The following is a 115,343-nucleotide window of genomic DNA, read 5'->3' as shown; positions in this document are numbered from 1 at the left end:
CAATACAGATTCCATCTACCTGCTGAGAAATCAGAGACTGGATTACAGAAATCTGCGCGTCTGCAGTTGCTGTCTCTGGATGTTTTATAATGGCTGTGCCACCTTCTGCTTCAATGACTTCTTTGAATCCCTGTGCCTCTTTTTCATTGTACGGATTACCTGCTGCCTTTGTAACGATTGCAAAAGTTTTTCCCTCTGCTGCACCTGCCGCAAATACAGGGGATACTGTTCCCAGAACCATTGCTCCGCAAAGAAGTGCACTGATCACTTTTTTATTCATTTCTTTTTCCTCCTTTAAAATGAAATTATAAATTTTATACTTAAACACGCTCGTGTAAGTATGTCTTTAATATATTGCATATGGAATATCCATAAGCTCAGCTATTTTCTTAAAAAGCTCAGCGTTATGTCCGACCGAGAGTGCCAGATGATGCGTCGGTGCTTCCTGGAACCACCGGTCCATGTACTCAGCCGGTTTCTGACTGAACCGAATATGAGTGGAAGTGTTTCCATTCAACAAGATTGGTGCATCAATTGCTTCACCTTCACTAATGTTGAACTTTAATCTTCCATCTCCTGTCTGCGTTACTCCCAGAGTTGTTACTGCTCCCGGCCTTACCTTCGCTTCTACAGAAACTCCGCTTCCTCGCTTTCCATGGTAAACTCCCATTCCACGCAAAATAGGTTTTCCTTTTGATATTGCAAAATGGAACGGACCATCATGTCCAAGAATCATTGTATCCCTGTTAAAATCAGCTGCAACGATCTCACAGAAACTTCCTCCAGTTCCACAGATATCTGCAATTTTCATTGCCAGAGCTGTTTTTATATCACCTTCACCGGCACACGCTATCCCCTGTGCATTTAAAAGCGAGAATCCTACAATAAAACCACTCTGCACTTCTTCCAGATAATCATCACGACCATGGTAATAATAGGAAACACTGTCCAGATTTCTCTCCCTGACCATCTTTTCCTGTGCAATTGCCACCTTTGCAGACCATGTAAGCTGCTCTTCGGTTGGTTTCTTTGCAATAGGATCCGATGGTGAATCTCCGGAAATTTCGAAGAAATCCTGAATTTCTTTCAGTTTTTCCTGTACTTCCTCTTCTGTGACTGTTTTGAGATATGCGTCAAGGTCACTCATTTCAAGGACTTCAATATCAATTCCTGTTTGTGCCTGAAGCATTGTAAAATCACTGTACATATCAAGCATGCCGCTGTAATAACCACCAAGGAAACCAAATCTTGCCCACTGGAGATTCCGTTTCACAGCCGCTGCCCTGCACCATTCCTCAATTTGTTTCCATGCTCTGACCGCTTCCGGTCTTTCACAGGTTACTTCATCTGCCTTTGCAAAATCAGGTGTTTCTGTAAGACCAAGAAGTCCATTTACTGCACGAAACGTAATTCCCGCACGATTAAAGGCATTGGAAATTTCCGGAATGGAACATCCGACACACTGTGCCAGCCATCGGTCTGTGCCGGTAGTATCATATGCCATTTCCGCAGTCGGCTGCAGATTTAATATAATAACAGGCGCATTGTTGATCTGATGAACAGGAAGTACTGTTGCACTTGCGTAATAGGTTGCCGCATGTGAGAATACAATATCAACATTATTCTTATTGAAAAATTCACCTGCTTCGCGTCCTTTTTCCTCTGTATCTACCATTCCGAAATTGAACACTTCGCCCCATTCGCTGAGTCTTTTCTCAATAAATCTGTTATACCCCATGAGGCAGTCATACAATCCTTCAAACTGTCCCCAATATGTATTTAATCCCGCACTGTAAAGTCCGATGCGTGCTTTTTTCGGTGGTTTGATTTTTGTCAATCCGCTCATTTCGCATACTCCTTATATAAATATCTTGTTCTCAATTTATCTTGTTTCTTTTCGTTTACATGCTTATTATAAGCTGATATAATCTAAACTACATTAGTTTATATTGGCGCAAAATATCAATATCTTGCTACATAATTGAAGGAGTTTTTATGCAAAATATATCGACTCATAAATATATGGAAAAGCTGGATCTGACTTGGAGTGATGATTCGATTCGTTTTATTAATACAGCTACGCCCAGAGCGCGTCAGACTTTTTTCTATGTGCAGGAAGCAGGGGATTTCTGTACTTCCTCCCCCTATTTCACTGAAAGAGAAAACCTGAACAGTTTCCTTATCATCTACACACTTCGTGGTAAGGGATTACTGAAATATCACGGGAGTCAGTATTCTCTGCATCCGGGAACCACCGCATACATAAACTGTATGGAACACCATCACTATGAATGTCTGCAAAAACAGAACTGGGAATTTCTGTGGCTTCATTTTAATGGTCCCTCAGCACTCGGCTATTATGAAGAATTTATGCGGAGTAATTTTCATATTCTGGATTCTCTTGATCCGTTTTTTATGGAAAGTACCATGCGCAGAATTCTTTCTATTACACAGCGAAAAGATATTCATTCAGAAATACTCTCGTCATGTCTAATCATTAATATACTGACGCGTATTCTGATTGAAAATGACACTGAAAATCTCAGTCTGGGATTTATGCCTACATACCTGAAAACAGTTTTAAAGGCAATCGATCAGCATTTTCAGGAGCCCTTATCCCTTGAGTCGCTCGCCATCGCAGCAGGTGTCAGCAAATATCACCTTGCCCGCGAATTCAAAAAATACATCGGTATGCCACCTAATGAATATCTGATTGTCACCCGGCTGAATCACTCCAAAACACTTTTAAAATATGAAGACCTAACGATCGAAGAAATTGCATATTCCTGTGGGTTTCATCAGGTAAGTCATTACATTAATCTCTTCAAAAAGCACGAAGGATGTACTCCTTTAAAATTCCGCAGGGAATGGCACAGTAACGAAGCTGTCAAACCATCCGATGCACAGTAAAAAGTCCCCAGACACCATCAATATGTATCCAGGGAACTTTTCTTTTTACCAGAACTAATTGCACTATTTAAAACAATTTTTGACAACCGTGAAATACCATAATAAAAAAACAACCTCCCGGATATACTAATCTTCAAGACTTTTTTAAGTCTGAATTTGTATACCATGGAGGTTATTTATGTCAAAAAATTCTTCTACAAAACCAAAGACTCCTACGAACCAGGAGGTCACTGATTCTTATGATTTTCTCTCAAATGCAGCATCTACCCAGGACTGTACTGGGCTGATTCCGTCAGGCCCGGTAAATGAGGATGAGCTGGAATCCTATGAAGCGCTATATCATTATCAGCCACCCAAAATCAAAGATACTTACCCAAATGATAAATGAAGCCCAGCAGCTCTTCCCGCATATATAACAAAGCGGACAAGTCCGCTTCAAACTCCCTGAATTCCTCAATCTTTGAGGGACTTGTTCCGCTTTGCGTGCCAGATGCAGTCTGCTTCAGCAGACATATTCCTCATGCATCTGGTCGCATCCTCGCGGAGCGTTTTTATGTAATAGGAACATTACAGAGTAATTGTAAAGTAGGTCAGAGGGTTTTTGCCCTCTTTCCCCTCATCAAACCGTACGTGAGGTTTTCCCTCATCCGGCTTTCCGACATTCTTCTTTCTACAGCATTACGTCATGCCTCCATTAGTTGTAAGCCTTTTTCCTGTAATCGTATCTTAGTTGCATACAGTCCTTTTAGTTTTCGCGTCTGCTGACGTTTCTTATTATTCCATCTGCAAAATGTACATAAAATATACCAGTCTATTGCCCGCATCCACTTTCTGTCATTCCTTGTTTTATAATAGTTTCTCCATCCTGTTATTTTAGGATTTAGAACTTTTATCAATTCTTCTTCTGTTTTTACCAACAGGTATCTCTGATTTATACTCTCTTTGACAGTCCGCTTCATTTTCTTCATGGCTTTCTTGCTTGGGTATTGATATGTCTCTCCATATCGGTTCCCTTTCTTATTTATTTTTAAAAATCTCCTGTGGTGCAGTCCAAGAAAGTCGAATCCTTCTGTTCCGTCCCACATGTTTACTATTTTCGTTTTTACTGGATGTAATCTTAAGTCCAGCTTTCCCATGATATATTGCAACAGGCTTTGTGCATGATTCACACTTTTCTTGTTTTTACAGATTATTACTGTATTGTCTGCGTATCTTACAAGAATCCCATGGGTACGTCCATACTTTTCCCATAGTCTATCCAGTGTGTTTAAATATATATTTGCCAGTAGTGGTGAAATGACTGACCCCTGACTTGTTCCGAGTTCTGAAATCGTCAGTATACTTCCGTACAAAATCCCAGACCTCATCCACTGTCTTATCAGCTTCAGTATTCTTCGGTCTGATATGCGTTGTTCTATCAGTATCATCAGCTTGTCTTGGTTTACATTATCAAAGAACTTTTCTATATCTGCATCCACAACATAGTAGCCTTTGTTATTACATGCTTTCCTTACTACTTCCAGTGCTTGTTTTGCACTTCTTTTTGGTCGGAATCCATATGAACATTCTCTGAAATCAGCTTCAAATACCGGTTCTATGGCTATCTTTGCTGCCATTTGTACAATCCGGTCTCTTACTGTCGGTATCCCAAGTGGTCTTTCACTTCCATCTGGTTTTGGTATCATCACTCTTTTCACTGGAGATGGGATATACTTTCCCTCTATCAGTTCTTTTTTGAGTTCTTTTAGATACTTCTCGATTCCCATCTTTTCTATATCTTCTATTCTGATACCATCAACTCCACTGGAACCTTTATTGGCTTTTACTCTTTTCCATGCTTCAATCAGCACATCGTCCCGATATACCTTATCATATAACGCATGGAATCTTCGTTTTTGGCATTTCTTGGCTGTTAGATATAGTTTGTTTTGAAGTTGTCGTACTTTTTCTTTGGAGTTATTAGTCTTCATGACATTCTCTCACACTTACCCTCTCTACAAACTTGAATGAAGTAAGGAACCTTCCCTTGGCTATGTTTTGTTTCATAACTGTCTTTGGTACTATGTTCCTCTCCGACTCCCTCTTATCAAGAATCCGATTTCGTCTTCTACTTATACGGTTCTTCTTTACCTGTCTGGTGATAAGTAGAGTCTCCCCAGTTCCGGGGCACACCTTTCATACATACCGTTCCCCATATACCGGAGGATTTTCGTTGGTGCTTTTCCAGTTTCTTCCCAATTTCCATGGTCGTCGCCCAATAGGACAAGGCTCGACTTCCTCTTTTCTCCTCTTTTGAGAGAAGTTTTATTTACGATACGGAAGGATTCACTTTATGTTGCGGTCTGCATGATTGTTAGCACTTCTTATGAAGCTACATTACCCATCCGCTTAGTACCCTGTATTACTACAACGCACCGGATTTGACTATATGGCTCACTGGTGATTACCATAGTCGGACTTTCACCGACTGGTGTGCCCCAGCTTTGCTGGGCACGCTCCTATTACATAAAAAAATAAAGTGCGTAAGTTTTGTTACCAGTAACTTACACACTTTATTTTACACTCTCGATTTGAAGCAAAATCCAACTTTTATTTCTTCTTCCAGTAAATCTTATAAATATCATATCTCGTCATCAAGCGTATATTCTTCCCTTTAATGACCTTGATCGTTCCTTTTTCCAGGCTGCCTTCTTCATAAGTTCTTACACTGTAAGTGATACTGTTGCTGCCAATTTTATAGCTTCCTTTTCCACCATTTCCGGCTCCGACATAATACAGAAAGCTTCCATTGTTTGCAAATTTCATTGCATTTCCATAGTAAAATGCCGAACCATAGATCCAGCGTATAGAAGTTTTATTTACTTTCACTGTCATCGGCACATCAACTTCCCAAGTTCCTTTAAGAGTACTCTTATTTATGACTGTTTTGGCTTTCTTTACTGTCACAGTACATTTAAGTTTTTTCTTTCCATATTTAGCTGTTATCACAGCTTTCCCAGGTTTTCTGGCGGTTACCACAGCTCTTTTCCCACGTGAGCTCACACTGGCAATCTTAGAATTACTGGAAGTCCATGTTACTTTTGAATTTCCTCCAACAGCTGTTATCGTTGTTTTCCCGCCTGCATATAACTGAACTTTAGACTTGTTGAGTCGAATTCCGCCGGCATACACTACACTGCACGATGCAATAACAAGTATACAGCATACGATGATTGCCAGAACTCTTTTACTCTTTTTCATCTTTCTCTCTCCTTTCTCATATTTCCTCTTCCAGTTTTTCCAGAAGCTTTTTTCTCTGCTTTTCAAAAATTCTCGGAAGTACCAGCAATGCAACCATACAACAGATCACTCCCGCCAGACCTCCTGCAAACATCATTTTTCCTACTATCATTTCTCTCCCTGCCTTTTGTCCTGATTTCTCAGATTACAGCCATCCGTTATCTACTGCCTGTTGGTAAAGTTCCTGGAGTCGCTCCATATCCGCATCATTTGCATTGGAAGCAGACTCTTTCTGATATAACTCATCTGCTTTCTTATAATATTCTCCAAATTTGCTGTAATTTCTGAGGTCAACCGCCAGTGAATTCTGTTTGGAAGCTTCCAGATAAGCAAGGCTCTTATATGTACGGTAATCCTCCCCATACGTCTTAAGGATGTTATCCAATGTTTCCGCTGCATTGGAATAATCACCTACATTCTGATATAAGACTGCGAGATTATATTCCGTATCGTAATCACTCATTCCCTGCTTTTCTATCTGCTTAAATATTTCAATTGCTTTTTGATAATAAGTATCATCGCCTTCTGCGCCTGCATCGCAATAAGCCTGTGCAAGTTCTTCCAGCACTCCGATATTTCCATCTCCGGAAAGTTCCTGTTCTGCCTCTTCCAACAGACGAATCTTTTCCTGTGTTCCTGTCGTGCCGCTCTCCATCTTGTCAATGCATCTTGCTGTCATTATATACGCACGCATTTTCACATAGGAATCTTCTGTTTTGTCAATGCATGCCTCAAAAATCTGTCGCGCTTCTAAATAATCTTCCATATTAAAAAGGATCTCTCCCTGCACATAATCTGCTTCAACAGAATCCAGTCCTTTTTCTTTTGCTGAACTGAGAATGTTTTTGGCTTCTTCTATATTTCCACTACAGGCAAGCGCAATTGCATAATCTCTGTAATAACTGCCATTATCCGGGGCAATCTGAAGCGCCTTCTCATAGCTTGCACAGGCATTTGCATAATCTTCCTGCTTCGCATAACAATCCCCCAGGAGATAATAGACATTATTTAAATCTTCCTCGCGATTCGCGATCTTCTCATTTCCAAGGATTTTGGAATTGATAAAATCAATGCATTCACCATACTGCTGTCTCTGGCTGCAGGAAAGTGCCTTCTGGTAATATGCATCCAGACTGTCCGGCATCAGATCTGATGCTTTCTGATAGCAGACTTCCATTTTTTCATAGTCGCCTTCCGCAAGATACTGCTTCTCCTGCGATACCAGATTGTCATATTCTTTCCGGGTATCTGTCCCTATCCTTAAATATCCCATGACTGCAATCGCTGCACAGAGCAGCATCAGGCATGCCACAGAAGCGGTAATAATCTTCTGATTCAGTACCAGACGTTTATATCTTTTTTCTTTAAGAGACATATGTTCCAGATCACTCAGCAGTTCTCTTGCTCTCTGATAACGGTTATCCGGATTCGGTTCCAGACACTTCATGATGATCGCTGCAAAAACTGTATTGACCTTTCGCCCCATATCCTGAATATCTTCTGCATAGCCGTCTTCATCCACCGCCGGTTTCTTTCCACAGAGCAGATGATAGAGCGTAGCCCCAAGGCTGTACAGATCCGAGCGTGGATCTGCTTTTTTCCAGTGGGACGAATCCAGTTCATTCTGGTTATACCGCATGGCTTCGATCTGCTCCGGTGCCGCATATCCATTCGTATATCCGGTCACCCAGGCATCACCGCCATCCAGACTGGCAGAAATATTAAAATCGATCAGGCAGATATTTCCATCCGGCCGCAGCATGATGTTCTCCGGTTTCAGATCCCCGTGTACGATCGGTGGCTTCTGTTCATGCATATAGCAAAGCGTGGCACAGATCTGTCTCGCCCAGATGATCACAGATTTTTCTTCAAATTCTCTGCCGCTGTCCAGATACTGTCCAAAACTGTTTCCCTCTACAAAAGTCATAACAGTATACACATCTCCGTCCACTTCCAGAAAGTCATAGACCTGAGGAAGCCCGGAATGACGCAGATTTTTCAGTACATCTACTTCTGCACGATTGTTTACAAGATTTCGAAGCTCTGTTTTTACCTTTTTCAGCACAACATAAGTACGCAGGTTTTTATGATACGCCTTATACACATCACCACTTTTTCCAGATCCTATTTTGCCAATAATTTCGTATGTCTCCGGTATATGTTTCAGCATGACCTTCCCCTTTACTGCTCAAATACTGTATGATCTTTTACATTAATGCCAAGATTTTCACTTCCGGCACTCAGATTTCCGACGATCGATACCAGATCCTGGAGACCATTCTCCGTTGTAGCCAGACCATCAGACAATGGATCAAATACCGTTGATAGATCTCCTGTCAGGTCTATTCCCACCAGTGAGGCCGCATCTTCTTCCGTCAACTGTATGGTCGTTCCATCCGCATGAAGCTTATAAGCCTCTATGCTGAACTTTGTAGTCGGAGTTCCGTCACCTGCATCTGTTCCGTATACATAAGATGCAAAACCTACTGTCCATCCAGCGTCATCTTCTTTGCCAAAACATTCCTGCGTAAATCCGTAATCAGCTTCCGGAAGTGCTGTTCCGATTCCATCAGTGGCATTCACTGTTGCATCTGCTTTGACCTCTCCATCTACAACTCTGTATACCGTAAATGTCATCTTCCCATTCTGCATTGCGATCACGAGCAATTCTGGTTTTCCATCTTTATCCAGGTCTGATCTCTGCATGCCAAACACCCCATTCAGTGCTGCATTTACCGCAGATACATCTCCATATGTGTATGGAATATCTTTGCCATTTAAATCAACTCTTGGAGTCTTTTCCAGAATTGTATCCGAATAGTCGTCAAGAATTTCTTTTTCGTCCACAGCCTCCGCTGTCGACTCCTCTCCGTCTTCCTCCACGGTAACTTCCGTTTCTACCATTTCTCCATCTGCATTTTTTTCATCTGCATTTTCTCCTTCTGCAGAATCTTCTTTTGCTTCCTCCTGAGCCGGAGTTTCTGCTGCCGGTACTTCCGCCACTGGTGTTTCTGTCGTCGGAATTTCTCCTATTGAAGTATTGGCCGATGTATCAGGCTTATTTACTGTCTGCCCACTGTCCCCGGTATCTTCCCCTACCGGAACATAAGTCCCTGTATCTGTTGCCGGATCATACACATATTCTTCCTCTGCAACAGGTATGCCGAATTCTTCTTTAGGAGTCGGTGTTGGGGTTAAAACCGTTGGAGTCGGTGTTATCTCTGTTGGTGTTGGCATTACTTCTGTTGGTGTCGGTGTTACTTCATCCTCCGGAACAGCTATCGCTTCTTCCGGTGTTGGGGTTGGGCTTTCCGGCGTAACTGTCGGTTCTTCTTCAGGTTCTGTCGTAACGACCGCCTTGCCAGCGTCATCTGCCTTTTTCTCCGTTGGTCCCAGCGGATCTTCGGAATCTTTTGTTTCTTCCGGAGTCACCTTCTCTTTGGTTTTCTGTTTCGCCATCTGTTTCGAAGTCTTTTTCGTCTCCTTTTTAGCCGGGACAGGCGTATCAGTTGAAGGATTCTTTTCCGGCACATAGATAACGATTGTCTTAAATTCTTTTATAACTTCTTTTGTTTCCTGCTGTTTCGATATATTGTTACTACTCTTATACTGGTCAGCAGTCTCGTTACACGATTTCTCATAATGACTGGAGAAATCTGCAGTATCTTTCGGCACATGGGTCGCATCTTTTTCCTCAGATGCAGTTTTTACATTCTGGGAAGCTTTTTTCAGATATTTCAGTGCCTGATCCGGTTTCTTCTGTCCATTATAGGCATCTGCCATACCAAGTGCTGCCTCCGGTGATTTCTCATCAATTTCCAGTGCTTCTGAAAAAGCAGCTTTTGCTTTTACATAATCCGCTTTTTCCAGATAATTATTTCCAAGATCCATTTTTTCCTGTAATTTACCTGCCGTTGTCTGCTTAGGTGTTACCACGAGGCCTACAACTACAATGATCAATACACACAGAATGCCAAGTCCCAATGGCAGGAAGAGACCTTTCTTTCCATTTTTTCCTGACTTTTCTTTTTTCCCGGAGCTTCTGTTTTGTTTCGCATTCTTCTTTCCGGTTTTCTTTTCGTCTTTTCCGCTCTTTTCATCGGGAACCGGATTTCCGCATCGACCGCAGTATTTCTCACCCAGTTTAATCTCTCCATTACAATTTGGACATTTCATCTTTATCCCTCCTCAATGATAAAATCGAACAGTTCATCTGACATCTGTATTTCACTGTCTGTTTCCAGTCTGACCGGAATCTCCGGCTCCAGCTCAGTCTTATTCAGATAAGTGTGATTCAGTGAATGACAGTCTTCCAGGAAAAATCCCCCTTCTTCAAATGTAATGATGCAGTGTTCCCTGCTGATCGTTTTGTTTCCCTGAATGCAGATGTCCACGACTGCTGCCTTTTTGCCTATCTTGGTTCTTTCTTTGTTGATCACAAATTCTTCGCCCGTATTACGGCGTATCAGTCTGACGTTGATCTTTGGAGGTACTTTAAGAAGAACTGTTCCCTCATCATCCGGATCATACAAAAGTACTGTGCCATCCTCTTCTTCATCATCTCTGTCGGCGGGTTTCTCAAAATGCTGTACGGGTTCCTCCCTCTGGAACTCGCTGTCTTCTTTTGCAAAAGATTCTTCTCTGAAAAATCTCTGGTCCACAGGTTCTATGTCTTGCAAAGGTTCTATATCCTGTAAATGCTCCATGTGCTGTGAATTTTCCGTATGATGTGAAAAATGCTTCTTCTGCGGAACATACAGTTCTTCCTGTGCATTCCAGTCTTCTGTATTCCAATTTTCTGTATTCCGACTGACCTCATTCCGGCTGTCCATTTCCGGTTTCTTCTGTACTGCCGGACCTGTATAATTCTGAAAGCCTGCTCCATTTTCCGGCGGAACCGGAATTTCTTTCGGAAGTGGTGGTAATCCGCTGTCTTCTGCTTTTCCGCGCTTTGTTTCCATATATGTATTTTCCCTTAACGGAATGCAGACAAGCCGAACCTCTTCGTCCTCATCATTCACAAACATATACTGCATTTCCTGTTCAATCATTTCTTTCGGAATTCCATTTCGGGTCAGAAGCTTCTGCATCTCTTCAATCTTCTTTTTCATTTTTCTTTTTTCCAGAAATCCATGTTCTCCCATCCAGGCTCTCATATTCGTGCATCCGGTAATGTCATAATAAAACCGACATTCCCTACTGGTATTTTCTGTTTCAAACGACAGGATGTATTCTTCCATCAGCTCGCTTCTCAACAATCTGTATATATTTTCATCCAATACCATACCAGCCTCCGCCTGATATACAATCACATTTCTTTCTCCCGTAAAATCAAATGAAAATCCCATTGCTGTCCCTCCTAATAAATATCCAGCTGAATCAGTTTCCAGCTTCCGTCTGTTTTTACCGGTGCGATTCCTCTGCTGTTAAATGCTTTGGCATCTTCAAACTGAGGCTGCACTGCAATATCTCCATTCTGTTTTATATATCCCCAGCCATCGTCGGTCTGGACCGGTGCATATCCAATTCCCGAGAAACTCTTTGCCCCCGCAAACATACATTCCAGTGTCTTACTGCCATCTATAAAAACAAATCCCCATTTGCCGCTCTGCATGACTGCTGCCGGCTGATCGGATACAAATGGATACGCTGCTTCATAACTTTCACTTCCAAGCTGCTTTCCTTCTGCATCCACAAGAATGTACTGCTCACCACTTTTTACAAAAGCCACTCCGTTTCTCGAACAGAAGCCCCATTCATCCTGCAACACATCTGAAAAAACAAAATCTGTAGCCATCTGAAGGTCATCCCCGATCAGCGCCCAACTTTCTCCCTGCTTCACTGCACCAAAACCATCCAGAATCGGCGTTGCAGCATCATAGATAAACTCTGTCAGCGGCTGAAACTGTCTGTTGAGATATCCCCATTTTCCATCTTTCTCTGCCGGTATAATGCCCTGCTTCTCTGTTCCCAGATACTGATAAGCTTCCTCCGGCTGCCGGCGTTTATAATTATTTGTATCAATGTAGTAACTTTCCCCATCTTTCTGAACCGGTGCAACTCCCCAGTCTCCAAATAATCCGACTGACTGATATTCCGGCCGCAGGATTTCCTGTCCGCTGCTGTTCAAGAATCCATACAGATCTCCGGATTTTACATACATATATCCACTGCACTCTGTCGAGATCTCATCATAATCTGCACTGACTGTCTGCACTTCTCCTGCCAGTGACTGTAATTTTTCTTTGATATCACCATTGTATTTTGTCTTTTCTGCCTGCCGTTTCAGAAGTGCAATCGCATCTTCTCTTCGTCCCTCTTCCAGATAATAATCCGTAAGCATAAATAACGCCTCATGTTTATCATCCTCGAGACTGATCGCCTGATTGCAGGCTTCCTCGAACTCATCATCTGAACCCAGATTTCTGTAATCCTGTGCAATTTTTATCCACAGATCACCCTGATCCGGGTTTTCTTCCAGTGCATTTTTGTATTCCAGAACTGCATCATAATATATCTGCTGTTTTTCATATTTTTCAGCTGCTGCAATGTGCTGTCTGTATTCCGCCTTTTTTACTCCGAAATTGTCAATCGTACTCCACCAAGCAGTCCCAAGCAAAAAGATCATTGCCACAACAACCAGTTTTTTCATAGCTTCCTCCTAAAATCCAAGCAGTAAAATCAAGATCGTTCCCGCTGCAAGAAACGGTACCAACGGAATGGAATCTTTCATACTCAGTTTTTTGCGTGCCAGCTGTACCACGGAATAGATTCCTGCCAGCAAAAGTCCGGCTACCAGATCCCACCAGATCAGAGATAACCCGAGGTACCATCCCAGTACCGCCGCCAGTTTTACATCGCCCAGTCCAATACTTTTTCTCGAAAGAACATAAGCCAGAAGGAACAGTATCAGACCAACCAGCATTCCACCCACTGCAGAAATCATTTTTTCTTTCCAGTAAACCGGATATACAGCGACCTCGATAACAAGAAGCACTGCACGAATGACCAGCATTGCTACCAGCAGCTTATTTGGCACGATTGATTTTTCATGATCGATCACTGCCAGGACCAGCATAAATCCTGTCAGGCACAAATATCGAAGAATCTTCGTCCAGTGGTAGTCGTACCTATAAAACAAAAAGCAGCTCACCACTTCTGTCAGAAGAAACGCCAGAAAAAATATCTTTTTCTTTTTTGCTGTAGTATTTATAACGGTTTCCATCATATTCTCCTTCATCACACTCCTGACCAGACCCGTGTAGAAGCACAGACTCTGTAATGTCTCGGCTTCATTCTGAAAAAGGGTACCTGATTATTCATATTAAAATCGACTATGATCTTGATATCTCTCGTCTTATTCTGGCACCAGACAGTCTTTGACATATTCATATCCGAAATCCCAAGTTTTTCCGCATAAGTTAACGGATCCTGTCCGCCTCCGGCAACAGATAACTGTTTCATGACACAGGATTTTGCCACCGTATTAACCATGTATGTAGAAATGCCATTGATTGCATCTTTTTTGAACACTGCCAGTACCCCGGAAATAAACGATTCTGGATCATCCACATAACCACTGACCGTACCATAAGCATCCTTCGCTGCTTTTCCGGCTTCTATCGTATTACCTACAGGATCTTCTCCGTTCAGGGCATTTTCTCCTGCCTGCTGAACTGTCTGCAGCTGTTCTTCAATAGACTTTATATTTTTTTCAAAATCCTCTGACCTGGAATTCAGTCCGTCCAAAGAATCCAGAATTCCGATCTTTTCCAGAATATAGCTGTACTGTGCCACTTCTTTTGCCGCCTGATCTGCCGCATACTGTACAATCAGCTGTGCTCTGGTAAACGATATCAGACTGTAAATACTGACAAATGCCAGAAAGAATAATGGCAGAAACAACGTTGCTTCTACTGTGATAGAACCTTTTTGTCTTTTCTTCATCTTTGCTCCTAATACCCCAGTATTCCCTGATATTTTATCGTCTTCTGACTCTCTTCATCGGAGTTGCTTCTTCCGAGAAGTGCCGAAACTTTTGGTAAAAATGTCGTCTCTGCCTTCACATCAGCCCGGAGCGTCAGCATCGTATATTTGCTGCTCAGACTCTTTCCGGTATTCAGCTGAATGCAGTCCGCTGTCCTGACCAGAAGTTTCTTTTCATTGTTCTCACTGATCATGGAGACAAGCAGAAACAGTTTCAGATATTCTTTATAATTGAGTTTCACTTTGTCGTTTGCTCTCCATACAGCGACTTCGTCCCCTTTCATCAGACTGGATAAGTCCTGACCGGAGTAGACGACTGCACAGCAGAACAGGTAGGAATATTTAATGATCGGATACAGCCATGCCTGTCCGGTCGCATCAGATATTCCGCTGGCAATGCTGTTCGCCTCGGCATTCAATGTCTTGTCAAAAAACACGTAGGCACTGTTGATTGCCAGACGCAGTGAATATAGCACTGCAGTCGCTTCTGTCTTATTGACAATCGTACTCTCATTTCCATAAAGAAGATATTCTATCTCTCCATTATAAATATAATGGCTGTTCAGTTTGTCGTTGCTGAGTGAAACATCGTTTTCTTTTGTTGTCATGCAATTAAACATTTCGCTCATGTATTCCATCAGATAGGCACGCTCCAAAAGTTCTCCAGACAGGTTGTCCAATCCTTTCAGTAATTCCGTTATGGCAGAAAGGCTTCCTGCCCCATCATTCACCGTCGTATCATCACTGTCCAGGTTCAGTTTCTTTACCGTCTGTGCCGACTGAATATCCGATCCAATTTTATTTTGTCCACTTGGGAACTCATCCGGATAAGAAAGGCCGGAAAAATCTTTCAGATTTTTTTCTTTTCCCAGTGCATTCAGTCCCTCCAGGATCTGATCATATTCTCCCTGTGCATCTTCTGCATCCTGTTTCTTTTGATCTTTTGCATTCTGCTCCGTCTCATCTTCTGATTTTGTTCCGACTTTGGAAAGATACTCTTTATAAAAATTGCATTCCTTTGGATCTGTATAATAGTAATTACCCTGTAACGGCATTCCAAAATTTGCATTATCATCCCAGAATGTATTCACCGCAGCCGCAGCACCCCGTTCAAAAATCGAGCATGCCTCTGTGCTGTTGATCTGTGCTGCTTTTATATGATCCGTTACCTGTATCATCTTTTCGGCTTCTTCCAAAAGGCCTTCCGCCTCCTCTGTATTCCTCTCCAGACAATTGAGCATATCTTCCAGATCGTCTGTATTGATTTTGATGTTTTCTTCCTCTTCAAGCTCATTCAGTTCGGATATATCTTCCCCTTTGCTCTGCAGATCATCTTTGCGTTCCTGACACGCTTTTTCCGCCGGTTGCACTTTATTGACCCACACATCTTCCAGCTTTTGCAGCTGGGTGATTCCTTCGTTTCCTGTATTTATCATCGTCTGAAGCTCAGACTTGTAATTTTCAATCTTATTTATATAATCTTTTTCTGCATCTTCATAAATACTCTTAAGATTTGCAATGCTCTGCTGTATTACAGTATCTATGTTTACATAAGCATTCCATTCATCCTGCGTAAAACTTTCATCGTTATTCATCGCCTGCTCTACAATTCCAGAATTCTGAAGCAGAGAAACAGCTGCAACAAGATCTGCATACCTTATTTCATCAAAAACAGTTTCTGACCGATCCCATACTATTGCACCGGCGAGATTCTGCCGAATCACCGCTGAACTGATCTGACCGGATCCTACAGGTGCTAATGCTTCATTATCCAGATATTTCTGTAAAGACTCTGCTGCCAGATAAAATACAGACTGCTGTACCAGAATATTCATTGCTTCTGAAATCTCTGAAGCCATTCCCTGCACACCCTGTATCGCAGCACTGTGTGCATCTACTGCCGTTTTGGCGTTCTCAGATGGTTCTCCAAGTTCTTTGGTTTTTTTTGCATAGTCTGTCTTTGCTTCGATATAGTCTTTCTTTTCATTCATATTTTTCAACGGCATCTTTTTGAATTTTTCCAGAATATCGCTGACCATATATACCGGTGCACGAAATTTCATGTATTCCAGAATCTGCTGCTGAAGAACCTGCGTATCAGCCAGAGAAGAATTCTTCACTCCCTGTACTTCCACGCCTTCTGTGCCCAGTTCCAGCTGGATCATGGAATGAAGATCCGTGGATTTGGTATCTTTCAGTGCAGATGCATTACATGATTCCAGAAAACTCTGTTCCAGGTACGTCTTCATCGACGGGGATGATGGATCATCTGCCATTGTGATCAGGCCATATGAATCCTTCAACTGTTTATCATAGCGTGCAAGCGCCGCATTCATTGTGAGGTCCCCCGCGCCTGAAATCACAGTCTTTGCTGCATAAAGGCGGGAGATATCTACTATTATTCCGCTGAATATCAGAACCGGTACCAGAATCAGTGTCAGAAAGACAGAAATTGCTCCCCGGTTTTTTCCACAGAAAAATCGCATATATCTCCCTCCAGTTTAAAAGATTATTTCTTTTACTTTATTAAAATTCTCTACAAATTTGTCTGTATCGATGCCCAGCTTATCCAGAAAAAACTTTCCAAGATCCCAGGCCAAATCTACATTCCGCACAAAATCTGTCGTGTTCAGGACCGGCTGATATGCTGCCGCATACAGGCTGATCGTATCTTTCATCCCCAAATATCTCAGAATTCCAGGCGTCGGAAGTTCATATCGCAATTCAGCGAATACTGATTGTGACATGAACTTATTCTCCACCCTGATACTTGCTTTCGCTGTTCCCACGGAAAGTAATGTGCTGTATTTGCATAAAGATTCCTGGTATTTTGCCAGTCGTTCTTTTGTATTACTGCCCGCACCGAGACGATAGATCTTTGTCAGTGAACCATTGTACGCTTCATAATAGGACTGTACCTGTTCGTCCGAAGGCTCTTCCCACGAAAAATCTACTTTCCCATCGGAAAGAGGTTCTTTATCAGTGAAACCTTCATAACCCGGATATGCAATTTCTTTTGCCAGCTGCGCTGCCGCCCTCTCTACCTGAAAAAAGAAATAGCTTTCCTGCATCTTAAAAAGTCCCAGATAGATGACCGCCATGACCACCGCTATGGTGATCGGGAAGTACAGTGCAGCTTCTACCATGATGGCGCCACGTTGTTTCTGTTGATTCACAGAAGTGTTTTGAGATTTCCGATTTCAAGGAATGATGTATCTTTCACTTTATCAGCATCATCAAACGTATTACTTACAAGATCCATGATTCTTTCTCTGAAAACAACTACGACCGCAATGACCACTACGATCACCAGAATGATCGCAACGATCTCTGCCGCACCTTTTTCTTCGTGCTTGAAATCTTCCACAAAATTATGTAATCTACAAGTTGCTCCAATCCACATTTTATTCAACATTTCTAACATTCTCTTTTCCTCCTTTATGAAATGTCTGTTATTTATAATAAACGGCATCTGCCTTTTATTATCCTAATCCGCTCATTACCGGAACCAGGATCAGTATCAGAATTCCGATAAAGATCAGAAATACCGGAAGCAGAAGTCTTGAATTGGCTTTTTCGCCTTTCTGCTTCACCTCATTTTTCTTCATTTCCCACATCTCTGTCGACATGTCTCCCAGAAACAGTGCCAACTCTTCATTACCTTTCTGCAGGTTCTGTAAGATCAGCGACGTAAATTTGCGCACTTCCTTTACACTGCAACGATCTGCGAAATTGCGATATGCATCTGCTTCCATGATTCCATTGTCAATCTCCAGACTGGTGTTCTGCATTTCTTTATATAATGCACGCTCTCCTGTAATCGCTGTTCTTTTCCATGCATCGCGGAGAACCATTCCCGAATTGACCAGAAGCGTAAGCTTGGACAACACCTGTGGAAGATCCATCAGGATCTCCTGCCTTCTGGCTGTCAGCTTGTCCTGCAAAGATAGGTCTATATACATGACTACCAGCACGCTGAAGATAACTCCCAGAAGTGCCGCCTCCACACTTCCCGCCAGGACCGAAAGAAGCATAAATACAAGGAACACAGTATATGCATATGTGATCTTGGCGCCCTGCAAAATATAATAGTAATATTCCGCATACTTCTTGCCCTTGATCTCTGCAATCTCTTTGATTTTCAGCTTTGCACGTCTGGTCTTTGTTCCCATATGCAGAATCGGCATCAGTGCAAATCCGACACAGAACAATTTGCTCATCTGAAATTCTCTGGCAAATGTACTCTTTGTGTACGTAGCATATTTCTTTCCCTTTGTTATTGCCAGACAAATCCATACCAATGCAAAAGGCGTACATATTATCATAAGAATCAACTGAAAATAATCATTCATCTTTGTCCCCTATATCTTGATATCTATAATTTTTCTGCCAATGTAATATGCTGTTCCAAACAGTGCCAGTGCAATAACTTTGGTCAGGACATTGAGCGGTGTATTCTGTACAATGGACATACTTCCCATCCCGCTGAGTGTAACCATGATGATCAACGGCATCAGCATCATGATGTTCAGCTCATTCTTGTTTGCAGTCAGAAGTGTCCTTATCTCCATTTCCATCTCGATCTTTTCATTGATGATCCGATAGGTATCTCCCACTGCTTTTTTGAGATTTCCACCATAACGGCTGGACACTTCAAAAATCGTTGCAAAGCTTTCTACATCATCCAGATGGCTTCTCTCTGCAAAATTTTTCAGCAACGCTTCTATATTCTGACCATTGTAGATACCATTCACAATCATTTCAATCTCGTGCACAATGTCTGCTTTTTTTCCATAAATATCTGCCAGGTCTCCATATGCATCTTCAAAAGCTCCCTGCGTATTTTTTCCGGTAGAATATGATGCAGTCAGAGACTCCAGCATGTCACGGAACTGGATCAGAAGTCCTTTCTGTCTTCTGGCTTTCAGAAATTCCCGATATTTGCCGATACCCGGTAATATCAGAAGTATTCCCACTATCCCGGACAAAAGGAAGTTTCGGAAAAATGTCATGCACACAAATGCTCCGACCAGAAAACCAAGCGCCCCGCCTGTCAGCTTTTCCACAAAACTCATCCGGTAAATATAGTAATCTTCACCATTTCCAAATAATGCTTTCTGTGGAATATATTTCTGTTTTCTTTTACTCTTTTTTTCTCGCTTGTTTCTGCGACTTTTCTCTTTCTTCATACTTTTCCTAAATCTGACTGCTCATTCCCTGCAGTCTCAGCTTATAATCATTTTTTAATGAATTTCCGGTCCGCATCAGTCTCCCTTGAACCTTATGAAGCGTACTGCCCTGTGTTTCCTGAAAAACAAATAGCGGATTCAACTGGTATTCGCCTCCGCTGCATCCCAGAATTTCGGTAATCTCCATCGTTCTTCGGGACTTGTCCCTGAGTCTCGACAAGTGGATTACAATGTCCAGTGCGGAGGAAATCTGTTGCCGTATCGCCGGAAGCGGAAGGCCTGCATTTCCCTGCAGTACCATCGTTTCCAGTCTGCTTAGCATATCTCTTGTAGAGTTTGCATGACCGGTAGACAGAGATCCGTCATGTCCTGTGTTCATTGCCTGAAGCATATCCAGTGCTTCTGCTCCTCGCACTTCTCCCACAATGATCCTCTCAGGACGCATTCGAAGAGCGGAGCGAATCAGATCACGAATTGTGATCTCTCCTCTGCCCGATGTGTTTGCATTTCTTGTTTCCAGACTGACCAGGTTGGATATATTACGAATCTGCAGTTCCGCAGAATCCTCAATCGTTATGATTCGTTCATCCTCTGGTATAAAATTGGAAAGTGCATTCAGAAATGTTGTCTTTCCGGATCCGGTTCCCCCACTGATAAAAATATTGTATTTTGCTCTTACCAGTTTCTGCAGGAAATCTGCTACCTCCGGTGTGATCGAACCATATTCCAGAAGTTTTTCCACCGTCATCGGTTTTTTGGAAAATTTACGGATTGTCACGACCGGACCAGCCAGCGAGATTGGTGGAAGAACCACATTTACACGCGATCCGTCCTTCTGAATTCTCGTATCCACAATAGGATTTGCCTGGTTGACTTCTTTGCCGGCTTCTCCTACGATTCGCTGGATAATGTCCAGCAGATGCTGTTCACTTTCAAATTGCCGACGATACCGATAAATCTGTCCATCCTTCTCAACAAAGATATTTTCGGGTCCATTGATCATGATCTCTGTAATGCTGTCATCATCCAGAAGCTCATCCAGAATCCCAAGTCCTCGCAGGGAACTGAACACTCTTCTGGCAATCTTTTCCCGTTCCTGCGGGGTGATCTCGTAATGAACGAGCTTATGGTCTATGATTTCCTTGATTCTGACCATGAGCTGCTCATCACTGGATCTGCTCAGGGCAAGTGCATCTTCCAGAAGAAAACGTTTTATTTCTTTTACAAGTCTGAGTGTTATCTCCTCTGTAAGCATCTCTTTCTCTTCCATTCCTTATCAAATACAGATTACAGACATATTGTCTTTTATCTTTTTATTTATCAAGCTGATAGCCATCCGGTGCAAGCTCATGCTCCACCTTACTGAGAAGCTCTGTATTTGCTCTCTCATAATCGTTAAGCATGGTAGAATCCTTAAAGTCATCTGCTGCAATCGAGCCGTGATACCAGGATTTGCTTCCAAAATAATTCTGCAATTCCGGCGATTGAAAAACTCTTCCTTTTCTCGCGTAGATCTCATTCTTGGCGTAATTCAGTTGCTGCAGGCTCATATTACTGAGTTCCTCGCGGCTGAGGTAACGGCTGTCGGAGTCCGGAATAATGAACTCTGATGTTGTATCTGTTGTATCTGCCGCAGAGGATTCCGCTGTCCCATTTTCATCAAAGATTACATCCGTCCGATAACCCTGGATAATATTTGGGATTTCATTGCTCAGATCATTAATCTTGTATGAGTAACATTTCATTGACCTTGCTTCATCTCCGTTATAACATCCAGAAATCCACTGGCTTCTTTCTTCATCCGAAACAAGACTTCCCTTTTTCATTCGCAAGACCTGATACATTCCCTGATTCTGATCTACCGTCATATGATCAAAACTGATATTAGGATCTGAAAAAATGAGGTTTTCGTATGCATCTATGATATTGGCATTCTCTAATGCCCAGTCTTCTCCTGATTCTGCAGCAGCCTTTGAATCCCATAACTCACTGATCGGGGAACCTTCGTAAAATATGTCTGTCGATGTCTCCATTTTTTTCAGTTCGTCACCGTCCAGATAAAATCCCTGGATATTCCAGGACTGGCCCGTTGCAACAGAACTTTCCTCGTAAACTTCATAGAAAAACTGATACTGTTCATCCAGTCTTCGCAGAAAAACAGAAACTTCACTGAACGCTGTGCCTCCGCTCATTCCACTCATTTCACGATAGTTTCCCTGATAGTCCAGATACAGCATTTCCTGTTCGGATACCGTTTTCCATCCCCCATCTGTTTCTTTCAAAATGGAAAATGTAATTGCCCGTCCGGTTGGAGAATTCGTACTGTCTTTGTATGAAACGCTGAAAATCTCGTCTGCCCCGTCGTAATCAAAATCACGTGAAACCGCAGCCAAAACTCCAGTTTCTCCGACCGCTTCTCCTGTCATGCTATTTTCCTTGGAGTACTGTAGATTAAGGGTATAAGTCTTGCCACCAATATAATTCAGTCCTTCAATCTTGCCTGCCTTCTGCCCGGCATTGGCACTGCTTTTCCCCTCCGATGAAGTCTCCCCACTTTCGGATGTCACTCTCTTCGCTGCCAGGACTGCCTGTCCGGGAAGTGCTGTCCCAATCATACCGGCTGCAAGTATCCATCCTGCAGACACCAATATTGTTTTTTTCATACCTGTTTCCTTCTTTCCCATACATCAAAATTACGTAATTGTTTTATCCTATTGTCTGTTTGCGCAGATCCACGTCCAGATTTCGGGCATTGTCATAATCAATTCCGTCCGGGAAGAAATCAGAGCCATCACTCTTTACATAGTGGTAACCTGAATCATCACTCATGACTGTAGCACCTTCACCTGCACTGTAAACGTCTGCATAATAACCACAGGTAAACGTTTCATTTCCATTCAGATCATACATGACTTTCTTATCATCCCAGTAAGTGATCAGTACTTCTTTTGCTAGCTGAAAATCATTGGTCTCTATCGGTTCTCCAATTTCTGTCATATTCTCTATATTGATCAGACCTACATAATCTTTGTCATTTTTTCCATAGATTTTTACAGCGATCACATTTCCCTGCAGTCCGCTGTAATCACAGTTCAGAGAACCGGCATACTGTCCTGTGTATCTCTGAAATGCACTGTTTTGTATGTCATATGCAACCAGTGTTCCTGTAGAATCGCTCAGAAGAATGTAATTTTCTGATTTTCCACGTATGTACCAGCTGGCACCGTCCTCTGTACTGCATTCCTTTGGAATCACGATGTCCTGATATTCGCCCTGATTACTCATCCGTTCTATATGACACATTCCGTCTTCGTCCTGGTAAAGATCCAACACATAACCGCTCTCAAACTGGTCATCTCTGTCTCGCATAAATGATGTATTGTACTGTTGCTTCTGTGCGTTTCCCGTAAAATAAAAGCAAAATGTATCGTTGACTTCATTTTCCATTGTCTGGTAAGAGAAGGCACCATCCCCATGATAGCGGAATGACTCCTGATAACTCTGATCATTGCTGACCGAAAAGCTTACATCCTGTACTTCTGCACCACTTGGATCATAAAAGGTATATTTACAGGTTCCGGCATCATTCCAGTCATTACTGCTGTCTTCTCTGACCCAGGTATATCCGCCGCCATAGCAGACTACCTGATTCTTATCATAATGACTTAAAATATTTCCCTCCGAGTCGATCACGAAGAGGGTGTCATTGATAAAATGCGTCACATATCCATTGTCCAGGCCTGTGTTTTCACTGTAATTTCCAGATTCCAGGGGAATATAAAATTTCATCTTTCCCTCTGTATCAATAAAACCTCGATAGGACATATCTCCGACCCAGAATTTGATCTCGGCCATTCCATTATGGAATGCGCTTGCCTCGTCGATTTTCTCTACATAAGTCCGGATATTATTTTCATAAAACTCTTTTACCTGCTCTTCAAAATCTTTATTCTCATCTTCAGTTTCATTCTTATCCCCATTCAAAGAATAATCTTTACGCTTTGCGGCTTCGATTTCACTTCCCGACCCCAACAGTACTGTGGCCGAGGAAAGAGAAATAAGAAAGATACCCAGGTTTTTTCGTAATTTTTTATTCATAGTTTTTTTCTCCCAGATTATACCAATTCAATTAATCAATACGTAAATTTCGTATTCATTGATTTTCTGCTCCACATACAGTCAACATCATAGGCAAGCAGTTCCGTATCTTCACCATCGTAAAGGTAAAGATCACCATCTGAAATATACAAAAGATTTTTTTCATCCAGACGTAAATAAGCACTGACGTCATCAGCCAGATAACTCATGTTTCCCTTCTTTCCAAGTGTACTGAGTTCATATCCATTATTATTGTATGGACTTGTACTTGCCAAAATCTGTCCATCTTCATAAACAGAAACTGACTGCAAAGTAATATCCTGCGCCAGCAGCGTACTCTTTCCATCTTTGTCAGAATATAAATCAACATAATAGTCATCTGGATTTTCTGTTGTCACATAATAACATTCTGTTTCTGTAGCACTAAGCGTTGTAGATTTCTCTGCTATCGTATCAAAAGCTCCTATTGTATCTCCCTTTATAGACGCAATACCTGTTTTTTCATTTTCGACATTTATATAAACACTGTTTCCTGCAAATGAAATGGATCCCCAGTCTGTATCCATCTGATCTTTGCAGTATTTCGCACCTTCTGTTGACATCTGAAGCTGTTTATCATCAGATAATCTGATAAAATAATTCTGTTTGCCATAATCAATCCAGAACAGTTCTCTTACATCACTGATATCATTAATATCTTCTAATTTAACTTTCTCCTGAACCATATCTTTCGTATTATATATAATAGAGTTGCTTAAACTATACGCCTGCAGGACATCCTTACTAATTACATTGGTTTCTCCGTTTTTGTAGCAATACAATATTTTCAATGGAAATGCATTATTTTCATCTTTAAGCTGTGCACATAAATCTTCCGCAGAATACAATTTGTAGTATCTATCCCATGCTTCGTTATATGCATCCTCGTCTGTCACTGTTTCTGTTTTCTTCCCGAAACATAACTCCTGCCATTCATTTTCATAGCCTTCTCCATAAAGAGCCGCCAGATTTTTCAGTTCATCTTTAATCTCGTCTGTAACCTGAATATATCCATCTTCATTTTCAAGATTTTTATATTTTTTTACAAATGCCTGAAATTCCGCTTCCGGCTGATCCTCCAGATTTTCTCCATCTGGTGTGAACATGGATTCCTTTGTACACGATGTATAAATAGCCTCGTAGTCTTCTAATGTACTGTACTCATCCAGCATCTCGTACTTATCCTGTGTAATCTGATAGTCTTCTTCCACAGGTTCTTTTAATGTATCTATCACATCTGTTCCTTCTACATAATCATACAAACTGAGAGAATCTCCACTATCATCGGTATAATAAATACAGTCATCTTTATATGACAGAACCTCTGAGTTTTTACTGAGCACCTGGAAATCTCGGTCAAATCCGGCAACGCCGACTCCCATATTATCCTCTCCGGAATTCGTACGCACAAAAATATTATCTAAATCATCCGCACAGACCACCCACGCAATATTTGAAGCCAGTTTAATTTTATTATCCGGCTCTTTCGTAGTAACACCAAATAAGGTACAAACCTCACCACTCTCATCATCTTTTCTTGTATAGACAATTCTGCCGTTTTCATCTACCCAGAAATCTGCAGCCTGTTTGGCAATCTTTGTCGTTTCTTCTCCGTTATAATAATAAAGGCTGTCAGATGTATCCTTATAAATTACTTCGTCATCCGAGATCAGTCTATATATATTATAAGTATCCGATATATTTGAACCTATTGTTTCAATATTTTCATAATCACGACTGCCTGAAGAGTTTTTCTTTATCTTATCCCATCTGATTCTGCATAAAGTTCCACCGTTACCATCATAATTATTATAAAAATACAGATACTTTCCACTTGGTGAAAACTGAGTCCGACCTTTAATCGTATATGGTGAGTTCTCAAACACGGCAGTTGATACACCATCCGCGAAATCCACTCCACTGTCTTTTTTCATTTTTGTCAGAAGATTATAAGAACCATCTGACAAATACACACACGGATTATCTGTCTGTGTCAGCCGCGGAACAATATTAACTCCCACCACTACAACTGCCGCACATACTCCGACTGCGACCACAATCTTACCGACCTTCTTGTTGTTACCTTTTTTCTTAGCTTTCGGTGCCTCCGGCTTCATCTTTACATGCTGTACTTCTATTTTCTCTGGTTCAGCCAATGCCTTTGGCTGTTCCAGTTTGGCTCCACAGGCAAAACAGAACTTGGCATCATCCTTGACTGTTGTTCCACATTTTGGGCATTTCATACGCATTTTCCTCCCTGTTTAAATATTTTTCTTATCACTTTATCACATTGAATTAATTATTTTTTATTATAGCATCAGCATCTATTTTATACAAGTTGTACTTGTATTCATATTCTCACCAGTACAGCTTATACAAAGTATAGTTTCGCCTTCTAATGTGTACAAGTTCAGCTTGTATAATATGATTAAATATGAGCCTAGTTGTAAGGGAGAAAAAAATGAATCGTATACGAGAATTACGGGAGGAAAAAAAAATCACACAGATCCGACTCAGTATTGAGTTGGAAGTGTCTCAGGAAACAATAAGCGCATATGAAATGGAAAAATATTATCCCAGTGTAAAATCTCTTATCAAACTGCAAAATATCTTTGGCGTATCTATTGATTATATTCTTGGTCTTTCTGATACCAGATATGAGCGTATTGAAACCAACAGTCTGGCCCAGGATGAAACACGTCTGATCAACCTGTACAGAAAACTGGATTCCCTTGGAAAAGAGCGTATCACTTCTTATTTGGAAGGTTACATTAATGCTCTGGAGGCACAATAGAAGAACCCGGAGGTCATCCCTCCGGGCTCTTCTATTACCATATGCCACATGCTACCAATACATTTCCATACATTTCTCTGCTTCTTCATTGGATAAAGAAAATTCTTCGATAATATTCTTAGTTGTCTCTTCTCTGCTTAATTTAATTTTTTTGCAAGTTTTGATCGTCCCCTTAATCATCCCTTTTTGTTCTGCCTTTTTTTCTAACTCTTCCAATGCACTACACATATTAACCTGACCTCCATTTTGTTCCAATTTCAAAGCATGGTCTATCAGCTTCTGTGACTGTGTAATCGCACCAATCACAACTCCCAGTTCTGATGTAATTTGCATTCTCCCATACACAGTATTTATTTTATCATAATCGCATTCGTATATAGCTCGACTAATATCAAATACTGTATTAACATCCTGATTATGAAACTGGAGTGTTCCACTTGTCCTTAGTTCAATTAAATTCATCTTGTAATCCGATACAAGAGGTCTGATTTTTTCTGGAAGCTCCAACATATCTACCAGACACAAAGGTCCATCCCATGGATGTTCTCCATAATAAACACATAGGCTTACTACTGGATGCAGACGATCTGTTTTTTTCATATTGGAAAGAAATTCATCTGGAGACGCAAAGTTTTTATCTTTACGATTTTTTGCCGCAATTTCCTGATACTCTTTCAAATAAGAGAATGCATCTCCTATCATGTGTCGAAGTGGCATTGCATAATGAATTTTTTCCTGATTTTCTAATCCTCAGATTACGAAATCAATACCATATGCTGTTTTCTTTACAACATCCAATACTTTCTGTACTGTCTCAGCATGACCATTAAATCTTAGAATTGAAGAAACATCTGTGTCCACTTCCAAAAGATCTGCAGGATTTAATACCTGTTCACCTTCAAACAACGCGGCATTAAATAAATCTGCAAAATGATGATTGTCTTTCCAAAAATTCTTTAGTATGGTATCCGGTTTAATTTTATTTTGTTCCACCGTTTGCCATCCTTTCTTTCTATTATCACTATAACATAGGTTCTATTTGATTTGTATCAAAAAATTTATTGGCGAATGAACTAAAATCTTGTGAAAATACTTTTTTCATAAAATATTGAACTCTCGCATCAATTGTTCCATATATTCATCATCTTCTATTATTCTCAACAGGTCATCCAAACGATTCTCATCTAAAAGCTTCGATAGAAGCAGACATATACGTTCAACCTCACGCTCCATATTCTCTACCCCTCACTTCTGCAAGTCCTTCTTTAAATCCTTTTGCATATCCATCATTGAATATCATCTGTCCAATTCTTGTCATCATGTCTTCCTCCTTTTTTCTATTTGTCATTCCCCTTTTTCTTTGGAACTAATTGTACTATATCGAGAGTTTTTTACAACCACAAAATGCCAGCATAAAAAAACGACCTCCAGGATATACTAATCTTCAAGACTTTTTTAAGTCTGAATTTGTATACCATGGAGGTTATTTATGTCAAAAAATTCTTCTACAAAACCAAAGACTCCTACGAACCAGGAGGTCACTGATTCTTATGATTTTCTCTCAAATGCAGCATCTACCCAGGACTGTACTGGGCTGATTCCGTCAGGCCCGGTAAATGAGGATGAGCTGGAATCCTATGAAGCGGTGTATCATTACCAACCACCGAAAATCAAAAATAAATCTAAATCTGATGATAAATGAAAAAGTAACGTAACATCTGAATATATTTTTACTCCACCATTCGACTCTCGTCTGCCTTATATTCAAAGAAATCAAAATCGGCACATTTCTTGTGGAGGACTCGGTCAGCACAGGTGAGGCCTACCATGGTTCCGGTAAATTCGCCGTATTTGCAGTATTCATCGGAGAATCTTGTAGTGTCGAAGATGCGCCCGATCTTCTCATAATTTTCTCCATCATAACTCCACTCGAACCAGGACTTTCTTCCTTCAATATAGAGGCGAAGGTAGATTGGCTTATCCTCTACCGGGATTCTGGTGTTCAGAAATTCTGTCTTAACGCCATTTTCCAGATGAATGATAGACAATGCACTCTGCCCCAGAGTTTCGCTGTAATATTTACGAAGGTTAATATAATTCATGTTATCGTAGTACAGGATCAAGCCCGCACTGTGCTGATGAACTTCCGGCACAAATTCCATCTTTGTGGTAATCCTTGCGTAAACGCTGGTCAGTTTTCTTGCAAGAATGCTAACTTTGTTCAAAGAAGTGCGGGATTCCTGCCCACGAATACGGACATATCCTTTTCTTGCTTTTACATCAGCAAATCTCTGCGGCATAATACGTGGTGAATAATAGAATTTTCCAAGTTCATCACCATCGAAATCATCAAAATCCGGTGTCTTTTCTACCGGATATTCCGGGAGAGAACTTTCTGGCACTTCCAGTTTTGCAAAATTGCTGCCGTCTGCCATGCGGAGCCAGTTATCCTCTGTCCACATCATCTTCTGGATTGCAGTCTCTCTACCAAGAGTACAGCGCAGTTCCGGAACGAACGGTCTGGAGCAGAGATGAACCAGATAAACTTCTCCTGTCGGAAGTTCCACATAACTTCCATGACCAGATTTTTGAAGAATGGAGTCCGGATTATAGTACTTTGGTTTGAGGTGATCCGGATCCTGTCTTTCATAAGATTCTCCCGGTACACTTGTCACGATCGGGTTCTTTGGATCTTTTTCGTATGGTCCCCAGACATTTTGGGAACGTCCCATGGTCACACAGTGGTTGTATCCTGTACCACCCTCAGCGCACATGATGTAATAGTATTCGCCACGTTTTGTCAGATGTGGGGCCTCGATGCAGCCTCTGTCAGTACCACCTCGCCAGATCCGTTTCGGATATCCTACGATCTCCTGTTTTTCAGGTGAGTATTCCACCATGCAGATTGCACCTGGTTTTTCGTATCCTTCTCTCGTCTCCCATTCCAGAGAAACCACATATTTTTTTCCATTTGTATCATGGAATAAAGAGGCATCAAATCCGGAAGAATGAAGATATACTGGCTTACTCCATGGTCCTTTGATATCTTTGGAGCAGATCAGGAAATTGTCCACATCAAAATATCTTGCATTCATGGAATTCATCACCCCATAAACTACATAAAACAGATCTTCTTCCTCGCAATAGGTCAGACACGGAGCCCAGATTCCTTTTGCACTTGGAAGCTTCTTGAGATCTACTTTCTCATCATCGGTTAATACGTGCGTATATAATTCCCAGTTTTTCAGATCTCTGGAATGATATACCGGGATTCCCGGAAACCATTCAAAAGTAGAAACTGCCATATAATAATCATCGCCTTTACGGCAGATACACGGATCCGGGTTGAATCCCGGAAGTATTGGATTCTGTATCATTGCATTCTCCTCCTCTTAGGATATATCGGATTTTATATTATTCCATTGTGATCCAGCCAAAATCAACACTGCGTCCCAGATCCCAGCTGTCCCAGCCGATCCAGCCCGGTGTATTGACAGTATCTGTCAGAAGTTTGTAACTCCAGTAATAATAACCGCTGCCTTTGTTCCATGCTTCAAGCTGAACTTTTGCAAGCGCATTGTAGATTTTCTTCTTTTCTTCGGCACTGACCTTTTCTTCAGTGCTTCCTTCCACACCGTTCAGCACACTCTGTCCGCCTTTTGTATCGCATCCGCAGGCAAGAGAATTAAACAGGCACCATTCTCCGCAGATCACCGGGAAATATTTTTCCATTTCTGTAATCTTTGGCTCTATTTCTTCCTTAACATATTTTACGTAGGCTTCTACTGTCTGTTCGCATCCATCTGCCTCAGCAACCATCAGATACTGATGTGTATCGAGAATAACGTTGGAATATTTTTCTTCCTGCATAAAGTCTTTCCATGCCATCAGTTCAAATCCATCGTGAATGACCACATACTTTTCCTTCGGCATATATTTGCTGATGCGGTCATAGGCATCAAGATAGTATTTTCTGAGAAAATCCATCGTGATCGGTGCAGACCCCCGTGCAAGAACCGGATCTGCCGGTGGATAACGATGTTCAACATCCATAGTTTTCCACATATTTTCTGTAATTGGCTCATTAAGCGGCTGGATTCCCAGAAGACCTTTTCTTGTTCCATAACGCTCTGCCAGTCGCTCCAGTACACTGAGTGCAAATTCGACTTCATCTGGATTCTGTGCCCATTTACAGACACCGCTGAGACCTCCATTATCAAAACCATTCTGGCTCATCGGAACCGTATGAAGATCAATCAGGATTGTCAATCCATATTTTTCCGCCCAGTTAAAAGCTTTATCCAATTCTTCAATGCATCCAATAAATGGCTTTCTGTCACCAAAAATAAAATACGGTACCGGAATTCTCACAGACTCAAGACTCATTTTTTTAATCGTTACAAAATCACGCTCTGTGATATATTCAGAACGGTGGATTTTAATTCTTGCCTCATATACTTCCGGTGAGAGCTGGCGCGGAAGATAGTATTCATCTTCCGCTGTTGTACCCTCAAACAATGCCGGATTCATCCATTTCTCCAGAACCAGCCAATTTCCAAGATTGACTCCCTTGATTTTCATGTTATACAAACCTCCATGATTTCCTATTGGTTATCGTTGAATTATTTACGAGCTTTCAGGTCAGCAAGAATACCGTCAAACTCTTTGTCCAGATGATAGAATTTCATAATGATCAGTCCGCATGCATAAACAGCTATCGGAATCCATACAAAACAGATTCTAATGGATGTCAGTGCAGATGCTGTCTGTGCTGCTGCATTTCCAACGTATCCACCAACTTCCAGAATCACACCGAGCAGTGCAGAACCGATACCGTTACCAATCTTATATCCAAAACTACATGCACTGTTTACAAGACCTTCTGTACGATATCCTGTTTTCCATTCTCCATAGTCAATGGTGTCCGATACCATTGCCCACATGGTTGCACCACCGCAGGCATTTCCGATTCCACGGATGACACTGGAAACTACAATGACTGGCATGAATCCACCTAAGAAATTCAGTACGAGCATTCCAATGATGTCCAGGATAAGTCCCAGTGAAAATACATTTCTTTTACCAAATTTTTTGACCAGCATGGCAATGAAGAACATACCAAGAATCTGTACGATATTGAAGATACCATTAATCGTGCTTACCAGATTTTTGTCTCCAAGGATATCTTTTGCATAATATACGGTTGCTCCGCCGTTTACGGAGTACATCAGGAAGAAAAGTGCCAGCATACCGGTCATCATAATCCAGTATTTGTTCTGGAAAAGAGCCTTGATTCCTGTTACAAACGGAACGTTTTCTTCTACTTTCTGCTCTCCCGCCTCATTTGCTCTTACTCGTTCTTTCGTTCCAAAGAAAGTACAAAGGAATGCCGCGATAGAAACGAAACCAAATACGACAAAGGTTTTTGTCCATGCACTTGCGTTATTTCCGAAGTATTCTACCAGTGGCAGTGTAAATGTATTGATTGTAAGTGTTCCTGCTGTTGCAAGAAGATTTCTGAAAATACTTAATACAGATCTTTCATATGGATCCTGTGTCATTAATGCGTTCAATGCGGAATACGGAACATTGATTGCCGTATAGATAACAGTGGATACCAGGTTATATGTAATAAATACGTAGACCAGCTTCGGTGTGGATGACCAGGAAGCCGGAACCGAAAACATCAGGATGCCTGATATTGCAAATGGGATACACATACGTAGGATCCACGGTCTTGCTTTTCCAAACCTTGAATGAGTACGGTCGACAATAACACCCATGATAATATCACTGATTCCATCAAAAACTCTTGAAATCATCATAATCGTTCCAACTGCCATTGCACTGACTCCAGCATAATCTGTGTAATAGAAAAGCAGGAATGCAGACATTGCAGTGTAAATGATATTACATCCAAAATCTCCGCAACCGTATGCAAAACGTTCAAAAATTTTTCCAAAGGTCAATTTGCTCTTTTGATTCATTGGTTTTCTCCCTCTTATTTATCTTTCTTTTCCTGTTTCTTTTGCTTTTTAACTTGCCATGGCTGTTTCTTATGGTATTATAATAGCATATCGTATATGAGTATATTAGGTATAAAAAGGACTAATACATAGGTCGATATTCTCTTTTTATTCTATTTTGATAGATTAGTAACAATGTGAACGCTATTTGAAATGTAGGGAGAACAGATATTTATGGAAAATAAAGAAATCTCATATGAGATCATAGACTTTTCAGGTGAAACCAATGTACAGTTCCGTACTTCCGTGGATCCCGGAAGTTATATTCCAACACACTGGCACCGCGCCATAGAAATCATTTATATGCAGGAAGGTTCTCTGGATGTCATTGTAGAATCCGAAAGTTTTACAATTTATAAAGGAGACTGTATCCTGGTCAATGGAAATGTCCTGCACTCTACCAAGTGTACTGCGCCAAATACAGCAATTCTTCTGCAGATTCCTCTGAATTTTATGGAAAAATATATTCCCAATCTCGGACAACTTATTTTTCTCTGGGACTATCGAACAGAAGATCCTGTCAAAAAGACCAAACTCATGATGTTAAAAACTACGCTGGAACAACTTCAGGTCATCAATGATATTCAACCGGATGGCTATCTCCTACGTTTTAACAGCCTGATTTTTGAACTTATGTTTCAGCTGTATCATAATTTCAGCGTTCAGGTATTTCCACAGGATATCAACCATAAGAAAAAAGAAATGGACCGGCTGGATCCCGTCCTGAACTATATTGCAGAACATTATAAGGAACCAATCTCCCTGGATGAGATTGCAGACATCGCCTGTCTCCAGACAGGATATTTTTGTCGTTTCTTTAAGAAAAAAATGGGCGTTACTTTTCTGGAATATCAGAATGAATATCGTCTTTCTTTTATCTACAAAGATCTGATCACAACCAGAGATCCTGTGCATGTAATTCTGGAACGACACGGCTTCACCAATTATAAGTTGTTCCGAAGAATGTTTCTGGAACAATTCGGTGATACCCCAACAAAGATACGAAAACAGAGAGAAACCGTATAGTACAGTATAATCAGGAAACCTCCCAGATTGATAAATGAGGACGAATTGGAATCCCATTTCACTCTATCAATGTTTCACAGAATGATACTCTCCCGGATTGCATCCAAATCGCTTACGAAATGCACTGGCAAAACGGCTTGGATTGCTGAATCCCACCATTTCTGTAATCTGTGTCATAGAATACTGTCCACTCTGCACCAGCGAAAAGCTTTTGTTAACACGGTATTCTTCCAGATATCCGGTGATAGTTTTGCCTGTCATTTTTTTGAAAAGGCGGCAGCAGACTTCTCTTGACAAATGCACCTGATCTGCCAGGTCCTGAAGAGAAATTACTTCTGTAAAATGCATATTAAGATAATTCAGCATTTTTTCCAGACGTTCCAGTTCCTGCAGATTTGCCGGGACGAATTTCGTCAATTCCTGTCTGTGCCCATAAAGGATCATAGCAAATGCTTCACACAGAAGTCCCTTGATCTTTAATTCATAGCAGAATCGTTTCCGGTCAAAAGCTTCTTCTACCTGGTTTAATTTCTGCAGAATTTCTTTTCCATTTTCATCAAATCCAGTCAAATAAATACAGGGTATCGCTGAATTTTGCAGAAATGGTTGAAAACATTTTCGCTCAACATCACTTCCAAAATCGCCATACAGAAAGTCTGGTCTTACAAGTATCGTACTGTAACGTACATGTTCATTTCCAGGTGAACTGCAGCTGTGCGGTACATTTCGATTCAGCAGAAATCCCTCTCCCGTTCTGACCCTGTAGCTTTTCTGGTATACCTGAAAGACGGCCTCTCCTTCCCTTATAAGGTTGATTTCGAGATCATTATGCCAGTGAATCGGCACATTTTTGCCCTCAAATGACCAGAGATCATCGTGGTTCACTGTCATCGGAAAATTTTCTGTTCCATGCTTTTCAAGTTCTCTTCTTGCACTGTCTACCAGGATTGTTCTTTTTGCCATTTTACCCTCTCCAGTTTTTATCTGCTTTCATGTCAAAAAATGTTCTTTATCATCATAAATAAATTTGCTGATCTGGTCAATATCTGTATCATAAACAGCAATACCAGAATCGCATTTTACTATCAGTTTCTCTATAATTGGGCGTGCAGTAAAAAACACGCAATAATTCTAAGGAGAATGTTCTTATGTCCAGACCGAAATCAAAAGAAATGGATCTCACTGTCGGAAATCCATTCTGGTCACTGTTAAAATTTGCAATTCCGGTTATTCTCGGAAATCTTTTTCAGCTTTTTTATACACTTGCTGACTCTGTGATCGTCGGCAAAACGCTTGGTGCTGATTCCCTTGCAGCAGTCGGTGCCACCAGTATCATTATCTATTTTGTCTTTTGCTTTATCAATGGTTTTACCGGTGGATTCGGTATCTGCCTTGGCCAACGGTGTGGTGCAAAGGACGAAAAAGGCATGCGCAAAAGTGTTGCTGTATCCACACTGCTCAGTATTATTTTTACCATAGTCCTGGCTCTGATCTGCTGCCTGCTGGCTCACCAGATTCTCAGGTGGATGCAGATTCCGGAGGATATTTCCGGCGAAGCTTACGATTACATGTTTGTCGTTCTTCTCGGAACGGGCGCAACTGTTTTTTATAATATGATCTCCAATATGCTTCGTGCGCTGGGCGACAGTAAAACACCGCTTTATTTTCTGGTGTTTTCTTCTGTTTTGAATATCTTTCTGGATATCCTGTTTATTGTACCATTCCATATGGGTGTTGCCGGTGCTGCCTGGGCTACGATTCTTTCTCAGTTTCTTTCTGCCCTGTTCAGTCTGCTCGTCGGCCTGAAAAACTTCCCGGTACTGCATTTACACCGCGAAGATTTTCATGATATCAGAGGAACCATCAGCCTACATCTGAAAACAGGTTTTCCTATGGGATTTCAGATGTCTGTCATGTGCATCGGGCAGCTTTCCATGCAGACAGTTGTGAATTCTCTTGGTACTGCTGCAGTTGCCGGATATACAGCAGCTTCCAAAGCCGATCAGCTTTCTGTCCTTGTGAATAATGCTATGATGACTGCAATTTCCAACTATGTTGCCCAGAATTTCGGTGCAGGCAAAAGAGAACGGATCCGTCAGGGTGTACGGGCATGTCTGATTCAAACCGAAACTTTTAATCTGATCATGTGTATTGGTATCCTGCTTCTTCGCCACCCGATCGTGCAGATGTTCCTGTCCGATCCGACAAAGGAAATTTACCATTATTCCGATATGTATCTGACCATCGTTGCACCGTTTTACTTTATCCTCGGTCTTCTTGCCGTTTATCGTACTTCCATCCAGAGTATGCAGAACGGACGTGCACCTTTTGCAGCCTGCATGATAGAACTTGTTATGCGTATTGCTGCTACCGTAGGACTTTCCGGTATGATTGGATACACTTCCGTCTGCATTGCCAGCCCTCTTGCCTGGATCGGAGCCTGCTCCCTGCTGATCCCGGTTTACTACAAAATGATGCGTAGAATTTAACCTGCTATTTTTCATCTGCCTCCCTGGCATATTTTGTTGTTACAAGATCCTCATAAGATACACGTTCACTCAGTTCATCAGAATCTTCCAGAATGTCTTCCAAAAGTTCGAAGCTTTCTTTTTCAAAGATAAGATTAGATTTCCAGGTGTCCTGGTCATAGTAACGCTTTACAATGGCCGTGACTGTATCCAGGTCAGTTTCTGCAAACTGCGGAGCGATAACTTCTGCAATTTCTTCTGGTGTATGACTCTGGACATATTCCATGCCTTTCTGAAGGGCATTTGTAAATTTCTGGATGATTTCTGGATTTTTTTCCATATAGCTGGTCTTTGCACTGTAGGAAGTATATGGAACATAACCGGAATCCACACCGAGAGAAGCCACCACATATCCGGCTCCTTCTTTTTCTAGAGCTGTCGCGGATGGCTCAAACTCTACTGTAAAATCTGCAGAAGTATCGCCTGTAAAAGCCGCCGCTGTAGAACCAAAATCAATGCTCTGGTCAATCGTCAGATCTTTCTGTGGATCCAGTCCGTTTTTGCGGAGAATATATTCGAACACCATTTCAGGCATGCCACCTGTCGTCACTAATACCATGTAAATAATCATCTGCTAGCTGTTTCGCAGTGGTTTCTGCTGATACATTCGGCAGATAGTCTTTGGTAAGCTGCGTGATTTCTTCTTTTGACTTTACAATATTGTATGGCTTCAATGGATTATCTGTGGCTTCAAGAATTCCAAGTTCCTTCATCAGCTCAATATATGGAAGGATACTCTGTTTTGTTTTCTTGAATCCCAGATCAGTAATATGCTCTGACAGATATTTTGCAGAAGAAAATCCACGTTCATCCTCAGCAATCAGTTTCATCACAATCGCAATCATGGTATTTTCTCTTCGGTTCATTTCATCAGCAGGACTGTAACTAATCAGATTAGACAAGCCGTATTTCAGTGTAATTTCCGGCATCCCGTCTTCGTCCACTACGATTTTTTCAATCAGAAGTTCAATATCTCTTCGGTCAAGGCTGCCTCCTGCAATGATTTTATCTACCACCTCAAGAGCATTTTTTAGTTTATCCTTTACATCAGGCGTTTCTATGGCAGTTTCATTCAGTTCTTTTATCTGCATTTCCAGACCATGAATCTGAGCAAATAAGTCTTTCTGCATAGAATCATACGTTTCATTGATTAAATCTTCATTTCCTGCAGCGACAGCCAGATCTTTTACTTTTTGGGTAAGCAGAACTTTCAGTTGACTTTTTCGCTCATTGATAGCTGTGTGCAGTTCCTGCCGTTTTTCCGCTATTGTTTTTTTCTCTGCTTCAAAATCCTTTAAATCATAGGTAGAAATAACTTCACAGAGAGCATTTCGACACATCTTGATATAAGTCAGAACATCTTCCATCAGATCATCTTCTTCAATTAAATGTGCCTTGGAGCAATAACGTCTGCCTTTGGTGTTATAAGTGGTACAGATGTAATATTTCCGTTCCTTGCTGGAAGTTTGGCGTTTAATTGGTGTAAGGCGGCTGCCACAGTCTTTACAGAACAGGCAACTGCCAAAAGGATTCGGAATCTCTGAGCCAAGCCACTGCCCCCGGCTTCCCCGATAGTTGGTACGGTTACGTTTTTCCTTTAATTCCTGTACCAACGCAAAGGTAGCCTTATCAATAATTGCCGGGTGATGATTCTCAAAAATACATTGTTCTTCTTTTGGCACACGTTTATCTTTTCCATGAACCGTGTTTCTTGCACGTTTTTTCAGACGAAAGGTACCAATGTAAAAATCATTATCCAAAATCTCTTTTACCATAGCATCTGACCATTTAGAAGCTATCTGTCTTTTGGACAATCTGCCTTCTTCTATTTCACGTTCACGCTGGATCATAGATGGAGTCGGTGCTCCCTGCTCGGTTAGATATGTGGCAATCTTGCGGTAGCCGGAACCGGAAAGATATAAGTCATAAATCTTTTTAATATATTCTGCTTCTTTTGGTACGATTTCCAGAACAGTCTTATCTTTTTCATTGCGGCGATAGCCAAACGGTGCTCTGGTAATCAGTGTTCCCTCTTTCTGTCTGGCTCCTATGGCACGTTTGATTTTCTTACTGGTATCTTTTACATATCGCTCATTAAACCATGTTTTGATACCAATGGTATCGTCACTGGAATCCATAGAATCATAATTATCGTCAATCACCACCAGATGTTTTCCGCGTTCCTGAAATTCGTCCAGAAGCAAAAGAACCTTTGCATTATGTCTACCAAGGCGTGAAAAGTCTTTGACATATACAGTATCAATATCTTTATCCATATCCATCATCATTTGTTGAAATCCCGGTCTGTCAAAAATATAGCCGGAGATACCATCATCTTCATACCAGCGGTCAATAACCACACCATGAGCTGCTGCATACTGGTTGATAATCAGCTTCTGATTTTCTATGGAAACATAATTCCTTTTATCATCGTCTCTGGAAAGACGGACATATCCTGCATTCATAGATGTTCCTTTCTTTAAATGTAAATATAATTATTATGCTCTATGTAATTATATTATATATTTAAAACTGGAAGATGTATATAGAAAAATCTTAAGATTATTAAAAACAGATAGTATTAGACATTTTTGTTGATTGCGGAAACAGGCAGAATTTGATACAATTTTAGAAATAACAATTTGAGGAGGAAATATGGCATCAAGCAAGGAATACTTAGAGTTTATTTTAGGGCAGCTATCTGAGTTAGAAGAAATTACTTATCGAGCTATGATGGGAGAATTTATTATTTATTATCGTGGCAAGATTGTAGGCGGTATCTATGATGATAGATTACTTGTTAAACCAGTAAAATCAGCAATTAATTATATGCCGACAGCTCCGTATGAATTACCCTATGAGGGAGCAAAAGAGATGTTGTTGGTAGATGAAGTTGATAATAAGGAATTTTTGACAGGCTTGTTTCATGCAATGTATGATGAACTGCCAGCCCTAAAACCGAAAAAGAAGAAATAGACAACTTCCTGTTTTGGTAACTGATAAATCGGAAGTTGTCAAGTTTTTCAAACAGCCTCATTGCATAGGAATGCCAAACAGATTATCCTTAAAGTAGGAGGTGGCAGAAATGGCAAACGAAGATAAAAAAGATTTTAATGCTATGTTGCACGATAATAAGGATATGCCCAAATTTCAAATTATTACAGACCAGAAAAGCATTGAAAAATATGGTGGCAGTAAAATGTATTTTGCACCGCCAATCGACTATGACAAAGTAATGAAAAAAATTCCGTATGGTAAAGTGATTACCGTCGGAAAAATACGAGAATACTTTGCAGAGTTAAGTGGTGCAGATTTTACAGAACCCATTACGGCAGGAATTTTTGTTTCTATTGTGGCATGGGCGAGTTATCAGCGTTCAGAAGATGAAACACCTTATTGGAGAACATTAAAAGCGAACGGAGAACTAAATGCTAAATACCCAAATGGTATTGAAGCACAAAAAGAAAAATTAGAAGCAGAAGGACACACCATTATTCAAAAAGGGCGTAAAAATGTACGATATTATGTAAAGGACTATGAAAATTCCCTCTTTGATTTGAAGTAGGCTTTGGAACAATAGATGGTTACGCTTATAAGGATTATTGGACAATTGATAGATAACTTCAGTTTGTATAATTAAAGCACTGGTTAAATCACACATTATCCCAGTGATTTTTGACCAGTGCTTTAATACCATCATGAATATTAGTGTTTGAATCTCCATCCAGAAATGTGACAACCCGAAAGCCGATGTCAGCATATTTCTTGCGTTCCGCTTCAAATTCTTCCTGTGACGGAAAATCGTTACGCCAGAGATAATACGTTGGCTTACGCAAGGCTATCACATCCTTTCTGTTAACTTTTCTATGATTATCATATAAAAAATGGACAGTTTTCGTGTCTGTCCACTTTAAAATCAATTTACCGTTCACGATCTGAATGGGTTAATTGTCCTCTTTTTGCCAGTTCCAGTATTTCTGGTGGAATACGTCCCATCAGCTTCTGGAGATTTTCATAATCGGCTCTGAGTCTGGCATCATCCATTTTCTTTCGTATACTGCTGGACGTTGCTTCTTTTACCTGTCTGCTTAAATCCTGTGTCTGCCTTTTTAATGATACATTATCTGACTTTAAGGAACTAATCGTCTTATCATATTTCCGAACCTGCGTCTGAAAGTTCTCTATTGCAGGAAAAAATTTCTGCAATAGTTCCACAGCTTTATCTGTATTTTTACCAGCATTAAAAATATTTGTACTTTCCAACAGATCAGTGATTTGCTTAGCCTGCCGGGTAAGATGCACTGCTTCTTTAAAAAGTCGTGGTGGAATATGTTCACGTCCGGTCATGCTGGCGACTTCTCCACGTTCCAGATCTGGATATTTTTCTACCATGTGTTTCCAGAACTCGTCCTGCCACCAGGTCAGCTTTTTCTTATTTCCAAGAATCTCTTTTGCACAAAGTCTTCCATCCTGAGTTATCGGGACAAAAGAAAGGTGCATATGTGGAGTTTTCTCGTCCATATGCACCACAGCCGAAAAGATTGTCTCTGAATCCTGATATTTCTTTATAAATTCCAAAGCTGTTTGGAAATACGCTCTGATTTCACTCTTTTTCTTACCTTTGAAAAATTCTGGTGTAGCGGTAATTAGAACTTCAACAACACGTACACTGTCTTTGCGTGTCCGGCATCCGTATTCTTCAATCAGTCGATTCGACTCTGCCCGGTACTTCCCGACTGGTTCAATCAAATGATAATTCAAATTTCCTCGACTGTTGTCTATATCCGGATTACTGGCATATTTTTCTTTTTTCCGTTCATTGTGAGCTTCAATATTGCTGATTTCAGGTCCTTTGTATTTTGCAAATCTTAAAATACCGTATTGTGCTTTTTGCATTTGTACTTCCTCCTTTCCCCAAAACAGGCTAACTGTCATATTATTTTGACAGCCAACCTGAAAAATATATAATGTGTAACTTACATTGAATTACTACGTACATACGTACCAGATTAATTTGTCCATTCTTTCGGTACGTACGTACACTGGGAATCGTCCATAAAACCATCTGTATAGGACGGCTTTGTAATAACCTTTACTCCCGTAAATCCCCATACTCGTCTCCCAGCAGAATTTTTTATTGTATTGCAATGTTCCAGATTATATTTTGCTTGAACAGCAATCATAGCATCTGAGAAACTACAATTTTTTAATGCAGTCATGGAATTTTCTTCACACCAGAGCCGATAGCTCTCATACAGTTCTTTGGAACTTGCACTTGCCTCTGCCTGAAAGCGAATATATCCTTCTGATTCTAAAAACTCCAGTACATTGTTATTGTCCCGTTTCACATTTTCACGATTCGCCTTAATACGGGGACTTTCTGTAAATTTAAAATTCTGACGGACTAACCGTTGTAGTCCTTTAAACGCCCAGAGAAAAATACTTTCGGCTTCCTTCTTCATTTTTTCTGCCAGATAAGGATCATCTACACGATCAGCAGGTTTCTCCTTTGCTGTCAGTACTAATTGCCTTCGGTAAAATCCATCACTACGGTCATACAATGCCTGTAAATCTCCATTGCTGAATGCAAGCAGTCTGGAAAAAAGCCACCCCTGATAACTTTGCTTTCCTTTACGCTCTAAGTCCATTTTCCCCTGAGCAGTAACAATGGATTTCACATAACTGGTCTGTTTTAGGGCTTCCATTCGCATATCATCATCTACACACAATAAAATATGCTCAAGGTCAGCTCTAGCAAAGCGGTTTTCAGAAATTTTACCGATACTTCCGTCTTTCATATTTGAGCCTAACAGGCTGTTCAGAACAGCACCAATCTGTGATTTACCCTCTCCGCCATTTCCTTTTATAATCATCATCCGTTGTCCCTTGTTGCTTGGAATCAGGCAATACCCTATGAATTCCTGTAAAGTTGGAATATCTTCCGGGTAGAGCAGTTGATCTAAAAATGACAGCCATGTAGAAGCTTCTGGTGTATCTGGATTATAATTGACTGGAAGACGCATTCGTACAATATCTGGTTTTTCAGGGATAAATGTGCCATCTATATATATCGTTCCATTTGCAAGATGGATTTTATTGGCTTCTGGTGGAAAATCCTCTATATAAGCTGCCAGTTTCATAACTTCTAAAATATTTGTCACTTTGCGTGGAACATTGTTAATGGCATAATGTTTCAGACTTTCAAATATTTCCCCACGAAGGGGCAGATCATCAGTGACCCGCCCCTCTGGAGTAAAAAATGCATTGTTGGCAAAGAGTATTTTATGCGTATGGAGAAATTCTTCACAAAAGGCTGCTTCATTGATATTGGTTCCGTCAAACCAAACTGGATAATTACTAAGCTGCTTTTGCTTCTTCTGCATATACATCCTCCTCATCACGAGACCCTGAAAGATATTTCAAATCTTCCAGATAGCCTGTTTCTTTCATGGATTTTACAACTTCAAAGCCTTCTTCTTCATCTGCAAAGGTCAGATAATCTGCCAGATATTCGATATAACTCAGATTTTCACATGCTTCTTCAAATCGTTCGTCCATAGGTAAATCCGGTCGTTCTGGTGCATACAGTGCTTTCCATTTTTCCAGACGATGAAGATATTCGCATACCATTTTCTGGCATTCATGTAATTCTTTCTGTCTGCTTTTTGTTTCCATGTACTCGGGCTTTTTCAGAGCTGCTATTACTGGCGGATTATCTGGTGTAATACCAAAATCTACAGCAATTTTCTTGGCGGCTTCATAGTTACTCAGTCCAAATAGATTTGCAACAAACTGGATCACATCTCCGGTAGCACCACAGCCAAAGCAGTAGTAATAAGTTGTGTTTAGTTTCATACTTGGGTAATGGTCATTATGAAATGGGCAACAGATCATGTTGTTTCTTCCAATTTTCATGCCATAATATTCGGCAGCCTGTCCGACTGTTACAGTTTCTTTTATTGTTTCAAATAATCTCATTCTATTTTCCTCCTGATTTAAGTTTGAATTTAAAGCTGTGCCGTTTTATCCAGTTCCTTTCCTGACAGGCAACCCTTCTCGGCGCTGTGTCGTCTCTTTGTGAGCGCTCTTTTCTGATCAGAAAATCGTGGCGGTTTATAAAGTTCCGGAACGGTCATTTAGTTTTCAAGGTTCTGTCTGATCGATCATGTTGACAGTTTAGCATGAAAAAATCGCACCCCTGATTTATTCACGTACAATGAAAATCACGAATACGATTTGATAAAAAATTGCAAATTTGCACAGGCACAGATATAATGGAAGTAGTTTAGGAGGTGACGAAACAATGGGAAAATCTGATTTAATAGAAGATGAAACAAGTCTTGCATACCGATTGAGTAATTTGCGGAAAGACCATGATTTAAGCCAAAAACAGTTGGCTGATCAGCTTCATGTGACTCATTCACAAATCAGTCGTATAGAGAGCGGTGAAACAAAAAATCCTAATATAAGCATTGTAATAGATGCCGCCAGGTTTTTTCATGTTTCTACTGATTATCTGCTTGGAATCACTCAGATTACTTCACCCAAAAGTTATGATATATCGGAACTTAGACTGTCGGAAGAAGCGGTAACGAGACTGATTACCAGAAGAATAGATGTAGATATTTTAAACCGATTATTGGAACATGAACATTTTCCAAAATTATGTATTATGATTCGGAATTATTTTGATGATACCATTGCTGAGGGTATAATGGCACGAAATAAGGTCATTGATTTGGCTGTTGATCAACTGACTGATTTGATGACTGTAGAACCCTCAAAAAGAAAAGAGATTATAAAAGATAAGCAGTTTTTAAGCTCACAGAAATTAGGAGCAAATGAAGCAGACATTGAAAAAATCAAGATTCAGTTTATGGCAATATTACGTGATATTAAATCTAGTATGCAGAAAAAAGAACCAACAAAAGCGGTTGCTACAGCCGAAGCCGTACAGATGATTCGGGACGCATTGCCTGATAAGCCGGTTTCTGATATCACAAGTACTGACTTAGCAAATGCAGTAGCTTTTTATATGGGACAGACAACCGATCTGAATGACGAAGGACTTGCAATGGTACAGAATTTGGCAAAATATATTTGTGATAATAGCGTGCAAGAAAAGAATTCAGAGAATAGCTGACGTAAGCATGGATATACCTTTCTTCAAATGTGGCATCGTCTGAATAACAGCATCGTCATGCTAATATTCAGACTCAGTTCTGTACTTTCAGGTAACTCCTTTACGGAGTACCTTTCAGCACAGAATGCCGGAAATTGGAGATAATCGCAAGGATATAGAATTTCTTTCCGGCAGCCACAATTTCATAAAGGTATAACACACTAGACTTTCCTGACGGAAAATCGTGTGCCAACAGGGATGCTACTCGCCCCTATTGGATGACCCAGAGTAACTAATATGAATATCAACAGTTTCTCATTATAATAAAAAATACAAGCTTGGAGAATATATGGAACTTGACAAAAATAAATTACTAATAAAACAATTACCGCCAACAATTTATATAAAAAATTTTATAGATGGGCATCCAGCTAATTATGAAGATTTTTTAACGACATTTATCAATTCTTCAAAACTTGTCACTTGTAAGGGCAATCAAGCATTTATTTTAAGAAAACATGAAGAGCAAAATCATGGAGAAGCAGACATTTTTAATTCTTTTTATGATTTAGATTTTAAAATTATGGTCGATACTAAATATATGGAAGCCAGACGCATGTTAAGCCCTACTATAACTGAATTTTGTCCTGGGGTAGTAGGAAAAGGTCCTTCACGATTAAAAGGAGAACGAAAAGTTTATGATATAATCAAGTGCTTTCGTTCTATGAATATAGACGATTTAATTAAAATAGAAAAAGGGCTCATTAAGCTTCCAGAAGGAAAAACAATAATACAGGTATTAAAAAAAGTCTCAGTAAATAAGAATATGTTATTGTTTTTACCATATGATTATTGTTTTGAAAATACTTCTACAAACGCAGAAGTTGCTAAGTTTATAATCGATTGTATTTCAGAAGATTTACAATGTTTGCTCGAATATAGACATTTAAAAGTATGTAAAGATACTTATCTTTCGTTTATATCAAAGGAATGCTTTGTTATTGCACAAGAAAAAGATAATGTGTTGCATTATTATGATATGATAAAGACAAGCCAAAGCAATTTATATACTTATCTATATGAAACCGGAAAAGCTTAATAATAGTACATAAAAATAATCAGATTGAATACAATCTAAATAAAGATAATTTCTGATTGACTTTCTTAGTTATATCAGTTATATTATCTTTAGTGATCAGATTGCAGAAACTTGAGAAGCCTGCGATCGGGGGAGGGTGCCGAGGCCCCTCTCCTTTTTCTTTATCTGGAACATTTTGCAGCGAGGTACATATGAGCAAACCGTTTATTACATATACCGCACAGGTTGAAAAACTGAAAAATGAAAAAAATCTAGTTATTACAGATGATGATTTTGCGGTAGAATCCCTGCAGAATATCAGTTACTATGCATTAATTGGCGGATACAAACATCCTTTTATTGATATTCATACTCGCAAATACATTAATGAAGCATGTTTTGAAAATATAGTTGCTCTTTATGAATTTGATGAAGAGTTACGTGGAATATTCTTTAAATATTTATGTCGCGTAGAAAGAAAAATGCGTTCGTCCATTTCTTATCACTTCTGTAGAAAACATGGTGAACGTCAAGAAGAATATCTTAAATCCAATAATTACGGCAATATTCCAAAAAATAAATATGGAATTACTAAATTAATCAAAATGCTAGATATGATGGCTAATAAAAACAAGGATCATGAATATCTTGTTTATCAGCGTAACAAATATCATAATATTCCGTTATGGGTGATTATGAATACCCTTACTTTTGGTCAGATATCCAAAATGTTTGAATTCTTACCTCAAAATATGCAAGGAGCAATTTGCCAGGATTTTGGAAATGTCAAGAAAAATGAAATGATAAAATATTTGAAGGTATTAACACTGTACCGAAATGTATGTGCTCATAACGAAAGGTTGTTTTCCTATCACACATATATTGACATTCCAGATACATTGTTACATAAAAAATTAGGCATTTCTAAAAATGGTTCAAAATATATATATGGAAAAAATGACTTGTTTAGCGTAGTCATTACTTTTCGTTATCTACTTCCAAAGACCGATTTTTTACTGTTTAAAAAGCAATTATTGCATATTTTTGACCGATATGAAAAGCAGAATTCAAATTTGAAATTAAATGATCTTTTTGAATATATGGGGTTTCCGATTAACTGGAAAGAGATAACAAAATTCCGCAAAATATAAGTGGAGATACATCAATGGTATCTCCACACTTGTTTAATTTGTTAAAGCGATAATTGTTTTTGCTAATGTTTCAAAGGTAACACTAAAATCATCTCTATTACGTTTCATATTTTCCCAGACACTCCCCGTCTTTTCAACTTGTTCTTGCGTCAACTCAAAAACAGGTGTATTGTTCATTTGTGATTGAGCAATTAGACTATTAAAATCTGCAATATTTATTAAATTGTAATTAGTTCTTTTTTGAATAAGCATTCCATTTTCATCCAATACAGGAACTAATTTTTCTGCAACAATTTTATTAATATCGTCAATCCATTCTGAAAATGCTTTTACCGGCGAGCCATTTCGCGGGCGGTATCGCTGTTGTATAGTACCTAGAAATTTAGGTACAGTATCATTCATCTTGTAAATTGCGTTTTTAAAAACTTCTGCTTTTCGCAAATTATCATAAGTAGAACACCATTTAGGAAACACTTTAATAAGTGATTCTATGGCCATATAGCAAAAATAATCTGGGGCACATGGAATAATAAAAAAATCACTTCCCATCAAAATGTTGGCATTTGTGGCAGATATGCTTGGACTCATGTCAAGTAAAACAAAATCCAAATGATATTTTTCACTAGTCATAGTGATTAATTGTCTTAATGCGCCAGGAACATTTTGTAACACAACTAAAGATCCTGTCATATTTTCAGCAATATTGTATGTTGCGTCATATTCAGAAAACTCTATATGTCCAGGAAGTAAAAATAGATTTTCGTTGTGCTCAAATTCATAACAAGTTGTCGCTTCAAGCGGCCTCATTTCATTATTGAGAACCGGTGATAGTGCTGATTTTATATTATAATTATTTGCTTCATAAAACTGTGTTAACTTATTTTCCTTATCGGCATTTAAGCATAATCCTGTAAGGTTACATTGGGGATCAGTATCTATCATCAATGTTTTGTATCCCAATTCGGCTAATTTCCAGCCCAAATGAAACGTAGTAGTGGTTTTACTGACCCCACCTTTGTTATTAAATAATGCAATTATTTTTGCCATAAAATGGTTTCCTCCTAAGTGTAAAGATATATTCATTATAAATCAATATCCTCATAATCAAAAGAGATATTTTATTTAAGAGATGTACTATTCAACCCATCCACCCAATTACACAAAATCACAATCGTCTCATAATTTACATTGATGTATGTACGCCACCTTTACGCCCGCCAAGAACTTTCTTATCTTTCAGATCTTCCCATTTAAAATCCGGCATTTCTTCTCTTGCTACAAGAAAATTCCCGGCTCGCTGAGTCAGCTGGGCAAAGTTTACAACAGCATCCGTAGCCCCCTCCTGATAGGCATAGACAGATGCTTCCGCTCCCATAAATCCGATATCTGCCTCACCGGATATTACGGCAGTCATTGTCTTATCCGCTCCAAAACCGGTCACAAGTGTCAGATCCAGCCCCTCATCTTTAAAATATCCCTCTTCGATTGCCACATACTGTGGTGCATAAAAGATTGAATGTGCCACTTCATTCAGTGTAACCTTTGTAAGCTTCTCTTCCGTGCTGTCTTTCTTCGCAGCAAATACTCCCATTGGCAGTGCAGTCACCGCCAGAACAACTGCTGCCGCCAGTGAGATCCATTTTTTATTTTTCATGCAGATTCTCCTTTACAGACTTCTTCTGTTAGAGTATGCAGAAAATAGAAGATTGTGAAGGCATTCATAATTTGTTATAATTTTCTGAAAGGAATTACAGCCCGCCATTTACCATAAAAATTTCAAAAATAATATTACTCAGACAAAGGGGTACTTATATGGAAAAAAATCTTACAGACAATTACGAAAAACAGATATATATCGGAAGAGATTTGTTTTTGAAATATGATCAGGATATGCTGATAAAGAAATATAAATTAAAAAATGACCACGCATACCTGTACCTGAATTATATCGGAACAGAATATCGGATCAGCCGCTCAGATGGTTCCATCGAATATATGGCCGAAGGCATCTGGAAAATCTGCAAAGAATATACAATTGTTATGACGATCTACGACCTGCTCTGCTACTCAGAAGATAAAACGCTGCCTCCACTTACAGGACAGTGGCAGCCTGTAACCAGATTTATTCCCACCGGCAGCAGTCCGTCCGGAGATGTGTTTACCCCTAAATATGAAGCAGCATTCTCCGGCAAAGTAAATGCCGTCAGCCAGGCCTGCCTCTGTCTGGGAGGGAAATTACAGAAACAACTGGCCGGGGCTGATCTGACTTTTGAAATGCCTGTTATGGGAGATTTCTCTGTCCTGTTCCAGTTCTGGGACGCTGATGAGGAATTCCCTGCAAAAATCTTATTGTTGTGGGATAAGGTATCCTTATCGTATCTTCATTTTGAGACAACCTTTTATCTCCAGGGAGATTTACTGGAAACGATATTGCAGAAAATCAATGCCTAATCTTCTCGTAATATCCCTGGTAAACCGTTGCCTCTATTGATCTATATCATCCAGTGCCATCTCGCAGGTGAATACCTCTATATGATGACGCACATTCGCATAAGTGCCCTGTACCATCGCGCCTCATTCAGGTTAAACATATCTGTCATTCTCCGTCAATCTTGCCATGTTTCGACAAAAGCTTTATAATAGAAACTACCTGTATCAAATCATAATTTTAGGAGGTAACAGCATGAAATTCAATCCATTCTGTATGTGCTGTGCTGTCGGCAAACAGGAACAGAATATCCGTCCCTTTCAGGACATGGACAAAAAGGTAGAATATATGAAGAAAGTCATGGACCGTATGGCAAATATTGCAGAAGAAGACTGTGCCCCCAGCGTTTCTGTCGAATTAAAAAAAATGTTCCGTGATTTCTGGGAACAGCCTGTGGAAGACTACACTTCTGTCAAAAAAGAATACAATCAGCTTATGCTGGATATGGAAGCTTCTCTTGAAGAGACCATCCGGAATTCTGAAGATCCGCTGGAAACTGCACTTCTTTATGCCCGTATTGGCAACTATATTGATTTTGCAGCTCTGTCAAATGTAAATTCCGATACAGTTCTGTCTCTTCTCAAAGAAGACAACAAAGAACCTCTTAATGCGCAGGAATACCTGCATTTTCGAAAGGACTTAAGCGCTGCCTCCCGCCTTGTCTATCTGACTGATAACTGCGGAGAAATCGTTCTTGACAAACTGGTTATCATACTTCTTAAAGAACTCTGTCCGGAACTAGATATCACCGTGATCGTCAGAGGTTTTCCTGTAATCAATGATGCGACAATGGAAGATGCACAGGATATAGGGCTTACCGAACTGACCACCGTAATCGGAAATGGAAACGAAGTCGGCGGCACCTGGCTTCCCCATATCAGCAGCGAAGCCCGTGAGGCACTTGAATCTGCTGATCTGATCATTGCCAAAGGACAGGGCAACTACGAAACGCTTCATGATTGTGGACTCAATATTTACTACCTGTTCCTGTGTAAATGTAAATGGTTCCAGTATCAGTTTAACGCAAAACCTCTGCAGGGTATGTTCATAAACGAGCGCCGTATTTGACAATTTGACAAAGCTTCCCCGGCTTTTCGTCAATCTGTCAAGAAACCTCCGAAATCTTTGTATGGTTCTTCTCTTTATTCCTGACTGCAAATTCAGTATACTGATAACAGTTCAAAACAAGAGCAAAAAACTTACATAATATTTTGGAGGGAAAAATAATGGCAAGTTTATCTTTACAGCACATTAATAAGACATATCCAAACGGTTTTGAAGCCGTTAAAGATTTTAACCTTGAGATTGAAGACAAAGAATTCATCATTTTCGTAGGACCTTCCGGATGTGGTAAATCTACTACACTTCGTATGGTAGCCGGACTGGAAGAAATCACCAGCGGTACCTTAAAGATTGGTGACAAAGTTATGAACGATGTAGAGCCAAAAGACCGTGATATCGCAATGGTATTCCAGAACTACGCTCTGTATCCTCATATGACCGTATATGATAACATGGCATTCGGACTGAAGCTTCGTAAAGTTCCGAAAGATCAGATTGATAAAGCAGTTCGTGAAGCTGCAAGAATCCTTGACCTTGAGAAACTTCTTGATCGTAAACCGAAAGCTCTTTCCGGTGGACAGAGACAGCGTGTTGCTATGGGACGTGCTATCGTTCGTAATCCTAAGGTATTCCTTATGGATGAGCCACTTTCCAACCTGGATGCAAAACTTCGTGTACAGATGCGTATCGAGATTTCCAAGATTCATCAGAGACTGGGTGCAACAATCATCTATGTAACACATGACCAGACAGAGGCTATGACACTTGGTACCAGAATCGTTGTTATGAAAGACGGCGTTGTTCAGCAGGTAGATACTCCTCAGAATCTGTACCAGAAACCAGGCAACCTGTTCGTAGCTGGATTCATGGGATCCCCGCAGATGAACTTCCTGGATGCAGAAATCAAAGAAAAAGGTTCCGATCTTGTTGCAGTAATCGGCAAAGACGAACTTGTTATCCCGGCTGCCAAAGCAAAAGCTCTTAAAGATGGCGGCTATGTTGGAAAAACAGTTGTTATGGGTATCCGTCCGGAAGATGTTGCAGACAGAGCTGACGGTTCCATGTCTTCTACTGTTAAAGTATACGAGCTTCTTGGTGCAGAAGTATTCCTGTACTTCGATGTAAACGGAACTCAGATTACAGCTCGTGTTGATCCTGGCACAAAAGCAAAAACAGGTGATCCGGTTAAATTTGATTTCAACATGGAGAAAACTCATTTCTTCGACAAAGATACCGAACTGGTTATCACAAACTAAGATTCAATCAAAATATCAGACCCGGGGCATTTACCCCGGGTCTTTTTTTCAGAAAACTATTTTCAGAAAGGATGGTTCAATGTCAGTACAGAGAACACTACAAAAATATATGGATGACTGGAAACGCATCAGTCATTTCGATTTCTGTCTTCTTCAGGAAGATAATTCCATTTTGGTCACCACCTGTGACCGCCGCCTTCCAGCAGAATCCAAACTGGAAGAATTCCGAAACAGCACTGCTCTTTGTCTGTCAAATGCCACCTGCTGTCTCTACAAAATAACAGAAAAAAATGAACAGCTTCTTCTCATTGTGTGGGGAAGCGAAGATTCTGTTTCCACGATTGGCGAACTGGCTGTCTGCCAGATTGAGAGTATCCTGGAAAGTTATGCCGAAAAAAATGACAAAAATGCCTTTATGCAGAAACTGCTCCTTGGAGATTATACAGATGTAGAAGCCTTTAACCGGGCACGCAAACTTCATATTTCTTCCAGTGCAAGGAGAGCTGTCTTTCTCGTTGAAACCCGTCAGTCCAAGGATGAACACGCATTGGCTACCATCAAAAATATATTTTCTGCACGCACGCATGATTTCATCACTTCTATCGATAATCGTGGCATTATCGTCGTCCGTGAACTGACATCTACAGAAACATATGACGATCTGGAAAATATTGCACATATGCTTGTAGATATGCTGGGCACAGAAGCCATGACACAGGCCTGGGTTGCTTACAGCAACACGGCAAATGACCTGAAAGATCTTTCCAATGCATACAAAGAAGCCCGCACCGCTCTTGAGATTGGTAAAATTTTCTATGCCGAACGCAATGTCTTCGGATATCGCACTCTCGGTATTGGACGACTGCTCTACCAGCTTCCGGTTTCCATCTGTGAAATGTTCATCCAGGAAATTTTCGGAGATGAATCACTGGATTCCATCGACGGAGAGACACTGGCGATCATCCGTACTTTCTTTGAGAATAATCTGAATCTGTCGGAGACATCCAGACAGTTGTATGTGCATAGGAATACGCTTGTGTATCGTTTTGAAAAGATACAGAAACGGTTTGGACTTGATCTCCGTACCTTCGAAGATGCTATGACCTTTAAGCTTGCCATGCTTGTGTCCCGGTATCTGCGATATCAGAACAGAACCTGAGGGGGAGTCGTTTTTATTTCAGGAGCATCAGGTGTTCAGGTGGAAGATAGAGATATTTCGGCAGGTTCTTATCATGCTCGTCCGTAAAACTTTTTTTCGGACGCATCCACCAGAGAACTGCCCCGTCTTCCATTCCCGGACTTTTCACCAGATACTGATGTTCAAAGGTTGTCTCCACATACTCTGCCGCTTCAAATACCAGGCAGTTTTCTCCCGCCTTCTCTGACGGACGAATCCAGTGACCGCGGATTGCGATATGTGTCATATCCAGTTCCACCTTCTGCTCTGTACGAAGAGATATTCCCCAGTCCAGAGCAAATACCTGATATTCTCCCATACGTTCAATTCTCGAACTGTTTTTGCAGCCGGTCAGTCTTGCTGCTTCCAGAAGCTGTGGCTGTTCAAATAATTTTCTTGTATCACCAAATATCAGTGTCTTGCCATCTTTTAGAAGCATCAGCTCATTGCAAAATCTGAAGGCCTCATCTCGACTATGTGTGACCATCAGCATATCTCCCTGATACTGTTTTAGAAATTCCTGTATATCTTTTTGCAGTACATCCTTCAAATATCCATCCAGTGCAGAAAAAGGTTCATCCAGAAGGATCGCTTCCGGCTCACCGATCATCATTCTTGCCAGAGCAACTCTCTGCTGCTGTCCACCGGAAAGTTGTGATGGATAACGGTTTTCCAGTCCCTCCAACTGATATCTTTTCATAAAATCTCTGGCTTTTTCTTCTCTCTGTCCCTCCTCACCACGATAACCGCACAGAATATTATCTTTTACTGTCATTGTCGGAAACAATGCATAATTCTGAAACAGGTACCCAATCCGACGCTCCTGCGGCTTCAGATTGATTTTCTTTTCTGAGTCAAAAACTGTTCTTCCATTGATTACGATTTTGCCTCTGTCCGGCGTCTCAATTCCTGCGATACAACGAAGTGTCATACTCTTTCCACTTCCAGATGCACCGAGGATTCCAGTTGCTGATGTATTGCTCTCAAACACTGACTTGAGAGAAAAGCCTTTAAAATTCTTTTCTATATTTACCTGTATTGCCATCAGATCCACCTTCTACTCTTCATGCCCCGCCCTGAGACAATATTGATCAGTGCCACGATCACAAACGAGATCACTACGATTACCACAACCCAGAACCCAGCTATATCATAATTTCCAGCCGAAGTTTCTGCTGCAATTGCAACGGACACTGTACGAGTCTTACCAAGAATGTTTCCTGCAAGCATGGAAGTCGCTCCATACTCACCAATTGCTCTTGCAAATGCCAGAACAGTTCCGGATGCAATTCCCGGCGCAGCCGCCGGAACGATCACTTTCCAGAAAATTCTGCGATCACTCATTCCCAGTGTCTGTCCTGCATAGATCAGATTCACATCCACCTGTTCAAAAGCAGCCCGTGCATTTCGGTACATCAGTGGAAATGCAATCACTGCAGCAGCGATCACGCAGCCTTTCCATGTCTGTACCACTTTAAAATCAAAATTCTCCATGAGAAATTTTCCGAAAGGTCTCCTGAGACTGAAAATCACCAGCAAAAAGAAACCAGCAACTGTCGGCGGAAGCACCAGTGGCATAGTCAGGATCCCATCCCATATTGCTCTCGATACCGGCTTCATCTTCATAATCTTACGTGCACAGAAAATTCCCAGAAAAAAGGCAATTATCGTAGCCACTGCTCCGGTCTTTAAAGAAATCCACAATGGACTCCAGTTTATTTCCTGTAAAAATTCCATTCTTTTCTTTCCTTTTGTATGTACAAAAAGGGGCTGACATATATGCCGCCCCTTTTATATGTAATCGATAATTATTTAGCTTCTTCTGCAGTATCTGTTTCTTCGGTTTTGTCTTCCTTTGCATCTTCTGCAGTTTCTTCTTTCTTATCATCTGCTTTATATGCGGCAAACCCATACTCTTCAAATACTTTCATGGCATCATTCGTCTGCAGGTACTCAAGAAATGCATCTGCAGCAACTGCTTCTGCGTCAGATGCCTCTGCGTCTACAGTAAGTCCCACCGGATAAAGAACCGGTGTTTCCAGAGAACCTTCCGGAGCTTCTGCGATAACATCTACTTTGTCTGCAACGGATGTAGCATCTGTTGCATAAACGATACCGATTTCGTTACTTCCCTCGCTGACAGATGCAAGCACATCTGTTACATTCTTGCCTTCATTGATCTCCATCTTGTTAACATCGTCTTCAATGCCAAGGTTTTTGAAGATTTCACGGGAATACTGTCCAACCGGTACATCCTCGCCCGCAAGCGCAATGTTCTTCGCATCTGTGATATTTTCGAAACCTGTAACTTTTGTTTCGCCATCCTTTGGTTTGATCAGAGCAACTTTGTTCTCCAAGAGATCTACCACGGAGTCTTTCTTGGCCAGTTCCTCATCTACCAGCGCATCCATCTGTTTGGTTGCTGCTGAAAAGAAGATATCACATCTGGAACCTTCTTCGATCTGTGTCTGTAATGTACCTGAACTGTCTGCATTGAAAAGAATATTAACATCCGGATACTCTTCATTAAAATCTTTCTGGATCTCATCCATTGCATTTGCAAGGCTTGCTGCAATAAATACATACAGATCACCACTTGCATCCTCTGTTGTTGCAGCCTGTACACTTCCTGCACTCATTCCTGCTGCCATAACGCCAGCCAGCATTACAGTTAATATTTTTTTCTTCATGAATATATCTCCCTTCTTTTCTCTCAAATGTTGTTCAATATTCATGCTAATATTTTAACTGTAATAAAAATTCAAATCAATTTAACAGCTGCAATTTGCAATAGAAATTTTTTATAGAACCTCAAAATATTTTAGTAGTTCCAGTCATCACTGCCACTGTCATAGGAATCTGAATCATTTCCCTCATCAACATAATCATCGCTTCCGTCATCATAGTCGTCACTGTCATCATAGCTGCTGCCATCATCATAACTACCGTTATCCGAAGAACTACTGTCATCACTGCTGTCGTCACTGCTGTCATCACTGCTGTTGTCATAGCTACTACTGTCCGAAGAGCCACTGTCATAACTACTGTCATCGCTACTGTCATCACTGCTGTCATCACTACTGTAAGTTTCTGTATCACTGTCATCGGATTCATCAGAGGATGCTGTCTGCTGTGAGTTGCCCTTTGTATCTTTTTCAGACTTGTCTGCAAGACTTGTGTATGTAAGATATGCTGTGGAGCTTTCTTCATCATAAGCAAGAGATGCTTTTTCCATATCACTGAGATCAATGCTGTAAATCTGGTAAACATCTCCTTTTGCAGTAACGATCTTCATATCATATACAGTTGTAGTTGTTGTATCTGTTGATTCATCTGTACTGTCTGAAGAAACAGCTGTGTCATCCGGAGTATAGAACATCTGTACCTGTTCAGATGCTTTTACAGAAGCTTCTGCCGGAATCAGGTTCTTGCCCCAGTCATCTCCGCCGGATGTCATCAGATAGATTTCTCTCAGATCATCCTGCAGACCGTTGGTCATATAAATATATTTCGCCTGAGAAGTCTTAACTCCAATCACTTTCGGAGCCGGTGTGGATGTCGGTACCGGTGTTACTGTTACCGGAACTTCTGTCGGTGTCGGTGTTGCTGCCGGAGTCGGTGTCACTTCAACAACCGGTTTTGAAGAACCACATCCTGTAAAGGTAAGTATCATTGTCATGCCAAGTACGAGCATTATATGTTTTGCTTTCATTATTTACCATCCTCTCCGGTCTGAAGACCGTTCTATTTCGTTTTTTATTTTCCATAGTCTTCTTATTATCCCATGTATGCTCTTAAAAGTCAAATCAGTGTTCATAAGTCAATATTCCGCGAGGTGTTTTGTCATATATATGACAAAATCCCGAGACATACAGGTCAAAATGCCATCACCGTAGGTGATTTAAAATGCATTTTGGCCAAGTGCTGTGAAGGGAGTGAACAGCAACTAAATCAGGCTGCCATAACAATATTTTACAGCAGCCTGGTCAGAATTTGATTCATTTCTATATTCAATTATCCAAGGAAATTTTTTCCTACAAAATAGCCCATCACAAGAACACCAAGTACGATACGATACCAGCCAAAAGCCTTGAAATCATGTTTCTTAATATATCCCATCAGGAATTTGATGGCGATAATAGAAACAAAAAATGCAACCACAACACCGGTGACCAGTGTAAGAACCTCTGCTGGAGTGAATGTGAAGCCGAATTTTACCAGTTTCAGCAGACTCGCTCCGAACATAACCGGAATTGCCAGAAAAAAGGTAAATTCTGCTGCAACCGTTCTTGAAGTACCAACAAGGATACCTCCAATAATCGTGGAACCGGAACGGGATGTTCCCGGAATAACAGATAATACCTGAAAAATACCAATCTTGAATGCCGTGGCAAAACTCAGATCTTCAAGAGATGTACAGATTGGTTTTCTTCGTTTATTGTAATTTTCTACAATGATAAAAATCACACCATAAACGATAAGTGCAATTGCAACAACCACATAGTTGTTAAATTTCTCTTCGATAAAATCATTGAATGGAAGCGCGATCACGATAGTCGGGATGCATGCCACTATAATCTTAAACCACAAAATCCATTTATCTTTATCACAGAACTTCTCCACAAAAGTCAGCACAATGCGAGAAAACGGATTCTTACGTGCAATCTGTGCTTTTTTCTTCTTGGGTATCTGTCGTATGTAAAATGGCCACAGCTTACTCCAATACAGGACAACAACCGCAAGGATTGCCCCCAGCTGAATGACTACCAGAAAAAAATCCTTAAATTCTGTGGTCATATCCATCTTGATAAACTCATCTACAAGGATCATATGACCAGTACTGCTGATTGGAAGCCACTCAGTAATACCCTCTACGATGCCGAGGATCACAACTTTTATAAACTCCAAAACACTCATGTTTCTTTTCCTCTCTGTTTTATTTTTCATGTATCAGTATATTACAGTTTCGGTGGTTCGTAAACCTTTCCATACATTTTAATTCAAAGTTTAAGTTTTGGTTAACTTTTCTTTTCTGCAACATACAAGACCGGAGAAACTTCTGCGGCTTCTCCGGTCAGTAAATCATTTTTATTCGATTATCTGCTTGCGATCGTTGCAATATCGATCAGTGTCAGATTGTGAAGGTCTGTATTCTCAAGACTGGTTACAAGTGCCTCTGCGGTGTCCAGACTGGTAAGGACATTAACGCCTGTCTCAATCGCATTTCGACGAATCACGAAACCGTCTTTCTGATGTTCCACACCCTGTGGAGGTGTATCAATAACAACATCGATCTTATGTCCCAGAATAAGGTCCATAAGGTTCGGCGCCGGCTGTTCCAGTTTGTTAGTACGGATTGCCTTGATTCCATTTTCTTTGAGGACTCTTGCTGTGCCTCTTGTTGCATAGATACGGTATCCAAGTGCCTCAAAACGCCTTGCGATCGGAACAACTTCCTGCTGATCTTCATCTTTGACAGTGATGATCATGTTCTTATACTTCGGAAGTTTGATTCCGGCTCCGATAAATGCTTTGTACAGAGCTTCGTTGAAGTTCTCTGCAATACCAAGACATTCACCTGTGGACTTCATCTCTGGTCCAAGGCTGATATCAGCGCCACGGATCTTCTCGAAGGAGAATACCGGCATCTTGATCGCGATATGTTTTGCTTCCGGCTGAAGCCCTGGCGTATATCCCATATCTTTGAGCTTGTATCCAAGGATCACTTTCGTTGCTAACGGTACGATCGGGATTCCGGTTACCTTACTGATGTATGGTACTGTACGGCTGGAACGCGGATTTACTTCGATAACATATACTTCTTCGCCACATACAATAAACTGAATATTGATCATACCAACTACATGAAGTGCTTTTGCAAGACGACGTGTATACTCAGCAATTGTATCTTTTGCTCTCTGGCTGATCGTCTGTGCCGGATATACGGAAATACTGTCTCCGGAATGGATACCAGCACGTTCAATATGCTCCATGATACCAGGAATCAGGATATCCTCTCCATCACAAACTGCATCGACTTCGATTTCTTTACCCATCAGGTATTTGTCAACCAGAATCGGATGTTCCTGTGCAATCTGATTGATGATTCCGATATATTCCTCTACATCCTCGTCACTGACTGCAATACGCATGCCCTGTCCACCAAGAACATAGGAAGGACGAACAAGTACCGGATATCCTAACTCGTTGGCAGCCTTTTTAGCTTCCTCTGCTGTGAATACAGTCTGTCCCTTCGGTCTCGGGATCTCACATTTTTCAAGGATCTCATCAAAGAGCTCACGGTCCTCTGCAGCATCCACATCTTCTGCAGATGTTCCAAGGATCTTGACTCCCATCTTCATCAGTGCTTCTGTAAGCTTGATGGCAGTCTGTCCACCGAACTGCACAACTGCTCCGTCCGGTTTTTCAATATTTACGATGTTCTCCACATCTTCCGGTGTCAATGGCTCGAAATACAGCTTATCTGCAATATCAAAGTCTGTGCTGACAGTTTCCGGGTTATTGTTTACAATAATTGTCTCATAGCCTTCTTTTTTGAATGCCCATGTACAATGTACAGAACAGAAGTCAAATTCGATACCCTGTCCGATACGGATCGGTCCAGAACCAAGAACAAGAACTTTTTTCTTATCATGGGCAGCAACTGCTTCATTTTCTGTATCCGGGCCGCCATACACAGAATAGTAATATGGTGTTGCGGCAGCAAACTCAGCTGCACAGGTGTCTACCATCTTGTAAGCTGCTGTGATCTTATACCCCTGACGGAGAGCTTTGATATCTGCTTCTGTTCTTCCGCAAAGATTTGCGATCACATAATCCGGGAATTCCATGCGTTTTGCTTCAAGAAGAAGTTCTTCTGTAAGCGGCTGTGTCTTCAGAGCCTGTTCCATCTCTACCAGAATTGCAATTTTGTCAATAAACCATCTGTCGATCTTAGTGATTCTGTGGATATATTCTTTGGAAATATCTCTTCGGATTGCCTCCGCAATCTTCCAGATACGACGGTCATCTACAACTGCCAGTTCTTCAATCAGTTCATCCTCATCCAGGCCTGTGAAGTCATAGGACATCAGGCTGTCTACATGCTGCTCCAGAGAACGGATAGCTTTCATAAGTGCACCTTCGAAATTATGGCAGATACTCATAACCTCACCGGTAGCTTTCATCTGAGTAGTCAGTGTTCTCTTGGCAGTGATGAATTTATCAAATGGAAGTCTCGGAATTTTAACTACACAATAGTCAAGCATTGGCTCGAAACTTGCATATGTTTTTCCTGTAATGGCATTCGGGATTTCATCCAGTGTATATCCAAGCGCAATCTTCGCTGCAACTTTGGCAATCGGATAACCGGTAGCTTTACTTGCCAGTGCAGAAGAACGGCTTACACGAGGATTTACTTCGATAACACAGTATTCGAAGCTTTCCGGATGCAGTGCATACTGTACGTTACATCCACCTGTGATACCAAGTTCTGTGATGATATTCAGTGCTGATGTACGAAGCATCTGATATTCTTTGTCACCCAGTGTCTGAGATGGAGCAACTACGATAGAGTCACCTGTATGTACACCAACCGGGTCAATGTTTTCCATGTTGCAGACAGTAATACAGTTTCCTACACTGTCACGCATTACTTCGTATTCGATTTCTTTCCATCCCGCGATACAACGTTCTACAAGAACTTCTCCTACACGGGAAAGTCTGAGACCATTCTCGAGGATTTCTCTCAGTTCGTATTCGTTATTAGCGATACCACCGCCACTTCCACCAAGTGTGTAAGCCGGACGGAGAACGACCGGATATCCTATCTTTTTGGTAAAAGCCACACCATCTTCTACTGTTGTTACGACTTTAGAAGCAGCAACCGGCTCACCGATTTTTTCCATGGTGTCTTTGAATTCCTGACGGTCTTCAGCCTTCTTGATCGTCTCTGCTGTGGTACCGATCAGGCGCACATTATGTTCTTTGAGAAAACCTTTTTCTTCCAGTTCCATTGCAAGGTTCAGACCTGCCTGGCCACCCAGTGTCGGCAGTACGCTGTCCGGTTTTTCTTTAAGGATCAGCTGCTCTACAACCTCTACAGTAAGAGGCTCAATATAAACTTTATCTGCAATATCTTTGTCTGTCATGATCGTAGCAGGGTTGGAGTTCAGAAGAACAACTTCCATGCCTTCTTCTTTCAGAGAACGGCATGCCTGTGTACCAGCGTAGTCAAACTCTGCTGCCTGGCCGATGATAATCGGACCGGATCCAATTACAAGAACTTTATGTATATCTTTATTTCTCGGCATGATCTGTTCCTCCCATCATTTCCATAAATCTGTCAAACAGGTAGCTGGAGTCCTGCGGTCCAGGGCAGGCTTCCGGATGGAACTGTACCGTGAAGATGTTTTTGCCTTCATAAGCCATTCCTTCGTTTGTACCATCGTTTACATTGACAAATGCAGGTTTTGCAATACCTTTTTTCTCAAGGGCTTCCGCATCAACCACGTATCCATGGTTCTGAGATGAAATATAAACACGTCCTGTTGCAAGATCCTTAACCGGATGATTGCCTCCTCTGTGTCCGTATTTCATTTTATGTGTATCACCGCCTGTAGCAAGTGCCATCAGCTGATGTCCGAGGCAGATTGCAAAAATTGGTACATCTGACGCATAAAGTTTGCGGATTTCTTCTATAATAGTAGTGCATTCCTTCGGGTCTCCAGGTCCGTTGCTGAGCATGATTCCATCCGGATGGTCTGCAAGGATTTCTTCAGCAGATGTAAGTGCCGGATAAATCGTTACCTGACAGCCTCTTTCATTCAGAGAACGTGCAATATTGCGTTTTGCACCAAAATCCATAAGAGCAACCTTCGGTCCGTTTCCTTTCAGTACTTCCTTCTCACTGCATGTAACTTTTTCAACTACTTTTCCAGTTGTATATGCTTTTAAACGGGGGATTATTTCATCTAAATCATAATTTTCGTTGACTGTGATCATACCATTCATGGTACCTTTTTCACGAAGAATTTTTGTGAGAGCACGAGTATCAATACCGGCAATACCAGGTATATCATGCTTTTCAAGAAAATGCTGAATCGTATCCACGCTTCTGAAGTTACTTGGGATACGGGATAATTCACGAACAATAAAACCATCGATCCAAGGTTTCCTGGATTCCTGGTCCTCATAACAGATTCCGTAATTTCCAATCAAAGGATAAGTCATGCAGACAGCCTGTCCTGCATACGATGGGTCAGTCATTACTTCGAGATATCCGGTCATGGATGTGTTAAAAACGATCTCACTAATGACTTCTCTTGTTGAACCAATACTGGTTCCTTTGAACACATGGCCATCTTCTAATATCAGAAATGCTTTCATATAATCTCCCTTTCTGTTTTTATCTAAATCTTCAAGATTGTATCATAAGCGTTTCCTTTTTTCAACAGGTTAAAGTGCTAAAAATAATTAAGTTGTTCTAAAAAACTTTGTTTTGGCAAATTGTCTAAGTTGAAAATATAATTTAAAAAATTTCAAATTCTATGTTGACATTTCTTTTTCTATGAGGTATGATAATTAGGCAGTCAGCGAGACTGACTGATTTATAGTGAAATGCAGGAGTGGCGGAATTGGCAGACGCGCAGGCTTCAGGTGCCTGTGGTCGCAAGATCGTGTGGGTTCAAGTCCCATCTCCTGCATTATTTTTTTTGCCTTAAAATGGGTTGCATTAAAAAGAGTAACTGATTCTGATATCAAAGGCATCGGATACTGAAACGGCTTCTGAGTCTGGAAATACTAAAGATATACCCCGTCTGTTAAAATCATGGATTAAAAGTGCATAACTCGCTATCGCTCAGACAATGCACTTTTGAATCCATAACACAGCCAGGATACATCTAAGTATTTCTACAGACTCCTGCAGATGTTTCTGTATCCGATGTCTTTATATTCAGAATCTTTCTTCTTTTTAATCTGTGGGCACGGATCGCGCTTCGCGCTGATGGGTGTGGCTCGTTGGCCCCGCTATCTAAAATAAAGTCCGGTGAGAAGGGAAAGAAAAAATTTCAGCAAAGAAGTTTTATAATCAAGCTCTGGAGTTTAAGGATTTCCCATCACCGGGAAATCCTTCATCTATATTATTGCCGCTCAATGTATCTGGCGGCAACGAAGCCAAAATATCTTCCAGCAATACGAATATAATACCAGGTTGTGCCGTCTGCAGCTTTTCGTGTATCACATACATCAATAAGATTTCCCTGTTCCAAAATCGGATATTCTCTTAAATTAGGATACTCTGTACCGGCACCAGTCCGGACATTTAAAACTGTAGCGGTAACTTTCCCCACAAACTTCGGAATTTTGTTCAGTTTTTCTTTATCCGATGGTTCTTCTGCTGAATAGTCTTTATAAAATACATCTCTGTCCACATTACCAGTTATGCCCGGAACTCTTCCTTTACTGGTATACTGCCAGCCAATTCCTGCATCGGGACGGTAACGCTCCATCAATGTTCCATTATCATCCGACGGATAACGGGCAATCCAGAAATCATATTTTTTTAGTTCTTCACTGATCACATTGTTATACCAGTCCAGGTTGCAATAAATCCCAAAGCGATATCCGGCATCTACAACAATCCTTCGAAACTCCTCAGCCAGACGCTCAATCATTTTTTGCCCTAAGCGGCGTTGATTGCTGTATTCCAGGTCAAGAAAAACTGGATAACGTAATTGTCGTTCCCGTAAAATATCCACAACTCTTTCAGCTTCCTGTCTTACTGCAGCAACAGACAGTGCATACGAAAACTTATACACACCTGCGGGAATGCCATAATCCACACAGCCATTGTAATTACGTTCAAAGTAAGCATCTACATTATTTCCTGCCTCTGTTATACGAATGATTGCAAACTCTGTTCCCACATCTGCCACTTTTTTCCAATCAATTTCTCCCTGCCAGGCAGAAACATCAATTCCTCTATATTCCATTCTGCATCCCTCCCTGTTTTATAATAAGCAGTTTGAAATAAATAATTCCTTTTCTCAGCAGAGTTAATCTGAGATAAATTAATTGGATGAACCAGAATTTTTCAAATATTTGGGATTTATCTGTTGACATTCCGTCCTACATGAGGTATAGTAATTAGGCAGTTGTCGGTAGAGACATCTGATATATGAAATGCAGGAGTGGCGGAATTGGCAGACGCGCAGGCTTCAGGTGCCTGTGGTCGCAAGATCGTGTGGGTTCAAGTCCCATCTCCTGCATTATTTTTTTTGCCCAAAACAGGTGTTCTATTAAAACGAAGTTCGTATTCTATATATAAAACTCCTGATCTGAAAACAGCTTCGGAATTCAGAAGCACTATGGCTATTATCAGTCTGCTAAAATCATGGATTAAAAGTGCAAAACTCGCTAACGCTCAAACAATGCACTTTTGAATCCATAACACAGCCTGAAAATAACCTGAGTGCTTCTATAAATTCCTGCAGAGATTTTCTGATCAGGAGTTTTTATATCCAGAATTACATTTTCGTTTTAATTTTGTGGACACGGATCGCGCTTCGCGCTGACGGATGTGTCTCGTTAGCCACACTATCTAAGATAAAGTCCGGTGAGAAGGCACAAGAAAAAAACTCCAGCGGGATTCTGTGATGTTACTCTATACAAGGCTCGCCTTTAGAACTTCGTGCAGATATCGGATCATACAGGTTTTTGCGTTGATGCAGAAAATGCTGCTGTCTGAGCGACAGCGAGTTCAGCATTTTCTGCATCATATTTAGCAAAGTTCTGTATATCCTGATATCTCAGAAGTTATAAACTGAGCCAGGTATAGAGGAACATTCACAAAAATCCTACCTGGAGTTTCTCTCATTCCCTTCTCACCGGGAATCCTTTATTTTCCATATATAAATGCCCTTATACTAAATGGCACATCTTTATACTCTGGCCAGATCACTGCAAAGAACACAAAGATTGCCAGCACGATCAGCGCCACACAAATCGCCGCATAAACTTTCCTTCGAATTCCCTCTTTTTTGATCTGTACATCAAAAAGATTTCCATATCCCATTACCATGAAATACGTAAGCGGCACGATCATTGGCAGACTGTAACGTCCCTGTGGCTGATAATCCGATGCATAAGAATAATATGCATTCAATATATTCGGAATGATCATCGCAACCAGCATGCACCAGTTGAAAATCCCCTTTACACTCCACTGTTTTTTCACACGGATTGCAAAAGTCTTCACCGGATGCAGGAATATCAGAAGAAATCCCGCTTTAATAAAGTCCAGATAATTGTTGATCAGCCATTTCGGCATAAACACATCCATATTTCCAAAACGACCGACAAAGCTTCCACTGACAAGCTCTACCCAGGAAAATCCGTCTTCCTGCGGGAAACCGTAATTCAACATATCCAGTAAAGAATATCCAGCCATCTGCGGTGTACGTCTATTGGATGGCTTGTAATTCTTTTTCGCATATTTTTCCGCACAGATCGTTGATGCATTCATACCAATAAAATCTCCGTCATAGAGAATTGCATTTCGAATGAACCACCATGCAGCCAACAGCAGAACGATCACACAGACAAGAAGTCCCTTTTTCACAAAATCCGTATACTTTCCTTTCTTTTTCGCCTCCATAAACAGAGTTATCCCAAAGAAAAAGATGCTGCAGAGAATAAATCCATACGCATTGTAATAGGACAATGCACATGCTGCCACACCCAACGCCAGGATCACACAGTTTTTGTATATCCATCCCTCATCCAGATACCGCACCCATGCATACACGATCACTGCCGTTGAGAATACCGCCAGTGCATCACAGTTAACATAAGTGAATACAAACAAAGAACCTGGCAGCAGTCCTACAAAAGCCGCAGCTATCCATGCTTTTCTACGGTCAAACAACCGTTTTCCCATATCAAGTACCAGCCAAACTGTTCCAAGTCCAAACAGAATGTTTACAAATCTGGCTGCGAGAAGCAACGCAAACGGTGCTGTCGTCACAAAGCTTACTGCTTTCATAAAAACAGCTGCGATCATATAAGACAGAATCGGAGAAAATGCATAAGAAATTCCCCATACAACATTTCGTACCGACGGGTCATCCCCTACCGGAAGTGAACCATGCTTATAAATATAATCCGCAATCTGATAGCGCATCTGCTCATCCGGCCCGGCACCCATAGGCTGTACACGTGCCCACATCAGATAAAACACCAGCAGAAACAGGAAAAAAAGGATTTCCACAGTTGTCTCTGCACTTATTTTCTTACGTTTCAACTTACCTTCCTCCATTAAAACTCAAACTCTCTGATCTTTTCCGCAATATAATCCACATCATCCATTGAAAGATCATAGAACATCGGAAGCCTCAAAAGGCGTTCGCTTTCTTTCGTTGTATAAACATCTTTTCCATGAAACCTTCCAAACTTCTCACCTGCCGGAGAACTATGCAATGGAACATAATGAAAAGCCGGTGCAATTCCATTTTCACGGAGATAAGCAATCAGTCTTGTACGTACAGCAATATCTTTCACCTTAATGTAATACATATGTGCATTGTGTACACATCCCTCCGGAACGACCGGTCTCTGAATCTTTCCCTGTTTTTCCAGATCTTCCAGTCTCTCATGATATCCATCATAAACCTGATGACGTTTCCTGTTGATCTTATCACACTCTTCCAGCTGTGCATACAGATATGCCGCATTCATCTCGCTCGGAAGATAGGATGATCCATAATCAATCCATCGATATTTATCAATCTGTCCTCGGAAAAATTTACTTCTGTCCGTTCCCTTTTCACGCAGGATCTCAGCTTTTTCCTGATATTCATTCTTCTGGAATACCAGAGCACCACCTTCACCCATAGTGAAATTTTTTGTCTCATGGAAACTGTAACAGCCAAAGTCACCAATCGTACCAAGTGCCTTTCCATGATAATAAGCATCCACTCCCTGTGCTGCATCCTCAACAACTTTCAGGTTATGTCTGCGTGCAATCTCCATAATTTTATTCATCTCACAGCCAACACCGGCATAATGGACCGGAACGATTGCTCTGGTCTTCTCTGTGATCGCATCTTCGATAAGATTTTCATCTATATTCATCGTATCCGGACGGATATCAACGAATACGATCTTTGCACCTCGAAGTACAAAAGCATCCGCAGTGGAAACAAATGTATACGATGGCATGATGACCTCATCCCCTGGCTGGATATCACTCAGGAATGCCGCCATCTCCAATGCATGCGTACAGGATGTTGTCAGGAAAACCTGATTTACCTGGAAACGTTCTTTCATCCATGCTGAACAAAGCTTCGTATATTTTCCATCACCACAGAGCATGCCCTGAGCTACTGCATCCTGAATATACTTTAATTCATTACCGACAAGTGCCGGTCTGTTAAAATAAATCATCTGACTCCTCTACTTTTCTTTATAAAGAATACTTGGGTATCTTATTCTGAAAAACAATTTCTTCTCCATCCGGATCCGTCATACTCATTTTCTCAAAAAAATCTCTTGATATCTCATCAAGTTCTTCTCGGCTGCCTGCCTCTATATAATACAGTGCAAGATACGGGTTCGGACCGTACGCCACAACTTCTTCTCCTGCCTCATAGAAAATCCACGGTTTCACAACCGCTTTATCTTCCGCGAGTTCATATGCAGCCTGTTGTTCCTGAATCTGTTTCAGTCTCCCATGAAAATACAAAACAGCTCCATGCATCAATGGTTTACGGATATCCTGCGCTTCCAACATCTTTGTAACATACTCGTTATCGTAAACATAATTCAACAAAAGTTCTTCCATGTTAAAGCAATATACCATATCAGTCAGCTCATGCTCATAGCCAAAGAAACGTGCAGCAATCTCACAGACCTGGATTCCCTCTCCTGCTTTCCAGAAAAACTGCATGGAAAGCGGTCCTTCCTTCTGTCCGGTATACTCAATATACGACTGCAGCAGGGAAACCGCCGGTTCTTCCACCTTATCGATCAGGCAGCTCGGATACACATTTCGTGTGCTCTCCGGAAGCTCTCCTTCCGCAAACTGTGTTTTCTCTCTGTCTGCAATACTGATGACTCTCACCGCTCCATCAGAAACCCAGGTCATCATATTAAATTCAAATCCATCATTATATTCTTCAATCAGAATTTCATCCAGATCTGTAAACTCTGCGGTTTTACGAACACTTCCTGCAAGCTGCTCCTGATCTTTAATGATGAAAATTCCTCTTGAACCATATTTATCCAGCGGTTTACTGATCAATGGATATTTAAGCCCTGCTGTTATTTCGGCAAGTTTATATTCATTCTGTTCTGCTGCCGGTACTTTCACAAATCCAGGCGTCGGAAGCCCCAGCTTCGAAAGCAGTTCCCGACAGGCTGATTTGTCTCTGTACCAGCAAAGCTGTTCCGGTTTCAGATAGCAGGGCAATCCCGCTTTCTCTGCAATTTTGACCATGCATTCCATGAGCAGATCCGAAAAAGAGGTTATGATTCCATCAACCTTTTCTTTCTGGCAAAGCTCTGCCACTGCATCAATATCCGTAACAGGAATCACGTAAGATGCATCTGCATACTGTCTTGCCGGTCCATCTGGGTAACCATCACAGACGATCGTATAATGTCCCCGTTCTTTTGATTTTTTTACAAGCTGTACAAATTCGCCCAGTGTACCAAGTATCAGTAATCTGTGCTTCATTCTCCGGCTGCCTCCCATTCTTTGATCCGTTCTGCCATATATTGCATTTCTTCTTTTCCATAACGCTGGTCACATGGCAGAGGCAGTACATCTGCCGCCCACTGATATTCCAGACTGCTCTCTGTACATTCTTCGAGAATGTTTTTCCAGTAGGTCGGTACAAAAATCTTATGTTCTGCAAGCCAGCGTCTTAACTTAAGGCCTTCTTTATGATAATACGGATAAACAAATGGCCCCTCCGGTGTCACCCGGGTAAAAATAAATTCTGACGGAAGTGCCTCGGAAAGTATACGATAATTTTCCTCTCTCTTACGTCTTCCCGTCTCATAATCGATTGCTCCCAGCAGATTCTCTGTCAGCCTGGACATACGTCGAATCTCCATGCCTTCATACCGAGCTGCATTCTGAAGCATCTCCTGATAGTAGACGCCTGCATTTTCTTCGTACCGCCCAAGGATATGTCCCATTCTTTTATTGGAATGATCCACTGGCTTATCCATCGGAAGCACTGCATCTGTGGAAAGATATGCTCCATCACTGACTCCCCAGAATTTTCTGCAGGAATACAGGGTATCCACACCTTTCAGCGGTTTCTGAAAGAAAGCATGCGTATGATCCACAATGATATTTCCAAAAATCTTCTGATATGCCAGGATCTTCTCATCTGTCAGTTGACCGTAATAATTGACCAGATACAGACATTCACTTTCTCCCAGTTTTTTCCGGGGAAGCAAAACATTTAACTCCGCATCCAACTGATAACGGCTGATCCGGATTCCACGTTGCTCGCAGGCTTCCGTTACCGACTCGCATAAGAATACCGGCAGATATATTTTTGTATAACCGCGGCCTTCCAGAAGCCACCGAAGTGCTGTTCTTCCCAGATTTACTTTATAAAGATTCGGATAATACTCTTTACCTCCAAAATCTTCCAGCTCAAAATAGCCTCCGATTTCTTTTTTCATCAGTCCGTGTCCTCCCGGCGCACAACATAATGTGGCATTTTCTTTGCTTCGTTCAGAATATTCATCAGATAGATTCCCATGATCCCAATCGACAAAAGAATCAGTCCAAAAAATGCCAGCATCACCATCATCAGGGATGTCCAGCCTTCAACCGACACACCAAACGCAAAGTAACGCACAAGAAAATACACTGCCATGACCATGCTCACCAGAAAACTGGCAATTCCGATATTTCTCACCATAAGAAGCGGAAATGCTGTATGTGCGGTGATATCATAGATCAGATCCTTCACAAGACGTTTGAAAGAATAGCCGCTCTTTCCATAAACCCTTGCCGCATGCTGTACTGGTACGTTGATGATTCTGTTGGATGTCAGCACCAGAAGGTTTCCGATCTGAGGCAGGTATGTATTTGTCTTCACCATTGCATCTACAAGGAAGCGACGGATCAGACGGTAACTGGTGATCTGAAGATCCGGGTCTTTGCCGAGCATCTTAGAAGTTGCCCACACAGAAAATTTCGTTCCGAGTTTGCGGATAAATCCATGCTGTCTGCCTTCATAGCTCGCAATGATCGCATCAACATCATCGCGTTCTCTCATAACATTTATCATCTTCGGAAGTTCTTCCGGCTGATGCTGCAGGTCATCATCCATGGTTACAACAAAATCACCTTTCACATGTGCAAATCCACACAGAAGCGCCGGATGCTGTCCAAAATTTCTTGCCATCTGTATGATGCGAACTCTATTGTCCTTTGCACGAAGTTCCTGCATGACTTCAAAGGAACGGTCTTTGGAACCGTCATCCACAAGAATCAGTTCAAACTCTTCTTTTATTACTTCCCGGAATACTTTTTCCAGGCGTGTATAAAGTTCCTGTAAGGTGTGTTCGGAATTGTATACAGGAACAACAACGGAATACAAACTCATAGGTTTCCCTTTCTTTCTAAATACGCAATAAATTTATGCATTCTTTTTTATCATATCATTTTCATAATCCATTGTAAACAATTAGTATATGGTGTAAAATTAATAAATATTGGTCAAAAAATAATATTGTGGAGGAATTATGAAAAATTTCAGAAACTATCTGCAGCTCCATCTGAATATTCTGCTGTTTTCTCTGACAAGTGTTTTTTCAAAACTTGCCTCGATCCAGTACAATAAAAACGGACTGCATGCCCCGCTTCTATATGTATTCCTGTTCCTGATGATCGCCAATTGCGGAATCTACGCGATCGCCTGGCAACAGGTCATCAAAAAATTCTCACTGTCCACCGCCTATGCCAACAAAAGTGTCTATCTTCTGTGGTCACAGATCTGGGCAGTCGCAATTTTTCATGAACAGCTTTCCGTACAGAACATCATCGGAATCCTGATCGTATTATTCGGAGTATGGACGGTGCAGAGATATGAATAGAACTTTTATCCTGATCATGCTGGGAGGAACTTTCTTTTCCGCAATCTCCCAGATTCTTCTGAAGCAAAGTGCAAATATAAAATATGACAATCCTTTAAGAGAATATCTCAACTGGCGTGTCATCCTCGCCTATGTGATGTTCTTCGGTATTCTTCTTCTGAACACCTGGTGTTATACCAAAGTAGACATGCGCTATGGGCCTGTGATCGATACTGCCGCTTATGTATTCGTATTATTGCTTTCTCGTTTCATCCTGAACGAAAAGATCACAAAGGGGAAACTGATCGGTAATCTGATCATCATTGCCGGCATCCTTGTATACACATTGTAAAAGCCAGACGCCATCAGTTATCCACAATCCAGACAGAGTTTTTCACAAATAAAAGGAACAGACTGAAACGCTGCATCTGTATGATGTTGCATTTCAGCCTGTTCTTTTTTATTTGTTCAGATCATTTATTTCACTGACATTATTCTTCTTTTCCGCCCTCTGCTTCCGTTTGCTCTTCTGCATCTGTCTGTGCTGCTTCCTCTGCCTCAGCAGCTTCCTCTACTGTTTCTTCTGTTGTTACCGCATCTTCAGCAGTATCTGCATTTGCTTCCTCAACAGTTTCGTCTGTTTCCTCTGTTGCAGTCTCTTCAGCAACTTCTTCTGCTGTTCCCTCGATCACATCATCTCCGGCATCTTCTTCCGGTTCAACAGTCGGGCATGCTGCGCCACACTGTGAACAGAACGCATCATCTTTTGCAAGCGGACTTCCGCAGGATGGACAAAAACGTTTATTTTTTACCTTCAGTTCAGATATATCTGTTTTATATTTCTCGATCTGTTCCATGCGCTGGTCAATCTGTTCGCAAAGTGCTTTCTGTGCATCATCTACCGGAATTTCCTTTTTATAACGTTTGTAAATGATTCTTCCGAGGTCGGCCATTGCTTTTTCTATCTGTCGTTCTTCACCGGAGATTTTGTTTTTAAGTCTCTGGGTCTCATAAACCTCCTCTGCACGTCCGCTCAGTTCCTTCGCAGTTTTTGTAAGTGTTTCTCCAAGACTTCCAAAAAAATCTTTTGCCATGATAAGTTACCTCTCTTTCTTTATAAAAAGCCATGTTATATATACTCTGTATTTAGTGATTTCCTTCCAGCAGCGGAACTTCCTGTCCTCTGAGAAGAATCTTCGGGCCACCATTGCCTTCTATATATTCTCTTGTGATCGTAACCTGACCGATATTATCATCTTTCGGAATCTCATACATAATATCCAGCATATATTCTTCCAGAATTGCCCGAAGAGCTCTGGCTCCTGTGTGTTTTTCCATTGCTTTGGCTGCAATAGCATGCAGTGCTCCCTCTTCAAATTCCAGTTTTACCTCGTCCAGTGCCAGAAGCTTCTGATATTGTTTCAGGATCGCATTGCGTGGCTCGCTTAAGATCTGTACCATCATATCCTCTGTAAGCCCATTCATGGTAAATATGATCGGCAGACGTCCGATAAACTCCGGAATCATACCAAAACTTCGAAGATCTTCCACCGTCACCTTCTCCAGAATATGTGGATCGTCATCATACTTGTCTTTCAGATCTGCATAAAATCCAATAGACGCCTGCTTATTCAGACGTTCTTTAATGATATTTTCCAGATCCGGGAAAGCGCCTCCACAGATAAACAGAATATTTCTTGTATTTACCGTTGTCAATGGAACCATTGCATTCTTGCTGTTGGCTCCGATCGGCACTTCCACATCTGCTCCTTCCAGAAGTTTCAGCATACCCTGCTGTACAGCTTCTCCGCTGACATCTCGCTGATTGGTATTTTTCTTCTTTGCGATCTTGTCAATCTCATCAATAAAGATGATTCCATGCTCAGCCTTCTCCACATCATTATCAGCCGCTGCAAGCAATTTGGAAACAACACTTTCAATATCATCACCAATATATCCTGCTTCTGTAAGAGAAGTCGCATCGGCAATCGCCAGCGGAACATCAAGCAGTTTGGCCAGTGTTTTGACCAGATAGGTCTTTCCGCATCCAGTAGGTCCGATCATCAGCATATTGGATTTTTCAATTGCGATCTCATCCATGGTATCTGTTGCTACACGTTTATAATGATTGTAAACGGCAACGGACATTACCTTCTTGGCATATTCCTGACCGATCACATATTCATCCAGGGTAGCCTTAATCTTATGCGGTGCCGGAATCTTCTTGAGATCCAGGACTGGTTCTTTCTTTTCTGCTTTTTTCTTTTTGGGTTTCTTCTGCTGTCCCATCTGATTCTGGAAACTGCTTAGATCGATCATGCTGACATTTGGCATATTGAGCAGATCACCATAATTAAAATTTCCTGTCTGCATCTGCTGATTCATACTGTCAAAGCTTCTCTGCATACAGTCCGGACATATATGTATATTATTAGGAAGATCGATCATCTTACCAACCTGACTCTCTGCCCGATGACAGAGCGTACAGTACTTCTCAGGTTCTTTCTTGTTTTCTTCCTGATCATCGTCATCGCTGACCTCTCCCTCTAAAATCTCATCCTCGTATTTATCTGCCATATATCTGTAAACTCCTTCTGCATAGTTGTTATCTGTCTCATATAAAGAACGCACAGATCAAAAGTGCATTCTGCATCTTCGAATCTATGCGTTCATTATAACATAACCAGTAAAACTGTAAACTAAAGTTTTTATAAATTAATTTTTGCTTCCGAGCGTGACTGAAATTGTCTTCTGAACATACTCTCCGTTATCTGCTCTTGATACAACAACATCCACCGTCTCACCGGATGCATAATACGCAAGCTTACTCTCCAGATCATCTTTGCCGCTGACTGTCTGTCCATCAAAACTTACGATAATATCACCTTTCTGGATACCTGCTTTCCCTGCAGCGGAATTTTTCTCCACACGGATAACAAAAGCTCCCTCCGGCATATCATACATCTGTATTGCCTCTGTGGAAAGATCAGCCGTAACGACCCCAAGATAAGCTGCATTCTCTGATTCAACTTTATCTCTTGTCTGACGGTTCATCAGTTCCTCAAGAATCGGCTGTGCCTTGGATATTGGAATTGCGTATCCCATTCCCTCTACCGCACTGTCCGCATACTTTGCAGAGTTGATGCCGATCACTTCTCCCTGCATATTCAGCAGTGCTCCACCACTGTTACCTGGATTAATCGCCGCATCTGTCTGAATCAGGCTTGAACTGGTACCATCATCTGTCGAAATGTTTCTGTTCAATGCACTGATCCATCCGGAGGTAACTGATTGTCCATATCCAAGTGCATTTCCAATTGCCACAACCTGTTCCCCCACCTGAAGGTCATCGGAATTGCCAAGCTGCGCTATTTTGATCTGCGAGAGTGTGTCTTCCGGTATATCTGATTTCTGAACTGCAACCACAGCCAGGTCATTTGATTCATCCGTACCTTTTATCTTGGCACTGACTGCATCTTCCACATTGACATCACCATCGCTGCCGGACATATCCACCGTTTCCTCTTCTGCGTTGACTACATCATTTCCGACAAAGCATACACTGAGTGTTGTCGCACCGGATACCACATGATTATTTGTTGCGATCAAAAGCTCATCGTCATTTTCTCCGACAATGATTCCAGAACCGCTTCCCTCACTGGAATATTGCTGTGTGCCATAACCAAATCCAAATGCCCGGAAATAATTTGGGATTTCCTGTACACTTACAGATGTAATTGCGACTACCGTTGGCATTGCTGTATCTGCAACTTCTGCAACAGAACCCGTCTGTGACACAGCAGCTGCTGTTTCCGAAGCGGCAGTTTCACTTGAAGCAGCTCCTTCACTTTCATTCGAATCACTTCCATCTGCCGAAGAATCTCCTGCAAGCTGTGCTGTCTCTATCTGACTGTCCTTCCCGTCTGATCCCAGATATTTCTCGGACGCAAAATTCACTCCCTGAAATACAACACCTGCTACCAGCCCGAATACAACTGCCAGCGAAATCGTTTCTGCAAGTTTTTTTCCGCCACGTTTTTTGTTTTTTTTCTTTTCAGGTAATTCCTTCACTGTATCTGATTCTGTATTCTGATGCATACAATAATGTTCATATCTTGGTGGCTCATTCTGTCGATTGTTTTCTGTATCATTCTGCGGAGCATTCAGATTCCATTTTTTTTCATCATCCATGCCTGTGCTCCTTTCTTTTTATCTTTTTTATCCTATGAAAACAGTGTAACAATCAATTGTGTTCAAAATGTGACAACTCCTTTAAAAAACCGTGTGCTTATAGCTGTTTCATTGACAGCCGTCTGTATTTTTTACACCTTCCAGTATTCGCGGTTCATTGTACACCATAAAATCATTTTTCGAGGAAGTTTACGATAGTTTTTACCACTCAGATAGCCGGCATATTTACAGCCCGACTGAAGTATTACTCCCGGAATCAGCCATATTTTTCTTTTTTGGATCAGGTAGTTTATTGTTTTCTTTACAAGTTTTATTCCTTCTCCCTCTGACGGCACTCCTGCAAAAATTTCCGGATGTTCTGCCTGTGATACACCCAAATCAAAATTTCTGTGGAACTGCTGCATGCAGGAATAGTTATGTGAATGAATCACTTTTGCATCTGCGGCATATGCAACTGCATAGCCCTCCTGGATCAGCCTGCCGGCATAGATCATATCCTCATTAAAAATTGCCTTTCTTACAAAGCCACCAAGTTTCTGATAGATATCCCTTTTGTAAGCAGCACATACGTTAGAGCAGAAAAATGTTTTGATTCCGTAAACCGGCAGATCGTCTTTTGTTTTTACAGCTGATCTGTCCGGATAATTAAAAGATCTTGTGTATTTCTCGACAAAACTGCAGTTTTCATTCGGAAGCTGTCTGGCATACGCTGCACCAGTCTTTTCATCTTCTGTCAGTGCTTTTACCAGATTTTCAATCAGACTTTTATCTGCGGGTAATGCATCCTGCGTCATAAATACCATAACATCCGCATCTGAAAGTTCAGCTGCCCATGCACGTGTTGCACCATGATCAAATTCCTGTTTTTTCAGATGATGCACTTCCAGGATTGAAAGCTTTTCTTCCAGTTCTTTATTCCAGTATGTTTCTTCTGTATTCATTACAATGATCCGGTGTATCGGAAATGTCTGTTTTGTAAGACGTTCGATCAACGTGGAAAATTCTTTTCCCGGATGATACGCCGGAATGATCACATCCACTTTTATATTTTCCATAATTTCTCCCTATATTTCTTTATAAATGTATGGTAACAGAAGAAGGGAATTTCTTCAATGAGAAATTCCCTTCTTAACTATCGTCTTATCTTTATGAATTTAAGCAGCATCAGGAGTGCCTGTCGCCTCTGCAGCCGCTCCACTGTCATCTCCACTGCCTTCGTCAACGATGTCTCCGCCACCGCTTTCGTCTCCGCCGTAATCCGGTTCCGGAGTCGTTGGTCCTTCATAGTCTTCGCCACCGGAACTGTCACCACCACTGTTGTCGGAACCATCATTACTGTAATCTCCGCCACCAGAAGAAGAACCACCGCTGTTATCAGTCTCATCACCACTATAGTCTCCACCACCGGAGCTATCGCTGTCAGAACCGTAATCAGAGCTTGTATCAGACCAGCCACTTCCATTCTTTTCAAAAATAACAGTGTCATTTGTTGTATTTTCTTCAACAGTTGCCTGTTTATCGTCCAGACTGCTCTCACCACCGACGATTTCAAGAATCTTTTCACTGTTTGCTTTTACAGTCGCAGATGGTGTGTATGCTTCATCTCCATAAAGAAACTTGTGCAGTTCGATAACATTTGTCTCCAGAGTTGTCGGTACAATAATACTTCCCTTAACATTAGAGAACTTATAAGATGTCGGGAATCCTGTCGTATCGTCTACACTGTAACCGATCAGAGTAGGCAGAAGCTGCAGGATTTCGTCTTTTGTCATAGAAGTTGTAACCATCGGGAATACATCGTCCATGATCTTGAAGATCTTGCCAAGACCAGCAGATTTTGCCTTGCTGACGATCATCTGGATCACACGTCTCTGTCTCTCTGTACGTCCCATATCAAGGCTTGCTGTATAACGGATACGACAGTAAGAAGTTGCCTGTACACCATTCAGATGATAATGATACTGAACTGCCTCGATATCATCCGGTCTGTCCGGAAGTTCGATCGGTGTATAATCCTTACCTGTTTCTTCGGATGTCTCTACACAGTAGTTATTCATATGAACAATCTCGGCATAAGACATATCCATATCCAGTCCACCAAGGTCATCGATGATCGTTGTCAGCGCATTGAAGTTTACGGTTGCATATTCGCTGATGTTCAGGTCGAGGTTTGTATTCAGCATTGTGATCGCCTGTTCGGCTTCACCGTAAGCATACGCTGCGTTCGCCTTGGAATAAGTATCGTTACCAAGATTGAGAAGGGTATCTCGATATACAGAAACCAGCTTCACATCTTTTGTGTCATTATTTACGCTTGCAATAATAATTGTATCACTGTTCTCACCGCCGAGTGCAGTATTTTTATCACGGTGGTCAATACCAAACAGAGCATATGTTGTATAACCTGTCAGAGTTGATTCCTGTGAATCAATAGAATCCTGTACTTCCTGGTTTACTTTGATCTTACTGTCATCCAGAACTGGCTGATTGATCTTGTCCAGTTTTGAATTCAGCTGTCCATATACATACAGACCACCGATAAACAGCAGAAGAACAATAATTTCAACAGCAAATAGTATCTTTTTTGTTTTTGACTTAGGTCTTGCCATCTTCTCTCCCCTTATCTTTAATATGCATTTTTATTAATGAACCCTTTGAAAATCGTCAGGAACAATATCTTTATATCAAATCCGATCGACCAGTTCTCTATATAGTAGAGATCACAGTCAATACGTTTACGAATAGAGGTATCTCCCCGGTAACCATTTACCTGTGCCCAGCCAGTAAGTCCCGGACGCACCTGATGTTTCACCATATATCTTGGAATTTCCTCACGGAATTTCTCAACAAAAAACGGTCTCTCCGGTCTCGGTCCCACCAGACTCATATCACCCTTCAGAATATTAAACAGCTGAGGCAGTTCATCAATGCTGGTCCTTCTCATAAATTTACCGATTCCGGTTACCCTCGGATCATTCTTAACTGTCCAGGCCTTCTTTTCTTCGGCCTCCGGCTGAATTTCCATAGAACGGAATTTGTACATCCAGAAATTCTTATTATGAAGTCCGACACGCTCCTGTCGGTATATAAGTGGTCCCGGTGATGTCAATTTGATGAGTATGCACATCAGCAGCATGACCGGTGAAGAAACAATGATCGCCATGATCGCCCCAACAACATCCATCAAGCGTTTGACCATTGCATTAAATGTATTACTCAATGGAACATAACGGATGTTGATCACCGGAAGTCCCAGTATATCTTCCGTATATGGTTTCGTAGGAATGATCTTATTATAATCCGGTATAAATTTGGTATGAACACCGGATTTCTCACACATTCCGACAATTTCCTCCAGTCGGTAATATTCACTCAGTCCCAGTGTAATTGCAATCTCATCCAGCCTGTTTGCAGGAAGTATCACAGAAAGATTTGCAATTCGTCCGATAACCTTGATTCCATTATAAACAGTTCCTGCCGGAACATTATCATCAAGGATTCCTCTGACAACATAACCCCACTGTGGATTCTGCTGAATTCTGTCAATATATTCTTCCGCTGCCCGGCTGTAACCTACCAGTATCATCTGCTTCTGATTCAGTCCGCGCTTTCTCATTTTTCTCAGCATGGAGAAAATAAAGAGCCTTACTCCCCATTCTGCAAAGATGTTGATCACACAGAAAATGTAAACCGTCAGTCGGGAGAAATCAGACTCTCCCATCATATACAGACTGAATACGATCAGCAGAAGTCCGAGTACATTTGCCTTGATGATATTTGCCAGAACCAGTCTGCGCCCCTGCATATGCAAAGGCTCATATAAAGTAAATGCCTGATACAGAAGCAGATACCCCGGTATGATAAATATCAATGCAAACATGTACTCTTCAAACGCAAGTGCCCGGACTGCTGAATATGCAAACGGACCGATAAAACGGATCATCCAGGCAAGTACATAGGTCACAGCAATGACAATGGCATCAATTAACATCTGGAGACGACTGAAATTCTTCTGATTGTCCTGAATCAATCTCTGCCACCTCTATCCATTTCATTGTGTTTTAAGCATCTCTGTCCGTACATTCTGAATCCCATGTCTGGACAGACACGTTTATATTATAATAGTTGTCCTTCAAAATCAATAAAATCTTATCTTTTATTATATTAAATTTCCATAAACCACTGTAAAAATGACTTTATGCCCGAATTCTGCGGAACATATTTTCCCACAATTCAAGCTGTATCTTACAGTAATTGGGAAGATGTTTAACCGAAAACGGAACTTTCCTGTGATTCATGCTGATAGAAAATCCGTTTTTGATACCGGCCAGGTATTCTTTTCCCATTCCTTTTAGTGCAAAGAACAGAAACTTGATCAGAAAACCCGCTACCAGAAACGGCAGATTCAGGATGATCTGAATGAGTGGCATATTTTTATAGATCAGATAAATATTATTTCTGGAAGAATATCTGGTCTTGAAATGATTATATCTGGATCCACTCGTACCACTTCCCACATGATATACGACTGCATCCGGTGCATACCAGTTTTCATATCCATAAATTCTGGCACGGTATCCGATATCCGTATCCTCCAGATATGCGAAATGCTCCTCATCAAAATATCCGATCTTTTCCATGATCTTTTTACGATAAATAGCTGCACCTCCGCAGGCTGAAAAAATTTTTTCTTCTTTCTGATACAGATCAATATTTTTTCCTTTTCCCCGCGCAAAAGACCAGCCCAGCGCACAGTAATAATTTCCTGCATCATCCAGCTTATCTCTGTCATGATACTGTACCATTCGTGCCGCACACGAAAAAGCATTTTTATGTCTTCTTATCGCCAGCAGCATCTGCTCCACAAAATCTTCCTTTACTTCCGTATCATTATTCAGAAGCAGTACATATGGTGCTTTTGCTGCTTTTATTCCCTCATTGACAGCCCGGCAGAATCCAAAGTTATCCGGCAGCTCAATAATATGCACCCATGGATAATTTGCACTTACAAACGAACAGCTTCCGTCTGCGGATCCGTTATCCACCAGGATCACTTCAAAATTTTTCAGTGTCTGCCCTTCCAGACTTCCCAAAACGCTGTCCAGAAATGCGATTCCATTAAAATTCGGTATGATCACCGATACTTCCATATTATCTCCTATCTGTTTTCTTTCTCTTTTAACTCCATTCCTTTCAATGGACGAAGAGAATAATTCCATTTTGAAAGAGAAAGGTTCTTATTATAGTACGGATCTCCTTTTTTCAGAATATCGATCCAGTGACACCGGATATACTCGATTTCTTCCTGAAAACGCCGTACCTTCTCCTGGCTGTCTTCTGCACCTCGTGTTTTTGATTCCATATGATACAGCTGTACATATGGATCATAAACGATCAGTCTGCCAGTCTCTCTGACCTTCAGACAAAGATCTACATCATTGAATGCAACGGACAGTTCCTCGGTAAATCCACCAACTTCCTCAAAAGCTGCTTTTTTCATCATCATGCATGCTGCAGTCACTGCACTCATGTCCTGAAGGATTGAAGCCTTATGCAGATATCCGGTACGATTTGCCGGCATATTCACGAACATATGTCCGGCAATTCCGCCAATTCCAATTACACAGCCTGCATGCTGGATCGTATCATCCGGATAAAGCAGCTTTACACCTACTGCTCCGACCTCCCTGCGCTGACACATTCCAAGCATTTCTGTCAACCAACCTTCTGTAATAACTGTCACATCATTATTCAGGAACAGAAGATACTCCCCATTTGCATAACGTGCTCCATAATTGTTGATTGCAGAATAATTAAATTCTTTTTCCCAGCGAATGACTCGAATCTTCGGATCTTTCTTCAGTTCTTCGTAATATGCAAAAATCTCCTCAGAAGTACTGTTATTCTCTACAATGATGATCTCATAATTCTGATATTTTGTTTTTTCTTTTATAGATGCAATACACGCATGAAGCGCTTCTTTCTCATCTTTATTTGGAATGATGATCGAAACAAGCGGTTCTCCATGGACCGGATACTGTACCCGGAAAAATCCGAGATCCGGTGTATGTGTTACTGTTCCCTCTGTACCGGTGCGTTTCAGATGTGCTTCAATTGCACGCCTGCCTGCTTCAAATGCATACATCTTGCTTGCAGGATTATCTGCCGTAGATGCTTTATGCGTCCGCCAGTGATAAAGGATTTCCGGAACATGTCCGATCTTGCCGGCCTCCTCTACACAGCGAAAGATAAAATCATGATCCTGCGCTCCGTCAAATTCCTGCCTGAAGCCGCCAGCTTTACGTATAACAGACTGTCTGGCAACAAAAAAATGACAGATATAGTTATTGGAGCGCAGAAGATCCAGATTAAAATCGGGCTTCAGATGCGGCTGAAAATGCTCGCTCAGGTCTGTAGTCACCTTATCTTCATCCGTATAAACAGCGTCCAGTTCCGGATCTTTTTCCAGAGCAAGCGCAATCTCATAAAGCGCATTTGGTGCAAGCAGATCATCATGATCCAGTATTCCGGCAAACTCACCTTCCGTCATTGCAAGTGCTGCATTTGTGTTCCCTGCAATTCCAAGATTCTCTTTTAATTCCTGTACACGTATGCGGCTGTCCCTCTGTGTATACTCAGCAAGTACCTGTTTCATCTGTTCATCATCCGGACTGCCGTTTGCAATACACAGCTCCCAGTTGCCGTAAGTCTGTGCCAGAAGTGAATCGATCATCTGACGCAGGAATGTTTCCGGCGTCCGGTATGCCGGAACCGCCACACTGATCAGGGGAGCACTTGAAAATCTGTGATGACGCTGTTTCTCAAGCTCTGCCTCATCCGGTATATAGGCCTCATACCAGGGGCCATATGGTACTTCTTCCGGTTCAAAACGTTCATGAAGGCGTATCCAGAATTCTTTTGGTCCGTAATGCTTAAAATAACGCAGTCCTTTTTTGATCGTATAAGGGTTTAATTTTTTCAGCATCCTTCCCCATTCGATATGCCCTGCCACATCTTTATTTTTACTCATATTTTATTGATACCCTCAGGTTATTTTTCTTTGTTTTTATATATAATCGGATATCATTTTATCATCCTGCCCCTGTTTTTGCAAGGGCGTATGTCATTCTGCTTGAATTAAGCGCTAAAATAGGATATGATAGATTCTATTGAAACCTTAAGATAAGAAATATAATGGGAGTACAGATTTATGAAATCAAAAAGATTATATAGTGGTCTGATGGCTCTTGGGCTTGCATGTACACTGATATTCCAGACACCTGTCCTGGCAGCCGAAGAAACGGCCGAAACGCAGACCTCTTCCATTTCGACCAACAGCATCTCCGGCTGGCCACAGGGTCCGGATATCACCTCCACAGCTGCAATGATCATGGAAGACAGTACACAGACTACCGTTTATGCCAAAAACATGGACCAGGTTCTTTACCCCGGTGCTACAGTAAAAGTTATGACCACGCTTCTGACTCTGGAAAATGCACAGCTGAGCGATCAGGTTACTATGACCGCGACCGGTGTTTCCGGTGTCACGGACGGTGGTGCAAGTATTTCCGCTCAGCTGGATGAAGTCTTTACTGTAGAACAATGTCTGTATGCGATCATGCTTGCATCTGCCAATGATGTTGCTCTTCAGATTGCAGAACAGATCGGTGGTTCCGTTGACGGATTTGTTCAGATGATGAACAACCGTGCTGTCGAACTTGGATGTACCAATACCGTATTCACTAATCCTACCGGACTTCCTGACGAAAATCAGCATACAACCGCTCATGATATGGCATTGATCACAAAAGCGGCTATCGACAACGAATCTTTTCGAGCCATTGCAGAAACCACTTCCTATACGATTCCGGCCACCAATGTATCTGGCGGTGAACGTGTACTGACCAACAACTTCTCTATGCTGAACAATACAAATGCTTCTTATTATCAGTATTGTCTCGGTGGACGCGAGGGATACACAGAAGCTTCCGGAAGTACTTTGGTCTGCGGAGCAGAAAAAAACGGAGTTTCTCTGATCGCCGTTGTTCTCCAGGGTGCATCCGGTACAACTGCTGCCGAAGCAGTCAGTCTTCTCAACTATGGATTTGACAACTTCCAGCTCCTTTCTCTTGGAGATAATGATTTTGATATGGCATCCGGTGGAAACGTATTTGTACCAAACGGTACTACTGCTGATGCACTTACAACACAGGATGGCGAAGTTCAGGATGGACAGTACAACCGTCAGTTTCTTTTTAATGGAACTCCGGTCGGCACTGCGGTTATGTCTGTAACTTCACCGGAAGAAGATACTGCTGTTATTGAAGCCAGCACACAGAATCTGACAAATGCCCAGGATTATACAGTCAGTCATACTTCTGTTCCATACTTTGTGATCGGCGGTATCGGACTTTTTCTGCTTCTCCTGATCCTTTTCCGCATCGTGAAGGTTGCAAAATCCTGATTCCTGTCAAACTTACGAACATGCAAGAACCGGCCACTGTCTTTTCAGACAGCAGCCGGTTCTTTTTATCTTTTATTCTCTGCTTCTCAATTATTTTGCTGAATTTCTTTCAGATAACGACCAAGTGCATCTTTCCAGTCTGGCAGTCTTGTGAAACCATGTTCTTCCAGTTTTTTCTTTTCAAGACGGCTGTTTGTCGGACGTTTTGCCTTTGCCGGATATTCTGCTGAACTTACCGGAAGTACTTTTACATCCATACCTGCCTGACGGAAAATTTCTTTTGCAAAATCACACCAGGAAATGTATCCACCTTCATTTGTTGCATGATATTTACCATACTCTTCTTTTTCGAGCATATCCACCAGAAGTCTCGCAAGATCATAAGTATAAGTAGGTGTTCCGATCTGGTCATCAACAACTGTCAGAGTATCATGCGTCTTGCCAAGATTCAGCATAGTTTTGATAAAGTTCTTGCCATTAAGTCCAAATACCCATGCAATACGTACAATATAATGTTTTGGAGCATATTTTTCTACAGCAACCTCTCCATCATATTTTGCCTGTCCATAAACATTCAATGGTTTTACAACCGGATCATCCGGCTCCCACGGACGAGTTCCCTGTCCGTCAAATACGTAATCTGTACTGATATACACCATTGGAATATCAAGTTTTCCACAAATTCTGGCAATATTTTCCGTACCTTCTGCATTGACTTTGTGGCAGACTTCCTGGTTATCCTCAGCCGCATCTACTGCTGTCCATGCAGCACAATGAACAACTTTGTCCGGATGTACTTCTCCGATCACACGCTCAACAGCAGCTCTGTCTGTGATATCCATTTCATCCACATCCACACCAACGCCTTCATAGCCTCTTTTGGCCAGCTCATTCATAACATCATAACCCAGCTGTCCTTTTACACCTGTTACTAATACTTTCATGCAAAATCCTCCTATATCCGTTTCAGTGAAAAATCCTGGCTCTTTAATGTCAGATTCGGGTTGTAATATGGGTCCCCGTCACGCATGATATCCGGCCAACGTCTTTCAAAAATCTGAATTTCTTTATTAAATCGTGCTACTTTTTCCGGTGTATCCTCCAATCCTCTGGACTTGGATTCATAATGATACAGTTCTGCGTATGGATTATATACGATCAGATAACCGGCTTCTCGCAGTTTCATACAGAAATCAATGTCATTAAATGCAACTGCAAGTTCTTCTGTAAGCCCTCCGACTTTGTCAAAAGCTTCGCGCTTCACCATCATACATGCAGCAGTAACTGCACTGTAATCCTGTGCACAGATGATTCTGTGGCAGTAGCCTGTCGTTCCTCTCGGCTGCAGAACAAAACAATGCCCTGCAATTCCGCCGAAACCAATGACTACACCTGCGTGCTGAATCGTATCGTCCTCATAATACATTCTGGCACCGACAGCTCCAACATCACTGCGCATACAGTAGCCAAGCAGTTCTTCCAGACAATCCTCATTAATGATTTCCGTATCGTTATTCAGCAGAAGGAGATATTCACCCTTTGCAAAAGCAGCTCCATAATTATTGATTGCAGAATAATTGAACTCCTTATCCCAGTAAACCACATGGGCTTTTGGATTCTCTGCTTCCAGTTTTTTGTAATACTGGAAAGTAGCATCATCTGTACTGTTATTTTCAACAATGATATATTCATAATTTTTGTAAGTAGATTTCTGATCAATGGAATCCATACACCGTTTCAGATCATCAATATGATCTTTATTCGGAATAATGATGGAAATCAGTGGATCATGGTCTCTGTGAAATCTTGTCCTGTAGAGTCCCAGAAACTCTCCCTGATATACTTCTGCGTCGATACCCGTTCTTCTGTAGTGCTCTTCAATCGCACGCTTCCCGGATTCAAATGCATAAGTTTTGCTCTCCGGATTTTCCGCGGTGGATTCCTCATGACATCTCCAGTGATACAGGATCTTCGGTACATGACAGATCTCTTCCGGGCTGACAGTCTCTATACAGCGGAAAATAAAGTCATAATCCTGCGCTCCGTCAAATTCCTTACGGAGAGTTCCGACCTGTTCAATAACTTTTCTGTCAACAACAAATAAATGACAGATGTAATTTACTGTGCACAGAAGATCCGGATTGTAGTCTGGTTTGAAATGCGGCTGGAAGAATTTATGTCCATCCATCGACATCTTATCCTCATCAGAATAAAGGACCTTCACATCTCTGTTTTTATTCAGTGCCTTCACACATTCAAACAGCGCATTTGGTGTCAGTTCATCATCATGATCTGCAAACGCAATATAATCACCCGTTGCAATCTCAATCGCAGCATTTGTATTTTCAGAAATCTGCAGTGATTCCTCATGAGACACTACTTTAATCCGCTCATCCGATGCTGCAAGTGATTCAAGCAAACCGGCGATTGGTGAATTTGCCCCACTTCCATCTGACAGACAAAGCTCCCAGTTCGGATATGTCTGCTCTTTGATCGTCTCAACCAACTGTCGAAGATATTTTTCCTGTGTTTTATACAGTGGGATCACAATGGAAATCTTTGGCTGAAAATCAAATTTTTCTCTTCTCTGACGTTCCAGTTCCTTCGGTCCCGGAAGATGTCTGACGATCCACTTCTGATATGGGATTTCCCTGGTAGATGCCGTTCTGACCTTAGCTGCAACTTTTCCGACAAGAGCGGCACTTCCCTGTGTTTTCCAGTAACGGATTCCTTTTTTTGCATATTTTTCGATTTTTTTCCGGATCACCACCGTCTGCTGCAACGGAACCACATGTACAGATTTTGTATTTCCGGCATAGAAAACAATGTAAACAACTTTGCCTTTTAGATTTGTCAGCTCCACAAAGAATCCTGATTTGTCTTTGTTTTCCATCTGTTCCATCTCTTCATAAAGCTGTTCTACATCCACACGCTCCGTCCGAAGTACTTCCGCCTGGATTTTTTCTTTATTTTCATCAAAGATCTGGATACGTACTGGTTCTGCTGCCACTGCCCATCCCCGGACACGCAGAAATCCCTGCTGCACTTTTTCCTCTTCAATGTAAAACTGTGGTTTTCCCCTTCTTTTTTCAAGATTCTTTACTGAAATCGAAAACCAGCAAAATGTTTTTTCCGGCATCTCCGCATAAATACTAAGTTTCTGGTATCCCTCCAGAGATCCCGGAAGCTGTACAGCCGCTGTGATCCGCTCGCCCCGCATCAGGTCTGGATCTTTAAATCGTTCCAGTGCACTGACGACTTCCAGTCGCTGAATTTCTGCCTTTACCTCAGATCCGTCCAGTTTCGCACGCATTTTGGCCTCTTTGGGCCATGTGCCCTGCAGAATATAACAACATGGATCCTGCAGATGGAATCGGTCCTTTGTTACCTCAAAAATTTCTCTTGCCATATAGAATTATCCTACCTCATTTCTCAGTCTTCTCTCAGGGAACAGTCTGCTTCTTTCAGTGACAGATTCGGATTATAATACGGATCTCCCTTGCTCATCTGTTCGCCCCATTTCTCTTCGAAATGTTTTGTTTCCTTTTCGAAACGGAACTGTTTTTCCGGTGTGTCTTCCATTCCCCTTGACTTGGATTCATAGTGATAAAGTTCCGCATATGGTGTAAATACAACTTTCTTTCCAGCTGCCCGCTCTTTCATGCAAAGATCAATATCATTAAATGCAACCACAAACTCTTCGTCAAAACCACCCACAGCTTCAAAATCTTCGACTTTCATAAGCATGCATGCCGCCGTTACCGCACTGATTTCCTGAACATTTACGGCTCTTCCGAAATATCCTTTGTCTTCGCATGATGCCTGGCACATGATATGTCCTGCAATTCCGCCCATTCCCAGGACAACACCTGCATGCTGGATCAGATTATCCGGATAATAAAGTTTAGCACCAACGATTGCGACATCTGGCTGCTGGCAGATCATCAACATTTCTTCGATCCATCCCGGAGTAATGACTTCTACATCATTATTCAGGAACAGCAGATAACTGCCCTTTGCATCCTTTGCTGCAAAATTATTGATTGCGGCATAATTAAATCCCTCTTTCCAGGTGAGCACCCTTGCTTTTGGATAACGCCAGGAAAGATTTTTATAATACTCAAATGTTTCTGGCTTTTCGCTGTTATTTTCAACTACCAGTATCTCGTAATTTTTCCATGTTGATTTCTCATAAATGGAAGAAAGACATTTTTCAAGATCATCAATGTGGTCTTTATTTGGAATAAGGATGGAAACAAGCGGCTCACCCTGAATCTTCACATGACTGCGATACCAGCCCGGATGTTTCGTCATCTCCACTTCAGCCTCAATACCAACTCTTCTGTAATGTTCCTGAATTGCACGGCATCCGGCTTCATACGCATACGTCTTACTCTCTGGATTTGCCGCAACGGAATTCATATGACATCTCCAGTGATACAGTACTCTCGGAATATGGATTACCTGTTTTGCCTGTTCGCAGCAACGCAGGATAAAATCATAATCCTGAGAACCGTCATACTCCTGTCTCAGACCGCCTACCTGATCTACCAGGGCTTTTTTGACTGCAAAAATGTGGCAGATATAATTATTATCTCTTAAACGAAACAGGTTATAATCTGATTTAAAATGGGGTTCAAAATAAAATTCCCCATCCATACTCAGCTTGTCTTCATCTGTATAAACAATCTCCGGCCCCTGATGGTCATTGATGGCTTTGACGATTTCATATAACGCATCCGGTTCCAGCGTATCGTCGTGATCACTGAGCATCAGATATTCCCCCGTCGCCATCTCAATCGCTTTATTTGTATTAATGGAAATACCGCCATTTTCCTCCAGATGTTTGTACAGGATACGGCTGTCTTTTCCATAACGCTTCTGAATATATTCTTCTACTTTCTGATCCGGACTTCCATCTGCCAGACAAAGCTGCCAGTTTGTGTAACTCTGTGCCCGAACAGAATCGATCAATTCCTTTAGATATGGGGTTGGAGTACAGTACAGCGGAATCACAATACTGATCAGCGGATTCTGCTCAAAATGTGTATGTCTCTGTTTTCTGAGTGTACGCCGGTCAGCTTTATGGCGTTTGAACCACTCTTCATAGTCTTCCTTGTGTTCTCCATCTTTGTCTTTATGAAAAAGGCGTCCCCAGAATCCTTTGGATTTCTGCTCTTTACGAAGTGCTTTAATATCGATTTCATAAGTCTTTGTTGTGGAATCTCCACAAAAATGAAGTACGATACGATTCCCCGGAATTTCCAGAAAAGCTGCTGAAATACTGAATCCGATCTCCTGATTTTTGTAATCATCATCGAGATGACGACGTTCCACAACATCCGGTCTGCGTCCTCTTGTGATCTTGCAGTCCAGAAGTTCCGTGTTTTCTTTGTGAACCGTCACTTCCACATTTCCTCTCTGGTCCGTTGTCCATCCCTGGATTTCCAGCATCAGTCCATAAAGTACCTCTACACGGTCAATATGAAATTCTACCAGTTTATCATTGACCAGTTCATCCAGGTCATCACCCGCACACTCCCAAAGCAGTGTTTTTTCTTCTCCGTCCAGCAAAAGAAGTTCTAACAGATCGTATTTTCTGCGAAGTTCCAGTACCTCTGGAATCGTCACAGTAAAACCCGGAAGAAATCCTTCTGTCTCCACATCCAGAGACTGCGCCACATCCGGGCGTTCATATCTCTCGATTTCCGGTATATCGATTACTTCATAACCATCCCCAAGCAACTGAAAGATGCATTTCTTTTTTTCAGGATGCATATACCAACCTACAAGGCTCAGCACATGTCCATGTCTGTCATCGTATCTCTCTTCATCAATGCTGAAACAAAGTTTGTCCATAAATATTCCCCTATTTCTTTTTAATACTCCGGTACAGCTTCCATGCCTTTGTATTTTTCATTTCAGAAATCTGATGTTTTAGTTTCTGAATCTCTTTGTCTTTTTCTGCTGAGATCCGTGAAAAACTCATCCAGAACGCCTCCTGTGCTTCAGATTCCTTCATCACTTCAATCTCTATATAAAGTTTGCCTGTATTCTTTGGCAGACTCTCTATTACAAACTGCGGATCTCCGCCTCCAAAATAGTATCTTCCGCTTCCTATCGGAAAACCATTAGAAGAAAAATCCGCCTCTTTTCCGTTTTCAAATACAAGTTTTTTAAGGACCAGTCCCCCGGCAGCTTCCCCGGGATCCAGACGCAGTCGGCGCACATTCTGCGGAACAGTGATTCCGAAATCAATTCCATGTTTTGTCATTGGATAGATATCTGAATCCGCTTCCGAAAAGTCATTTCCTCGGTCATAAAATACCTGCAGTCTTCTCGTTGCACATGCGGCACGGATCCGGTCATAATATGCCATGATATCTACCTTGCCAGGTGAAACCTCATCATACATTTCCCGAAGAGGCACATGACCGCCTTCCATATATTTCTGGAAATTACGCTCCATCTCTGCATAAATTTCCAGTTCTTTCTCACTGATTCCTGCCTTTTTATAGAAATCAAGATCACGCAGTACAGCACGCTTGCCATCACTTTCCAGATAGTAATGGATCATTCTGTAAAGGATGAAATTGCACGGAATCGGAAAGCGGAAGGTCCATTCATAATCGATTACGGACACTTCGGAATCCTGAAGCAGAATATTAGCTGGCACAAGATCAATATTGGACATGCCGCTGCAACGACAGCTTTCACTGATTTCTGCATCACCAAAGACCTGCACGAATTCCGGTGTTTTAAAGAACATCTCTCCTTCATGGATACGACGGATCTTTTTGATATAGCTGAAAAACAGCTTCTCAAGCTCTTCTGTCTTTCCTGCCTCCAGAAGTTCGTCCAGTCTTCCTTCCAGTGTCTCTCCCTGCAGATATTCCAGACGTACTCCATCATTCTCAACTGTACAGGTATTCAGTTCCAGACCTTCTCTTCCGTAAAAGGTTCCCAGTTCCCTGGAGATTTTTTCCAGATTCTTCACATGTTCTTCAGAAGTTTTTTCTGTCGGTAACTTACGGACATATCTTCTCCCTGAAGAGTTTTCACAGATTTCCGTACGCACAGAAAATGCCGGATCTCTTTCATTGGAAAACTTTACATAAATGGTTTCTGCTTCTTTCTTTTCTTTTCCGATCAGAAGAAGAAAAGAATTGGCAAAATCCGGATACATATCATTCGCAAGAAGTGAATCATATACCGCAGATTCCTGGAAAAGCTGCAAACGCAGTCTGTCATAATTTGTTTCCAGACGATTCAGTTCTCCCTTCAAAGGAAGGCGACGGTCTGAATAAATCGTCATTGGTAATTTGTAATCCGGAAATGGATAATACCAGGATGCTTTAAGATCTCCTGCCTCTTTCAGGATTGCTGACATTTCTTTTCTGGAAAATGTCTTAACGCCACTTGTTGTCGGATAACCTTCCAGACCTTCAAAGAGAGTTCCAAAATGATCTTCCGTACATCCTGCCCAGTACTTCAGCCCCAGACGATTTTCGATTGCAAGAACGATCTTACCATCCGGTTTTAGATGTCTGGATATGATCTTAAGGAAATCCACATAAGGAGTCTCACTCTGTATATAAGCTTCTCCATATTCAAACACACCGATCAGTGTAATATAATCATATTTTTCGGTAAGCGTCTTCTCGACTTCCTGAAAATTCCCCATAAGGATCTTCAGATTGTCACAGTCTCTGTGTCTCCATGCATTGATCTGGCTTCGCTTTCTTGAAAGTTCAATACAGGTAACCTTTTTGGCTTTTTTGCAGAGAGCGCCGGTCACAGCACCACATCCGGAACCGATTTCAAGAACATTCTCTTCACCTGTAAACGGAATCCAGCTCAGTATATTTTCCCTGATATGAGAAAAATGATAGAGAATCGGCCAGCTCGCCCGCTCTGCAATAACTCCGTTCCATTGTTTTTCCCGGTAATTGCGTGCTATTTCCAGCATCTCATCCTCAATTGCACCATCTGTATACAAATCTTTGCCCGGATATAGTGTATCATCCAGAATTACCTGTCCGATTTTTTCCATTATTCCTCTCCGTACTGAATTTCTACTTTTGAATTCATATCATAAAATCCTACGGTATTCTGCGTTGAGATCACCGTAATATTACATGCATCATATAATCTGTGGAATACCGTAAAGTCTCCATCCTTATAGCCGGTACATCCAAAGGAAAGCAGATACTCCCCACCCTGCAGGAACATATCCTGTGTAAAGGTTACGGTACATACATCTCCGGCTTCAGAATGCTCAATATGCATTTTTTCAAACATCGTGTTGGTTCCTGTAATTTCTGTTCCACGAATATCCTTAAATGTATATGCCATGATCGGTTCCTGAATATTCTCATGAAATGCAACCCTCATCTTGATCGTAAAGGTTGTTCCCTTGTCGATGGTATTGGTATAACGGCCCTTTTCATCCATCACAACAAAATCTGTGATCTCAGCAAGTTTGCTGCCATATTCCAGCATATTCGGATTTACCTGGAATTTTTCACTCCAGTTTTCCTTTTTCTTTACTTCTTTTTCCACTTTCCTGGTCGGATCCTGGCCTACCAGAAGCTGCTTGTACATATCTACCATCTGCTTTGGAGAACCTTCTTCCAGCTTCACACCCTTATTCAGAAGAATAACTCTGTCACAGTATCTGGAAATACTACTCAGATCGTGGCTTACAAAAAGGATCGTCCGGCCCATTTTCTTAAATTCTTCGAATTTACGATAACATTTTGCCTGAAAGAACACATCCCCTACAGAAAGTGCCTCATCAACGATCAGAATTTCAGGATCGATATTGATTGCAACGGCAAAAGCCAGACGAACGAACATACCACTGGAATATGCTTTGACCGGCTGATGTACAAAATCGCCGATGTCTGCAAAATCCAGAATATCCTGCAGTCTGACATCAATCTCCTCTTTGGAAAAACCCATCATAGTTCCATTGAGATATACGTTCTCAATCCCGGTATACTCCATATTAAACCCGGCTCCCAGTTCCAGCAGAGCGGAAATTCTCCCATCTACTGTGACTTCTCCGCCGGTAGGATTCAATACACCGGTAATGATCTTGAGGATCGTGGATTTACCGGAACCATTTGTCCCAATAATTCCCACTGTTTCTCCTCTTTTTACATCAAAGCTGACATCCCGTAGTGCATAATGCTCTCTTACAGGAACTTTCATTCCCAGAGCCTCTTTCAACCGGTCAGACGGCTTATTATATAATTTATACATCTTATCCAGATGTTTTACCTGAATTGCAAATTCACTCATTCTACTCTCCGCTTACAGTACATCTGCAAAATGTACCTGAAGTTTTTTAAACAGTCTGGTTCCAAGCACAAATACGATCAGGGTAAATCCCCAGAAGTAAAGTGTCAGCACCGGATGCTCCCAGATTGCTACTTTGTTGATCAGAGAATCCCTGTATCCCTGCACAATATAGAATACCGGATTCAGTTTCAGTATATTTGCCAGAAGTCCTCCAAGACCAAGATCATTAAAATCCCACATGATCGGGGTAACCCATACACCAACCTGGAGCATAATGTTGATGATCTGACTCAGATCTCTGAAGAATACAACCGCCGCACTTGTCATATATGTGACTGCCAGAATCAGCATAAAAATGCAGAAGCTGTAGTATACCAGTTGCAGTGCATACAGACTCGGCGGATATCCCATGCAGGTATAGATCACCAGTACGATCACAACAAAAAAACAATGTACAAATACCGCTGAAAATACTTTCACTACCGGAAGGATCCGAATGTTAAATACTACTTTTTTTACCAGATAATTATATTCCAGAAGTGCATTCGTTCCTCCGGTCAGGCCCTCCTGAATAAAGAACCAGGGGACAAGACCTGCGATCAGCCAAAGTACAAATGGAACACCTTTATCCGAACCATTGCGAAGCGCCAGTCCGAATACAAACCAGTAAACGCAGATCGTTACGATCGGCTGAACAAATGCCCAGACTGTTCCAAAATAGGAACCCGCATATTTTGTTTTGAAATCATTTTTTGCCAGAGAAAACACTAATTTGCGGTTTTTGTAGATTTCCCCAGGCAGCCATGTTTCTTTTTTCAATCCTTTTTACTCCTGTTGGCAGTATATTCCTTAAAACTTCCCCATTTCTGATCTTTGTCAGAGAGGATCAGTTCCATACCTTCCGGAATCGGCCATTCTACTCCGATATCCGGGTCATTGTATGCAAGACCGCCCTCATCATTCGGATGATAAAAATCGGTACATTTATAAGCAAATTCTGCAGAATCAGAAAGAACAACAAATCCGTGAGCAAAATTCTTCGGAATAAAGAACTGTTTCTTATTCTCTGCAGAAAGAAGGACTCCATACCACTGTCCATATGTCGGGGAACCTTCTCGCAGATCGACCGCAACATCAAAAACTTCTCCGCTCACTACACGAACAAGTTTATCCTGTGGATAGTTGATCTGGAAATGAAGTCCACGAAGTACGCCTTTACGGGAACTGGACTGGTTATCCTGTACGAATTCCATATCGATTCCGGCTGCTTTGTAATCGTTGTAGTTATATGTTTCCATAAAATATCCGCGTTCATCACCGAATACTGCCGGTGTGATCACTTTCAGGCCTTCAATATGACATGTCTCTACTGTAATTTTTCCCATTTTATAATCCCTCCGCTATTTCAATCAGATATTTTCCATAAGCAGTCTTAAGAAGAGGCTGTGCCAGTTCAACAAGCTGCTCCTTTGTAATAAATCCGCGTTTGTATGCAATCTCTTCGATGCAGGAAATGTACAGTCCCTGACGTTTCTGGAATGCTGCAACAAAATCTGCTGCATCAAGCAGAGAATCATGATTTCCTGTATCCAGCCATGCAAATCCACGTCCCAGAGTCTCTACCTTCAAAGTTCCTCTTCTCAGATATTCGTTGTTGATGCTGGTGATCTCAATCTCACCACGGGCAGACGGTTTTACATTTTTGGCGATTTCTACAACATCATTATCATAGAAATACAGACCCGGTACTGCATAGTTTGACTTCGGATGTTCCGGTTTTTCTTCAATAGAAAGGGCTTTGCCGTTCTCATCAAATTCTACAACACCATATTCTCTAGGATCTCTTACATAATAACCGAAAATAGTCGCACCTTTTTCTTCTTCTGTGCGTCTGTAAGCATTCTGAAGGACTCTGGAAAAGCTCTGTCCGTAGAAAATATTATCTCCAAGTACCAGGGCAACTGCATCATTGCCAATGAAATCTGCACCGATGATAAATGCATCTGCCAGTCCTCTCGGCTGTTCCTGTACTGCATATTCAAATCTCATTCCAAGCTGGCTTCCATCTCCCAGAAGATCACGGAAAACCGGAAGATCTCTTGGTGTAGAAATGATCAGAACCTCACGGATTCCGGCAAGCATCAGTGTAGACAATGGATAATAGATCATCGGTTTGTCATAAACCGGCATGATCTGTTTGGAAATTGCCTTTGTTAATGGATATAATCTGGTTCCTGAACCACCTGCTAAAATAATACCTTTCATTATGTTTCCTCCTTTATTTCAAGTTCTTTATTTATTTTCATCCATTCTTTATATGAAGTGCGATCAATAATGCGATCAGAATCACTGCCATGACTCCCATTGCGATCAGAAGAGCTTTCATCATACCGGATAATCCCTCGGTACGGATCTCCTGAATCTGCTCGGACATGGATTTCTGTCCAGTCTGAACCTCTGCCTGAGAATCATTTTCCGTCGTCTCCAGCGAATCTGTCACAGTTTCAGCCGCCTCTGTTTCTGAAGGTTCTGCTGCTGTTTCAGCTGTCTCTTCCACGGCCGGAGTTTCTGTCGGCTGTGCTTCTGCCACATAGCCGACAAACTGTCCACTATAGTAATATCTGGTCAACGTCTTACCATTTCGCTCTGCTGTATCGGTTGTCAGATCATTAACCGTAACACCTTTTGGCACTGTCATTGCTGTTCCGTCCACATCGATCGTATCAAAATTATCAAATGCATAATTAAATAATGATGTACTGTCCGTACAGTTGATTCCAAGATCTGCCGCACGCATGGTAACTGCTATATACGTACGTCCGTTTCGTTCGGCAGCTGTCACAAGTGTATGCTGTGCATCCGTTGAAAATCCGGTCTTACCGCCTATGCAGTCTGCATAATAAAGATTGGACTCTTTTGCCATGAGCGGCATATGCGTATGCATAACCCTTGCTTCGCTTAAATTCGTTGCCGGGATCTTATAATTCGAACATTTCATCACCTGACGGAAACGTTTATTTCGAAGGCATGCACGCATGATCTTTGCCAGGTCATGAGCACTGGAATAATGATTTTCATCCGGCAGCCCACTGGCATTGGCAAAATGTGTATGTGTACATCCAAGTTCTTTTGCCTTCTGGTTCATCATTTCAACAAAATTTGCTTCTGTCCCACCTACCGTCTCAGCAATCTGTGCACAGACTTCATTGGCTGATTTAATATATGCAGCCATCCAGCAGTCCTTCATCGTCATCGTTTCACCAAGCTGTGCGTTGATGTTACTGCTGTCCCAGGTGACATCCCTGATTCCTGTTTCTGTAAAAGTAACAATATCCTTTGGGGAACTGTTCTCGATCGCAACCAACATCGTCATGATCTTTGTCGTGCTGGCAGGATAACGATATTCGTCCATTCCTTTGTCATACAAAACCGCTCCCGTATCTGCATCGATCAGAACTGCGGTTTCTGACGTGACAGCAGGAGCTGCCGGCCAGCCTGCAATGCTGTCACTCGCTACCGGTGCAGGAGTTCCATTGGCAGTTACGGTTGCTGCCTGTGCTGTCGCAGAAGACACCAGGATCACTGCCGCACCAACACCAGCCGCAATCCGGTATATTCCTTTGTTCATCTATTTACCTCCATTGTCATAAACTGTTATCTTATGTAGCCTGTCAGATTCTGCTTTTTAGAGCTAGACATATCTCATATTATTTTCTCACAATCGCTCTGTAAATTCAATGCCTATTTTCGCTAAAATCTTTTTCCATATCTCTGTGCATAAAAAACGCTGTACAGATCAGGAGAATTCCTGAAATATACAGCGTTTCTGATCTCATCTTTTATGAGATATTATTTTGTTTTATACATTGCTTCGTAATATTTCTGATAGTCACCACTGGTAACATTTTTCATCCAGTCTTCATGCTCAAAGAACCACTGGATTGTCAGACGGATACCATCTTCGAAACAGGTTTCCGGATACCAGCCAACTTCCTCTTTGATCTTGTCCGGTGCGATCGCATAACGACGGTCATGTCCCTTACGATCTTCTACATATGTGATCAGGTTCTCACTGACAAGTTCTTTACGAGGATCCCCTTCCGGGAGCATCTCCTGCAGAGTATCCAGAATGATATGGATGATCTGAATATTCTGTTTTTCGTTGTGACCGCCGATATTATATGTCTCGAAAAGTCTTCCCTTTTCCTGTACCATATCGATTCCTTTTGCATGATCCATAACATAAAGCCAGTCACGAACATTTTTTCCATCTCCGTATACCGGAAGTTTCTTTCCCTGAAGTGCATTGTTGATGATCAGCGGAATCAGTTTTTCCGGGAACTGGTATGGACCATAGTTATTACTGCAGTTTGTGATATTTGCCGGGAATTTGTAAGTATCCATGTAGGATTTTACCAGCATATCAGAGGATGCTTTACTTGCAGAATATGGACTGTGCGGATCATATGGAGTTGTCTCATAGAAAAATCCGCCGTCCTCTTCCAGAGAGCCATATACCTCATCCGTTGATACATGCAGGAATTTTTTGTCCGGTTTGAATGTTCCGTCCGGAAGTTCCCATGCAGATTTTGCTGCATTCAGCATAACCAGAGTTCCAAGTACGTTTGTCTTAACAAAAACTTCCGGATTACGTATACTTCTGTCTACATGACTCTCTGCTGCAAAATGAACGACTCTGTCAATGTCATTTTCATCAAAGATCTTCATGATTGCTTCGCTGTCACAAATATCAGCTTTCACAAATGTGTAATTTTCACGGTCTTCAATATCTTTCAGATTTTCAAGATTTCCTGCATAAGTCAGTTTATCTACATTGATAATACGGATCTCGTTGTCATATTTTTTAAACATATAATGAATATAGTTGGATCCGATAAATCCTGCACCACCAGTTACAAGGTATGTTCTCATTATTTTACTTTCCTCCTGAAAAGCGCCCTCCATTTGGGAGAGCGCTGTATTTTATTATTTACTTACAAGCCGGGTCCGTCGGGTCAAAGTTCTTGCTGCCTCTTAAAGGTGTGAGTGCTTTTCTGCCCAGAGGTCCTTTGAGTGCTTCATTGGATGTATATGTGCCATCAAAGATATGGATCTTGGAACCATTGCAGTTGTCCCAAACCCATTTTGCATCAGCTACACAGGCACGGATGCATCCGTGAGATGCCGGATTTCCAAGTCTCAGGTATTCTCCAACCGGAAGATTATAACTGTTTGCCTGACCACATGCTACGGAATGAACAAAAATACCATTCACAACATGTGTTCCATACTGTCCCCAGGATGGTCCCATCAGTTCCTGCCAGCGTCCTGCTCTGTGCATTGTCCATGTACCGGTAGGTGTCTCTGTACCGGCTTTACCAACAGAAACGCGGATTGTTTTGATCGGAATTCTCATGGTGCTGTCTGTGTAAACAGTCAGCACTCCGTTCACACGATCACAGGTCAGATAATAGCTGCTGCGTCTGAACTCATTTGTTCTGTCGTTGACTCTGTATCCTCTGCTGTTAAATCTGTACTGCATACCATTGATCCATCTGGTTGTATTCTTGACATATTTACCAGTCTTCGGATCGATATAACGTACATAGTTTCTGTTGTTATTTACAACAACCCAGCCAGCCTCAATGAAACGACCTCTGCCATCCAGGCTTCCGTAAGTTCCATTGTGTTCTACACCGGTTTTATTTGTTACAGCTGTCAGATTCTTGAAATAGAAGTAATAGAATCTTCCGTCTGTCTTGATACGTTTCCAGCCATTTTCTGCAAGTACACCGCTTTTGGAAGCATAATAGTATCTGCCATTATACTTAACCCATTTGCTTTTGTATACTTTACCTCTATATGATTTGGAACTGGATCTCTGGAAGAAGTAATATTTACCATTAATTTTGGTAACACCACTTGCCATACGTCCGTCTGCGAGATAATATCTTCCGCTCTTCCAGCAGTTTATAAAAGAGTTACCTTTGGAAGAGAAATAGAACCATCCGACAAATTTACCATTGACAGTAACTTTCTTGATTCCCTTCTGTTCCTGAACACGTCCTGCTACTTTTCCGAAATAATAATAGCGGTTTCCTGCTCCGGAAAGTTTCACCCAACGATTTTTCCAGGTAGCGCGACGTCCGTTGCCGGTGAAATAGTATCTGTATTTACCGTATTTGATCAGTTTGTTTCTGTATGCAACACCATTACCGTCAGCCATATAATAATATCTGTCAGCACCCTTGACTGGTTTTCTGTTTCTGATCAGGTAACCATTTGCATCCAGCAGATAAAGATTGTCGCTGTTACTCAGAAGCTTGTATGCTCCGATTCCTTTTTTCTGGTAATCTCCGTTTGCATTAAAATAACGCCACTGTGTACCCTTATTGGTACTCTTTCCAAACCATCCGTTGACTGCCATCTTACCAGGAATATCTCCTGCAGATGCTGCGGGCTGGAAATAGCAGATGCCTCCGCTGATCTTCTGATCTCCTACGTATGGCTTACCACCATTCAGAAGATAGTAAGAAGCTCCATTGATACTGTAAATCTTGTTTGCTTCAAGATTTACCTGTTTACCATTATCATGACCATAATAGTTAAATGCTCCCTGACCTGCATCCCAGATCCATGTATCGGAAATTGCCTGACCGAGCTGAGAATTATAAGGTGTCTTCTTATCTGCAGAAAGTGCATTCACAATCTGAACATCGCCTTCTGTACGGAAATAATAGAAATCATTTCCAACAGCATTTCTTCCTGTCAGAAGATATCCATCTTTATCAAATGCATAATATCCTGAAGCCAGAACACTGTTATTAACATTCAATGTTGTAATCTTTACCAGGCCATCTGCTGATGTATAATAAGCACTTGCACCTGCTTCCTCTGCCTGCTGTTCATCTGCAGCCGGCTGTGTCTCATCTGTCTGCTGTGTTTCTACTGCTGTCTCAACAGCTGCCTGTGATTCATCTACTACAGCTTCTGTAGTTTCTGCAGTTGTATCAACAGCCGCCTGTGATTCATCTGCTACAGCTTCTGTAGTTTCTGCTGCTGTATCAACAGCTGCATTCTCATCAGTTCCTGCTGCTTCTGCAGTTTCTTCTGTTCCGACAGCTGCTGCAGTTTCCTGTATTCTGGAAGGTGAGTACTTTTCCAGTTTCCATTTGCCATTTACAAATTTCCATCTTGTATACTCAAGGGAAGCTACTTTACCATTAGCATCAGATGATTCATTTGCTTTACCAGCTTCTTCTGCAGTTTCTTCTGTCACTGCCGGAGCCTCATCCTCTGCCTCTTCAGTCACAACCTCTTCCTCACCGGAACTGAAATCAACATCTGCCTGATTTTCCGTATCTGCCGGAACGCTATCTTCTGCCTGATCTGCATCATCTGCTGCCGCATCTGAATCGATATCGACTGCAGAATCATCTACTACTGCGGAATCATCTACTACTGCAGAACCATCGTTCTCGTCCGCAACGGACGCTTCATCAGATTCCGTTTCCTCTGCTGCTGACACCTCAGAAGAAAATTCGGCTGCACTGACAATACTTGCTTCTGCACCGGTAGATGCGCACATTGCAAGGCTCAACATTACTGCCACAACTTGTTTTTTCACGACTACTCCTCCTTAAACTTCTTTACATATGTTTCTATTCACCAAGACCACTGCTGATCGCATCGGTCAAAGCTTTCAATGCTTCCTGTTCGTCTGCCCCTTCGCAGACCAGTTCAATTTCATCTCCGCATTTTACACATGCTCCCAGTACACTCAATACACTCTTCGCGTTTGCTGTACCGCCTTCAAAAGTGAATGTGATCGCGGAACTGTATTTTATAGCTTCATTACACAATATACCAGCCGGGCGCAAATGAAGTCCCGATGGATTATTGACTGTTATCTTCTGACTTACCATTCTGAAATCTCCTGTTAATTGCTTTCATCTGCTGTAGAAATTTTGGAAATCTCCACCCCTGTCGTTACTTCGTCTACCAGCTCATATCCCTTCGGTATTTCTATGCTGACAGGCACTTCATAACTTCCTTCGCTCATTCCCTTAAGATCTATTGACGCTTTAATATCGCCTTCTGTGAGATCTGCAAGATCATCGGAAGTTTTCTTAACACGAATTTCTATCTTTGCAGTATCAAATGAAACCTGCATTCCCTCAGGTGAATCATTCACAATTATATTCTTTGTCGGAACCTCACATACATTGCTTCCCTCCGGAAGAATATTTACTCTGACAAATACATCTTCACTGGAATCGCTGGTAAGCTTCAGGCCATCCGGAAGATAATCTGAAATATTGATTTTCTCTTCAAAATCACTGTTTCGATCCGAAATATCCGCCACAGAACCCGGCAGCCAGATCGTATTATTCTGCTCTTTCAGTGATGCCAGTGCATCTTCACTTCCGGCAATACTGATCACATTCGGTGTTGTCATAATACTCTCCACCTGATATCCTGCTGCCGGAGTACCGGAATACTCTGCACTGATTCTGACATTCGACTGAACTTTCCATAATTTTGCAGTTACATATACTTTCGAAACATTCAGATAACCCATGTCTGTATCGGTAAATTCCTCACCGTTCTTATCAATGATCTTGACATCGGTCTCCTGAGTCACATCTTCCATTGCTCCATCTACATCGATGGAAGCATTTACCTTATCTATTTTATTGATCAGAGACACCGGACCTGTAATTTTGATTTTCTCCGGATTGGAAATCAGCGCTCCAATTTCATAGCCCCTGTCAGGTTTTGTGTTGTTTGTATTCACATTTACTACAAACTCCTGTGTATCTTTATCCTCCAGATGAAGGCTCATATTCTGCGGACTCACTTCAATATTGTCTGCTGAAATCCGCCCACAGGATACAGTGATCGGAACCATGACCGGATCTGTTTTCAGGCTCACCGCCTGCTGAAGATCCGCAACCGCACGAATATCATTGAGTGAGATCCTGTCCAGGATCTTTCTCTGAGCTTTGATCGTCACACGGATGGGAACCTGTTCTTCATCCTGCATACACATTTTTCCGTCTGCATCGATATATGCCTCATTCAGCAATTCCACATCTGACACAATGAATGACTTTGTACTGATCGGATTGTTTATATTGACAACCAGAAGCCATACCAGAATAGCAATTGCAAGAGACAGAATTTTCAAAGAAAGATTATTTCCTATTTTTTTCTTCATGTTTCACTCTTCCCTTCAACAACTGTCTCAGTTTGTTGTTATCCACAATTTTCTTATTCTGTGCTTTTTCCAGTACTTCACGAAGCTGACTGCTGCTGATATTTCTCAACAGCCGACCGTTCTGTGCCACAGAAACCTGTCCTGTTTCCTCTGAAACAATGATCGTAACAGAATCTGTCACTTCACTGATTCCAACACCTGCACGATGTCTGGTTCCAAGCTGTTTACTCAGTTCCATATTGTCAGACAGTGGAAGATAACAGGTTGCAGCAACAATACGATTTCCTCTTACGATCACTGCACCGTCATGGAGTGGTGTATTGTGTTCAAAAATATTGATCAGCAGCTGACTGGTCAAAAGAGCATCCACATTGATTCCCGTTCTGACATATTCATCAAGTCTGATCTCCTGTTCGATCACGATCAGTGCGCCTGTCTTAACCTCAGCCATATCAAAACATGCTTTGATCAGTTCATTGACCGTCTTATCTGTAAATCTTTCTTTTACTTCTTTGCCGGAATCAAAAGGAAAAATGGATGCCATGATTTTTTTCTGTCCCAGCTGTTCCACGACCTTTCGCAATTCAGGTTGAAATATTACAACGATCGCCGTGATCAGTGCACTGGCCAGTTTTGATACGATCCACAGGATCGTATTTATCTTAAATATATAAGCAATAATAAGAAATGCGCCAATGACCAGAAGTCCCTTAAGCAGAGTATATGCGCGTGTAAATTTGATCCACACCATGAACTGATATACAAAAAATGTAATCAGGATTATTTCAATGATATCGATAATACTGACAGACGGCAGATTGATATCTGATAAATATCTTGCCAGTATGTCTGTAATATTCCGCATAAACTCTCCTCTCCTTCTGTTGCTGTTGTCAGGTTACTTTTGCCGGATCACAGATCCTTCAGGGATTCCTCCAGCTTTTTCTCAAAATCAATATCATCTATATCAGCCTTCTGTACTACAGACGCCGCTTCTGTTTCCTGAACTCTTTTTTTCTTTTTCGGTGGCTCTTCCCCCTGAAAAAGAGGGGTGGAATAATTTACCACGCGCTCTGCCGATTTTCGTTCTTCTCTTGCAGATTCTCCGTTGATCTTTTTGATACTTCTTTCAGAAGTAGCAACCAGTGCCTTCGGAACAGCCTTCACATAATAATAGTAATCGTCATCTTCATATTCCAGACGTTCCGTTCTTGTATAGTCTCCACCAAACACAAAGAACTCCAGTATGATTCCAACCAGTACCGCAACCACAGTATAAATGATCAGTGAAAATACGGAAATTGAAATTCCAAGACTCATACTTCCTGCCAGCATGATCACAATATAGATCACTCCACCGGCAACAATTGCAATTCTCCATGCATAATCAAACATGCGGGTACGAATCAGATTCACAGCAAGAACCACTACAATAAAAGCAATCAGTGTAAGCCACATTTCACCATTCTTCATAAGGCTGTCTGACAGAAGTGTCAGTTTACCGACAATGTCTGAGTCCATGCCAAGAAGAGCCTGCGACTGTATACGTACTGTACGGACAAAATAATAGATGATCACGCCGCCAGCTGCCGGAAGTGCTGATACCGCACTGCTGAGAAGTCCGCATCCGATCGGAAGCAGCACCGGAATATCAAATGCAAATGCGAGTGGTGTAAACACAAGCACGATATTTTTACCGCTGCTGAAACGCAGGAAAAGGATCATCATGAACAGAATCAGTACCAGAAGAAAAGCTGCCACTTCGATTCCAAGTGCATAACAATGTCCCACCATCAGTGCAAATCCTGCGAAGATCATCATTCCGGATGGAAGAATACAGCAGATCAGCGATAAGATCAATACAACAAAAATATTATCCAGTGCAGTCATATATCCCATGTTGGTATTGATCCAGATGAAATAAACCAGTGCAAGGACAAATTTCAATAAAGGAAGCAGGTACATTTCGTACTGTGCATAAATTCCTTTTATTTTCTGTTTGAATTCCAGTAATGCTGTCATTTACGATACCCTCCTGCGTTTCCTCTGCCAGAAGATTTTTTTTCTTCTCTGGCATAAATCTTATTCAGTTCAGTAAGCTGACTGTAGTATTCTCTGACACTCTTTTTTGCCCGATAATACTGAACCGAGTACTGTATATACGTCAGGACTGAATATGCCACAAGTACGATCAGATAGCCGATCACAATATATACACCGAGCATTATCAGATTCATTTTGTGTATATTCTCCAGAAGATATTCTCCAAAATAAACCGCTACAGCTGCAACGCTCAGACAATATCCAATTGTGACCAGAAAAAAATTCTTGATCAGTGCCAGCCCTATATAATCGCTTCGGTAATACTTGCTGACCGGCAGATATTTTCTGCCCTTGCCCTGCTCATACATGGCAAGTTTTGTCATAATCTTAACCTTCTCTTCGTTGATCATATCCTGCTCCTCACAATCATTGTTACTGTACACAGTAACTTGTTCAAACCATATTTCCTGAAAATACCAGAAATAATCATACATAGATTGATTGTATCATATATCCCGAATCATGAAAAGTATTTTTTCCGCTTCCGTCCAACCTTCGTTCAAAGATGTACCCATTCAGATGTTTCCCGTACACAAAGTTACAAAAAATACGGCTTTCGCTCCATTTTCCAGCAGACATTCTGCCATGGCTTCCACTGTACTCCCTGTCGTATACACATCATCGACCACAAGAATTCTCAGGCCTGTTACCGGCCCTGCTGCCTGAAACGCATTTCTGAGATTTTTCTTTCGCTCTTCAGCGTCCAGTTTTTTCTGTGACCGTGTTTCCCTGGACTTATAAATAACATCTTCCGCAACCGGAATTCCAAGGATTTTCCCAATGCGCTCTGCCAAATCGGCCGCCTGGTTAAACCCTCTCATTCTCTTTTTGCGCCTGTGAAGCGGCACCGGAATGATTACGTCCGGTCTCCAGCTTTTTATATCTCTTCCCACATATCTGCACATCGATTCCGCATAATATTTTCCATATTCACGGCTCCCGTAATATTTATACCGAAGAAGAGAATTCTTCATCTGCGCATTATACAGAAACACACTTCTTCCACGAATAAATTTCCGTTCTCTGTGCCGACATTCACTACAATATTCTTCCGTCTCATTTACCGGTTTTCCACATTTCATGCAATAATATTCTGAAACAGGGTGAAAAATCGATTCGCACTGCGGACAGATACTTCTTTGTTTATCCTCCAGAATACCGCCGCATGCAGGACATCTGGGAGGGTACAGTACATCCAGACATTTTTCTTTCATTTTTTTCAAAGAAAGCCTTTCTCCCCGATGATATGCTCTCTTTTCCTGTTATCGAGTTCTTTTGCAGAGATTTATTCGGTTTCCTGAATGCGCTGATCCAGCGAGCTGTATCTTCTCTGCTGCTTCTCATTTCGGATCATATCACGGAAAGTCTCCTCACTTCCCACAACAGTAACGCATTTTCTCGCACGTGTTACTGCTGTATAAAGAAGATTTCTGTTCATCAGCATTCTCGGACCGGAAAGCAGTGGAATGATCACTGCCGGATATTCTGATCCCTGTGATTTATGTATGGTTACTGCATAAGCAAGTTCCAGTTCATCCAGCTGTTTAAATGAATATTCCGCCCATCGGCCATCTTCAAACTCAACTTCTGCTGTTTCTGCAAATTCATTGATTGTTTTGATGATGCCGGTGTCCCCATTAAAAACTCCAACACCTTTTTCGATCGGTATTCCATATCTTCCGCGGATTTCCCATTCCAGCTGATAATTATTGCGAACCTGCATGACCTTATCACCCTCACGGAAAAGTCCCTGTCCTATTTCTTTCTCTTTCTTGGAAGCGTCCGGCGGATTCAGGTATCTCTGCAGGATCTGATTCAGACGTTCCACACCGAGAAGTCCTTTTCGCATTGGTGTCAGAACCTGGATTTCAAACGGTTTTGCTTCCACATATTTGGGAAGTTTTTCCTGAATCAGTGCAATCACTACGCGAATGATGATATCCGCATCGTATCTTTTGAGAAAAAAGAAATCCCGGCTCTTGTTATTGATTTCCACCTGCTCACCTTTATTGATCTTATGTGCATTCACAACAATGTCACTCTCTGATGCCTGTCGGAAGATTTTCTTCAGTTCAACTACCGGAAACTGTCCACTTCGGATAATATCGCGAAGTACATTTCCCGGTCCAACACTTGGAAGCTGATTTTCATCTCCTACCAGGATCAGTCTCGTTCCTGCCGTAACTGCCATAAGAAGCGAATGGATGAGATGTATATCCACCATCGACATCTCATCAATGATAATGACATCCGTTTCCAGAGGATTTTCTGCATTTCGTTCAAAATGAATGGGCTGGCCTTCTCTGTCATCTTCCGGCATTCCCGAAAGTTCGAGAAGACGATGGATCGTCTGTGCCTCATAGCCGGTAGCCTCTGTCATACGCTTCGCTGCCCTTCCGGTTGGAGCCGCCAGCCTGATCTCTGCACCTTCGCCCTCAAAATATCGGATGATCGCATTGATTGTCGTTGTTTTTCCGGTACCGGGACCGCCGGTGAGAATAAGCAGGCCATGCCCGGCAGCTTCCTGCACTGCTTTTTTCTGCATTTCATCCAAAACCGTTCCCGTTTCTTTCTCTATCTGGACAATTCTTCGTTCCACTATTTTCTCATCTTCCGGGCAGAAAATATCAAGTTCCCGAAGCATTCTTGCCGTATTTAACTCCAGATAATAATATTGAGCCGGATAGATCAGTATCTGATCTCCTTGTTCCTTCTGAACGATCTTACGGTCCATCGCCAGATCGACCAGATGCTTCTCCATATAAGAAGAATCTACACCGAGCAGTTCTGCTGCACGCTGAAAGAGCTCGTCTTTCGGAAGATATACATGTCCCTCCCCGGTTGCCTGCAGAAGAGTATATACCATTCCACTTTTTATTCTGTAATCTGAATCTGTATGAATTCCAATGCGATAGGCGATCTCATCTGCAATTTTGAATCCCACACCACTGATATCATCTGCAAGTCTATACGGGTTTTCCTGCAAAACACTGTAAACAGAGTCTCCATACTTCTGGTAGATTTTGGCACCAAGGTTCAGTGAAATCCCATATTTCTGCAAAAACATCATTGCCTTCCGCATATCGGACTTTTCCGCGATCTGCATGGCAATCTCTCTTGCCTTTTTTTCACTGATTCCCTTAACTTCAGACAGTCTTTCAGGCTCATTTTCTACTATCTGAAACGTATCATCTCCAAAATGACGTACGATCCTTCCCGCCAACGCCGCGCCAATTCCTTTAATCGCACCCGAACCGAGGTATCTTTCCATAGCCAGTGCATCTTCCGGCATTTTTTCAGTCAGCCGCACTGCCTGAAACTGCTTTCCATAAACCGGATGCTGTGTAAAATTCCCCTCCAGTTCTACAGATGCTCCCTGTGTGACCACCGGAAAACTTCCAACGCAGGTCAGCTCATCTTCCTCGCTGACCCCTTTTAATACCATAACCGTATATCCATTATCTTCATTTCGAAAAATAATATGATCAATATATCCTGTAATGCTCTCGCTCATTTCTTCCTCTTTCTTCCGGCCCCAAAATTGCTACTGTTTTTCAGCCTTATAACAGCAAAACCAGGATATCTATGATCTATCATAAATATTCCTGGCTCCTGTCTGCAGTTATTAAGATTCCATACGGCTCATTATCTCTGCATATTTGCCGGTTCCAACAGCTACCACATGCATCGCATTCTGAACAGTCAGAGTATTTACCCCTGTCCTCTGCTCGATCAGTGCATCCATTCCCCGAAGCAGTGCTCCTCCGCCCGCCAGGACAATTCCTCTGTCCACAATATCAGCGGCCAGTTCCGGCGGTGTCTTTTCCAGCACTCCATGGACTGCTTCTACGATCTGTCCTGTCGCATCTTTCAGTGCCTCACGGATTTCTTCGGAAGTCAGTTTTACTTTTTTCGGAAGTCCTGTAAGTACATTTCGTCCTTTTACTTCCATCACCTGTGGATTCGCCTCTTCGATAGCTGTGCCGATTTTTATTTTGATTGCTTCTGCAGTATCCGATCCGATAAACAAGCTGTGCGTCTTTCGTATATAACTCATGATTGCCTGGTCAAACGCATCTCCCGCAACCTTGATCGTTGATGACACAACAACACCGCCAATCGAAATAACAGCAATATCCGTTGTGCCGCCACCAATATCCACGATCAGATTGCCAAAAGGCTTGGTAATATCCACACCGGCACCGATTGCAGCAGCGATTGGTTCTTCAACCAGAAACACTTCTCTCGCTCCTGCCTGATAAGTTGCTTCTTCCACTGCCTTACGTTCGATCTCCGTGATACCACTCGGCACACACACGCTGATCCGTGGTTTGCGGAACGCCCGCCGCCCCATCGCCTTGGCGATAAAATATTTTAACATTTTTTCCATAACGACAAAATCTATGATCATTCCCTGACGAATCGGACAGATTACTTCCATATTGGAAGTAACATGCCCAGCCATCTGCCGGGCTTCTTCACCAATTGCTTTGATCTTCTCTGTATCTTTATCATATACTACTACAGATGGTTCGCTCAAAACAAGGCCTCTGCCCGTAGAATATACCAGACTGTTTGTCGTTCCCAGATCTATTCCTATATCATTTGCAGGCATAAGATCTCCCTTCCATATGCTTCCTGTAAAAATCTGATATTCTTTCGATATACATATAATCACGCTTATTATAAACAACTTTTCAGCAATTGAAAAGTCCCTTATTCATAACAAAACACCTGCGGATATTAACACGCACAATAACCGGCCGTTTACTTTAAATATTTTGCCACATACTGGCCTGTGTAGGAATCCGGGCAGACAGCAATTTCTTCCGGTGTACCTGTTGCAATAACAGTACCTCCACGTTCACCGCCTTCCGGTCCCATATCTATGATATAATCTGCAGTTTTGATCACGTCCAGATTATGCTCGATGACTACAACTGTATTGCCGCCCTCTGTCAGACGCTGCAGGATCTCAACAAGCTTATGAACATCCGCAAAGTGAAGTCCTGTCGTCGGCTCATCCAGAATATAAATGGTACGCCCGGTACTGCGTTTGCTGAGTTCAGTGGCAAGCTTGATTCTCTGCGCTTCTCCACCCGAAAGTTCGGTAGATGGCTGTCCAAGACGGATATAAGAAAGTCCTACATCATAGAGTGTCTGAATCTTTCTCTTAATGGAAGGAATGTTCTCGAAGAAAGCAAGAGCCTCTTCCACCGTCATATTCAAAACATCGTAAATACTCTTGTCTTTGTATTTTACTTCCAGTGTCTCACGGTTATATCGTTTGCCTTTGCAGACTTCACATGGTACATAAACATCTGCAAGGAAATGCATCTCAATCTTGATGATACCATCACCACTGCAGGCTTCGCAGCGTCCGCCTTTGACATTAAAACTGAAACGTCCTTTCTTATAGCCACGTGCTTTGGCATCAGCTGTAGATGCAAACAGATCACGGATCTGATCAAACACACCTGTATAGGTTGCAGGATTGGAACGCGGTGTACGTCCGATCGGTGACTGATCGATACTGATTACCTTATCCAGCTGATCCAGTCCCTGAATTTCTTTATGTTTCCCCGGAATCACTCTAGCTCTGTTGAGGTCTCGCGCAAGCGTCTTATACAGAACTTCATTGATCAGGGAACTTTTGCCAGAGCCGCTGACTCCCGTCACCGCAGTCATAATGCCAAGCGGCACATCTACATTTACCTGTTTCAGATTGTTTTCTGCTGCTCCACGGATTTTCAGCCAGCCGGTCGGTTGTTTACGTTCTGTCGGTACCGGAATTTTGCAACGTCCGCTCAGGTAAGCACCTGTAATTGAACGTTCATTCTTCATCAGCGTCTCTGCCGTACCAATTTCCACCAGTTCTCCACCATGTTCTCCGGCTCCCGGACCGATATCCACAACACAGTCCGCTGCGCGCATGGTATCTTCATCATGTTCAACCACAATCAGACTGTTACCCAGATCACGAAGACGCATCAGTGCACGAAGAAGCTTATCATTATCTCTCTGATGAAGTCCGATACTCGGTTCATCCAGAATATAAGCGACTCCCACCAGTCCGGAACCAATCTGTGTTGCCAGACGGATTCTCTGTGCTTCCCCACCGGACAGCGTCGCTGTTGCACGGCTCAGAGACAGATAATCCAAACCTACCTCAGACAGAAAACCAACTCTTGCACGGATTTCTTTCAGAATCTGCTTACCGATCAGTTCCTGCTGTTCAGTAAGTTTCAGCTCACTCATGAATTTCTTCAGATTTTCTATAGAAAGAGAAGTCACTTCATAAATATTGCGATCTCCTACCGTCACCGCCAGAGATTCTTTTTTTAATCGCTGGCCTTTGCAGGTCTTACACGGTGTGATCCGCATAAACGACTCATACTCCTGTTTCATCGCATCGGATCCTGTTTCGCGGTATCGCTGTTCCACATTTTTGATCAGACCCGGGAAAGCAACGTCATAAACGCCTTCTCCACGCTGACCTTTATAATATACTTTGACAGCATGTCCATTTGTACCATGGATCAGAACATTCTTAACATCATCCGGATAATCCTGGAACGGAGTATCCAGGCTGAAATGGTATTCTTTCGCCAGTGCATCAAGGATTGCTCTTGTAAAACTGCCCTTATCTGTGCAGGACTGCCAGCCCATGACCACAATAGCTCCCTGGGAAATACTCAGAGATTTATCCGGAATCATCAGATCAATATCAAATTCCATCTTATATCCCAGACCAAAACAATCCGGGCAGGCTCCAAACGGATTATTAAACGAAAAGCTTCTCGGCTCGATCTCATCAATACTGATCTGACAATCCGGGCAGGCAAAGCTCTGACTGAATGTCTTCACAGTACCATCCATCGTATCTACCATAAGCAACCCATCCGAAAGATTCAGAACTGTCTCAATGGAATCAGACAATCGTTTCTCGATTCCCGGTTTTACTACCAGACGGTCTACGATAATTTCTATATTATGTTTGATGTTTTTATCCAGTTTAATTTCTTCAGACAGCTCATACAGATTTCCATCAATCTGTACACGTACATAACCGCTGCGTTTCGCCTGATCCAAAAGCTTTGCATGTGTTCCCTTTCGACCACGAACTACCGGTGCCAGAAGCTGCAGCTTTGTTCTTTCAGGAAGTGCCATAATATGATCAACCATCTGATCGACTGTCTGCTTTTTGATTTCCTTTCCGCACTTCGGACAATGCGGAATACCAATACGTGCATAAAGAAGTCGGAAATAGTCATAAATTTCTGTAACTGTTCCAACCGTTGAACGCGGATTGCGGTTGGTAGATTTCTGATCGATGGAAATTGCCGGTGGCAGTCCTTCGATCGACTCTACATCTGGTTTCTCCATCTGACCCAGAAACTGCCTTGCATAAGATGACAGAGATTCCATATAACGTCTCTGCCCCTCTGCATAGATCGTATCAAATGCCAGAGAAGACTTTCCTGATCCGCTGACTCCCGTCAGAACCACAAATTCATCTCTCGGAATATCCACACTCAGATTCTTGAGATTGTTGACATTTGCTCCTCGAATCTTAATAAACTTTTTTCCAGTTGTTCGTTCAGACATCTTTTCTCCTCTTATCCGCTGCATGTTCGCACTTATTCTTCATCCAACAGAAGCTCTGCCAGGATATGATTGCTCACATGAATTCCTTTTCTTGTAAATCTCCAGTTTGTACCAGTCTTCTCCAGGAATCCGGTCTCTTTATATTTTTGCAGGACAGAACCATAAATATTCTCAAGCTTCTGTCCGAAATTCTGTTCAAAATCGATTTCTGAAATCCCTTCCGTCATACGAAGCCCCAGATACATAAATTCTTCTATCTGGTCTTTAAGTGAAAGTTTCAGAACATCTTTACGAATTCGTTCTGTGTTTCCGGAAAATCCCAGATATTCCTGCATATCTCTCGTATTGGAAAAACGGTTTTCCCCATAAAGAGAAGATGCTCCCAGCCCCAGGCCAAGATATTCTGTACGTTTCCAGTAACCGATATTATGCCGACATGCATATCCGTCTTTTGCATAATTGGATATTTCGTATTGTTGATATCCATACTCTGCAAGAATCCCCGCTGTGTCCTCATACATCTGATACTCCGTATCTTCATCCGGAAGGTCCAGTTCACACTCCGCGAACGGAGTTCCCTCCTCGATGATCAGACTATAGGCAGAAATATGTTCCGGTTTCAGCTCCGCGACCTGACGAAGGTGAGCACGCCATGCCTCTCCTGTCTGTCCGGGGATTGCAAACATCAGATCTATATTAATATTTTGAAACCCTGCTTCTCTTGCCCACTGATAACTCTGAAGAAATTCTTCATATGTATGAATTCTTCCAAGCATCCTCAGCTCTTTCGAATCCGTGGACTGCAGTCCCAGACTCAGACGGTTGATTCCTGTTTCTCGGTAAGCATTAAGTTTCGCAAGATCAACTGTGCCGGGATTTGATTCTATTGTTATTTCTGCATCCGGCGAGAAACAGAATTTCTTTTGAATTGTCTCCATAATAGAAGCAATCGCTTCTGCTTTCAGTACGGAAGGAGTCCCCCCTCCGATAAAAACAGAAACGATCTCATACGCTTCAACACCCTGCACCGCCTGAATCTCAGCACGCAGAGCCTTTATATATCTGTCTCTTGTCTCCTGATCCGATGGACCGGAGAGGAAATCGCAGTACTGACATTTCTGCACACAGAACGGTATATGAATATATAATTCCAGTGGGATACGATTCTTATTCTTCATTGTCTCCACCCTCATCAGAAGAACCCGATGTATCTTCCGACTGATCCTGGCTCTGCATATTCGAAGCATCTGTAGTATTCGCATCACCCGCACCCGTATCTGTACTGTTTGTCACCGCTGATGGATTTTCTGCCAGATACAGATTCACCATACTGATATCTCCATTCGAAGTAACTGCTGCCGCATCTACCGTATCCGGTGCCGGTGTTGGTGATGGTTCCGGTGTGATACTGATCTTCAGTACCTGTTCCGAAGCAGGATCTGTCTTTTTCTGTCCGCAGCCACATCCCGTCATAATCACACAGAGTGTCAATGCACTCCCCGCAACAATATATCTCATAGCTTTTGCAGTTCCTTTTTTCATGGCCATGCCTCCCTTCTGTAAGTCCGCCGTTCACAACAATATGCATTCCATATTCACGGTCTCTCCCGTCAATTATTTATCGTCCAGTTTCAGTACACTCATAAATGCCTTCTGTGGAATCTCTACGTTTCCGACCTGGCGCATACGTTTCTTACCTTCCTTCTGTTTCTCAAGAAGTTTCTTCTTTCGGGAAATATCACCACCATAGCATTTGGCAAGAACATCCTTTCGCATAGCGCGGACAGTCTCACGGGCAATGATCTTGCTTCCGATTGCAGCCTGGATCGGAATTTCAAAGAGCTGTCTCGGAATTTCTTCTTTCAGCTTCTCACACATCTTACGTCCACGCTCATAAGCAGTATCTGCATGTACGATGAAAGAAAGAGCATCAACTTCTTCCTTATTAACAAGGATATCAAGTTTAACCAGTTCACTGCGTTCATAACCGCAGAGCTCATAATCCAGAGATGCATATCCTCTGGAACGGGATTTCAATGCATCAAAGAAATCGTAAATGATCTCATTCAGTGGAAGTTTATATTTCAGAAGTGCTCTGGTTTCCTCCATGTATTCCATTCCGTTATACTGACCACGGCGTTCCTGGCAGAGATCCATGATTGCACCGATAAATTCAGTCGTTACCATGATCTCAGCATTTACCATCGGCTCTTCCATATATTCAATCTCAGATGGATCCGGGAGATTGGATGGATTTGTCAGTTCGATCACTTCACCATTCGTCTTATATACTTTGTAAACAACACCTGGTGCTGTCGTTACCAGATCAAGATTGTATTCTCTTTCCAGGCGTTCCTGGATGATTTCCAAATGCAGAAGTCCAAGAAATCCACAACGGAAGCCAAAGCCAAGTGCAATAGATGTCTCCGGTTCAAAGAACAGAGAAGCATCGTTCAGCTGCAGTTTCTCAAGAGCATCTCGAAGATCACCATATCTGGCGCCATCAGCCGGATACAGTCCACAGTAAACCATTGGCTGTACTTTCTTGTAACCTGGAAGCGCTTCTGCACACGGTCTTTCATTATCGGTAACTGTATCACCAACTCTGGTATCACCAAGATTCTTAATGCTTGCGGTAATATATCCAACCATACCGGCTGTCAGCTCATCACATGGAATAAACTGTCCGGCTCCAAAATACCCGACCTCCACAACTTCTGTCGTAAATCCTGTTGCCATCATACGGATCTGTGTACCCTTTTTAACACGGCCGTCCATAACACGACAGAAAACAATGACGCCTTTATAAGCATCATAAACAGAGTCAAAGATCAATGCCTTCAGCGGAGCATTTACATCGCCATGCGGTGCCGGAATCTTCGTAACGATCTGTTCCAGAACTTCTTCAACATTCAGTCCTGTCTTGGCAGAAATTCTCGGTGCATCGTGTGCCTCAAGTCCGATCACATCCTCAATCTCGTTGACAACGCGCTCCGGATCTGCACTTGGGAGATCGATCTTGTTAATGACCGGAAGCACATCCAGGTCATGATCCAATGCCAGATAAACATTCGCCAGCGTCTGCGCCTCGATACCCTGTGCTGCATCTACGACCAAAATCGCCCCATCACAGGCAGCAAGACTTCTGGAAACCTCATAGTTAAAATCGACATGCCCCGGTGTATCGATCAGGTTAAAAATATATTCTTCTCCATCATTAGCCTTATAAACGATTCGTACAGCCTGAGACTTGATCGTGATACCTCTCTCTCTCTCAAGTTCCATATTATCCAGCACCTGAGACTGCATCTCACGTTCTGTCAGTGTACCCGTCTTCTCAATAATACGGTCAGCCAAAGTGGACTTGCCATGGTCTATATGTGCAATAATGCAGAAATTACGAATTTTGCTCTGGTCTATCATTCTGCGAAATTCCTCCTTATGTACTTCTCTTTATTTTCCAAAAAACTATTCCTTATATAATAAAGTATAGAAAATCATACTACGAGGCATTATAGCATAGCTTTTTACCTTTAGTCCAGTTCTTGTAAAGGGATATTTCTGCTGACACACCGTTATGACGCTGTTCACGTCTGTATTACTGATCTGTGTTCTTATTATACGAACATTTGTTCTGAATTACAAGCGTTATTTTTTTAATTTTCCCCCTGCAGCACCCGGTTCAGGATATCCGCAAAAGGATCCATTGCATTTTTTACCTCCTGGACAGTATTTGTCTGAGCCCCTGCCTCCAAAAGCAGGGCTCGTGGACGCAGATGCAGATTATAACGTAATCCTGCCAGATAAATGCCACGGTACAATTCAGGATAGTACAGAGCCGCCTGATACTCAAGCTGGAAAGAAAATGCCAGATTATCCTGTATGTACGGATTTGGAAGGTATGAAAGATCACCGCTGTTTATTGTATGACTCAAGCCATTATAAAACATGATCTGCGCTGTCGGTTTTCCGTTAATTTCGGTGACCAGATGGCGATCTTCCGGTACGCCATCCCGGTGCAGGTCTATCAGAATCTGTATAGATGGATTCTCTTCCAGAACAGGTTCCAGCCACGCTCTTGCATAGTCATATGCTTTACTCCGGTCAAGTTCCCCTCCAGCCAGATCAAATGATTCCGTT

General features: G+C 41.7%; 96 protein-coding genes, 2 tRNA genes and 1 pseudogene (2 of these 99 running past the window's edge). 20 read left to right on the top strand and 79 right to left on the bottom strand.

Going from position 1 to position 115,343, the window contains the following annotated elements:
• A protein-coding gene (locus tag NQ503_RS03850) for a rhamnose ABC transporter substrate-binding protein (RefSeq protein ID WP_259893394.1) crosses the window boundary here: on the bottom strand, window positions 1–280 show its beginning. Its footprint begins 743 nt before the window's first position; 280 of the gene's 1,023 nt are visible here — the first part of the coding sequence; the start codon lies at window positions 278–280; the stop codon falls past the left edge of the window.
• Between the two features lie 66 nt (window positions 281–346).
• A complete protein-coding gene (locus NQ503_RS03845; protein WP_005421982.1) occupies window positions 347–1,846 on the bottom strand; it encodes an L-fucose/L-arabinose isomerase family protein in 1,500 nt (499 codons plus the stop codon).
• A gap of 149 nt (window positions 1,847–1,995) precedes the next feature.
• Between NQ503_RS03845 and NQ503_RS03840 the strand changes: the two genes are divergently transcribed.
• Both NQ503_RS03840 and NQ503_RS03835 read left to right on the top strand, forming a co-directional pair.
• The gene (locus NQ503_RS03840; protein ID WP_005421981.1) at window positions 1,996–2,910 is read left to right on the top strand and encodes a helix-turn-helix transcriptional regulator; all 915 of its coding nucleotides are present in this window, start codon (window positions 1,996–1,998) and stop codon (window positions 2,908–2,910) included.
• A gap of 178 nt (window positions 2,911–3,088) precedes the next feature.
• A complete protein-coding gene (locus NQ503_RS03835) occupies window positions 3,089–3,298 on the top strand; it encodes a hypothetical protein (protein WP_259893392.1) in 210 nt (69 codons plus the stop codon).
• A gap of 295 nt (window positions 3,299–3,593) precedes the next feature.
• On the opposite strand, the gene ltrA is transcribed toward NQ503_RS03835, so the two are convergent.
• From ltrA to NQ503_RS03745, 18 genes are all read right to left on the bottom strand, one after another.
• Entirely contained in the window at window positions 3,594–4,880 is a 1,287-nt protein-coding gene (gene ltrA / locus NQ503_RS03830) for a group II intron reverse transcriptase/maturase (protein ID WP_005422030.1), read from the bottom strand.
• A gap of 619 nt (window positions 4,881–5,499) precedes the next feature.
• Entirely contained in the window at window positions 5,500–6,150 is a 651-nt protein-coding gene (locus NQ503_RS03825; RefSeq protein WP_005422032.1) for an Ig-like domain-containing protein, read from the bottom strand.
• Between the two features lie 16 nt (window positions 6,151–6,166).
• A complete protein-coding gene (locus NQ503_RS03820) occupies window positions 6,167–6,301 on the bottom strand; it encodes a hypothetical protein (RefSeq protein WP_005422033.1) in 135 nt (44 codons plus the stop codon).
• 33 nt (window positions 6,302–6,334) lie between these two features.
• Window positions 6,335–8,359, bottom strand: a complete 2,025-nt coding sequence (locus NQ503_RS03815; protein WP_005422034.1) for a serine/threonine-protein kinase — start codon at window positions 8,357–8,359, stop codon at window positions 6,335–6,337.
• Between the two features lie 11 nt (window positions 8,360–8,370).
• Window positions 8,371–10,365: a tetratricopeptide repeat protein gene (locus NQ503_RS03810; RefSeq protein ID WP_005422036.1), complete on the bottom strand. Its 1,995-nt coding sequence runs from the start codon at window positions 10,363–10,365 to the stop codon at window positions 8,371–8,373.
• Between the two features lie 2 nt (window positions 10,366–10,367).
• Window positions 10,368–11,537: an FHA domain-containing protein gene (locus NQ503_RS03805; protein ID WP_005422038.1), complete on the bottom strand. Its 1,170-nt coding sequence runs from the start codon at window positions 11,535–11,537 to the stop codon at window positions 10,368–10,370.
• 11 nt (window positions 11,538–11,548) lie between these two features.
• Window positions 11,549–12,841: a WG repeat-containing protein gene (locus NQ503_RS03800; protein WP_005422040.1), complete on the bottom strand. Its 1,293-nt coding sequence runs from the start codon at window positions 12,839–12,841 to the stop codon at window positions 11,549–11,551.
• 9 nt (window positions 12,842–12,850) lie between these two features.
• Window positions 12,851–13,429: a prepilin peptidase gene (locus tag NQ503_RS03795; RefSeq protein ID WP_005422042.1), complete on the bottom strand. Its 579-nt coding sequence runs from the start codon at window positions 13,427–13,429 to the stop codon at window positions 12,851–12,853.
• A complete protein-coding gene (locus NQ503_RS03790; protein ID WP_005422043.1) occupies window positions 13,429–14,136 on the bottom strand; it encodes a TadE/TadG family type IV pilus assembly protein in 708 nt (235 codons plus the stop codon). Before NQ503_RS03790 ends, NQ503_RS03795 begins: the two co-directional genes overlap by 1 nt.
• An 8-nt stretch (window positions 14,137–14,144) precedes the next feature.
• The gene (locus NQ503_RS03785; protein WP_005422045.1) at window positions 14,145–16,661 is read right to left on the bottom strand and encodes a DUF5702 domain-containing protein; all 2,517 of its coding nucleotides are present in this window, start codon (window positions 16,659–16,661) and stop codon (window positions 14,145–14,147) included.
• Between the two features lie 15 nt (window positions 16,662–16,676).
• The gene (locus NQ503_RS03780) at window positions 16,677–17,321 is read right to left on the bottom strand and encodes a hypothetical protein (RefSeq protein ID WP_005422047.1); all 645 of its coding nucleotides are present in this window, start codon (window positions 17,319–17,321) and stop codon (window positions 16,677–16,679) included.
• A gap of 26 nt (window positions 17,322–17,347) precedes the next feature.
• A complete protein-coding gene (locus tag NQ503_RS03775) occupies window positions 17,348–17,599 on the bottom strand; it encodes a Flp1 family type IVb pilin (RefSeq protein WP_044924748.1) in 252 nt (83 codons plus the stop codon).
• Window positions 17,600–17,657: 58 nt separating this feature from the next.
• Window positions 17,658–18,527 carry a type II secretion system F family protein gene (locus NQ503_RS03770; RefSeq protein WP_005422053.1) on the bottom strand — a complete coding sequence of 290 codons (870 nt, stop codon included), beginning with the start codon at window positions 18,525–18,527 and terminating at the stop codon, window positions 17,658–17,660.
• 9 nt (window positions 18,528–18,536) lie between these two features.
• Window positions 18,537–19,364: a type II secretion system F family protein gene (locus tag NQ503_RS03765; RefSeq protein ID WP_005422055.1), complete on the bottom strand. Its 828-nt coding sequence runs from the start codon at window positions 19,362–19,364 to the stop codon at window positions 18,537–18,539.
• A gap of 7 nt (window positions 19,365–19,371) precedes the next feature.
• Window positions 19,372–20,619 carry a TadA family conjugal transfer-associated ATPase gene (locus tag NQ503_RS03760; protein WP_243037875.1) on the bottom strand — a complete coding sequence of 416 codons (1,248 nt, stop codon included), beginning with the start codon at window positions 20,617–20,619 and terminating at the stop codon, window positions 19,372–19,374.
• A 58-nt stretch (window positions 20,620–20,677) separates the two neighbouring features.
• Window positions 20,678–22,027 (bottom strand): YARHG domain-containing protein, encoded by a 1,350-nt coding sequence (locus NQ503_RS03755; protein ID WP_227190300.1) that lies wholly within the window; start codon window positions 22,025–22,027, stop codon window positions 20,678–20,680.
• Window positions 22,028–22,070: 43 nt separating this feature from the next.
• The gene (locus tag NQ503_RS03750) at window positions 22,071–23,462 is read right to left on the bottom strand and encodes a hypothetical protein (protein ID WP_005422059.1); all 1,392 of its coding nucleotides are present in this window, start codon (window positions 23,460–23,462) and stop codon (window positions 22,071–22,073) included.
• Between the two features lie 35 nt (window positions 23,463–23,497).
• Window positions 23,498–25,744, bottom strand: a complete 2,247-nt coding sequence (locus NQ503_RS03745; protein WP_044924751.1) for a zinc ribbon domain-containing protein — start codon at window positions 25,742–25,744, stop codon at window positions 23,498–23,500.
• A 218-nt stretch (window positions 25,745–25,962) separates the two neighbouring features.
• Here NQ503_RS03745 and NQ503_RS03740 point away from each other — a divergent pair, with 218 nt between their 5' ends.
• Entirely contained in the window at window positions 25,963–26,295 is a 333-nt protein-coding gene (locus NQ503_RS03740; RefSeq protein WP_044924754.1) for a helix-turn-helix transcriptional regulator, read from the top strand.
• Between the two features lie 51 nt (window positions 26,296–26,346).
• On the opposite strand, the gene NQ503_RS03735 is transcribed toward NQ503_RS03740, so the two are convergent.
• Both NQ503_RS03735 and NQ503_RS03730 read right to left on the bottom strand, forming a co-directional pair.
• Complete coding sequence (locus tag NQ503_RS03735) at window positions 26,347–26,973, bottom strand: Rpn family recombination-promoting nuclease/putative transposase (RefSeq protein WP_259893381.1); 627 nt, start codon at window positions 26,971–26,973, stop codon at window positions 26,347–26,349.
• A 72-nt stretch (window positions 26,974–27,045) separates the two neighbouring features.
• Window positions 27,046–27,288, bottom strand: a complete 243-nt coding sequence (locus tag NQ503_RS03730) for a hypothetical protein (RefSeq protein WP_005422066.1) — start codon at window positions 27,286–27,288, stop codon at window positions 27,046–27,048.
• 496 nt (window positions 27,289–27,784) lie between these two features.
• Here NQ503_RS03730 and NQ503_RS03725 point away from each other — a divergent pair, with 496 nt between their 5' ends.
• The gene (locus NQ503_RS03725) at window positions 27,785–27,997 is read left to right on the top strand and encodes a hypothetical protein (protein ID WP_005422071.1); all 213 of its coding nucleotides are present in this window, start codon (window positions 27,785–27,787) and stop codon (window positions 27,995–27,997) included.
• A 28-nt stretch (window positions 27,998–28,025) separates the two neighbouring features.
• On the opposite strand, the gene NQ503_RS03720 is transcribed toward NQ503_RS03725, so the two are convergent.
• From NQ503_RS03720 to NQ503_RS03710, 3 genes are read right to left on the bottom strand one after another with little or no spacing between them, the layout of a single operon-like run.
• Window positions 28,026–29,672, bottom strand: coding sequence for a glycoside hydrolase family 43 protein (locus tag NQ503_RS03720; protein WP_005422073.1), 1,647 nt, complete (start codon window positions 29,670–29,672; stop codon window positions 28,026–28,028).
• Window positions 29,673–29,709: 37 nt separating this feature from the next.
• Window positions 29,710–30,876 (bottom strand): glycoside hydrolase family 5 protein, encoded by a 1,167-nt coding sequence (locus NQ503_RS03715; protein WP_005422075.1) that lies wholly within the window; start codon window positions 30,874–30,876, stop codon window positions 29,710–29,712.
• 41 nt (window positions 30,877–30,917) lie between these two features.
• Complete coding sequence (locus tag NQ503_RS03710) at window positions 30,918–32,282, bottom strand: MFS transporter (protein ID WP_005422076.1); 1,365 nt, start codon at window positions 32,280–32,282, stop codon at window positions 30,918–30,920.
• A gap of 213 nt (window positions 32,283–32,495) precedes the next feature.
• On the opposite strand from NQ503_RS03710, the gene NQ503_RS03705 reads away from it, so the two are divergent.
• Window positions 32,496–33,347, top strand: coding sequence for an AraC family transcriptional regulator (locus tag NQ503_RS03705; RefSeq protein ID WP_005422077.1), 852 nt, complete (start codon window positions 32,496–32,498; stop codon window positions 33,345–33,347).
• A gap of 66 nt (window positions 33,348–33,413) precedes the next feature.
• Here NQ503_RS03705 and NQ503_RS03700 read toward each other — a convergent pair whose 3' ends face one another.
• Window positions 33,414–34,310: an AraC family transcriptional regulator gene (locus NQ503_RS03700; protein ID WP_005422078.1), complete on the bottom strand. Its 897-nt coding sequence runs from the start codon at window positions 34,308–34,310 to the stop codon at window positions 33,414–33,416.
• Between the two features lie 185 nt (window positions 34,311–34,495).
• Between NQ503_RS03700 and NQ503_RS03695 the strand changes: the two genes are divergently transcribed.
• Window positions 34,496–35,836, top strand: coding sequence for an MATE family efflux transporter (locus NQ503_RS03695; RefSeq protein ID WP_005422080.1), 1,341 nt, complete (start codon window positions 34,496–34,498; stop codon window positions 35,834–35,836).
• Between the two features lie 4 nt (window positions 35,837–35,840).
• On the opposite strand, the pseudogene NQ503_RS03690 reads toward NQ503_RS03695, so the two are convergent.
• Together NQ503_RS03690 and NQ503_RS03685 are read right to left on the bottom strand one after the other, a co-directional pair.
• Window positions 35,841–36,416: pseudogene (locus NQ503_RS03690) on the bottom strand (ABC transporter substrate-binding protein); the annotation flags it as partial.
• Window positions 36,403–38,340, bottom strand: coding sequence for a recombinase family protein (locus NQ503_RS03685; protein WP_005422084.1), 1,938 nt, complete (start codon window positions 38,338–38,340; stop codon window positions 36,403–36,405). The gene NQ503_RS03685 and the pseudogene NQ503_RS03690, both read right to left, overlap by 14 nt.
• Before the next feature lie 190 nt (window positions 38,341–38,530).
• Between NQ503_RS03685 and NQ503_RS03680 the strand changes: the two genes are divergently transcribed.
• The gene (locus tag NQ503_RS03680; protein WP_005422087.1) at window positions 38,531–38,851 is read left to right on the top strand and encodes a TfoX/Sxy family protein; all 321 of its coding nucleotides are present in this window, start codon (window positions 38,531–38,533) and stop codon (window positions 38,849–38,851) included.
• 109 nt (window positions 38,852–38,960) lie between these two features.
• A complete protein-coding gene (locus NQ503_RS03675; protein ID WP_005422089.1) occupies window positions 38,961–39,440 on the top strand; it encodes an MGMT family protein in 480 nt (159 codons plus the stop codon).
• Between the two features lie 88 nt (window positions 39,441–39,528).
• Here NQ503_RS03675 and NQ503_RS03670 read toward each other — a convergent pair whose 3' ends face one another.
• The 4 genes from NQ503_RS03670 to NQ503_RS03655 all read right to left on the bottom strand — a co-directional run bounded on the left by NQ503_RS03670 (window position 39,529) and on the right by NQ503_RS03655 (window position 42,853).
• Window positions 39,529–39,720 carry a hypothetical protein gene (locus NQ503_RS03670; protein WP_044924790.1) on the bottom strand — a complete coding sequence of 64 codons (192 nt, stop codon included), beginning with the start codon at window positions 39,718–39,720 and terminating at the stop codon, window positions 39,529–39,531.
• Between the two features lie 76 nt (window positions 39,721–39,796).
• Window positions 39,797–40,771, bottom strand: a complete 975-nt coding sequence (gene mobV, locus NQ503_RS03665; RefSeq protein ID WP_044924757.1) for a MobV family relaxase — start codon at window positions 40,769–40,771, stop codon at window positions 39,797–39,799.
• A gap of 113 nt (window positions 40,772–40,884) precedes the next feature.
• Complete coding sequence (locus tag NQ503_RS03660; protein ID WP_044924760.1) at window positions 40,885–42,258, bottom strand: DNA primase family protein; 1,374 nt, start codon at window positions 42,256–42,258, stop codon at window positions 40,885–40,887.
• Complete coding sequence (locus tag NQ503_RS03655) at window positions 42,233–42,853, bottom strand: CHC2 zinc finger domain-containing protein (protein ID WP_005422095.1); 621 nt, start codon at window positions 42,851–42,853, stop codon at window positions 42,233–42,235. The genes NQ503_RS03660 and NQ503_RS03655 overlap by 26 nt, the downstream gene beginning before the upstream one ends.
• Window positions 42,854–43,178: 325 nt before the next feature.
• Here NQ503_RS03655 and NQ503_RS03650 point away from each other — a divergent pair, with 325 nt between their 5' ends.
• The 3 genes from NQ503_RS03650 to NQ503_RS03640 all read left to right on the top strand — a co-directional run bounded on the left by NQ503_RS03650 (window position 43,179) and on the right by NQ503_RS03640 (window position 46,226).
• On the top strand, window positions 43,179–44,018 hold the full coding sequence (locus NQ503_RS03650) for a helix-turn-helix domain-containing protein (protein WP_005422097.1): 840 nt from the start codon (window positions 43,179–43,181) through the stop codon (window positions 44,016–44,018).
• A gap of 328 nt (window positions 44,019–44,346) precedes the next feature.
• The gene (locus tag NQ503_RS03645; protein WP_005422101.1) at window positions 44,347–45,096 is read left to right on the top strand and encodes a hypothetical protein; all 750 of its coding nucleotides are present in this window, start codon (window positions 44,347–44,349) and stop codon (window positions 45,094–45,096) included.
• A gap of 191 nt (window positions 45,097–45,287) precedes the next feature.
• Window positions 45,288–46,226, top strand: a complete 939-nt coding sequence (locus NQ503_RS03640) for an Abi family protein (RefSeq protein WP_005422103.1) — start codon at window positions 45,288–45,290, stop codon at window positions 46,224–46,226.
• Window positions 46,227–46,259: 33 nt separating this feature from the next.
• Here NQ503_RS03640 and NQ503_RS03635 read toward each other — a convergent pair whose 3' ends face one another.
• Together NQ503_RS03635 and NQ503_RS03630 are read right to left on the bottom strand one after the other, a co-directional pair.
• The gene (locus tag NQ503_RS03635) at window positions 46,260–47,273 is read right to left on the bottom strand and encodes a ParA family protein (RefSeq protein ID WP_044924762.1); all 1,014 of its coding nucleotides are present in this window, start codon (window positions 47,271–47,273) and stop codon (window positions 46,260–46,262) included.
• Between the two features lie 136 nt (window positions 47,274–47,409).
• The gene (locus NQ503_RS03630; RefSeq protein WP_005422106.1) at window positions 47,410–47,880 is read right to left on the bottom strand and encodes an ABC transporter substrate-binding protein; all 471 of its coding nucleotides are present in this window, start codon (window positions 47,878–47,880) and stop codon (window positions 47,410–47,412) included.
• A gap of 158 nt (window positions 47,881–48,038) precedes the next feature.
• Here NQ503_RS03630 and NQ503_RS03625 point away from each other — a divergent pair, with 158 nt between their 5' ends.
• The 4 genes from NQ503_RS03625 to NQ503_RS03610 all read left to right on the top strand — a co-directional run bounded on the left by NQ503_RS03625 (window position 48,039) and on the right by NQ503_RS03610 (window position 52,191).
• Complete coding sequence (locus NQ503_RS03625; RefSeq protein WP_118393168.1) at window positions 48,039–48,677, top strand: DUF3786 domain-containing protein; 639 nt, start codon at window positions 48,039–48,041, stop codon at window positions 48,675–48,677.
• A gap of 232 nt (window positions 48,678–48,909) precedes the next feature.
• Complete coding sequence (locus NQ503_RS03620; RefSeq protein WP_044924766.1) at window positions 48,910–49,782, top strand: damage-control phosphatase ARMT1 family protein; 873 nt, start codon at window positions 48,910–48,912, stop codon at window positions 49,780–49,782.
• 158 nt (window positions 49,783–49,940) lie between these two features.
• The gene (locus NQ503_RS03615; RefSeq protein ID WP_005422114.1) at window positions 49,941–51,032 is read left to right on the top strand and encodes an ABC transporter ATP-binding protein; all 1,092 of its coding nucleotides are present in this window, start codon (window positions 49,941–49,943) and stop codon (window positions 51,030–51,032) included.
• A 79-nt stretch (window positions 51,033–51,111) separates the two neighbouring features.
• A complete protein-coding gene (locus tag NQ503_RS03610) occupies window positions 51,112–52,191 on the top strand; it encodes a PucR family transcriptional regulator (protein WP_005422117.1) in 1,080 nt (359 codons plus the stop codon).
• Window positions 52,192–52,204: 13 nt separating this feature from the next.
• Here NQ503_RS03610 and NQ503_RS03605 read toward each other — a convergent pair whose 3' ends face one another.
• The 7 genes from NQ503_RS03605 to NQ503_RS03575 all read right to left on the bottom strand — a co-directional run bounded on the left by NQ503_RS03605 (window position 52,205) and on the right by NQ503_RS03575 (window position 61,596).
• Window positions 52,205–53,254, bottom strand: coding sequence for a sulfate/molybdate ABC transporter ATP-binding protein (locus NQ503_RS03605; RefSeq protein WP_005422119.1), 1,050 nt, complete (start codon window positions 53,252–53,254; stop codon window positions 52,205–52,207).
• Window positions 53,254–53,946 carry a molybdate ABC transporter permease subunit gene (gene modB, locus NQ503_RS03600; protein WP_005422120.1) on the bottom strand — a complete coding sequence of 231 codons (693 nt, stop codon included), beginning with the start codon at window positions 53,944–53,946 and terminating at the stop codon, window positions 53,254–53,256. The genes NQ503_RS03605 and modB overlap by 1 nt, the downstream gene beginning before the upstream one ends.
• A 71-nt stretch (window positions 53,947–54,017) precedes the next feature.
• Window positions 54,018–54,899 (bottom strand): molybdate ABC transporter substrate-binding protein, encoded by an 882-nt coding sequence (gene modA, locus NQ503_RS03595; RefSeq protein WP_049940349.1) that lies wholly within the window; start codon window positions 54,897–54,899, stop codon window positions 54,018–54,020.
• A 131-nt stretch (window positions 54,900–55,030) separates the two neighbouring features.
• Window positions 55,031–55,921, bottom strand: a complete 891-nt coding sequence (locus NQ503_RS03590; RefSeq protein WP_005422122.1) for a hypothetical protein — start codon at window positions 55,919–55,921, stop codon at window positions 55,031–55,033.
• Window positions 55,922–56,223: 302 nt separating this feature from the next.
• Window positions 56,224–57,126 carry an undecaprenyl-diphosphate phosphatase gene (locus tag NQ503_RS03585; RefSeq protein ID WP_256147181.1) on the bottom strand — a complete coding sequence of 301 codons (903 nt, stop codon included), beginning with the start codon at window positions 57,124–57,126 and terminating at the stop codon, window positions 56,224–56,226.
• Window positions 57,127–57,305: 179 nt separating this feature from the next.
• On the bottom strand, window positions 57,306–60,521 hold the full coding sequence (carB, locus tag NQ503_RS03580; protein ID WP_005422124.1) for a carbamoyl-phosphate synthase large subunit: 3,216 nt from the start codon (window positions 60,519–60,521) through the stop codon (window positions 57,306–57,308).
• On the bottom strand, window positions 60,508–61,596 hold the full coding sequence (locus NQ503_RS03575; protein WP_005422125.1) for a carbamoyl phosphate synthase small subunit: 1,089 nt from the start codon (window positions 61,594–61,596) through the stop codon (window positions 60,508–60,510). Before NQ503_RS03575 ends, carB begins: the two co-directional genes overlap by 14 nt.
• Before the next feature lie 233 nt (window positions 61,597–61,829).
• Here NQ503_RS03575 and NQ503_RS03570 point away from each other — a divergent pair.
• Window positions 61,830–61,913, top strand: a tRNA-Leu gene (locus NQ503_RS03570).
• 438 nt (window positions 61,914–62,351) lie between these two features.
• Here NQ503_RS03570 and NQ503_RS03565 read toward each other — a convergent pair.
• Window positions 62,352–63,203, bottom strand: a complete 852-nt coding sequence (locus NQ503_RS03565) for a GH25 family lysozyme (protein WP_055055663.1) — start codon at window positions 63,201–63,203, stop codon at window positions 62,352–62,354.
• A 192-nt stretch (window positions 63,204–63,395) separates the two neighbouring features.
• Between NQ503_RS03565 and NQ503_RS03560 the strand changes: the two genes are divergently transcribed.
• Window positions 63,396–63,479, top strand: a tRNA-Leu gene (locus NQ503_RS03560).
• Window positions 63,480–64,108: 629 nt separating this feature from the next.
• Here NQ503_RS03560 and NQ503_RS03555 read toward each other — a convergent pair.
• From NQ503_RS03555 to NQ503_RS03535, 5 genes are read right to left on the bottom strand one after another with little or no spacing between them, the layout of a single operon-like run.
• Window positions 64,109–65,512 carry an ArnT family glycosyltransferase gene (locus tag NQ503_RS03555; RefSeq protein WP_167531104.1) on the bottom strand — a complete coding sequence of 468 codons (1,404 nt, stop codon included), beginning with the start codon at window positions 65,510–65,512 and terminating at the stop codon, window positions 64,109–64,111.
• Between the two features lie 14 nt (window positions 65,513–65,526).
• A complete protein-coding gene (rffA, locus tag NQ503_RS03550; protein WP_005422754.1) occupies window positions 65,527–66,654 on the bottom strand; it encodes a dTDP-4-amino-4,6-dideoxygalactose transaminase in 1,128 nt (375 codons plus the stop codon).
• A gap of 19 nt (window positions 66,655–66,673) precedes the next feature.
• Window positions 66,674–67,945 (bottom strand): ATP-grasp domain-containing protein, encoded by a 1,272-nt coding sequence (locus NQ503_RS03545; protein WP_055066501.1) that lies wholly within the window; start codon window positions 67,943–67,945, stop codon window positions 66,674–66,676.
• Complete coding sequence (locus tag NQ503_RS03540) at window positions 67,942–68,910, bottom strand: hypothetical protein (RefSeq protein WP_005422749.1); 969 nt, start codon at window positions 68,908–68,910, stop codon at window positions 67,942–67,944. The genes NQ503_RS03545 and NQ503_RS03540 overlap by 4 nt, the downstream gene beginning before the upstream one ends.
• Entirely contained in the window at window positions 68,910–69,842 is a 933-nt protein-coding gene (locus NQ503_RS03535) for a glycosyltransferase family 2 protein (protein ID WP_005422747.1), read from the bottom strand. Before NQ503_RS03535 ends, NQ503_RS03540 begins: the two co-directional genes overlap by 1 nt.
• A gap of 139 nt (window positions 69,843–69,981) precedes the next feature.
• On the opposite strand from NQ503_RS03535, the gene NQ503_RS03530 reads away from it, so the two are divergent.
• Together NQ503_RS03530 and NQ503_RS03525 are read left to right on the top strand one after the other, a co-directional pair.
• Entirely contained in the window at window positions 69,982–70,332 is a 351-nt protein-coding gene (locus NQ503_RS03530) for a hypothetical protein (protein WP_005422744.1), read from the top strand.
• Window positions 70,325–70,663, top strand: a complete 339-nt coding sequence (locus NQ503_RS03525) for an EamA family transporter (RefSeq protein ID WP_005422742.1) — start codon at window positions 70,325–70,327, stop codon at window positions 70,661–70,663. The genes NQ503_RS03530 and NQ503_RS03525 overlap by 8 nt, the downstream gene beginning before the upstream one ends.
• Window positions 70,664–70,802: 139 nt before the next feature.
• On the opposite strand, the gene NQ503_RS03520 is transcribed toward NQ503_RS03525, so the two are convergent.
• The 8 genes from NQ503_RS03520 to NQ503_RS03485 all read right to left on the bottom strand — a co-directional run bounded on the left by NQ503_RS03520 (window position 70,803) and on the right by NQ503_RS03485 (window position 81,532).
• Complete coding sequence (locus NQ503_RS03520) at window positions 70,803–71,405, bottom strand: zinc ribbon domain-containing protein (protein ID WP_005422740.1); 603 nt, start codon at window positions 71,403–71,405, stop codon at window positions 70,803–70,805.
• A 52-nt stretch (window positions 71,406–71,457) separates the two neighbouring features.
• The gene (clpX, locus tag NQ503_RS03515; protein WP_005422736.1) at window positions 71,458–72,888 is read right to left on the bottom strand and encodes an ATP-dependent Clp protease ATP-binding subunit ClpX; all 1,431 of its coding nucleotides are present in this window, start codon (window positions 72,886–72,888) and stop codon (window positions 71,458–71,460) included.
• Between the two features lie 138 nt (window positions 72,889–73,026).
• Entirely contained in the window at window positions 73,027–74,502 is a 1,476-nt protein-coding gene (locus NQ503_RS03510; protein WP_022388252.1) for a S1C family serine protease, read from the bottom strand.
• Between the two features lie 131 nt (window positions 74,503–74,633).
• Window positions 74,634–75,557, bottom strand: a complete 924-nt coding sequence (locus tag NQ503_RS03505; RefSeq protein WP_005422733.1) for a glycosyltransferase family 2 protein — start codon at window positions 75,555–75,557, stop codon at window positions 74,634–74,636.
• A gap of 99 nt (window positions 75,558–75,656) precedes the next feature.
• Complete coding sequence (locus NQ503_RS03500; RefSeq protein ID WP_259893329.1) at window positions 75,657–77,111, bottom strand: LCP family protein; 1,455 nt, start codon at window positions 77,109–77,111, stop codon at window positions 75,657–75,659.
• 17 nt (window positions 77,112–77,128) lie between these two features.
• A complete protein-coding gene (locus tag NQ503_RS03495; RefSeq protein WP_044924968.1) occupies window positions 77,129–78,532 on the bottom strand; it encodes an undecaprenyl-phosphate glucose phosphotransferase in 1,404 nt (467 codons plus the stop codon).
• A gap of 166 nt (window positions 78,533–78,698) precedes the next feature.
• Window positions 78,699–79,652: a glycosyltransferase family 2 protein gene (locus NQ503_RS03490; protein ID WP_044924977.1), complete on the bottom strand. Its 954-nt coding sequence runs from the start codon at window positions 79,650–79,652 to the stop codon at window positions 78,699–78,701.
• Window positions 79,653–79,660: 8 nt separating this feature from the next.
• Window positions 79,661–81,532 carry a glycosyltransferase family 2 protein gene (locus NQ503_RS03485; RefSeq protein ID WP_005422725.1) on the bottom strand — a complete coding sequence of 624 codons (1,872 nt, stop codon included), beginning with the start codon at window positions 81,530–81,532 and terminating at the stop codon, window positions 79,661–79,663.
• Window positions 81,533–81,712: 180 nt separating this feature from the next.
• Between NQ503_RS03485 and NQ503_RS03480 the strand changes: the two genes are divergently transcribed.
• Complete coding sequence (locus tag NQ503_RS03480; RefSeq protein WP_005422723.1) at window positions 81,713–82,966, top strand: D-alanyl-D-alanine carboxypeptidase family protein; 1,254 nt, start codon at window positions 81,713–81,715, stop codon at window positions 82,964–82,966.
• A gap of 86 nt (window positions 82,967–83,052) precedes the next feature.
• Here NQ503_RS03480 and rfbD read toward each other — a convergent pair whose 3' ends face one another.
• The 24 genes from rfbD to NQ503_RS03360 form a co-directional block, all read right to left on the bottom strand.
• Window positions 83,053–83,910 carry a dTDP-4-dehydrorhamnose reductase gene (gene rfbD / locus NQ503_RS03475; protein WP_005422721.1) on the bottom strand — a complete coding sequence of 286 codons (858 nt, stop codon included), beginning with the start codon at window positions 83,908–83,910 and terminating at the stop codon, window positions 83,053–83,055.
• Between the two features lie 11 nt (window positions 83,911–83,921).
• Window positions 83,922–86,375: a glycosyltransferase family 2 protein gene (locus tag NQ503_RS03470; protein WP_005422719.1), complete on the bottom strand. Its 2,454-nt coding sequence runs from the start codon at window positions 86,373–86,375 to the stop codon at window positions 83,922–83,924.
• A 23-nt stretch (window positions 86,376–86,398) separates the two neighbouring features.
• Entirely contained in the window at window positions 86,399–88,825 is a 2,427-nt protein-coding gene (locus NQ503_RS03465; protein WP_005422717.1) for a glycosyltransferase family 2 protein, read from the bottom strand.
• Between the two features lie 10 nt (window positions 88,826–88,835).
• A complete protein-coding gene (locus tag NQ503_RS03460) occupies window positions 88,836–91,019 on the bottom strand; it encodes a class I SAM-dependent methyltransferase (RefSeq protein WP_005422715.1) in 2,184 nt (727 codons plus the stop codon).
• Window positions 91,019–92,272 carry an ABC transporter ATP-binding protein gene (locus NQ503_RS03455; RefSeq protein WP_005422714.1) on the bottom strand — a complete coding sequence of 418 codons (1,254 nt, stop codon included), beginning with the start codon at window positions 92,270–92,272 and terminating at the stop codon, window positions 91,019–91,021. The genes NQ503_RS03460 and NQ503_RS03455 overlap by 1 nt, the downstream gene beginning before the upstream one ends.
• A 12-nt stretch (window positions 92,273–92,284) precedes the next feature.
• A complete protein-coding gene (locus NQ503_RS03450; RefSeq protein WP_022388415.1) occupies window positions 92,285–93,091 on the bottom strand; it encodes an ABC transporter permease in 807 nt (268 codons plus the stop codon).
• Entirely contained in the window at window positions 93,088–93,657 is a 570-nt protein-coding gene (gene rfbC / locus NQ503_RS03445; RefSeq protein ID WP_005422711.1) for a dTDP-4-dehydrorhamnose 3,5-epimerase, read from the bottom strand. Before rfbC ends, NQ503_RS03450 begins: the two co-directional genes overlap by 4 nt.
• 1 nt (window position 93,658) lies before the next feature.
• The gene (gene rfbA, locus NQ503_RS03440; RefSeq protein ID WP_005422710.1) at window positions 93,659–94,537 is read right to left on the bottom strand and encodes a glucose-1-phosphate thymidylyltransferase RfbA; all 879 of its coding nucleotides are present in this window, start codon (window positions 94,535–94,537) and stop codon (window positions 93,659–93,661) included.
• 37 nt (window positions 94,538–94,574) lie between these two features.
• Window positions 94,575–95,900: a D-alanyl-D-alanine carboxypeptidase family protein gene (locus tag NQ503_RS03435; protein WP_005422709.1), complete on the bottom strand. Its 1,326-nt coding sequence runs from the start codon at window positions 95,898–95,900 to the stop codon at window positions 94,575–94,577.
• A 221-nt stretch (window positions 95,901–96,121) separates the two neighbouring features.
• The gene (rfbB, locus tag NQ503_RS03430) at window positions 96,122–97,204 is read right to left on the bottom strand and encodes a dTDP-glucose 4,6-dehydratase (protein ID WP_022388418.1); all 1,083 of its coding nucleotides are present in this window, start codon (window positions 97,202–97,204) and stop codon (window positions 96,122–96,124) included.
• Between the two features lie 58 nt (window positions 97,205–97,262).
• Complete coding sequence (locus NQ503_RS03425; RefSeq protein WP_044924966.1) at window positions 97,263–99,899, bottom strand: L,D-transpeptidase family protein; 2,637 nt, start codon at window positions 99,897–99,899, stop codon at window positions 97,263–97,265.
• A 34-nt stretch (window positions 99,900–99,933) separates the two neighbouring features.
• Window positions 99,934–100,197 (bottom strand): HPr family phosphocarrier protein, encoded by a 264-nt coding sequence (locus tag NQ503_RS03420; protein ID WP_005422704.1) that lies wholly within the window; start codon window positions 100,195–100,197, stop codon window positions 99,934–99,936.
• A 14-nt stretch (window positions 100,198–100,211) separates the two neighbouring features.
• Window positions 100,212–101,492: a CdaR family protein gene (locus tag NQ503_RS03415; RefSeq protein ID WP_055066509.1), complete on the bottom strand. Its 1,281-nt coding sequence runs from the start codon at window positions 101,490–101,492 to the stop codon at window positions 100,212–100,214.
• A complete protein-coding gene (cdaA, locus tag NQ503_RS03410; protein WP_259893311.1) occupies window positions 101,470–102,357 on the bottom strand; it encodes a diadenylate cyclase CdaA in 888 nt (295 codons plus the stop codon). Before cdaA ends, NQ503_RS03415 begins: the two co-directional genes overlap by 23 nt.
• Window positions 102,358–102,404: 47 nt before the next feature.
• Window positions 102,405–103,514, bottom strand: coding sequence for a hypothetical protein (locus NQ503_RS03405; protein ID WP_022388422.1), 1,110 nt, complete (start codon window positions 103,512–103,514; stop codon window positions 102,405–102,407).
• Entirely contained in the window at window positions 103,511–103,945 is a 435-nt protein-coding gene (locus tag NQ503_RS03400) for a hypothetical protein (RefSeq protein WP_022388423.1), read from the bottom strand. Before NQ503_RS03400 ends, NQ503_RS03405 begins: the two co-directional genes overlap by 4 nt.
• 165 nt (window positions 103,946–104,110) lie before the next feature.
• The gene (locus tag NQ503_RS03395) at window positions 104,111–104,809 is read right to left on the bottom strand and encodes a ComF family protein (RefSeq protein WP_044924972.1); all 699 of its coding nucleotides are present in this window, start codon (window positions 104,807–104,809) and stop codon (window positions 104,111–104,113) included.
• A 71-nt stretch (window positions 104,810–104,880) separates the two neighbouring features.
• Entirely contained in the window at window positions 104,881–107,109 is a 2,229-nt protein-coding gene (recD2, locus tag NQ503_RS03390; protein WP_022388425.1) for an SF1B family DNA helicase RecD2, read from the bottom strand.
• Window positions 107,110–107,220: 111 nt separating this feature from the next.
• Window positions 107,221–108,210, bottom strand: a complete 990-nt coding sequence (mreB, locus tag NQ503_RS03385; protein ID WP_005422681.1) for a rod shape-determining protein — start codon at window positions 108,208–108,210, stop codon at window positions 107,221–107,223.
• 152 nt (window positions 108,211–108,362) lie between these two features.
• The gene (gene uvrA / locus NQ503_RS03380; RefSeq protein ID WP_055066510.1) at window positions 108,363–111,203 is read right to left on the bottom strand and encodes an excinuclease ABC subunit UvrA; all 2,841 of its coding nucleotides are present in this window, start codon (window positions 111,201–111,203) and stop codon (window positions 108,363–108,365) included.
• A gap of 32 nt (window positions 111,204–111,235) precedes the next feature.
• Entirely contained in the window at window positions 111,236–112,381 is a 1,146-nt protein-coding gene (hemW, locus tag NQ503_RS03375; protein ID WP_005422678.1) for a radical SAM family heme chaperone HemW, read from the bottom strand.
• Complete coding sequence (locus tag NQ503_RS03370; RefSeq protein ID WP_118051118.1) at window positions 112,371–112,745, bottom strand: hypothetical protein; 375 nt, start codon at window positions 112,743–112,745, stop codon at window positions 112,371–112,373. Before NQ503_RS03370 ends, hemW begins: the two co-directional genes overlap by 11 nt.
• A gap of 72 nt (window positions 112,746–112,817) precedes the next feature.
• Complete coding sequence (gene lepA, locus NQ503_RS03365) at window positions 112,818–114,626, bottom strand: translation elongation factor 4 (protein WP_005422675.1); 1,809 nt, start codon at window positions 114,624–114,626, stop codon at window positions 112,818–112,820.
• Window positions 114,627–114,859: 233 nt separating this feature from the next.
• Window positions 114,860–115,343 carry the end of a stage II sporulation protein P gene (locus NQ503_RS03360; protein WP_049940363.1) on the bottom strand. 803 nt of this gene lie beyond the right edge of the window, so 484 of the gene's 1,287 nt are visible here — the last part of the coding sequence; its start codon lies beyond the right edge, outside the window; the stop codon is at window positions 114,860–114,862.

Source organism: Blautia obeum ATCC 29174 (assembly GCF_025147765.1).
Classification (GTDB): Bacteria; Bacillota; Clostridia; order Lachnospirales; family Lachnospiraceae; genus Blautia_A; species Blautia_A obeum.
This window is presented reverse-complemented; position numbering and strand designations above follow the sequence as displayed.

What these genes read in the sequence shown, in the direction of transcription:
- NQ503_RS03845 (WP_005421982.1), bottom strand. Translation starts at nt 1,846, where the DNA reads ATGAGCGGATTGACAAAAATCAAACCACCGAAAAAAGCACGCATCGGA.
- NQ503_RS03840 (WP_005421981.1), top strand. Translation starts at nt 1,996, where the DNA reads ATGCAAAATATATCGACTCATAAATATATGGAAAAGCTGGATCTGACT.
- NQ503_RS03835 (WP_259893392.1), top strand. Translation starts at nt 3,089, where the DNA reads ATGTCAAAAAATTCTTCTACAAAACCAAAGACTCCTACGAACCAGGAG.
- ltrA (WP_005422030.1), bottom strand. Translation starts at nt 4,880, where the DNA reads ATGAAGACTAATAACTCCAAAGAAAAAGTACGACAACTTCAAAACAAA.
- NQ503_RS03825 (WP_005422032.1), bottom strand. Translation starts at nt 6,150, where the DNA reads ATGAAAAAGAGTAAAAGAGTTCTGGCAATCATCGTATGCTGTATACTT.
- NQ503_RS03820 (WP_005422033.1), bottom strand. Translation starts at nt 6,301, where the DNA reads ATGATAGTAGGAAAAATGATGTTTGCAGGAGGTCTGGCGGGAGTGATC.
- NQ503_RS03815 (WP_005422034.1), bottom strand. Translation starts at nt 8,359, where the DNA reads ATGCTGAAACATATACCGGAGACATACGAAATTATTGGCAAAATAGGA.
- NQ503_RS03810 (WP_005422036.1), bottom strand. Translation starts at nt 10,365, where the DNA reads ATGAAATGTCCAAATTGTAATGGAGAGATTAAACTGGGTGAGAAATAC.
- NQ503_RS03805 (WP_005422038.1), bottom strand. Translation starts at nt 11,537, where the DNA reads ATGGGATTTTCATTTGATTTTACGGGAGAAAGAAATGTGATTGTATAT.
- NQ503_RS03800 (WP_005422040.1), bottom strand. Translation starts at nt 12,841, where the DNA reads ATGAAAAAACTGGTTGTTGTGGCAATGATCTTTTTGCTTGGGACTGCT.
- NQ503_RS03795 (WP_005422042.1), bottom strand. Translation starts at nt 13,429, where the DNA reads ATGAAGGAGAATATGATGGAAACCGTTATAAATACTACAGCAAAAAAG.
- NQ503_RS03790 (WP_005422043.1), bottom strand. Translation starts at nt 14,136, where the DNA reads ATGAAGAAAAGACAAAAAGGTTCTATCACAGTAGAAGCAACGTTGTTT.
- NQ503_RS03785 (WP_005422045.1), bottom strand. Translation starts at nt 16,661, where the DNA reads ATGCGATTTTTCTGTGGAAAAAACCGGGGAGCAATTTCTGTCTTTCTG.
- NQ503_RS03780 (WP_005422047.1), bottom strand. Translation starts at nt 17,321, where the DNA reads ATGGTAGAAGCTGCACTGTACTTCCCGATCACCATAGCGGTGGTCATG.
- NQ503_RS03775 (WP_044924748.1), bottom strand. Translation starts at nt 17,599, where the DNA reads ATGTTAGAAATGTTGAATAAAATGTGGATTGGAGCAACTTGTAGATTA.
- NQ503_RS03770 (WP_005422053.1), bottom strand. Translation starts at nt 18,527, where the DNA reads ATGAATGATTATTTTCAGTTGATTCTTATGATAATATGTACGCCTTTT.
- NQ503_RS03765 (WP_005422055.1), bottom strand. Translation starts at nt 19,364, where the DNA reads ATGAAGAAAGAGAAAAGTCGCAGAAACAAGCGAGAAAAAAAGAGTAAA.
- NQ503_RS03760 (WP_243037875.1), bottom strand. Translation starts at nt 20,619, where the DNA reads ATGCTTACAGAGGAGATAACACTCAGACTTGTAAAAGAAATAAAACGT.
- NQ503_RS03755 (WP_227190300.1), bottom strand. Translation starts at nt 22,027, where the DNA reads ATGAAAAAAACAATATTGGTGTCTGCAGGATGGATACTTGCAGCCGGT.
- NQ503_RS03750 (WP_005422059.1), bottom strand. Translation starts at nt 23,462, where the DNA reads ATGAATAAAAAATTACGAAAAAACCTGGGTATCTTTCTTATTTCTCTT.
- NQ503_RS03745 (WP_044924751.1), bottom strand. Translation starts at nt 25,744, where the DNA reads ATGAAATGCCCAAAATGTGGAACAACAGTCAAGGATGATGCCAAGTTC.
- NQ503_RS03740 (WP_044924754.1), top strand. Translation starts at nt 25,963, where the DNA reads ATGAATCGTATACGAGAATTACGGGAGGAAAAAAAAATCACACAGATC.
- NQ503_RS03725 (WP_005422071.1), top strand. Translation starts at nt 27,785, where the DNA reads ATGTCAAAAAATTCTTCTACAAAACCAAAGACTCCTACGAACCAGGAG.
- NQ503_RS03720 (WP_005422073.1), bottom strand. Translation starts at nt 29,672, where the DNA reads ATGATACAGAATCCAATACTTCCGGGATTCAACCCGGATCCGTGTATC.
- NQ503_RS03715 (WP_005422075.1), bottom strand. Translation starts at nt 30,876, where the DNA reads ATGAAAATCAAGGGAGTCAATCTTGGAAATTGGCTGGTTCTGGAGAAA.
- NQ503_RS03710 (WP_005422076.1), bottom strand. Translation starts at nt 32,282, where the DNA reads ATGAATCAAAAGAGCAAATTGACCTTTGGAAAAATTTTTGAACGTTTT.
- NQ503_RS03705 (WP_005422077.1), top strand. Translation starts at nt 32,496, where the DNA reads ATGGAAAATAAAGAAATCTCATATGAGATCATAGACTTTTCAGGTGAA.
- NQ503_RS03700 (WP_005422078.1), bottom strand. Translation starts at nt 34,310, where the DNA reads ATGGCAAAAAGAACAATCCTGGTAGACAGTGCAAGAAGAGAACTTGAA.
- NQ503_RS03695 (WP_005422080.1), top strand. Translation starts at nt 34,496, where the DNA reads ATGTCCAGACCGAAATCAAAAGAAATGGATCTCACTGTCGGAAATCCA.
- NQ503_RS03685 (WP_005422084.1), bottom strand. Translation starts at nt 38,340, where the DNA reads ATGAATGCAGGATATGTCCGTCTTTCCAGAGACGATGATAAAAGGAAT.
- NQ503_RS03680 (WP_005422087.1), top strand. Translation starts at nt 38,531, where the DNA reads ATGGCATCAAGCAAGGAATACTTAGAGTTTATTTTAGGGCAGCTATCT.
- NQ503_RS03675 (WP_005422089.1), top strand. Translation starts at nt 38,961, where the DNA reads ATGGCAAACGAAGATAAAAAAGATTTTAATGCTATGTTGCACGATAAT.
- mobV (WP_044924757.1), bottom strand. Translation starts at nt 40,771, where the DNA reads ATGCAAAAAGCACAATACGGTATTTTAAGATTTGCAAAATACAAAGGA.
- NQ503_RS03660 (WP_044924760.1), bottom strand. Translation starts at nt 42,258, where the DNA reads ATGCAGAAGAAGCAAAAGCAGCTTAGTAATTATCCAGTTTGGTTTGAC.
- NQ503_RS03655 (WP_005422095.1), bottom strand. Translation starts at nt 42,853, where the DNA reads ATGAGATTATTTGAAACAATAAAAGAAACTGTAACAGTCGGACAGGCT.
- NQ503_RS03650 (WP_005422097.1), top strand. Translation starts at nt 43,179, where the DNA reads ATGGGAAAATCTGATTTAATAGAAGATGAAACAAGTCTTGCATACCGA.
- NQ503_RS03645 (WP_005422101.1), top strand. Translation starts at nt 44,347, where the DNA reads ATGGAACTTGACAAAAATAAATTACTAATAAAACAATTACCGCCAACA.
- NQ503_RS03640 (WP_005422103.1), top strand. Translation starts at nt 45,288, where the DNA reads ATGAGCAAACCGTTTATTACATATACCGCACAGGTTGAAAAACTGAAA.
- NQ503_RS03635 (WP_044924762.1), bottom strand. Translation starts at nt 47,273, where the DNA reads ATGGCAAAAATAATTGCATTATTTAATAACAAAGGTGGGGTCAGTAAA.
- NQ503_RS03630 (WP_005422106.1), bottom strand. Translation starts at nt 47,880, where the DNA reads ATGAAAAATAAAAAATGGATCTCACTGGCGGCAGCAGTTGTTCTGGCG.
- NQ503_RS03625 (WP_118393168.1), top strand. Translation starts at nt 48,039, where the DNA reads ATGGAAAAAAATCTTACAGACAATTACGAAAAACAGATATATATCGGA.
- NQ503_RS03620 (WP_044924766.1), top strand. Translation starts at nt 48,910, where the DNA reads ATGAAATTCAATCCATTCTGTATGTGCTGTGCTGTCGGCAAACAGGAA.
- NQ503_RS03615 (WP_005422114.1), top strand. Translation starts at nt 49,941, where the DNA reads ATGGCAAGTTTATCTTTACAGCACATTAATAAGACATATCCAAACGGT.
- NQ503_RS03610 (WP_005422117.1), top strand. Translation starts at nt 51,112, where the DNA reads ATGTCAGTACAGAGAACACTACAAAAATATATGGATGACTGGAAACGC.
- NQ503_RS03605 (WP_005422119.1), bottom strand. Translation starts at nt 53,254, where the DNA reads ATGGCAATACAGGTAAATATAGAAAAGAATTTTAAAGGCTTTTCTCTC.
- modB (WP_005422120.1), bottom strand. Translation starts at nt 53,946, where the DNA reads ATGGAATTTTTACAGGAAATAAACTGGAGTCCATTGTGGATTTCTTTA.
- modA (WP_049940349.1), bottom strand. Translation starts at nt 54,899, where the DNA reads ATGAAGAAAAAAATATTAACTGTAATGCTGGCTGGCGTTATGGCAGCA.
- NQ503_RS03590 (WP_005422122.1), bottom strand. Translation starts at nt 55,921, where the DNA reads ATGAAAGCAAAACATATAATGCTCGTACTTGGCATGACAATGATACTT.
- NQ503_RS03585 (WP_256147181.1), bottom strand. Translation starts at nt 57,126, where the DNA reads ATGAGTGTTTTGGAGTTTATAAAAGTTGTGATCCTCGGCATCGTAGAG.
- carB (WP_005422124.1), bottom strand. Translation starts at nt 60,521, where the DNA reads ATGCCGAGAAATAAAGATATACATAAAGTTCTTGTAATTGGATCCGGT.
- NQ503_RS03575 (WP_005422125.1), bottom strand. Translation starts at nt 61,596, where the DNA reads ATGAAAGCATTTCTGATATTAGAAGATGGCCATGTGTTCAAAGGAACC.
- NQ503_RS03565 (WP_055055663.1), bottom strand. Translation starts at nt 63,203, where the DNA reads ATGGAATATAGAGGAATTGATGTTTCTGCCTGGCAGGGAGAAATTGAT.
- rffA (WP_005422754.1), bottom strand. Translation starts at nt 66,654, where the DNA reads ATGATTTATTTTAACAGACCGGCACTTGTCGGTAATGAATTAAAGTAT.
- NQ503_RS03545 (WP_055066501.1), bottom strand. Translation starts at nt 67,945, where the DNA reads ATGAAGCACAGATTACTGATACTTGGTACACTGGGCGAATTTGTACAG.
- NQ503_RS03540 (WP_005422749.1), bottom strand. Translation starts at nt 68,910, where the DNA reads ATGAAAAAAGAAATCGGAGGCTATTTTGAGCTGGAAGATTTTGGAGGT.
- NQ503_RS03535 (WP_005422747.1), bottom strand. Translation starts at nt 69,842, where the DNA reads ATGAGTTTGTATTCCGTTGTTGTTCCTGTATACAATTCCGAACACACC.
- NQ503_RS03530 (WP_005422744.1), top strand. Translation starts at nt 69,982, where the DNA reads ATGAAAAATTTCAGAAACTATCTGCAGCTCCATCTGAATATTCTGCTG.
- NQ503_RS03525 (WP_005422742.1), top strand. Translation starts at nt 70,325, where the DNA reads ATGAATAGAACTTTTATCCTGATCATGCTGGGAGGAACTTTCTTTTCC.
- NQ503_RS03520 (WP_005422740.1), bottom strand. Translation starts at nt 71,405, where the DNA reads ATGGCAAAAGATTTTTTTGGAAGTCTTGGAGAAACACTTACAAAAACT.
- clpX (WP_005422736.1), bottom strand. Translation starts at nt 72,888, where the DNA reads ATGGCAGATAAATACGAGGATGAGATTTTAGAGGGAGAGGTCAGCGAT.
- NQ503_RS03510 (WP_022388252.1), bottom strand. Translation starts at nt 74,502, where the DNA reads ATGGATGATGAAAAAAAATGGAATCTGAATGCTCCGCAGAATGATACA.
- NQ503_RS03505 (WP_005422733.1), bottom strand. Translation starts at nt 75,557, where the DNA reads ATGGAAAATATAAAAGTGGATGTGATCATTCCGGCGTATCATCCGGGA.
- NQ503_RS03500 (WP_259893329.1), bottom strand. Translation starts at nt 77,111, where the DNA reads ATGGCAAGACCTAAGTCAAAAACAAAAAAGATACTATTTGCTGTTGAA.
- NQ503_RS03490 (WP_044924977.1), bottom strand. Translation starts at nt 79,652, where the DNA reads ATGGAAGTATCGGTGATCATACCGAATTTTAATGGAATCGCATTTCTG.
- NQ503_RS03485 (WP_005422725.1), bottom strand. Translation starts at nt 81,532, where the DNA reads ATGAGTAAAAATAAAGATGTGGCAGGGCATATCGAATGGGGAAGGATG.
- NQ503_RS03480 (WP_005422723.1), top strand. Translation starts at nt 81,713, where the DNA reads ATGAAATCAAAAAGATTATATAGTGGTCTGATGGCTCTTGGGCTTGCA.
- rfbD (WP_005422721.1), bottom strand. Translation starts at nt 83,910, where the DNA reads ATGAAAGTATTAGTAACAGGTGTAAAAGGACAGCTGGGTTATGATGTT.
- NQ503_RS03470 (WP_005422719.1), bottom strand. Translation starts at nt 86,375, where the DNA reads ATGGCAAGAGAAATTTTTGAGGTAACAAAGGACCGATTCCATCTGCAG.
- NQ503_RS03465 (WP_005422717.1), bottom strand. Translation starts at nt 88,825, where the DNA reads ATGGACAAACTTTGTTTCAGCATTGATGAAGAGAGATACGATGACAGA.
- NQ503_RS03460 (WP_005422715.1), bottom strand. Translation starts at nt 91,019, where the DNA reads ATGGAAAAAATCGGACAGGTAATTCTGGATGATACACTATATCCGGGC.
- NQ503_RS03455 (WP_005422714.1), bottom strand. Translation starts at nt 92,272, where the DNA reads ATGAGTGAATTTGCAATTCAGGTAAAACATCTGGATAAGATGTATAAA.
- rfbC (WP_005422711.1), bottom strand. Translation starts at nt 93,657, where the DNA reads ATGGGAAAAATTACAGTAGAGACATGTCATATTGAAGGCCTGAAAGTG.
- rfbA (WP_005422710.1), bottom strand. Translation starts at nt 94,537, where the DNA reads ATGAAAGGTATTATTTTAGCAGGTGGTTCAGGAACCAGATTATATCCA.
- NQ503_RS03435 (WP_005422709.1), bottom strand. Translation starts at nt 95,900, where the DNA reads ATGAACAAAGGAATATACCGGATTGCGGCTGGTGTTGGTGCGGCAGTG.
- rfbB (WP_022388418.1), bottom strand. Translation starts at nt 97,204, where the DNA reads ATGAGAACATACCTTGTAACTGGTGGTGCAGGATTTATCGGATCCAAC.
- NQ503_RS03420 (WP_005422704.1), bottom strand. Translation starts at nt 100,197, where the DNA reads ATGGTAAGTCAGAAGATAACAGTCAATAATCCATCGGGACTTCATTTG.
- NQ503_RS03415 (WP_055066509.1), bottom strand. Translation starts at nt 101,492, where the DNA reads ATGAAGAAAAAAATAGGAAATAATCTTTCTTTGAAAATTCTGTCTCTT.
- cdaA (WP_259893311.1), bottom strand. Translation starts at nt 102,357, where the DNA reads ATGCGGAATATTACAGACATACTGGCAAGATATTTATCAGATATCAAT.
- NQ503_RS03405 (WP_022388422.1), bottom strand. Translation starts at nt 103,514, where the DNA reads ATGACAGCATTACTGGAATTCAAACAGAAAATAAAAGGAATTTATGCA.
- NQ503_RS03400 (WP_022388423.1), bottom strand. Translation starts at nt 103,945, where the DNA reads ATGATCAACGAAGAGAAGGTTAAGATTATGACAAAACTTGCCATGTAT.
- NQ503_RS03395 (WP_044924972.1), bottom strand. Translation starts at nt 104,809, where the DNA reads ATGAAAGAAAAATGTCTGGATGTACTGTACCCTCCCAGATGTCCTGCA.
- recD2 (WP_022388425.1), bottom strand. Translation starts at nt 107,109, where the DNA reads ATGAGCGAGAGCATTACAGGATATATTGATCATATTATTTTTCGAAAT.
- mreB (WP_005422681.1), bottom strand. Translation starts at nt 108,210, where the DNA reads ATGCCTGCAAATGATATAGGAATAGATCTGGGAACGACAAACAGTCTG.
- uvrA (WP_055066510.1), bottom strand. Translation starts at nt 111,203, where the DNA reads ATGTCTGAACGAACAACTGGAAAAAAGTTTATTAAGATTCGAGGAGCA.
- hemW (WP_005422678.1), bottom strand. Translation starts at nt 112,381, where the DNA reads ATGAAGAATAAGAATCGTATCCCACTGGAATTATATATTCATATACCG.
- NQ503_RS03370 (WP_118051118.1), bottom strand. Translation starts at nt 112,745, where the DNA reads ATGAAAAAAGGAACTGCAAAAGCTATGAGATATATTGTTGCGGGGAGT.
- lepA (WP_005422675.1), bottom strand. Translation starts at nt 114,626, where the DNA reads ATGATAGACCAGAGCAAAATTCGTAATTTCTGCATTATTGCACATATA.